Origin of the sequence: Bradyrhizobium sp. F1.4.3, assembly GCF_040548375.1 — a bacterium.
In the GTDB taxonomy this organism is placed as follows: Bacteria; Pseudomonadota; Alphaproteobacteria; order Rhizobiales; family Xanthobacteraceae; genus Bradyrhizobium.
Map to the genome: position 1 here is coordinate 900779 of NZ_JBEPRN010000002.1, position 86985 is coordinate 987763.

Sequence of the window (86985 nt, forward strand, 5' to 3'; positions counted from 1 at the left end):
GCGCCTTGTTCAGCCGTTGCACCAGATCCAGCACCGCGATGCGCTTCGTGGCGATGGCGTTGTCGGAGGCAACGATGAAGGTAATGGTCGGCGTCAGGCCCTCACCGTCGGCAATCACGCGCGCCTTGTCCTTGAGCGTTGCGAACGAGACGTAGGGCTCCCACACCGCCCAGGCGTCGATCGAGCCTGCGACCAGCGCGATCTTGGCATCGACCGGGCCGAGTGGCGCGAAGGTCGCATCCTCCAGCTTGAGCTGCGCCTTCTCCAATGTCGCGTCGATCAGGAATTGGCCCCAGCCGCCGCGGGTGCCGGCGAGGCGCTTACCCTTGAGGTCGGCGGCCGATTTGATCGGCGAATCCTGGCGCACGAGGATGGCCTGCGTCTTCGCATCCGAGCGCGTGCCGCCGATCGCCTTGATCGGCGCGCCGGCAGCGTAGACCGAGAGAAACGAGAGATCGCCGGTATAGCCGACGTCAAGCGCACCGGCGTTGAGCGCTTCGAGGATCGGCGCTGCTGCCGGGAATTCCGACCATTCGATCTTGTAGGGCAGGTCCTTCGCGTAGCCTGAGATCTCGAGCAGCGAGCGGTTGCCACCCTTCTGGTCACCGACGCGCAGCACGACCGTGTCGGCCGCGAATGACGCGGCGGCGGTCGACAATGTGATGGCGGCTGCGAACAGCGATGCTGCAAGTCGGCGCGTGATCGGTTGGTCGTGGGAGTTGATGCTCATGTGGCCTGTCTTGTTGCTTTGCTCACGACGCGTGAGCGAACGATGCAGTGGGATGATGAAGTCTATGAGCGTGCGACGCGCAGTCAATGAAATGGCCAACCGTATTGCACGCGCGATGAGCAAGGACATTTCAACGAAAGACTGCTTTCGAGAAAGCGCGGTACGCTCATGCAAAATCGCCCAACAATGATGCAGGTGACGGAGTCGTGATACGAAGCCCGCGCCGCTGCCTCCGCGAAAATCCTTTCATCGTTCCAGTGCGTGCGGATGGAGAGAATGACTTCGCTTCGCGCTACATTCGAAATTCCATTTCATTGACGCTGCTGCGAGCGCGCCGCATGATTTGCGCATCGCATCAACGCGGCGCGGGAAGCGCCGACGCAAAGATTTTCTTTCAACGCAGCTCCGCAGGGAACACGCGCAACCCAAACCGTTGCGCAAATGGCGGAGCCGTGCCAGCGCAGGAGCCAGAGCCCGATGAACGACGAGAACAAGCGTGGATCGAGCCTCGACCGGCGCCATTTGCTCCAGGCGGGGCTTGCGGCGGCCTTCGCCGCGCCGCTCGGCGCGCTGGGCGCGCAGGCTTTCGCGCCGCAGGCGATCGGATCCGGGATCGATTTCTCGGAGTTTCCGCTGTGCCGGACCGCTTCCGATGCCGCCGCGCTCACCGGCGCACCGCGCAAGCTGAAACTGTCGTGGAATGCCGGCGCAGTCTGCCTCGCGCCGCTGCCGGTCGCCATCGAGCACGGGTTTTTCCAGAAGCAGAATCTCGACGTCGAGCTCGTCAACTATTCCGGCTCGACCGATCAACTGCTCGAAGCCATTGCGACGGGAAAAAGCGACGCCGGCCTTGGCATGGCGCTGCGCTGGCTGAAGCCGCTGGAGCAGGGCTTTGACGTCAAGATCGCCGCCGGCACCCATGGCGGCTGCATGCGCGTGCTGACGCGCGCCGATTCCGGTGTTGCCAAGCTCGCCGATCTCAAAGGCAAGACCGTCGCGGTCGGCGACCTCGCCGGGCCCGACAAGAATTTTTTCTCGATCCAGCTCGCCAAGCTCGGCATCGACCCGAACAAGGATATCGATTGGCGCGCCTATCCCGGCAACCTGCTCAACGTCGCCGTGGAGAAGGGCGAGGTGCAAGCCTTCCTGTCGTCCGACCCGCTCGCTTATCTCTGGCTGAAGGACAGCCAGTACGAGGAAGTCGCCTCCAACCTCGACGGCGACTATCGCGACAAGAGCTGCTGCATCGTAGGCCTGCGCGGCAGCCTGGTGCGCGAAGAGCCGCAGGTTGCGCGCGCCATCACGCAAGCGCTGCTCGATGCCGCCATGTTCACCTCGGAGAACCCGACCGTGGCGGCAAAGTCGTTCCAGCCCTACGCGCCGAAGGCGGCGACGCTCGCCGATATCGAGGGCATGGTGCGCTACCACACCCATCATCATCATCCCGTGGGCGAAGTGCTGAAGCGCGAGCTCAAGGCCTATGCCGACGATCTGAAGAGCGTCCAGGTCTTCAAGCAAAGCACCGATACGGCCAAATTCGCGGAGCGCATCTATGTCGACGTATTCGCTGTCTGACGGCCTCGCCTCCGGAGCGCCGCGCCTCTCGCGCACGCCACTGCTTGCGAGCTGGGTCCGTGAATCCGGCGTTGGCGTTCTCGCCAGCGTCGCCTGGATCGCCTTTGGCCTGTCCTGCCTGTGGTGGGATGATGTCGGCGACTGGTCGCGCACGCATTCGCTCGGCATCGCCGCCTTCATCGTTGCCGCGGTCGCCCTGTTCGGCACCGTCGGCGCCGATTATCTCGGCTCTGCGGGCCGGGCCTTGCGCCAGCGCGCGCCCTGGCTCGTGGCGCTCGGCGCATTCCTGACGCTATGGGAGGTCGCGACTGCAAAGTTCGCCTGGGTGCCGCTGCCGTTCTTTCCGCCGCCGCAATCGATCGTCGAGGTCTACACCGACGATTTGCCAAAGCTGCTCGACAGCGTCTTTGCCTCGATCAGGCTTCAGCTCGGCGGCTACCTGATCGGCGCCACGATCGGCTTTCTGACCGGCGTCTCGATCGGCTGGTCGCGCGCGGTCGGCTATTGGGTGCATCCGGTGCTGCGCTTCATCGGTCCGCTGCCGGCGACCGCCTGGCTGCCGATCGCCTTCTTCACCTTTCCGTCGAGCTGGAGCGCCTCGACCTTCCTGATCGCGCTCGCGACCGGCTTCCCCGTCACGGTGCTGACCTGGTCGGGCGTCGCGAGCGTCAGCAGCGCCTATTACGACGTCGCGCGCACGCTGGGAGCAAAGCCGTCGTTCTTGGTGCTGAAGGTCGCGATCCCCGCGGCCTTGCCGCATGTGTTCGTCGGCCTGTTCATGGGGCTCGGCTCGTCCTTCGCCGTGCTCGTCGTCGCCGAGATGATCGGCGTCAAGGCCGGGCTCGGCTGGTATCTGCAATGGGCGCAGGGCTGGGCCGCCTATTCCAACATGTACGCGGCGCTGATCGTGATGTCGCTGCTCTGCTCCGGCGCGATCACGCTGCTGTTCGCGATCCGCGATCGCCTGCTGGTCTGGCAGAAGGGGACCGTCAAATGGTAACCACAGCTCTTGCCGAGGCCGTGACCCATCCGGCCGCCGGCGCCGCGCTCGATATCGAGCAGGTCAGCCACGCCTTCGACATCGACGGTGCCGAGCTGCCGGTGCTCAGCGACGTCAGCATCTCGGTCGAGCCGGGCGAGTTCGTCGCACTGCTCGGCCCGTCCGGTTGCGGCAAGTCGACCCTGCTGCGCCTCGTCGCGGGTCTCGACAAGCCCAAGGCCGGAACGTTGCGCGAGGACGAGAACCGCATCAGAAGTCCGCATCCCTCACGCGTCGTCGTGTTCCAGGATCCGACGCTGTTTCCCTGGCGCACGGTCTGGGCCAATGTCGCGCTGGGGCTGGAAGCCCAGGGCATCCTGAAGAGTCAGCGCCAGCGCGTCGACGCCGCGCTCGATCTCGTCGCATTAGCGGATTTCCGCAATGCCTATCCGCATCAGCTCTCCGGCGGCATGGCGCAGCGCGTCGCGTTGGCGCGTGCGCTGGTCAACGATCCAAAAATCCTGATCCTCGATGAGCCGCTCGGCAAGCTCGACTCGCTCACCCGCATCACCATGCAGACCGAGCTCGTCTCGCTGTGGCAACGCAAGGGCTTTACCACACTGCTGGTGACCCATGATGCCGAGGAGGCGCTGGTGCTCGCCAACCGCGTCATCGTCTTCAGCGACCGCCCGGCACGGGTCAAGGCCGACATCCGGGTTGACCGGCCTTATCCGCGCCACCGCGGCGATCCTTATCTGGCCGATCTGCGCCGCCAGATCCTCGGCTTGCTAGGGTTGGACGCCACATGGTGAGTTCCGCAGCCAAAGGCCGAGCGGTTCATAGCGAGCCCGACTACATTGCGCGCGCGGAGGTTCTGGCCGAGCGTTTCGCCGAGCGTGCAGCCGAACACGATCGCACCGGGAGCTTTCCCTTCGAGAATTTTTGCGAGCTCTCCGAAGCGGGCCTGCTGTCGCTGACCGTGCCCGCGGTCCATGGCGGGGCCGGCGCGGGGGCAAGATACGCCGCGCGCGTCATTGGCATCATCGGCAAAGCCGATCCGTCGACCGCGCTGGTGCTGTCGATGCACTACATCAACCATCTGGTGATGGGCCGGAGCCCGACTTGGCCGGCGCGGCTGTCACGCAGGCTTGCACGCGAGACGGTCGAAGGTCTTGCGCTCGTCAACGCGCTGCGGGTCGAGCCCGAGCTCGGCTCGCCTGCGCGCGGCGGCCTGCCGGCGACGATCGCGCGGCGCACCGAGACCGGTTGGCGCCTCACCGGTCACAAGATCTATTCGACGGGATCGCCGATCCTGAAATGGTATCTGGTCTGGGCCCGGACCGACGAGGCCGAGCCGCGCGTTGGGCAATTCCTGGTGCCGGCGGGCCTGCCGGGCACACGCATCGTCGAGACCTGGGATCACCACGGTCTGCGCGCCAGCGGCAGCCACGACGTCATCTTCGACGACGTCGTGATCCCGCTCGACTCCGAGGTGGATGTTCGCAAGCCCGCGGACTGGCGCGCACCCGACGTGACGCAAGCGACGGTGCACACCGTCTTCGTCGCTGCGATCTATGACGGCGTCGCGCGTGCCGCGCGCGACTGGCTGATCTCGTTTCTGAAGCAGCGTGTCCCCGCCAGCCTCGGCGCGCCGCTGGCGACCTTGCCGCGCGCGCAGGAGATCCTCGGCGCCATCGAGGCCCGGCTCGCGGTCAATGCGCGGCTGATCTCATCCTTCGCCGGTGAGTTCGACGAGGGCGTCGAGCTGTCGGCTCTCGAATCCAACGTCATCAAGCTGACTGTCACGAATAACGCCGTTGCCGTGGTCGAGGACGCGCTGTCGCTGACCGGCAATCACGGCCTCAGCCGCACCAATCCGCTGGAGCGGCACTATCGCGACGTGCTGTGCGGCCGCGTGCACACGCCGCAGGACGATTCCACGCGCGTCGGCCTCGGCCGCGCCGCATTGGGGCTTTAGGCTTCCGCCAAACAATCAGGGAGAAGATCGATGTCGATCGAATTCATCGGCTTTATCAGCAACAACAATTCCTCCGAGACCGTCGTCCGCGACGGCCCGATTCTCAACCCCACCCATATCGAGACGGTCGCGAAGGCGCATGAGAACGCCGGCTTCGATCGCGCGCTGCTGGCGTTTCATTCGACGACGCCGGACGCGCTCCAGGTCGCCCAGCACGTCCTGAACGTCACCGACCGCCTCAACGTGCTGATCGCGCAGCGTCCCGGATTCACGGCCCCGACACTGCTGGCGCGGCAGTTCGCGGCGCTGGACCAGTTCTCGCGCGGCCGCGTCGCGCTGCACGTCATCACCGGCGGCAATGCCACCGAGCTGCGCCAGGACGGCAACACGCTCGACGACAAGGACGAGCGCTACGCCCGCACCTCCGAGTTCCTCGATGTCCTCAAGCTGGAATGGACCAGCGACAAGCCGTTCACCTACAAGGGCAAGCACTACCAGGTCGAGAACGCCTTCTCGCAGGTGAAGCCGTATCGCCCCGAAGGCATCCGGATCTATTTCGGCGGCGCCTCGGATGCGGCGATCGACGTCGCCGGCAGGCACGCCGACACCTTCGCGCTCTGGGGTGAGTCCTACGCGCAGGTGCGCGACGTCACCTCCCGCGTTCACAACGCCGCCGTCAGGCAGGGGCGACCGACACCACGCTTCAGCCTCTCGGTTCGGCCAATCATCGCACCGACCGAAAAGCAGGCCTGGGAGAAGGCGGAGGAAATCCTGGCGCGCGCCACCGCGCTTCAGGACAAGACCGGCTATCGCAGACCGGCGGACGGCCACGCCACCGCGGGCGCGCGGCGCCTGCTCTCGCTCGCCGACCAGGGCAGTCGGATCGACAAGCGGCTCTGGACCGAGATCGCGAAGCTCACCGGCGCCAACAGCAACACCACGGCGCTGGTCGGCACGCCCGAGCAGGTCGCCGAAGTCTTCCGCGACTATTACAACCTCGGCATCAGCCACTTCCTGATCCGCGGCTTCGATCCCCTGATCGACGCCATCGAATATGGCCGCGAGCTGATCCCGCTGACGCGCAAGCTGATCGCAGAACGCCAGGCCGTTCGCGGCGAGGCGGCGGAATGATCCGCCTCATGCTGGCCGGCGCGATGCCAGACGAGATCGTCGACGATGCATAGCTCTCGTGTCCCGGACGCGGTGCAGCGTGCAACGCTACGCTGCCTCCGTGGCACGAGATCTCACGTGGTCCTCAAGCATCCGTGAGACGAGAAGAACACCTTCTGCCCAACTGCCATTCTCGAAACGTTCGTTCTGCATTCCCCGCGCTCGACAACACTCACATTGCTATTTGCATCGCCTCCCTTGCAGCGCGCTCCATCCCGTCAAAGATCAAGAAGACGACCACATCGGGAGACCGGCCATGGGCCTGCAAGAAACAAAAATCGAATCGCTTCCCTTCGTTACCGCCGAACTCAACTATCTCGCGCCGGTTTCCGGCAAGCCGCGCACCTACGCGTTCGACCCGCCGCCGGGCGAGCCGAAGAGCACATCGCTGCCGGAGCCGCATCAGGTCCCGATCTTCGATGCACGCCTGATCGCGAACAATTTTTCGCTCGATCGCGAAGGCTTTGCGCTGGTGCGCCATCCGACCCACGTGAGGGATTTTTACAACGACGAAGAGGTGAGGGCGGTCTACTACCCGGCCGTCGAGGCGTTCCTGCGCGCAACACTGAAGGCTGACCGCGTCGTCATTTTCGATCATACCGTGCGCAGGCGCGTCGAGGGCGCGGCCGACATTCGCGACGGTGGTCCGCGCCAGCCAGCGACGCGCGTCCATGTTGATCAGACGATTGCTTCCGGTGCGAACCGGGTGCGCGAGCATCTACCTGACGAGGCCGAGGAGCTTCTCAGGGGCCGCGTGCAAGTGATCAACCTCTGGCGGCCGATCCGGGGTCCCTTGCGCGATTCACCGCTGGCGATGGCCGACGGCACATCGGTCGCGCCCGACGACCTCATTGCCTCCGACCTGATCTATCCCAACCGCCGCGGCGAAACCTATTCGGTGAAATACAATCCAAACCACCGCTGGTTCTATTTCCCCGAGATGACAGCGGAGGAGGCGCTGCTGCTCAAGTGCTACGATTCCGCAACCGACGGCCGCACCCGCTTCGCGCCGCATACCGCCTTCATCGACCCGACCACACCGGCCGATGCGGCGCCGCGTGAAAGCATCGAGACCCGCACGCTGGTCTTTCACAAGCGCTGAAGCGCTTTGGAGGAAGTTCGGCCGTGTCGGGCCAGATTACCCGACACGGCGGCAATTTGTCTGCTGAGGTAAGTTTCCGCCTCATCCGTCATCGACAGACATAGGCTCCATTAACAAGCACGCGGACGCATCCGGTGCTTGCTGCCGCTGCGCCGACGGCCGCGCCGCCCACGACGGCGCGTCGTGTGGTGCGACGGGCGACGCCGGCCACGCTGACGGGCGTCAGGGGGCGTCCGACCCTGGCCTCTGCGCCGCTGACCGACAGCACGAGCCCCTCGGTCGGTGACCACTCAAATGAGCCTGATAGTCCAAGGCCGGTTATCAATGCAGCCAGTAGCAGCATGGTCGGCTTGCGATATGTCATCCTGACCTCCCGTCGTCTTAGAGTGAGACGTCATCAGCCCACGGCTGGACCTCCAGACCATTGATCAGGATCAACAGATCGGGCTGGCATAGGGGGCGAAAGGTGCGGTGATGTTCTGCTGCACCCTGGCATTTCACAAGCAATAACAAGGCCTGAGTGCATTCGCGGGCCCAACCCCGCAAAGCCGCGGGAACTTTGCCGGAGCGCCGGACGTTGGGACCGCCGGGCAGGGCAACCGGGGAGCGGTGCCGTGCGAGCGCTGACCACTGTACTTTTCTGTCTTTTCACCTTTTCAATGGCGCGTGCCGAAAGCGGCCTCGCTTCATACTACGGATACGGAAAGCGCAGCCAAGCTGGCGAGCTGACCTGTGCCCACCGCACCCGCCCCTTTGGCAGCGTGCTCAAAGTGTCCTATGGCGGGCGCTCCATTCAATGCCGCGTCAACGACCGCGGTCCGTTTATCCGCGGCCGCATCGTCGATCTTTCCGTCTCTGCGGCTCGTGCGCTTGGCATGATGAGCGCCGGCGTAGTGCGCGTTTCGGTGGAATAAGCTGCGCCCGCCTGCAAGCTCGCTATAATGCCGCTCAAACTGACGGTGAGGGGGCGCTATGGCAAGGATCAGGGTCGGACTCGTCGGCTGCGGCTTCGTGTCGGAGCTGCATATGTATGCGCTCCGGCGCGTCTATGGCGTGGACGTCGAGGTTGCGGCGGCGGCTGCGCGTGGCGACCATGTCGTCGAGTTCGCCCGTCGCCACCAGATCCCGCGGGTCTATCGCAGCTTTGCCGAGTTGATCGCCGACCGCGAGCTCGACGTTATCGACATCTGCACGCCGCCCAACCTCCACGCGGGGATGATCGTCGCGGCCATGCAGGCCGGCAAGCACGTAATCTGCGAAAAGCCGTTCGCCGGCTATTTCGGCCGGGAGGGCGACAAGCAGCCGATCGGCAGGCACGTGCCGAAGGCGCTGATGTATGAGCGCGTGCTGGAAGAGATGGACGCGACGCGCGCCGCGATCGAGCGCACCGGAAAACTCTTCATGTACGCGGAAGACTGGATCTATGCGCCCGCGGTGACCAAGACCGCGGAGATCATCAAGGCGACCAAGGACAAGATCCTGTTCATGAAGGGCGAGGAGAGCCATTCCGGCTCGCACGCGGCGCATGCCGCGCAATGGGCGATGACCGGCGGTGGCTCGCTGATCCGCATGGGCTGTCATCCGCTCTCGGCCGTGCTCTACCTCAAGCAGGTCGAAGCCAAGGCGCGCGGCGAGACCATCCGCGTCGCCAGCGTCACCGGCGATGTCGGCAACGTCGCCGCTAATCTGAAGCCCGAGGAGCGCACCTACATCAAGGCCAATCCGGTCGACGTCGAGGATTGGGGCACGCTGACCGCGACCTTCTCGGACGGCACCAAGGCCACCGTGTTCTCCGGTGACATGATCATGGGCGGCGTGCGCAATTTGATCGAGACCTACACCTCCGGCGGCTCGCTGTTTGCCAACATCACCCCGAACACGCATCTGATGAGCTACCAGACCAGCGAGGAGAAGCTCGCCAGCGTCTACATCACCGAAAAGGTCGACCGCAAAACCGGCTGGCAATATGTCTGCCTGGAGGAGGAATGGACCCGCGGCTACTTGCAGGAAATCCAGGACTTCATGGAATGCGCCGCGACGGGACGGCAGCCGCTGTCGGACCTCGCGCTTGCGTATGAGACGATCAAGGTGAACTACGCGGGCTATTGGGCCGCGGAGGACGGACGGCGGGTGGTGTTGTAGGGACGAGCGACGCCGCGATTTCACCTCGCCCCGCCAAGAGCGGGGCAAGGGAGCGCAGCCCCGCCCGTCGCTCGTGCAAACCCTACGCCCCGTAAGTCGATCCCTTCGGCAACGGAAACACCGGGTCTTGCGTGCGGATGTTCGTCGGCCACACCACCGAAATATGCTCGCCGGCATTCTGCATCACCACCGGCGTCGAGCGTTCGTTCTGGCCGGAGAGCGGCGTGCCCGGCGGGAAGAATTTCACGCCATAGCCCTGGATGGTGCCGCCGGGCGGGATGTCGACGTCGAGTGCGGCCTTGCGAATGGCCTCGGGCTCGAAGCTGCCGTATTTTTCCTTCGCAACCGGCAGCACGTTGTTGAGCAGCACCCAGGTCTGGTTGAAGCCCATGGAGCAGTGCGGCGGCACGTCGGTCGCGCCGGTCTTGGCCTGGTAGCGCGTGACCATGGTCTTGATCAAATCGCCGATGCCCGGCGCAAGCTTCGATGGATCGAGCAGCTGCGCCGGCACCGGATCGATGTTGCAGAAATTGTCGATGTCGGGGCCGAAGGTCGTGCGCAGCTTGTCGAGCTGGCTGTAGCCGGCGCCGGCGCCGAACAGCATCTTGAAGCGCAGGCCGCTCTCGCGCGCCTGGCGCAGGAACAACGTGATGTCGGGGTTGTAGCCGGCATGCGAGATCACATCGACCTTGGCGCGCTTGAGCTTGGTCACGAGCACCGAGAGGTCGGGGGCCGAAGCCGAATAGCCCTCGCGCAGCACCACCTGGATGCCGGCCTGCTTGGCATAGGCTTCGTCGGCAGCCGCAACGCCGACGCCGTAAGGGCCGTCCTCGTGGATCAGCGCAACCTTGACCTCGCCCGGCTCCATGCCGAGCTTGGCCTTGGCGTGCTCGGCGATGAAGCCCGCGAACGCCTGGCCGTATTGGTCCGAATGGATCTGCGCGCGAAACACGTATTGCAGGTTCTTGTCCTTGAACACGGCGGTCGAGACCGCGGTCGTGATCCAGAGGATCTTCTTCTGCTGCTCGACCTTCGCCGCCATCGGCACCGCATGCGCGCTGGAATAGACGCCGTTGATGATGTCGATCTTTTCCTGGCTGATCAGCCGCTCGGCCTCGTTGATCGCGACATCGGCCTTGCTCTGGGAGTCCGCAGCGACGGGCACGATTCTTGTCTTGCCGCCGATGCCGCCCTTCTCGTTGACGAGATCGATCGCGATCTGTGCGCCGACCGAGGAGGCGACAGAGCCGCCGGCGGCGAATGGGCCGGTCAGGTCGTAGATCAGGCCGATCCGCAATGTCTCGGCTTGCGCCTCTGCGCGGGACCAATCGAGGCTGAGTGCGGCGGCGGCAGCCGCCGAGCTCTTCAGCAGCTGCCTGCGTGAAGTGGGCATCCTATCCTCCCTCTGAACCGTTTTTCGATATCGGCCTTTGTTTTCTTTGAGTATTTGGAGCGGCGGTCGGAAAGTCAACATGCGCCGCACTAGGCAGTTCGGATGTGTGGGGGCGGTTGGCGCTTAGCCCTTAGTCTCATTCTTTGCGCGACGGGTGTGCAGCGCGCGCACTTGTGATGATTTTCAGCGGGGCGTCCCGCGTGTGCCGATGACCACCACCTGTATTCGGCTTGTGTGCATCGGAGGTTGCGTGGCATCCTTGCCGGGTAGAATGCACGGGAAGTCCAATTCCCGGCATGGCCATTGCGCCACTCAAGGGATGGACCAACGCTTAGGGAGAACAGACATGGTGTGGACGCTTCGTCTTGCGGGGCTGGCTTGCGCCGGCCTGCTGCTGTCCTCGGTCAGTGCCTTGGCAGGGCCCAAGGTCGTGTCCGGTCCGGGCGCCGATCCCGGATGCTTCAAGCCTTGGTCTTCCCAGACCAAGTTCTTCCAGTGGGACAAGAAGCCCGGTCCCTACAAGATCGCCCTCGTCAACGGCTTCGTCGGCAACACCTGGCGCATCCAGATGGTGAAGACCGCAAAGGCCTTCGCCGCGCAGCCGGGCATCAAGGAGAATATCAAGGAGTTCAAGGTCGTCTCGACCGGTACCGATGTTGCAGCGCAACTCGGTGCGATGGAGGACTTCATCAATCAGGGCTTTGACGCCATCGTCACCATCGCGGTGGCACCGGACGGCTTCGACCGCATTATCCGGCTCGCCGACAAGAACAACGTAGTCGTGGTTCCCTTCGACAATGTCCTCGACACCGACAAGGTGATGATGGTCAACGAGGATCAGAAGGAAATGGGCCGCATGTCGGCAAAGTGGATCATCGATGAAGGCGGCAAGAAGGCGGGCGACATCCTCGAGGTCCGCGGCCTGCCCGGCAATTCGGTCGACCGTGATCGCCATCTCGGCTTTCGGGAGGTCATGGAGGCGCCCGGCAATAGCTTCAAGATCACCGAAGTGGTCGGCAACTGGGACACCGGCACCTCGCAGAAGGTGACGGCGGACGCGCTCGCGGTGCACGGCCATTTCGACGGCGTGTTCACGCAAGGCGGCTCCGACGGCACCGTGCAGGCGATGATGTCGGCGAAGCATCCGTTCGTCCCGATGTCGGGCGAGGGCGAGAACGAGTATCGCAAGCAGATCGCCGATCACGCCAAGGACGGGCTCAAGGGCATGTCCTACGGCCAGTCCCCGGCGCTGGTCGCCATCGCCACCAAGGCGGCGATCTCCGCCCTGCAAGGCAACGTCATGCCGCAGCTCATCTCGATCCCGATCCCGGTCGCGACCTACAAGGATCTGAAGCCCGGCACCAACTACTGGCCGGACCTCAACGCAAACTTCTTCGCGCCGAACCAGTTCACGCCCTGCGGCGTCAACTTCACGGCGCCGGAGATCATGTCGCAGAGCGAAAAGAACACTCAGTGAGCGCACTGGAGATGTCCCGGTGGTGGCCCGGCATTCGCCGGGCCGCCACTGCGTGAGCCCCGCCATGCCGGACGCCGCCCTGAGCCAACGCGCCTTCCTCACCTTGTCCGGAATTTCCAAGCGTTACGCCGGTGTGCGCGCGCTCGAAGGCGTCGACTTCGCATGCGAGCGCGGCAAGATCCACGCAGTGCTGGGTGAGAACGGCGCCGGCAAGTCGACGCTGATCAAGATCATCGCCGGCGTCGTCCAGCCCGATACTGGCAGCATGCGCCTTGCCGGAAATGATGTGAGCTTCGCGACGCCGTCTGCCGCTAATGCGGCCGGCGTAGTCTGCATCTTCCAGGAACTGTCGCTGATGCCCGACCTCTCGGTCGCTGACAACATCTCCATTGCGTTGCCGCCGCGCCGCTTCGGCCTGATCGACGCGCGGGCGCAGCGCCGTCGCGCCGAGGCGTTGCTGGCGCAGATTGGCTGCGAGGACGTCAATCCGCTGATGCACGTCCGCGATCTGCCGCTGTCGCGGCGCCAGATCGTCGAGATCGCCAAGGCGCTCGGCAAGAAGCCGCAGCTTCTGATCCTCGACGAGGCCACCTCGGCCCTGACCAGCGCCGACGTCGAAAAAGTGTATGCGATGCTGGCGCAGCTCAAATCCGAGGGCGTCGCGATTTTGTACATCTCGCATCGCATGCATGAGGTCGAGGCGCTCGCCGACCGCGCGTCGGTGTTCCGCAACGGGCGCCATATCGAAACCTTCGACAAGGGCATGCGCTCCACCGCGGAAATCGTCCAACTCATGATCGGCCGGGACATCGCAACCCAATATCCAGCCAAGCCGGTCCGTGCCGCGGTGCAGCCGATGCTGGCGCTCGAGAATCTGTCCTGGGAAGGTCGTCTCGACCGCATCTCGCTTCGCGTCGGCGCCGGCGAGATCGTCGGCCTCGGTGGTCTCGACGGCCAGGGTCAGAAATCCCTGCTACTCGCCTTGTTCGGCGTGCTGCGCGGCGTCTCCGGGCGCGTCACGGTGGCGGATCGCGAGGTTCGTTCAGGCTCGCCGGCAGCGGCGAAGTCGGTCGGCATTGCGCTGGTTCCCGAGGATCGCAAGACCGAAGGCCTGATGCTGCCGATGTCGATCGCCGACAATCTCGTGATTGCTTCCCTCGATGCGGTTTCGACCGGACCTCTGGTCGATCGCGCCAAGGAGAGCGTCGCGGTCAAGCGGGCCATCGCGCGGCTACAGATCAAGATCGGCGCGCCCGGCGATGCAGTCCTGACCCTGTCGGGCGGCAACCAGCAGAAGGTCGTGCTGGCCAAATGGCTGATGACCGATCCTCGCATCATCCTCCTCAACGATCCGACGCGCGGCATCGATGTCGGCACCAAGCAGGAGCTCTACCGGCTGATGCGCGAGCTCGCCGACCAGGGCGCCGCCATTCTGTTCTATTCGACCGATTATGACGAGCTGATCGGTTGCTGCGACCGGGTCGCGATCATGTATGACGGCCGCATCGTGCGCGAGCTCGCGGGCGACGAACTGACCGAAACCAATATCATCGCCAGCGCGCTGAATATCGACGCCGCGCAATCGGCCAATGCCGGTGCGGCCCATGCTTGACGATGTCGCCATCAAGATCCGCCAGAACGTCGGCATCGTCACCGCCATTGTGCTGTTCTGCGTCCTCTATTTGCTCTACCACCTTGCTCATCCCAAGGGCTTCTCGTCGGCCGTCCTGGTGCAGAACGGCGACGAAATCTTTGCGCTCGCCATGCTCGCCATGGCGCAGACTGTGCCGGTGCTGGCCTCGGGGCTCGACCTCTCGGTCGGCGCCGTCATGACCATGGTCGGCTGCTTTGCCAGCTACCTGCTGACGGGGGTGGCAAATGGCGCGCCGCTGCATCTCGACCTGTTCGGTCTGCAACTCGGCCTCGGCACATTTCCCGGCGGCGTCAGCGGCATCCTGCTCGGGATCATCGTGTGCCTGGCAATCGGCGCGGCCGCCGGCTTCGTCAACGGCTGTGTCGTCGTCTATGGGCGTATCCAGCCGATCATCGCGACGCTCGCGACCGGTGCGGTCTATATGGGTATCGCGCTGTTCCTGCGGCCGACGCCGGGCGGCAAGATCGACGAGGATCTCAATTGGGCGCTGACCAATTCGCTCGGTGATTTCGCCGCGACCGTGCACATCTTCGACGATGGCGCGGCGGCTTGGTTCCTGCCCATCGCGTGGATCCCGGTGCCGTTCGTGCTGCTGGTGCTGATCGCGCTTCTGGTCTGGGTCCCGTTTCGGCGTTCCGTTCTCGGCCGCGCCGTCTATGCGGTCGGCTCGGCCGAAGGCGCCGCCTACATGTCGGGACTTCCGATCGACCGGGCCAAGATCGCGGCTTTCACGCTCGCCGGCTTCTTCGCCGGCTGCGGCGGCCTGTTCCTCGCCATCCAGACTTCATCGGGCAATGCCGACATCCCGCAGGCCGGCGCCTACACACTCAACTCGATCGCCTCTGTCGTCATCGGCGGCACATCGCTGCTCGGCGGCACCGGCAGCGCCATCGGCTCGATCTTCGGAGCGATGATCCTGCGCGTCATTTCCTTCTTCTTTCGCATCTTCGACATCGCGCCCCTGCTGCAACCGCTGTTCGAGGGCCTGATCCTGCTGGCGGCGGTCAGCATCGGGGCGCTCGGCGTCCTGCGCGTCAAGAACACGTTGGAGCTGTTCCGATGATTTCGGCCTCGCTCAGCCTCTCGCGCGATGATCGTCCGATCCTGATTGCGGCCCTGTTCATTCTCGTCATCCTGGTGGCGGGCACCGTCTATACTATTGCCCGCTTCGGCAGCGCGCCGCTGTTGTCGCCGACTTACCTGTTGCAGCAGCTCCAGATCGGCGCCTTCCTCGGCATCGTGGCGGCTGGCATGATGATCGTGATCCTGATCGCGCAGATCGACCTGTCGGTGCCATGGACGCTCGCCGCCGCGGCCATGATGGCGACCTCGGTCGGCGGGCCGCTGGCGATTCCCGTCGGGCTCGGGGTCGGGCTTTTGGTCGGGCTCGTCAATGGCATTGGCGTTGCCTACCTGCGCGTGCCATCGATGATCTTCACATTGGGCGTCAACGCAGTGATGCGCGGGCTGATGGTGGCGCATACCGGCGGTTACGCTCCGCAGACGGCAGCGACCGACCTAATGCGGACGCTCGCGGCCGACCGCACGCTCGGCGTTCCCAATGCCTTGTTCGTCTGGGCCGCGGTCTCCGTGCTGGTCGCCGTCATGCTCCAGCGCACGGCGCTCGGCCGTTACATCTATGCCATCGGCAACAAGGAGGCGGCTGCCTATCTGGCCGGCGTCGACACGCGTCGCGTCACCGTGATCTGCTTCGTCCTCTGCGGTATCGCGGCTGGCCTCGCCGGCGTGCTGCTAGCCGGCTATTCCACCAAGGCCTATCAGGGCATGGGCGATGCCTATCTGCTGCCGTCGATCGCGGCGGTGGTGATCGGCGGCACCAACATCCTCGGCGGCCGCGGCCGCTATCTCGGCACGCTGATCGGCGTCGTGCTGATCGTGCTTCTCAACAGCGTGCTGTCGATCATGGACATGCCCGAGGCCGGCCGCCAGGTGATCTACGGCCTCGTCATCATCATGATGCTGCTGGTCTATGGACGCGGCGAACGTGTCACGAGTTGACGCGGCACGTTCTATTTCGTCGTGATCGCTCTCTTACACCGCCGCCCGCGTGTTGAGATAGATCGAGTACAGCGAGGTCTGTCCGCAGACGTAGAGGCGGTTGCGGCGCGGGCCGCCGAAGCAGACATTGGCGACGATCTCGCCGATCGGGATCGTGCCGAGATGCGTCCCATCCGGCGCGTAGCAGAACACGCTGCGGCCCGCCGACGTCCAGATGTTGCCATGGATGTCGCAGCGGAAGCCGTCATAGAGCCCCTCCGGGCAGGTGGCAAACAGCGAGGCTTCTCCGATCGCCTGTCCCTTTACCTCATAGGACCAGATCGTCGGCGGAAGCCCGCTGACATGCGTCGCGCCGGTGTCGGCGACGTAGAGCCGCGTCTCGTCCGGCGAGAAGGCCAGCCCGTTGGGTTGCACCCGGTCGGACACGACGCGCGTGATGGCACCGCTGGTGCCGTCGATCCGGTAGACATTGGAAGCACCGATCTCGGATGGGCTTTGCTGCCCTTCATAATCGCTGTCGATGCCGTAGGTCGGATCGGAGAACCAGATCGAATTGTCGGACTTGACCACGACGTCGTTAGGTGAGTTCAGCCGGCGACCGTCGAACGCGTCCGCCAGCACGGTGATCGAGCCGTCGTGCTCGGTCCGGGTGACGCGCCGCATGAAATGCTCGCAACTGATCAGCCGTCCTTGGCGATCGACCGAATTGCCGTTGGAATTGAAGCTCGGCGAGCGGAACACCGACACTGATCCGTCAGTCTCGTCGAAACGCATCATCCGGTTGTTCGGGATGTCGGACCAGATAAGGTAGCGCCCGGCCGGAAAATAGGCGGGGCCTTCGGCCCAGCGGCAACCGTTGGTGAGCTTTTCGAGATTGACATGGCCGATGACCAGCCGCTCGAAGCGAGAGTCGTGGGCGACATAGGGGAGCATGCGTCCTCCTTGATAAGCCGCAGATTCTTGGAGTTGCCTGCGTGCCTCTCCCTCACTGTGATCGACGCTGCCAAATTTGCAAGGGGCGCTTCACCAACGGCGCATCGAAGCAAAAACGTGAATGCCCGGGACATCTAGCGCGAAGACGCGCTTCGCGCTTCTGCCCGGGCATCGCGCGTTTGTGGAGGCGCTCTTCCGATCCTTACTGCGACAGCTTCACGAAGTTCGGAAACTTCAGCTTTCCTTCCGCGATCTTCTCGGGCCAGACCACGATCTGCTTGCTGTCCTGCCATTGGAAGACGAGGCCGGTGACGGTGCCGGGGCCGGACTTGATGCCGTGGGTGAACTCGTCGTCCTTGCCGTAGAACTGGATCTGGCCGATCGTCCCTTCGAAATTGGTCTTCTCCATCTCCGCGACCATCTTGTCGGGATCGGTCGAGCCCGCGCGCTTGATCGCGTCGGTAATGATGTAGACCTCGTCATAGGCAGTGTAGCCGGTATAGGCCGGCGGCATGCCGAACTTGGCCGCGAAAGCCGCCGCGAACGGCTTCGTCTTCGAGGTCACGGCGACGTCGGGCGTTGCCACCGCGAGCGACGGCACGCCGTCGGCGGCGCCATTGGTGTCCTTCCAGAAGGTCGGGCTCAGCGCCTGCGCGCTGATGCCGAACATCGGGATCGGTACCTGCTGGTTCTTCCACTGCACCGTCGGCTGCACGCCGACATGCGAGATGCCGGTCACGATCACGTCGGGCTTCTTGCTCTCCATGTTGTTGAAGATCGGCGTGAAGTCGGTGGTATCCGGCGAGAACCGCACATGCTCGACGACCTTGAGCCCGGCCTTCGGCAGGCAGGCCTCGTAGCCGACGTCGAGCGGCTTGGTCCAGGCGGCGTCCTCGCTCATGATCGCAACCGTCTTGAACTTGAGCTTGTCGACCAGAAGATCCTTGGCGGCGTCGCAGACGATCTGGGCTTGCGCCGCGGAGGTCAGATAGCCGTGGAACGTGTACTTGTTCTTCTCGTAGTCGTTGTGGATCGCCTTGGTGATCTCGTTTGACGCCGCACCTGGGGTGATCAGCGGCATCTTCAGCCGCGCCGCCCAGGGCTCGAGTGCGAGCACGACCTCGCTGATATAGCTCGCGATCACGGCGGACACCTTGTCCTCGCTCACCGCGCGCTGGAACGCTCGCACCGAGTCGGCCGACGAGCTCTTGTTGTCGTAGGTGACGATCTCGACCTTGCGGCCCATGATGCCGCCCTTGGCGTTGATCTCGTCGGCGGCAATCTGTGCGCCGCCAGGTGTCGCAGCACCTGCGATCGACTGCACCTCGGCGATGACGCCGATCTTGATCGGGTCGTTCGATTGCGCGTAGGCCGGCGCGGCGAGGCACAGCGCCAGCGCGGAGGCGAGGAAGCTGCTGCTCAGAATCGTCTGTGGTTGCATGGTGTTTCCCTTTCGTTTGTTTTGTTGTGTTTGTGAGCGCGACTTAGAGTAATCCGGCGCCGGCCTCCGCGGCGAAGCGGCCGGGATCGCCCTCCCAGACGATTCTTGCATGCTCGAGCACATAGACGCGGTCGGCATGCGGCAGCGCGAATGTCACGTTCTGCTCGCCGAGCAGCACGGTGATCGACGTGGTCTGCCGCAGCTTCTCCAGCGCCTTGGACAACAGTTCGAGGATGACGGGGGCAAGGCCCAGCGTCGGCTCGTCCAGGATCAGGATCTGCGGTTGCATCATCAGCGCGCGGCCGATCGCCAGCATCTGCTGCTCGCCGCCGGACAGCGTCTGCGCCAGCTGGCCCTGGCGCTCCTTCAGGATCGGGAACAGCTCGAACAGCCAGGTGAGCTGTGCCGCGCGCCTGTCCTCAGTGAGATGCTGGCCGCCGAGGTCGAGATTTTCGCGCACGCTCATCTCGCCGAACAGCTCACGCGATTCCGGGCACTGCACGAGACCGCCGCGGGCGATCTTCGCCGGGCTCGTGCCGCGCAACTTCTCGCCGCCGCGCAGGATCTCGCCGCTATAGGGCAGGAATCCGGAGATGGTATTGAACAGCGTGGTCTTGCCGGCGCCGTTGAGGCCGACGATGGAGACGAACTCGCCCTCGTGGACGTGGATCGAGACGTTATCCAGCGCCTGCGCCTTGCCGTAATGGACGCTGACATTCTCGACCTGGAGCAGCGGCACCTTGTCCTTGAAGCTGGTCTCGGGCCGGGCATGGATCTCGAGGGCGCCGCCGAGATAAACCCTGCGCACCGTCTCGTTCTTCATGACGTCCTCGGCCTTGCCGGTGACGATCTCCTCGCCGAGATACATCGCAAGCACGCGGTCGACCAACGCGGCGACGCTCTTGACGTTGTGGTCGACCAGCATCACCGCGCGACCGTCATCGCGAAAGCTGCGGATCAGGTCGGAGAACACGTCGACCTCGGCCCGCGTCAGCCCGGCGAAGGGTTCATCCACCAGCACGACCTTGGGGTCACGCGCGATCGCCTTGGCGAGCTCCAGCCGGCGCAGATCGGCAAACGGCAGCGTCGGTGGGCGACGGTTCATCACGGAGCCCAAGCCGACGCGGTCGGCGATCCATTTGGCGCGCTCGACCAGCGCCTTGTCCGGAAACAGCATGAACAGGCTGTCCGGCAGCAGCGCCACCATGATGTTTTCGAGCACGGTCTGCCGGTTCAGCGGCCGCGAGTGCTGGAACACCATGCCAAAACCTTTGCGCGCGATCTTGTGCGCGGGCAGGCCGGCGACATTCTCGCCCTCGAAGATCACGTCGCCGGCGGTCGGGCGTTCGATGCCCATCACGCTCTTCATCGCGGTCGACTTGCCCGAGCCGTTCGGCCCGATCAGGCCAAAGATCTCGCCGCCGTTGACCTCGAAGCCGAGGTTCTTCACCGCCGTCAATCCGCCGAAGCGTTTTGTCAGGCCGCGGACTTCGAGCACGGGCCGGTTGGAAAGCCTCTGGTCCATTACGAGCGAGCCTCGCGCGAGAGGGCCGCTCCGAGGAAGCCGCCGGGGAAGAACAGCACGACGAGGAGCGCGACCGCCGAGACGATGAAGGTTGCGAGCTCGCCAGTCGGCCGCAGGAACTCGCCGGCCACGATCAGGAAGATCGCGCCCAGCGCCGCGCCAAGCACGGTGCGCCGGCCACCGAGCACGGCCGAAACGATCACGTTCACGCCGACCGCGACGTCGACGACGGTGCCGACCGAGGCGGTGCCGAAGTAGAACACAAGCAGTGCGCCGGATAACCCCGAGAAGAACGCGCTGACGATGAAGGCGGCGAGCTTGTGCTTGACGATGTTGAAGCCCAATGCGCCGGCCTGCACCGGATCCTGACCGCTCGCTTGCAGCACCAGGCCAACCGGCGATTGCGACAGGCCGTAGAGGATCGCGGCCGAGATCGTCATGAAGCCGAGCGCGATCCAGTAATTGACGCCGGCGTCGATGGAGATGACGTCAGGAATGGTCAGCCCGATCTCGCCGCCGGTGAGGTCGGCGAACACCACGATGAAGTTTTGCAGCATCAAGACCGCGACCAGCGTGGTCAGGCCGAAATACGGCCCGCGGACCCGGAGCGCCGGCAGCGCCAGCACGAGGCCGGCGACGACGGAGGCGAGGGCACCGAGCACGATGCAGAGATAGACCGACCAGCCGAATTGGGCATTCAGGATGCCGGCGGTGTAGGCGCCGACGCCGATCAGGAAGGTCGGACCGAAATTCACTTCGCCCGCGAAGCCGAACAGCAGGTCCCAGGCCATCGCGAACACGCCGAAATAGAACGCGACGGTCAGAAGCCCCAGCACATAGCCGGAGACGTAGAGCGGCAGCGTCGCTGCGATCACGACCAGCGCAAGCGAGATAAAGAACAGCCGCGAGGTAAAGAAGCTCGCCATCTCAGCGCCTCCCGAGAAGGCCCTGGGGCCGGATGTACATCACGAACACCAGCAGCAGCAGCGCCGGAATGGTGCGGTAGGCCGGCGAAACCAGATAGGCCGTAAGGGTTTCGAGATAGCCGACCACGAAGGCCGCGATCAGCGAACCGGAGACGCTGCCGAGGCCGCCGAGCACGACAATCGAGAACGCGCTCGCGGTCAGCGGTCCGACGCTGTAGGAGCTGACGCCCAGGAACATGCCGAGCAGCACGCCGGCGATGCCGGCAAGGATGCCGTAGATTGCCCATACCACGACGTAGATGTTGGTGAGCTCGAGGCCGAGTAGCGTCACGCCGCGCGGGTTCATCGACGCCGCCAGCACCGCCTTGCCGGTGCGGGTGCGGTTCACCAAAAGCCACAGCAGCGCGATGACGAGGCAGCACACGATCGCGGTGAAGATCTCGTTCTTGGGCGTGCGGACGCCGAGCACGTCGACGACGCCCTCGACGATCGGCAGCACGGTCTTGGCGTTGTTGGTGAAGAAATAGGCGATCAGCTCCTGGATCATGATGCCCCAGAGCAGCGTTCCCGTGAGGACGAAGATCTCCTTCTCCTCGTTCGGGATGCGCCGGGAGTCCTGGATCGGCTTCACCACTGCGAAGTAGGTGGCAAAGGCGGCAACAAGAGCGACCGCGACCCCGATCAGCGCGCCGGCATAGGTGCCGACGTTCAGGATGCTGGCAGCGGCCCAGGCCGCCACCGCTGCCGCCACCATGATGGCACCGTGGGAGAGGTTGAGGACGCCGGAGACGCCGAAGATCAGCGTGAAGCCGGTGGCACCGAGAGCGTAGAGGGCGCTGATGGCAAAGCCATCGATCAGAATCTGGAATGCTCGCATCTAAGATTGGCAACCTGATTTAGGAGAGGCAGTTTTGCTGGAGGAAAGTGCTGCGGCGAGCCGCATGTGGAAGCTCCCGGGAGGTGGTCCCGGGAGCATGTCCTCCTAGTTCGAGAGCTTGATGAAGCTCGGGAACTTGATGTCGACCTTGGCGACGTCCTTGGGCCAGACCGCGCTCTGCTTGCCGTCCTGCCATTGCAGCATCAGCCCGGTGATCAGGCCCTTGCCGTATTTGATAGAGTGCGTGAACGGATCGTCCTTGCCGTAGAACTGGACGCGGCCGATGGTGCCTTCCCAGTCGGTCTTCTCGAGCGCATCGACCAACTTGTCGGCATCGGTCGAGCCGGCACGCTTCACCGCGTCGGCGATGTAATAGACCTCGTCATAGGCGGTGTAGCCGGCATAGGACGGATAATTGCCGAACTTCTTCTTGAAGTTCTCTGCGAACGGCACCGACTTCGGCGTCACCGCGACGCCGGGTCCGGAGACGCCCTGGTAGAGCACGCCCTCGGCGGCCTGGTTGGTGTCCTTGCCGAAGGTCTCGTTGGTGGCCTGCGAGGAGATCCCGAACATCGGGATCGGCACCTGCTGGTTCTTCCACTGCACCGTCGGCTGCACGCCGACATGCGAGATGCCGGTGATGATCACGTCGGGCTTCGAGCCCTCGATCTTGTTGAAGATCGGGGTGAAGTCGGTGGTGTCGGGCGAGAAGCGGATATGGTCGAGCACCTTCAGCCCGATCTTGGGCAGGCATTCCTCGTAGCCGACGTCCAGCGGCTTGGTCCAGGCGGCGTCCTCGCTCATGATGACGGCCGTCTTCATGTGCATCTTGTCGACGAGCAGATCCTTGGCGCCGTCGCAAACCGAGAGCGCCAGCGCGGCCGAGGTCAGGTAGCCGTGGAAGGTGTACTTGTTCTTCTCGTAGTCGGCGTGAACGCTCTTGCTGATCTCGTTGGAGGCGGCACCGGGCGTGACGAACGGCGTCTTCAGCCGCGAGGCCCAGGGTTCCAGTGCCAGCACCACCTCGCTGATGTAGCTGGCGATGACCGCGTTGACCTTGTCCTCGTTCACCGCGCGCTGGAACGCGCGCACCGAATCTGCCGAGGAGGAGTGATTGTCGTAGCCGATGATCTCGATCTTGCGGCCGTCGACGCCGCCATTGGCGTTGATCTCGTCGGCAGCGAGCTGAGCCGCCTGCGGGATCGATGCGCCGGCGATCGCCTGCGCTTCCGCGATCACGCCGATTCTGATCGGATCCGCCGCAAATGCCGCGCCTGACGCGATCATCAACGCGCCAGCAGTCGTCGCACCGAGCGCAATTCGCACTGCAACAGAACATCCATATCTCATGTTATTTCTCTCCCTTAAACAAGCCTCTAATGAGCTATTGGCGGCGACTATAGCGGTGAGGTCATTCTCGGCAAGTGAAACTGCATTCAGGATTGTGAGAGGGGACTAAAGTCTAGCGCTTGCGCAAATGATGGGCAGGGCGTCGTTTTTCGCGTGCGGGCATGCAGATTTCGTCGGCGGGCATGCACGAGCACAACGAGCGGCGGTCGACAAGCAAGCGATGCGGTCAAGTGGGTTCAGCGCTCTTGCAGCAGCGACGGATCGAGTGGACGGAACCGCACCGGATCGAACGGTGCCAGGTCGACGTCACGCGCCGAGCCCTCGGCGATCAGCTGCGCCAGTGCCTCGCCGGTCGCAGGCGCATTGAGGATGCCCCAGACATTGTGTCCGGTTGCAACATAGAGACCTTCACTCCGGGGCACCCTGCCGATCAGCGGTAAGCCGTCCTGTGTCACCGGGCGGAAGCAGGCCTGCTGCGCGATGATCCTGTCGGGCCGGAACAGCGGCGATAAACGTTCGGAGATCGTTCGCAGGCGGGCGATCGCCTCCCGGTCCGGCGTCACCGTTGCCGGATCGACCGGCAACGGCGCGATGTCGGAAAATGCCGTGATATGCGTGCTGCCGTCGGCCCGCGGAAAGACCTCGATCGACATCGCGCTGCCGTTCTCCTCGTGCTCCAGGAACAGTGCATCGGCGGGCACGTTCGGGCCGGTGTCGTACACGATGCTCGGGCTGCGGTGGCCGTAGACGGCGGGCAAGCTCATCCATTGCGCGGCGAGCAGCGACCATGGTCCCATGGCGATCAACACGGCGTCCGCTTCGATGACGCCGCCTTCGATCTCGACGCCCTTCGCGGTCGCGCCGTCCGCGCTGCGCACGATGCCGGTGACGCGTCCCGGACGAAGCTCGGCGCCTTGCGCGAGCGCGGCGTTCATCATGGCCGAGGTGAACTTGCGGGGATGAACGATCGCCGTCGTCTCTGTTGTGCCGATGGGGTGCGCGATGACGACGCCGTTGGCGAGCCAGCCGAGCCGGGACGGCGCGTCGCGGCGCGGATCACCGTTGGCGGCGACGAAACCACGATAGGCGGTCATGGGACGGTGGCCCCAGTCGCCTGCGATTTCCTCCGGCAGTCGCGCATGAAGCACAAAACTGCGTTGGGCCAGCGCATCGAGTGGCGTGCCCGCGCACCAGTCGCGCGCCAGGAAACCGCCGGCTTTGCCCGAGGCGGCGGCCGCCACCTCGGTCCGTTCCACGACGACGATATCGATCCCGCGACGGCGGAGGAAGTAGGCGGCGCAGGCACCGATCACGCCGCCGCCGCAGATCACAACGCGCATGATCTCCCCCGAGGCTTCAGGCGTCGAACCGCGCGGCCGATGCGTTCAGACGATGAAATCCTTCGCATGGAGATCAGCCGCGTGGATTCCGTCCAGCGTGATCGTATCATTGGCCGTCAGGTGGATCACGGCATTACCGGCGCTGTTGTCGCTGATCAGGCTCTTCAACTCGGCCCAACCTGCAAAGCCGTAATCGTGCACGTTGATCACATCATGCTCTCGCGCCGTGCTGCCGACGGCCTTGTTGCCTTGATCGAAATCATGGATCACGTCGCTGCCCGAGCCGGTGTTGAAGACGAACTTGTCGTTGTTCGGTCCGCCCCAAAGCTGATCATTGCCGGCTCCACCGTTCAGAACGTCCCTGCCACCCGTGATCGAGCCGGCTGTGAACGGGGCGTAGGTCTGTGCATCTCCATACAGCGAATCGTCCCGACTGCTCCCGAGGAGGGTATCGTTTCCGCCATGCGCGTTGCCCGACATGTTTGAAGCGTCGCCGACGAGCACAATGGAGGTCGAATCCGGGTTGCCATCAACGGTCGCGATCAGGATGTCGTTTCCGCCGCGGGCATTGTCGCTCATGTAGCCGGCGTCCCCGACCAGAGACGCGCCGCCAGATTGGGCGCCCGCGCCGACGGTGTAGATGAGGATGTCGTTGCCGCCACGCGCATCGCCGCTCATGGATACGAGGGCATCGCCGGATATCGACGCCCCGCCATAGATACCGGCTTGGGTCACGTCGATGATGTCGTTGCCGCCATGGGCATGGTCGCTCATCGAATAGCCCGCATCGCCGCTGAACGCGCCGGATGATCTATTCCCCATCTCCGCAGTAATGACGTCATTCCCTCCAATCGCGTGGCCCGTCATGGTGCTTTCGGCGTCTCCAAAGAGACTGAGACTTGTATAGATCGTGGTCGAGGCATCGACGTGGAGCATGTCGTTGCCGCCATGGGCATGGTCCGACATGGTCTGCGCGTCGCCGTCGATGACCGCGTAATCCTCGAAGCCCTGGATGTTCGCGACGAGAAGGTCGTTTCCTCCGTGCGAGCGGCCTTGCATGGTCGCGTCGTCGCCGACAAAAGTCAGAACGCCGTTTACCGCGTCGACGGTGGCGATCATTGTATCGTTCCCGCCGTGGCCGTCGATCGGCAGGCCCGGGTCTCCGAACTCGGTCACGAATTGCTGGTCTCCAACGCTGACGATGATGGTGTCGTTTGGCATATGGCGCATCGCTCAACTCCCAGTTCATGTTGGGCGCGGATCAAGGACGAGGTCATGTCCTCAACCGCGGCGGCCCTACCGCGCGACTCATCTTCGTTGGATTCATGGCGGGGATTTGCTCGCGGCGTAGCTTGATTGCGATCAGGGAACCGCAACCCGGCGCGCGCGTCGTACTGTTGTCACAACGTGGGGCCGCTGCGATCTTCGTGACGGTTATTTGTGCAGAGGTGTGTGCAGGAAGCGATCGGGCGCCGGCGGATCACGCCGACGCCCTTGCGCTCGTTTTGCGTCGCGCCGCTTCAGCCCGGTCCTGCACCTTGCGTCGCCGTATACACGGCATAGAGCGACTGGCTCGCAGCCATGAACAGGCGGTTACGCTTGGGGCCGCCGAAGCAGATGTTGCCGCAGACTTCGGGCAGGCGAATGCGGCCGAGCAGCTTGCCCTCCGGCGACCACACCGTCACGCCGTTATAGCCGACCGCGCGGCCGGCATTGCTGGAGGCCCAGACATTGCCGTTGATGTCGCAGCGCACGCCGTCCGGTCCGCACTTCACGCCGTCAATCATGAAGTCGCTGAACCTCTTCTGGTTCGACAGCTTGTTGTCGCTGCCGACATCGAACACGAAGACCTCGCCCTTGCCGCCAGGTCCGGTGTCGCCCGGTCCCTTGCCGGTCGAGACGACATAGAGCTTCTTGAAGTCGGGCGAGAAGCACAGGCCGTTCGGATCGGGCACCTGGTCCTCGGTGACGACGAGGTCGATGCGGCCGCTAGCGTCGATGCGATAGCAGTTGGTCGGCAGTTCGCGCTTGCCCGGCACAAAGCCGGCCGGCTGTCCGATCCGCGGATTGAGCTTGCCACCCGAGTTGCTCGGCCCGCCCGGGCCGTCGGGCTCGCCCTCATAGAGCTGACCGCCATAGGGCGGATCGGTGAACCAGTAACTGCCGTCGGGATGCGCGACGACGTCGTTCGGGGAGTTCAGCTTCTTGCCATTATAATTGTCGCAGAGCACGGTGGCGGTGCCGTCATGCTCATAGCGCGTCACCCGCCGGGTCAGATGCTCGCATGAAAGCTGGCGGCCCTGGAAGTCGAATGAGTTGCCGTTCGAGTTGTTGGAGGGCGAACGGAACACGCTGACGCGGCCGTCATCCTCGCTCCAGCGCATCTGCCGGTTGTTGGGAATGTCGCTCCACAAGAGATAGCGGCCCTGCGCGCTCCACGCCGGACCTTCGGCCCACAACAGGCCGGTATAGAGCCGCTTGATCGCGGTGTTGGGCTGCGCGAGATCGTTGAAGGAGGGATCGACCGCGATGATGTCGGGGTCCCAGAAATAAGTGGTCGGTGCGCCGTTGGGGCCAAAATCGCGCGGCGGAGTGGTGATCGTGGTCGGCGGCGCGGCGGGTCCCGTCTGGGCCAGCGCCTGGCCCGCGCCCGTCATGGTGGCGCCGGCGCAAAGGGCAAGTCCCTGGACAAGCGTTCGTCGTGAAAGCGCAGCATCTCGGTCACGCGGTTCTTGGCGTGTCATCGCGTCCTCCCGGTCATGTTCGGCTGGCCGGTTGATCCGGCCGAGCGGCCGAAGGTTAGTCCGGACCGCGGCCGGTTGCGAGGGCTACCGCCGCATCCTCTGCGCGATTTCAAGATGATGTCGTCGAACTCGTCCTGCGTCTGACCGATAGGCGAGCCGGTCATCCGGAAACATGCGCGCGCCCGGCTGTTCCGCAAAGGGTGCAGCCACAATTTGCCCGCTCTTGCGAGGTTAACCGAACCCGAGTTTGGGGCCTGTCAAGCCTTGACCTCCCGCGCAATGCTGCGCAGAACTTTGAAACAAAAGCCGGAGCCAATTGTGCAGGGCATCGCCGTATTGATCGTAATGCTCGGGATCGCGTATGCGGCCGGCTATTTCACGCGCGATTTCAAGTCCCGCAAACGGCGTGCCCACGCCCGCCGCTGGCGCGACTACACGCAGCCGGACTGGCTCCGCCCCTCAGTTCCCGCTAACACCAATGAAACCCTGTCCCCCGTCGTCGTCGGCGAGCTCGGCCAGATGCTGGATCGCTGGGAGAGCCGGGCCCGATCCCGCCGCACGGGATAGGACGGACCGCAGGATCGTGGCCCGAATCGAGCGTAAGTGAAATCCGGGGGCAGGTGGTCCCGCTCATGCAGGCTTCGAAGCTTGCCACAAGCCCTAGCGTCGCCCGACGGGCAAAACACGCGATCGACAGGTCAATCCGCGGCTCGTGAAATATTCGCCTTTACAGAATTTCTGATTTATCGCATCCTGCCGCCATCCTGATCCGGGAAAAGGGGCGGTCGTACGTCGTCACGAGCCGCGGATCGGGCTGCGGTGGACGCGGGAAGCGCCGGGCACGAGACGCGGGAGCAGGGCGGGATGAACCCCGTGAGATCCCGGCGGCGTGCGGACGAACGGCGCTCGAAGCGTACGGCAAAACGTGTGGTCCTGGCCGTCGTTGCTACGGTCAAGCCTTTGCGGAGGCGGCGTCGCTTCAACCGGGGCGGCGTCCGTGAATTTCGCAGAAGTGACGGAGACAAGACCGAATTCGTCTCCGGGGAGAGCGCGCATAAGCCGTCAAACCACCGCGCAGGGAAGGCCGGATGTTTCGGCTGCCCTGTGTCTCTCCTGTGCCTTGCGTGTGCAACATTCTCGCACGGGAGTCTTGCGGGTGCCAGCCGGCACCCGGCCTTCCCTGCGCCCTCTTTTCCGAGAGGGCGTGACGAGCAGAGCAAAACTCGGGCGGAATGCGCCGCGAGACGGCGAAGGTGTGTCTGATACTTGAATTGGAGAAGTCGATGCCCGGAGCTCCAATCTATCACCGTCACCCTGAGGTGTGCGCCCTGGGGCGCAACGCGCCGCAGGGCAAGCCTCGAAGGGCGGCGGCCCGGCTCCACCAGCTCGGCCGTGCATCCTTCGAGGCTCCTCATGGGACGCGCTGCGTCCCATGCCTCGCACCTCAGGATGACGGAGCCGATAAGGTCGTCATTCCGAATAGCGCCCATCTCCCGCAACCCAGGTCAGCGCCCCTGACTATCTTTTGGCGTTGCAGTTGCGCCCATTTCTCGTCTAGAAACGGCGCACTGAGCTGCCCGGCAACGAACCGTCAACGGTTTTGACCGAGGATTAGGGGCTCAAAAGGGTCTGGCAAATGCTGATTCGCGGCCACATCGATGGGATTTCGGGGGAGGTGGCTCTGGCCGCCGCCACGATCCCGGCCGCGCTGCTGCCCACCCTCCTTATCGGCGGGCTTCTTCTTACCTGCCCCTGAGGGCCGGCTGGGCGCCACGCGCCTGGGCACTCAGGGGATGTACGAGATCAGCGGACCCCGACAGCGCCCAAGGAATGACCGGCGCGAAAGCTCAAAAGGAAATTTGAAATGGCCCCCGTGAACAAGTCCGACAAGGACCGCGTCATCATTTTCGATACCACGCTGCGCGACGGCGAGCAGTGCCCCGGCGCCACCATGACCTTCGAGGAGAAGCTCGAGGTTGCCGAGATGCTGGACGATATGGGCGTCGATGTCATCGAAGCCGGCTTCCCCATCACTTCCGAAGGTGACTACCAGGCGGTGAGCGAAATCGCCCGCCGCTCCAAGAATGCCGTCATCGCTGGCCTGTCCCGCGCGCACCCGGCCGATATCGATCGCTGCGCCGAGGCGGTGAAATTCGCCAAGCGCGGCCGCGTCCACACCGTCATCGCGACCTCGCCGCTGCATATGCGGGTGAAGCTGAACAAGACCCCGGAGCAGGTGCTCGAGACCTCGGTCGCGATGGTCGCGCGCGCCCGCAACCAGATCGACGATGTCGAATGGTCGGCCGAGGACGGCACCCGCAGCGAGATGGATTATCTGTGCCGCATCGTCGAAGCCGTGATCAAGGCCGGCGCCACCACGGTGAACATCCCCGACACCGTCGGCTACACCACGCCCGACGAATACACCCACTTCATGAAGACGCTGATCGAGCGCGTGCCGAACTCGGACAAGGCGGTGTTCTCCGTGCACTGCCATAACGACCTCGGCATGGCGGTGGCGAACTCGCTGGCCGGCATCATCGGCGGCGCGCGCCAGGTCGAATGCACCATCAACGGCATCGGCGAGCGCGCCGGTAACGCCGCGCTGGAAGAGATCGTGATGGCGATCAACGTGCGCAACGACAAATTCCCCTACTGGAACAAGATCGACACCACGCAGCTCACCCGCGCCTCGAAGGTGGTGTCGGCGGCGACCTCGTTCCCGGTGCAGTACAACAAGGCGATCGTCGGCCGCAACGCGTTCGCGCATGAGAGCGGCATCCACCAGGACGGCGTGCTGAAGGATGCCTCCACCTACGAGATCATGCGGCCCGAGATGGTCGGCCTGAAGCAGTCCTCGCTGGTGCTCGGCAAGCATTCCGGCCGCCACGCCTTCGTGCACAAGCTGGAGGAGATGGGCTACAAGCTCGGCCCCAACCAGCTGGAAGATGCGTTCACCCGGATGAAGGCGCTGGCCGACCGCAAGAAGGACATTTACGACGAGGACATCGAGGCGCTGGTCGACGAGGAGATGGCGGCCTCGCATGACCGCATCAAGCTGACCTCGCTGACCGTGATCGCCGGCACCCATGGCCCGCAGCGCGCGACTATGAAGCTCGACGTCGACGGCCAGATCAAGATCGAGGAAGCCGAGGGCAACGGTCCGGTGGACGCGGTGTTCAACTGCATCAAGCGCCTGGTGCCGCACGAGGCCAAGCTCGAGCTGTACCAGGTGCACGCTGTGACCCAGGGTACGGACGCGCAGGCCGAAGTGTCGGTGCGGCTGTCGCACGAGGGACGTGCGATGACGGCGCGTGCGGCGGATCCGGATACGCTGGTGGCCTCGGCCAAGGCCTATCTCGGTGCGCTCAACAAGATCGTCATGAAACGCCAGCGCGACACGGTGACGACGGCAGCGGCGAGCTGACGAACGCAGTTCGTCATTCCGGGGTCGGCTCTTCGAGCAGCCCCGGCGTGACGGCGTTCATGATGAATAGCTGCCCTGCTAACGGCCAATAGCACGCATGGGCGCCGGCCTGTATGGATGCTCCCGGCATGAGGACAGGCCGCCCGCGCGCCGGACGGCCCAAAAACAACAGGGAGAGATTATGCGCACCTTCGCGATCGCGGCGTCCGTCGCGGCATTGGCCTTGGGTCTTGCCGGCCCAGCCAGCGCCGACCCGATCATCATCAAGTTCAGCCATGTGGTCGCCACCGACACGCCGAAGGGCAAGGCATCGGAGAAGTTCAAGGAACTCGCCGAGAAGTACACGGGCGGCAAGGTCAAGATCGAGGTCTATCCGAACTCTTCGCTGTACAAGGACAAGGAAGAGCTCGAGGCGCTCCAGCTCGGCAGCGTGCAGATGCTGGCGCCGTCCAACTCGAAATTCGGCCCGCTCGGCATCCGCGAATTCGAGGTGTTCGATCTGCCCTATATCCTTCCCGACCTGAAGACGCTGCGGAAGGTGACGGAGGGCCCGCTCGGCCTCAGGCTGCTCAAGCTGCTGGACTCCAAGGGCATCACGGGTCTCGCCTATTGGGACAACGGCTTCAAGCAGATGAGCGCCAACAAGAAGCTGGTGACGCCGGCCGATTATCAGGGCGTCAAGTTCCGCATCCAGTCCTCGCGCGTGCTCCAGGCGCAGTTCAAGGCGCTCGGATCGCTGCCGCAGGTGATGGCGTTCTCGGAAGTCTATCAGGCGCTCCAGACCGGCGTGGTCGACGGGCAGGAGAACACCTGGTCGAACATCTATACCCAGAAGATGCACGAGGTGCAGAAGTACATCACCGAGACCAACCACGGCTACATCGGCTACGTCGTGATCGTGAACAAGAAGTTCTGGGACGATCTGCCGGCCGACATCCGCGACCAGCTTTCCAAGGCGATGAAGGAAGCGACCGACTTCAACAACGCGCAGTCGCAGAAGGAGAACGACGACGCGTTTGCCGAGATCAAGAAGAGCGGCAAGAGCGAGATCATCAAGCTCACGCCGGAGCAGGACGAGGCGATGCGCAAGGCGATGGAGCCGGTCTACAAGGACGCCGCAAGCCGCGTCGGCCAGCCGCTGATCGACGAGTTCCTGAAGGAATCCAAGAGCACGACGAACTAATATAAACAAACGATGAATGAAGGGCTTTCGCGCGAGCTGCGCGGAAGCCCTCTGTTGCCAATGATGTCAGACTGCGGCTGAATCGCAGGCGTTACATCTTGATAAAAACGCTCTCTGTCCAAGTTGTAAGTTGCACCTTGGCCCCGCGACCCTCATCTTCAGAACATCCTTCAGAGGAGGCTCGTATGAGGAAGTTCACAATCGCCGCCATCGCCGTGCTCAGCATCGCCGGCTCGGGCGCGGTCTACGCCCAGTATCATCGCCCGTGGATGGAGCACTTTCGCCACATCCGCATGAATCCGGAAGACCGCGCCGCCTTCGTCGACGCGCGGATCGCCGCCGTTCATGCCGGGCTGAAGCTCAACGCCGATCAGGAAAAGCTGTGGCCGCCGGCCGAGGCCGCGGTGCGCGACTTCGCCAAGCTGCGCATCGACCGCGCCAATGCGCGGATGAATGCCGGCCCCGGCGATGCCGCCAAGGACGGCAACAAGGACGCGGACAAGCCGGAGGATCCGGTCGCCCGTCTGCGCCAGCGCGCCGAGGACATGGGGGCGACCTCTGCGGCCCTGAAGAAGATCGCCGATGCCGCCGATCCCCTCTACAAGACCCTGGATGACGGCCAGAAGCGGCGCCTCGCCCTGCTGACCCGCCACCGCGGTCCGTTCGGCGGCGGCGAAGACGGCCCGCCCCACCGGTTCATGGAGCGCGGCATGGACCGCTTCCACGGCGGCGACCGTTTCGACCGGGATGGCGGCCCGGACCGGGAGGGCCGGCTCTGAGCGGCCCGGGATTCCCCGCGGATTAACCCTTGCGAAGCCGCTGGAATCCAGCGGCTTTTCGCATTTTTGGACTTGTGGAAGAACCCTTGGAAAACCTTTGCCGCATCGCTTGCCAGACCCGGATCGCTTTGCTAAACGACCGGCCTCGCAAGGCTTTGACCGCCTTTCGGGCGCATAGCTCAGTTGGTAGAGCAGCTGACTCTTAATCAGCGGGTCCCAGGTTCGAGCCCTGGTGCGCCCACCACCCTCAAGAGGTTGGCCCGCAAGGGCTTTTTTAATTTCCCCGACAGAACAAACCCGGTCTCGTGCGACGCTTTTTGTGGTCGTACGTCGCACGCCGTGCGACGAGTCGGATATTTGGGAGCGTTGTTCGTCGGGCCAGGGCGCGGACGATCGCCGACGGCTACCCGCGCGTTCACGGTGACCCAGTGCCGAAGCGCTCGGCTCGCTCCAGGAACGACCCGAAGCACAGAGCGTCGGATTGGTGGTGGCGCGCTGCACGACTCTGGCTTCAGCTGAAGGCTTAGGGCCGGGACCATGCACCGCAGAAAAACACCGACCGAATGACCTACCGGTCTACGTTCAGCCCTTCATGCCTTCCTTCCGCACCTGCAATTCAAGCCTGTCGATGCCGGAATCGGCCCGAGCCGCGTTGCGGGCGCGGTAGTGCTTCACGATGGTTTGCGCGCTTCGATATGAATGCCCGGTGATGTCGCAGATCGTCAGCAAGTCGCAGCCAGCCCGATCGAGCAGCATGACGCAGGTATCGCGTAAGTCCTGGTCGTGCTTTTGGTCGAGTTCGCCGGCGCCATTGACGAACATCAGCGCGGGACAAGGCTTCAGACGCCATGCTGTCTCATCGCCATTGCTGTCGCGTGCGGCCTGCGCATCCAGCCAATCCGCTAATGCACGCTTGCGCTGATCGACCGCTCGAGCGCGCTGCGCCTTATTCACCTCATCCAGAGGAAAATTTGCGAACAGCCTATCGATATTTTCAATCAGTTCGGCGTTCAGTCGCTCTGCGCGGATAATTGCCTGGCGCACGTTGTCGCGCGCGAGAAATCCGAAGATAGCGACGGCCCGGGCGGTCGACACCCAATGGTGATAGGTACTCTCGTCATAAGGCTCACCATTGTCCTCGTTAACCACGAGTTCGGGTGGCACCTTATCCAGTTGAAGCCGAAGCTTGAGTTCCTTTATTCGTGCACGCGAGGCATTTAGCCGGGCGCTGAGTTGTGGCGCCTCTTTGATGTCGACAAGTTCGCCGGTCTTGCTCTGCCGGAACGCGTGCCGGCCCTCGACGTCGCTCTCATTCCGGATAATTAGACGGTCAGTCTGGCGCTGCCCAGTGAACAGCGCCAGATGAAAGCTGTCGCCGACCGAAGGCCGTTCGATCGCATCGGCAGCGGCGACCCAAGCGGAAAATTCGGGCATTGCAACCTGCACGATGCGTCCGTCTGGATGATCGAACTCCATTCCCTCCCGCGGGTTGGGTCCGAGACGCCACATGATGCTTTCCTGCCCCCATGTGAACGCCGCTGAGAGCGTTGCTATCATTGAGAGCGCCATATGATGGCCGCGAGCCGATTTCGCATAGTTATAGAAGGCGCGGAACTCCGGTTTGCCGATTGATGTCGGAGTGGCAGTCGCGATCGCCTCGAGTTCTCGTGCGGGCTCGGCCACGCCGAGCAGCTTGGCGGCACGGATTTCGGCACGCATCTTTGCCGCGGATTCGCGTGATTGCGGTCGGTACAAGATAGCGGAGATACATTTGCGATAGGAAGATTGCGAGGCGGACGACAGCGCCTTGAACTCAACCGACTTGCTCCAATCGTCCAGAAGATCTTCGATCGTAGAACGCTTCCGGATCGTAATTTTCTTCGGCAGCTTGCCGGCACGGCGAGCCGCCTCAATTTCCGACTTTCGTTTGTCTGAAAAGTCTGAGGCTTCTTGGAGATTGAACCACGCACCGACCGGACGTCCTTTTTCATCGTACGGCGGATGGCGCAAGTCGGCATCGACAAAGCCGAGTGCCCTGGCATAGGCGCCGTGCGACGATCGAGGACGGCCATCACGCCACTTCACATGGGGAAACTTGGGATCGGCCATAAAGAGCCTCAGTGCCGGTAAGAGATGGCACTCATTGGAATCTAGCGCGATCTAGTCTGTCAAGCGTCGTGCTGGCCGTAGGCTCTGCGCAGCCGCTCGCGGTGTTCCTCGTCGCTTGCTGCCGGCGGTGGCGCGAATGCGTCATTAGCAATCGTCTTTGGGCGCATAGGATGGTATCGGGTAAGCCAAGTATCGAAGCCCGTGCGTTCCCATTTCAGCGGTCCTCGCTCGCTGATCGGCGAAGGCAAGCCATCGCGCTCGTGCCTGAGGTGGCGCGTTCGATAGAACGTATCTAGAGAGACGCCAATCGCTGTCGCGACCTCGGTCGAAGAATAGGGTGGCTGCATGCTCTGGGGACGCAAATATAATGCCTCGCCACTCTTGGCTTTTTGAGCGGCGAAGCAAAATGAACAGATAAAGCTACAGGCGAGAAGCATTCCTCACCGCGCGTAGGGAATTCGGCTTATTTGGAGTACGAACAGGATGCCCCGGCGGACATTTGTCCGCCGCCTTCGGGGATTCAAGATAGATGCGTAACTGGTGCGGCGAGCCAACCCTCACGTCATGGGAGCGCAAATTCCACTGCTCGGTCAGCGGATTCGAACCTGCAACCAGACCGTTATGAGCGGCGGGAAAATGGCCGCCGCCGTTGATTTTCCTGCGCTTTTCGTAGAATTCGACCACGTTCGCTGCGCTTCGTGCAGGTTGTTTCTGGTGCGAAACTGGTGCGGCTCGTCTGCAATCGAAACTTGGACTTAGGGCATTGCGTTCTGTTGCTGATAACGTGAGAACGCAAATCAGTCCCGGCGACCGACGGCAAGCGAATTCCGTACGCCATCGTGCCGGCTGATCCCCGCGGCCTATCAAGGTCAGCGTCCCGGTTCGCGCGCTATCGGTAGCGAGCAAAAAGGGTTCATAGGAAAGCAAGCGAGGTGAAATAGATAGTGAGTTTCTTCGAGCGTCTAAAGACAAAAGCATCCGCTGAGTGGCGGGCCTACACCGAGCATCCGTTCACGGACGGGTTGGCTGACGGCTCGCTCCCCGAGGCGGCGTTTCGTCACTACCTCGCTCAGGACTACCTGTTCCTCATCGAGTTTGCTCGCGCCTACGCGCTCTCGGTCTACAAGTCGCCCAAGCTTGCCGATATGCATGAAGCGGCGGCCGGCCTCGCGGCCATCCTCGACGTCGAGATGAACCTGCATGTGAAGCTCTGCGCCGGTTGGGGCCTATCCCCGAGCGACCTCGAACAAACCCCTCCGGCGGTCGAGATGCTGGCCTACACACGCTACGTGCTCGACGCTGGAATGCGCGGCGATCTGCTGGCACTCAAGGTGGCGCTTGGCCCCCTGCGTGATCGGGTACGCGGAGATCGCCACGCGGCTCGCCTCGCGACCCGATGCGGACGCTGCGACGAACTCCTATCGCGTTTGGATCGCCGAGTACGCCGGCGTGCCATACCAGGATGTCGCGGCGAAAGCGCGGGCGCACCTAAAACATCTCGCTGATCTCTATGCCACGCCGGCCCGCGAGGTAGAGCTGGTTGCGATCTTCAAGGAAGCCACCCGACTCGAGGCAGACTTCTGGGAGATGGGGTGGCGCGCGGGCCAGCATGTTGAATAACCTTGTCACGCCATCGTAACGCTCTCAATGAGCTTAGAACGGGTGTGTAGAATGCGCGACGAAATCCTCGCGTCCAATCGACGCGCCAGGGAGGTCAAAGCAGTTGCAAGCAAGGATTGCTTCACGATAGGCTATCGCGCTGCAAACAGTCTCGTGACGGTATCCATGTCATGATCATGGGGGATAAGATGTCTGCCATCTATTTGCGGGTAGCAGCTGTCATTGCGGTCCTGATCCCAGCTACCCTTGTTCACGCCCAGAGTTTCGACGGCGCGGCCAAGATCGAGCAGGTTGATGCCTCACATTGGAAATTGCTTGCTCCTCTAACCTATACCGACAAAGGTAATGTCCCGTGGTTTGCACCAAAGGATTATGTGACAGACGGAGCCACTATTCCGCGGCCCTTGTGGCCAATCATAGGATCGCCATTCACAGGCAACTATGTGAGGGCCGCTATTATTCACGACGTGTACTGCGATCTAAAGAGCAGGGATTGGAAACTGGTTCATCGGACCTTTTATGACGCGATGATCGCGGGTGGCGTATCGCCAATCCAAGCCAAGATCATGTACTACGCAGTCTACCGCTTCGGTCCAAAGTGGGTGGTCGACAAGACAATCAGATGCCCTTTGGGATTTATTTGTAACCAGGCGGGACCGCCGCTTCAGGTCACCCTGCAAGCGCGTCCGCAACTGAACGTTGACGACGCAAAGCGCGCAAAAACTAAGATTGAGCAACAGAACCCTGATGTCAGCGAAATCGAGCAGATGGCAGACGAGGAATTATTCTCCAAGGACAGCCAGATACAAGTGTCTGGAACTGAAAAGAGCGCGAATGGCGACGTTCGAACGTTAAACCAGTCCTTTCCTGGCTCTGCATTGTTTAGGACTCTGTCAAACGATTGACGAAGCAGCGTAAAACAAGCGGCTCACAAGCTCAGTCCCCTAACATATTCAAGGCCACGTTCCGCGACTAGTTCAGGGCTAACCCGCCCCCCGAGGCCTAATAAATAGCCTGCATACACGGCATCGCCGCGCTGTTCGTATGTGCCATGGCTTACGGCTACGTACTCTATTTGATTGGCCTCTTTCTTATCGCCAGCCTCGAATTGTGTGACAGCCTGCGTTAACGCGTCGTAGAGAGGATCAATCCGTTTGCGATGGGCGCCGTAGTATCCGCACACGAAGTCAGCGTGCAATTCGATCTTGATATCACCCTTAGGAAGCCGCTGAAGCTTGTCATAGACTGTCCTAAACTGAAGGATGTGCCCATACTCGTGGGCGCATGTCGCCGTTAGCGCGGAGCCGAAGTCCGCGGATTTAGCCCGAAGCAGCTCAATCATCCTCCGTCCCACGGCAACCGTGCCGTCTTTCGAAGAGCCCAACACCTCGGTCAATAAGGGGGTCTGGCAGGAGAGGGCATTTGGATTTTTAGCGGGGTCATCGTAGAGCGCAAAGTTTGGCCGGATACCTAGTTGGTCCCCGAGATCAGCCAGGATGGCTATCAGGCCATTCCCATAGTCGACGTTAAGGTCAAGCTTCGCCAGTCCGGACAAACCCCCGCTCGCATCTGCGGGAGCTGTCTGATACCGGACGCATGTCGGAACCCTTTGGGTCTGCGCAAAGCTTGGACTTACCCAGCAGGCGCAGGCCATCCCGACTAGGAAGTCACGGCGTGTAACCATCCCTCACTCGCACATTTTTGGCCAGCGGCGGCACGCTTCTATTCGTTGTTGGCTAGAAGCGGCCGTTGACACGACGCCCGGGCATCCCAGTTGCGTTGGTGGGGTAAGGGTCTGTTGCCCTCCCGGTGTGTAGGGCGGAAGCACTGCGGGAGGTCCCATCCCGCCAGGCAGGTTCATTCCGGGGCGCAAGGGTATTGCAACGATAGACACAACAACTTGCGGGTCGCGGGTCACGTTGACAACCCAGTCAACAATCGCTGGCCCATGATAAGTCCGGAAGCTGAGTTCGCTCCCATTTGGATATTGCACTTGCAATGTTTGGCAAATTCTCACATTGCCGCCGGGAAGGCTCATCAACAGGCTCTCGATAACTGGGATTGCCCTTTGCGCGCCTAGTGCCAAGTTAGTCGGATCCGGACTACCCCGCTGGAAATCATCGATCATTCGTTGATGCGCTGCTGCCGGGTCAACGAAGTATAGGTATTCAGCGAACGCCTCTCCGCGAGGCCACAATAACAACGCAGCAAAGGCTATCCAAAAAGACAGTCGGCCAAATTTGTTAAGCATCAGAGAACAAGATGAGCGAGGCGACATCTGACTACCTCGGATAAAGTTTCTAGCAGAAGAATAAGTGAAATTGATGAAGTGAGCTAGTACAACCGATAATGACTGAATGTTTTTTGCTTGGTGTGGCGACATTTCTGCTTAAGGCTCCGCCCTCGCGCGGCACTAGGAGAGCCCGCCGGGTCTTGGTTCTCCAGCGAAGGCATGTGATGTCTGCTTTGCGCGCGCGCCGCGAGGCAAGGGTACACGCAGCAGTATCACCGTATGCTAGGCCTTGTTGGACACATCCTGGTGGCACATCTTTGTCGCAGCGTCGCACAAGTTGTGATCTGCTTCATAGTCTTCCGGCGGATTGTGGTCCAGGATTTGGTTTTCTGTACCGGAGCCCTAGCCTGTAAAATGTCTCACGTGGGAGGCTGGAATGCGCCGAGCGGTAATTTACGCGAGCTGGAGTTTGTTCGCCCTTGTTGCGGCCACTTTCGGTGCAGCGCGGGCGGATAACATATTCGGCGGTCCGAACTCAATTTTCAACAATCCTGGTCAAATTGCCGGGGGGCGCAACTCGGTTATAAACAACCCCGGTCAAATCACGGGTGGACCCAACTCCGTTATAAATAATCCCGGCCAGATTACGGGAGGACCTAATTCCGTTATCAACAATCCTGGTCAAATAACTCAGGGCATCGCAAGCGCTCTCAATGAGCTACAAGCAAGCGTGTTGACGGGACCCACTTTAGAGCGAGCGATAGTAGAATCGAGAAATACAGCCATAAACGGCTCTATGCCAATACCTCCAAACGTACGTCGGGCCATGACCGGCTACATAGACGAGGACAGTCTAAACAGGGCGAGATTCAAAATAGGTGACAATGGCTTTATCAATCTCGCTCGTTTGATAGAGCAAGGAGGTCAGGCCTCCGCCGTCACCCTCATCGACGTCATCGTCTTTCGAGGGCCGAGCGAAGCAAATGATCTTTCGATGTGGGCGCATGAACTAACACACGTTGGTCAATACGCGGCATGGGGAGTCCACAGCTTTGCGGTTCAGTACGCCCGCAACTGGCGCAGCGTTGAAGACCCAGCCTACGCGAAAGGCAATGGTTTTGCTGGGTGGTACAACCAAAACCAGACTAATATGCCCCCGGCAACTATGCCTGTTAACACGCTGCCTCAAGTGTATCCGCTCCCTCCCGCAAACATGCAGCAGGTCGGTGCTTTTTGCTACACGCAGGCAGGGCGCTTTGGTCCGGGACCTATTCAGCCACAGGGTAATCCTTGCTTCGTGGGCAACATGCCAGGACGAGTCGGCCCCTAATTAGTCAGGGCGTCGGGACGCGGACTTTGCGTTGATCTGTTCTTGCGTGGCGGGCATAGGATTCTGGCGCTGACGATCACGCGCCTCAAAGCAAGCAATCAAGATTTAACTGGTGCAACAATAACATGGGCGTTCCCAGTTTCATCCTCCCGGGCGCGCCGTCGGGGCCGATGTCGCTGGACGAGGCCGCGGGCGACTTGGACGCCAACCGCGAATCCGATTGTAACCTCATAAGTTGTGCGCTCTACTCCATACCCGCCTCGAAAAAGGCGAGGGCTTTCGGGGGTCAATTGGGCTCGTGGCGAACGCCTTGCGCGAGAGAAACCTCGGCGGTCAGTCGAGCCTGCGGGACGGGCCCAAAGGCTTACGATGAGTACCGATATTAAGGAAGGGCGGAAAAGTACCGCTCCGCTTGTCCGCTGCATGGGCCTTCGTATCTAATGCCAAAAATCACCTTGCGACCCAGCTTCTCGAAAGATCTGGACGGCCTGCGACGCTCCTCGCGCAAGCACTATCAACGTGCCTGCGAGATTCTTTTGGAGATTCAACGCGACCTCGATCCATCGGCTCCACGTCGAGCGGAAACGCGCATTCCGAAGTGCGTCAAGTACGAGCTGCCGGACGGCTATCGCCTCGTCTTGCAGCGAGGCGACTCCGATGGCGTGATGGTAGCCCTATCCGTCGGCACCCATGATCACGTCAGCTCCTTCCTGGACGGGCACAAAGGATACGTCTTTGACGAAAAGACCGGTCAGCTTCGCGAATTGCGAGTAGGAACGGCCACTGAAACGGCCGTGGAAATGGTTCCTTCTGCCGCTCTGCAGGCCGAACAGAAAATTCCGCATCAAGCCTCGCTCCGCTGTTCGACGGTTTCACCGACAACATGCTTCGAAATCTAGACGTACCCGACGAAGACTTCGCTGCCATCCGGGGGCTCTCGGATCCCAATGATTTCGAGTGCATGACGCTCCTGCAGGCTTTGGCCGAGACGGTGCCCAAGGCCGCGGACGCATTGCTGGCCTTCGCAACGGGCAATTCCGAAACCCGCCAAACGGTTGTCGATCTGGCTTCCGGTTCGGCAAAGTTGGCGGAGCAGTTTCCCGAAGCGGCAATGCAGGACGGATTGGGCCGATCCGAAGAGTTCTTCACGTTCGAGGATTCGAACGCGCTTCAAGAAGTGCTCGATCGCGGCACACTTCAGCAATGGCAGCTATTCCTCCACCCCGATCAACGATCGTTGGTGGAGCGGACATTCTCGGGGCCGGCGCGGCTGCGCGGCATCAGCGGATCGGGAAAGACCGTCGTCGCACTGCATCGCGCGAAGCGCCTCGCGAAAGCGGCGCTCGAAAACGGTGAGAAGGTTCTGTTCACGACCTTCGACAAGGGTCTGGCCGCGGCCGCCGGGCGTCTCCTCGATGAATTGTGCGGTCCCGAAAGGAGCGCGATAGAGGTGACCCATCTTCATCGCTTATGCCTCGACTACATATTTCAACGTGGACTTGGAAACCCGAAGTATTCCCCCGAGCAGAATCGTCGATTTCGGAACGACGCGTTCTGGAACATCTCGGCAGAGCACAAGGGCGCGCTCAAGGCCATTCCCCACGAGTACCTCTCGAGCGAAATCGACTTTCTGATGGGGCGCTTCCTGCATGAGGAAGCGGAATCATATCTGACGTGCGATCGCAGCGGCCGCGGCCGCGGTCTATCCCTGGAGCAGAGGCGCGCGGTTCTGGACGTCTATCTGTCGTACCATCAGTCGCTCGCGAATGCCGGCCTGGTGGACCCAGCCGACTTCGTCAGAATAGCCTACAGCCTCAAACTGAAAGAAGAGGGGACGGAGTCCAGCTACGCCGCCGTGATCGTCGACGAAGTTCAGGACATCTCGGAGATCGCTCTCCGACTGTTGCACTCGCTCGTTGGGAATCGTGAGGACGGTCTCCTGCTGGTTGGCGACGCCACGCAACGGATCTTCACGCGAGGGTACTCGCTGCGTGGACTCGGTATAGATATCTCCGGGCGCGGACTTGTCCTGCGAAAGAATTATCGAAACACGAAGCAGATACTCGAAGCGGCTTTTCCGCTCGTCGAGCAGGAGTGGAACGACGACATCGCTCAAGCCGAAGCCGGAATAGCCGATCTGAAGCCTGAATTCAGCGTGCGGGAGGGCACGCGACCTATCGTCGTCCGTTGCCCCGACGAGTTGGCCGAGTCCCGCTTCCTAGCGGCCGAGGTGGCCGCTCTGCTCAGGTACAAGCACTACACGCCGCGAGACATCTGCATCCTCGCCCGAAACAGGCACTATCGAGCGCTGGCCGTCACTAGTCTCAGGGCGGCTGGAATTCCGGTTCACCTATTCCGCGATCCCGATGCCGGCGAGGTCTCGCCGGACAGAAACGCTGTCCGGGTAAGTTCGCTCCACGGCGCAAAGGGCCACGAATTCGGCACGGTGTTTGTCGCCGGGGCAGTCGACGGTGTCATCCCGCTGGGATCTGATTTAGATTCGCAGAATGCCTCGTCCGAGGCCGCAGTCCTTTACGTGGGCATGACACGGGCCCGAGATCTTCTGTACCTTTCCCACGCGTCGACCGATCGCGACGGAAAGCCCCTGTCCCGATCCTCCTTCATCGACCGTATATCGAAGTCGTGCGACTTCGCGGAGTTCGATCGCTGACAAGATTTCGCCCGCGCCAAGGCTCCTTCAAGCCTCCTGGCGGAAGGCGTGCCACGCCTTACGGGCCTCACAAGCCGTGGTAGCCGCAACATGATGGTTGATACTCAGATCCTTTCGTATGCCTTCAAGGGCCACCGCCACATGGATGGCGTGCGCATCTCCTCCGTGGTCGCGCACGAATTTCTCGAAAGTTACGATCCCGGGTCTCGGACTAACGCGAAATATTACATCCGGTATCACCCGGGGCACGCCGTGCCGCCCCGGCACGAAATACCGTCAGACCACAAGCCGATCAGAGGCGAGCGCCTCGTCTTCGATTTCGGAGGCGAGTATCCCAAGCTTGTCCAGCATGGTAGCCGTTCGATGGCGGCACTTCTGAACGATCGGAACGCCCCCGCGTTCGCCAACATCATCTGGTCCCTCGACAAGAAGTTGCAGAAGCGTTTGAAGCAGCGCTTTGCGTTCCTTTGCACTGCGATTGCCGATTGCGTTCCGCTCAGCCGAGAGACGGCGGACGTCGGACTGACGCTGCTCGCGAAATTCTGCGAGACGCACAACATCAAGGACAATGTCCGCAACTCCGTGAATGACATCATGATACTTGCCGCCGCCATCACTAGTGGAGAGCAGCTTGATACGGCCGATACGCTGTTGGGCCGGTTCGTAGCCGATGCGTACAAGGCCGTAGCCACCCCGGTCGGCGTGGCTTCCTTGAGGATCGACTTTCGGCGCGTGCACCAAGGCAAAAAGCGCGTTAGCGCGGAGAGCAAGGGCTACATCAATCGCGGCTGGCAGATTGCCTAAGGCATCAAGCGCACAGCGGCGCGGGCGTAGGTCAACTGATAAACGGGACGAAATTGCCGCGTGCAATGCGCCCGCCATAGTGCCCGGTCCGGGGCCAAGTTTCCTCGGAGCATTCCCGAACGTTCTCAGAGGCTTAGCGTGCTGCCCGGGATCGGGCCGGTCCGCGAAATTCCGACAAAGCCGAGTTGGTATCTACGCAGCCTCATCGCCGGAGATCGCCTCGGAAAGTGCCTCCATGGCTGCGGCAACATCTGCCTCGGTGGTGAATCGACCGAAGCTGAATCTCACCGAGGAATCCGCTTCCTCACCCGTCAGACCGATTGCCCGCAACACGTGCGAAGGCTCGGCGATCCCGGATGAGCACGCCGAGCCTGAGGAAATGGCGAGTCTCGGTTGAAGCGCCGCGATCATATCCCGGCCGTGCCTGCCGCGAAATCGTACATTGGAATTGCCCGGATGGCGGGAGGCCCCGGTACCGTTGATGGCGATGGGGTGTCCGAGTCGTCGGAGGCCGTCTTCGAAACGGTCACGGAGAGACGCGATCACGGCCCGTTCACTGACGGCTTCCTGTGTCCTAAGAAGCGCCGCCGCGGTACCGAAGCCTACGCAAAGGGGTGTCGGGAGCGTGCCTGCCCGCAACCCCCGCTGCTGTCCGCCGCCGTAGATTTGAGGCTCGATCGAATTACGGACGTCGCGGCGCACGTAGAGCGCGCCGATCCCCTTGGGGCCGTAGATCTTATGTGCGGAGAGAACGAGCAGGGGAATCCCGCACCTCTCGACGTCGAGGTCCACAGCCATCGGAGCTTGCACGGCGTCGCAAACGAGATAAACGTCGGATGCGGCGCAGATCGCCGCGACGGCCGCGATATCCTGAACGGTGCCGATCTCGTTGTTGACGGCCATCGCCACCACGCAGATCACGTCATCAGAGATCGTCCCGGCGAGACGATCGAGATCGATCCGACCCTCATGGTCGACCGGTATCGTCTCGACGATCGTCCCGTAACGGTCCGCAGCTGCCCGCGCGGCGGCGAGCGCGCTCTTGTGTTCGATCGAAGACACGAGCATCCGCCGACGGGCGGCGGGTGCGCGGTGGGCCAAACCGAGTATCGCGAGGTTGTTCGCTTCCGTGGCGCCGGCCGTGAAGACGATCTCGTCGGCCTCCGCGCCGATCAGCCGGGCCACGGACGCCGCGGCCCGCTCCACCGCCTCGTCCGCGCGCCAACCGAAGGCGTGTTCGACGGAATGCGGGTTGCCGAACGATTCCGACCAAAAGGGCGCCATCGCGTCGACAACGCGCTGATCGACGGGAGTGGAGGCCATGTTATCTAGATAGACGGGACGCTCGGTCATGCGCTGGGGACTTCATCCAGTTTGCATTGACCCTAACGCCGGGGGCCCCTACTGTCCACCTGGAGACATCCGCCAGGGGAGCCCATTCGTGAAAAGCCCGTTGTTCGAGGACGGCTACCGTTCGCAGTTTTCCGGTCACGAGACCTTCCCCCTGCGCTACGGTTGGTTGAAGAAGGCTTACGATGCCACTTCGGAAACCGCCGACGAGGCGAACAACAAGCGTACCGTGTTTCTCGCCGAGGACGCAATCGCAAGATTTGGCGTCGGAAAGAATATGGTCGCCTCGATCCGGCACTGGGCCACGGTGACCGACGTCATCGAGGATGACGATGACCGCATCAGGCCGACCGCCTTCGGTAAGCTGATCTTCGGGCCCAGCGGGCAGGATCCGTACATGGAGCATCATGCGACCATGTGGCTGCTGCACTGGAAACTCTGCGGCCGAGCGACCAAGACGACTTGGTTCTGGGCGTTCAACCATTTCGGAGCGCAGACCTTCCGACGCGACGATCTGATACAGGGACTACTGAAGCTTGCCGCATCGCGAGGGTGGCCCAAGGCGTCCGAGACGACGGTGCGTCGTGACGTCGAATGCTTCCTGCGAACGTACGCGTCGCCGGCCGCGTCCCTCGTCGGCGCTCCCGAAGATGCGCTCGAATCCCCGCTCGCCGAGCTCGGCCTCGTGAGGACTGTCGGGCGCCGCGACGACTATCAGTTCGCAAGAGGTGCGAAGCCCACCCTTACGGCGGGCGTCTTTGCCCAAGCGCTGCACTCCTTTTGGGAGCGGGTCGGCGCCACCCGAACGCTGTCCTTCGAGATGATCGCGCACGAACCGGGCTCCCCCGGCCGTGTCTTCCTGCTTGACGAGGCGGCCCTCGCCGACCGGCTCGTCAAGCTCGAGGATCAGACCGAAGGCCTATTCCGATGGTCGGAGACTGCCGGTCTGCGGCAGGTCGTGCGCGGGGGAGGGGTCGATGGCCGGGCGATCAATTCGCTGATCAAGGCATCATACAAGAAGAGCAAGAACGGGGAGATGCGATCATGACGCTCCTGGACCGGGTCCGCGTCGCGCCGCGATTCCAAAGGGCGATCCGCATCGACACCGACGTGGACGACCCGCGCGCCCTGGAAGGATTCCTCTGCCCACAATCCGCGGTCGAGACGCTGCTGACCATGGCCCGTCACGTCGCGGAGACCGGTCACTCGGCGTTCACCTGGACCGGTCCGTACGGTAGCGGAAAGTCCAGTCTCGTCGTCGCCCTGAACGCGGTTTTGGGCGGCGACGCGAAGCGCCGCGCCCGCGCCGCGGAAATCGTCGGCAAGAAGTCATCCGAGCAGTTGTGGAAATCGATGCCGCCGCAATCGAAGGGCTGGCGCATGCTGCCCATCGTGGGACGGCGTGGCCCCCCGGTCGAAGCGGTCGGCGAGGGCCTTGCGGCGGCAGGGCTGTGCAGGCGTCCGCGCGGCGAGTGGACCGAGGCCAAGGTGCTGGAGACGCTTTCGCAAGCGGCCAAGGAGCAGCCGCGTACGCACGGCGGACTCATCCTCGTCCTCGACGAGATGGGCAAATTCCTGGAAGGAGCCGTCGGCGAGAACACCGACATCTTCTTCTTCCAGCAGGTAGCCGAACTCGCGACCAGAAGCAGTGGCCGCCTCGTCGTTATCGGCATCCTGCACCAGGCCTTCGAGGAGTATGCGCAACGCCTGTCGCGCGAACAGCGCGACGAATGGTCGAAGGTGCAGGGGCGGTACGTCGACCTTCTCGTCGATACGGCCGGCGAGGAGCAGCTCGAACTTCTGGCGAGGGCGATTCAGGTCGATGGGGCCCGCCCTGACCGGTCTAAGTCGATCAAAGCGGTCGCGGATTCCATCGCGAACTCCAGGCGAGGCGACGCAGGCAAGATCGGCGCGACGCTCGCAAAGTGCCTGCCGCTACATCCGATCGTGGCCGCCCTTCTGGGGCCGATCTCGCGCCGCCGCTTCGGACAGAACCAGCGCAGCGTCTTCGGTTTCCTCAATTCGGCCGAGCCGTACGGCTTCCAGGAATTCCTGCGCACGTCCGACGACGGCGAAACCTACGATGCGCCGCGTCTCTGGAACTACCTCCGCTCCAATCTGGAACCTTCAATCCTTGCGTCTCCCGACGGGCATCGATGGTCCTCCGCTGTAGAGGTGGTTGAGCGCTGCGAAGCGACGCAAGGCGAACGTCTCCACGTCGATATGGTGAAGGCGATCGCTGTCACCGAATTGTTCCGCGAACGATCCGGCATCGCCGCGACGAAGGCGCTACTGTCCAACTGCATCCCCGGCACCTCCGAAGCGGATGTGCGCGCGGCACTGGACGACCTCGCGATGCGCTCGCTGATCGTGTTCCGGAAGCACCTGAGCGCGTATGGCGTCTACGCCGGCAGCGATTTCGACATCGAGGCGGCTCTCGAAAAGGCCATGTCGGAGCAGCTCCAGCCGGACTTCGCATCCCTGCGGTCACTCGCGTCGTTCCAACCGGTTGTCGCCAAGCGTCACTATCACGAAACAGGATCCCTGCGTTGGTTCGACCTCGACGTCCTCCCGGCGTCCGAACTCAAGAGCCGCGTCGAGCGGTACAAGGTCGGCAAGGGCGCGATGGGGCTGTTGCTCCTGCCTATCCCGACGGCGAACGAAACCGTGGAGGAAGTCCTGGCCACCGCGCGCGAAGCGTTGTCGAGCGACCGGGACATCCTGATCGGGGTGTCGCCCAATGCCGCAATGGTCCTGGACGCCGCGAAGGAAGCGCTTGCACTCGAGCGTATAGGCGAAGAGCGACCCGAACTCCACGGCGATCCCGTCGCGAAGCGCGAAGTCATGGCCCGGCTCTCGTCCGCGCAAAACCAGCTCGAAAACGTGCTTCGGCTGGTGCTGGACTCCGCATCGTGGGTGCGCAGGGGCGTGGCGAACAAGGCGCTGACTGCGGCCGATCTCAGTTCGCTCGCATCCAATCTCGCCGACACCAGATATGGTGCGGCGCCGAAGCTCTTCAACGAGCTTCTGATCAGGGTCTCGCCGTCATCGAACGCCAACACGGCCAAGAACGTGCTGTTGAAGGCAATGGTGGCGAGCGAGGGGATCGAGCGGCTCGGCATGACCGGCTTGCCCGCGGAGGCGGGATTGTTCATCTCGCTGTTGGAGAAAACGGAGCTCTACAGGCGGGTCGGAAGGAAATGGAAGTACGTAATACCCGGCACCGACGACGTCGACCCCGCCGGACTGGCACCGTTGTGGAACGCCACCGACGACTTCCTGCGCAAGCACTCCAAACGCGTCGTGCCGCTCAACGAGATCTTCAACTTCTGGCGCGATCCGCCTTTCGGCATCAAGGACGGTGTCCACGCGGTGCTGGGCCTTGCGTACGCGCTGTCGCGCCGGGACCACCTGGCCTACTACAGGCAGGAGGTCTTCCAGCCCCAGTGGACCGACTACGACGCCGACCTCCTGATCAACGATCCGGGAGACATCCAGGTCCGCTGGCTGGAAATCTCTGCTTCCGGACGCAAGCTCCTGGAAGGTGTGCGCGACGTTCTGGCCGAATTCGACGAAGCGGAGGCCGCGCTGTCGAATTCTCCGCTGGACGTCGCCCGCGCGCTGGTCGCAACGTTCGAGGCGTTGGAGCCGTGGACGAAGCGCACGGTGCGACTCGACGCCGAAGTGCTGTCTACCCGCGACATCCTCCGTCACGCTTCGGATCCGAACACGCTTCTGTTCGACGACCTTCCGAAGCTGTTCATGGGAGATGACGGTACGACCGACAGCAAACGCGTCCGGGAGGCGGTCGCGCGCATCGGTTCGACCGTCCGCGTCCTCAAGAGTCGCTACAGAAGCATGCTGGACGAACTGCTGGCGCTCATGCTGCGCGAGCTCGACATGGACGGCGTATCGGATCCCGCCGCAGTCCTGCGCGACCGGGCGGAGAACGTCCAACAGATATCGGGCGATTTCGATCTCGACGCGTTTGTGCTGCGGCTATCCCGTCCGCTGGACGACAAGGTCGACATCGAAAGCATCGCCAGCCTCGCCGCGCACAAGCCCGCCAAGGATTGGAGCGATGCCGACCTGGATCGGGCGCGGGTCGAGATCGTGGCCTTCGCGCAGCGTTTCGTCCGGCTGGAGGCGCTGGCGATCGTGAACGGGCGCAAGCCGAAGCGGCATGCGATGGCCGTCGTGGTGGGCATGGGCGACAGGCGCGACGCCCGCTCGCACGAGTTCGCTATATCCGATCACGACGCGCAGGCGGTGCGTGACGTCATCGCCACCGTCGAGCAGGCCATGAAGTCGGCCTCCAAGCAGCGGAAGAACGTCATACTCGCGGCACTTGCCGAGATCAGCTCGCGCTACATGGACGAGCCGTCGGACCGCCCGACCGCGGCGCCGAAGGTGGGAGCGAAGGCATGACCGAACGGCACGTGCTGGGATTGTCGGGAGGGCGCGATAGCGCGGCGCTCGCCGTCTACATGCGGCAATTCCATCCCGAGATCGAGATGGAATACTTCTTCACGGACACCGGCAAGGAACTGCCCGAGGTCTACGTCTTTCTCGACCGGTTGGAAGGAATCCTGGGAAAGCAGATCGTCCGTCTGAATCCGGACCGGGACTTCGACTTCTGGCTCAAACGCTACAAGAGCTTCCTGCCTTCGGTGCGCACGCGCTGGTGCACCCGCATGCTGAAGATCAGACCGTTCGAAGCGTGGGTCAGACCGATGCTCGATGCAGGAACGAAGGTCGTGAGCTACGTCGCCATCAGGGCGGACGAGAACTTCCGCGACGGATACACCTCCACCTTCGACAACCTCGTCGTGAAGCTGCCGTTCAAGGAGGCGGGAATCGCGAAGTCCGGCGTCATGGAGATCCTCGAGGGCTCCGGGCTTGGATTGCCCGAATACTACGAATGGCGCTCCCGCAGCGGATGCACATTCTGCTTCTTCCAGCAGAAGATCGAATGGGTCCGGTTGAACGAACGGCACCCGGACCGGTTCGAAGAGGCGCAGGCCTACGAAAAGACCGCGCTAAAGAATGGATCGCCGTTCACGTGGAGCGAAGGGGAATCGCTGGCCGAGCTCATAAGACCCGAACGCGTCGCGGAGATCCGCGCGGACCACGAGAGGCGGGTCGACAAGCTGCGGAAATCGGTGCGACCCAATCCCCTCCGCCCGAACGCTCCGCCCGAGATCGAAGAACTCTATGCGGACGCGGGTTCCTGCGTCGTCTGCCATAAGTGAAGCACAAGGATGATCTCCGTCCCGGGCATTTCGATCAGAGAGCTGCTGGAACGGGCGCCTGAAGCCGCCCTGCGGGACTTCGTGGGCGAAGCGCTCTTGGGCGTCCTCGCCATCTTGAACCCGGAGTTGCTCACGAAGGACAATCTGGTCGTTCTGGCCTTGCGCTCGGCCGAGCCGTGGCAAATGCTCCGCGATCCAGAGTCGCGTGACCGACTGATCGCGATGCTGCCGGTCGCGAAGGCGACGGAGCTTGCCGAAAAGCTGGCGCTCGGTGTCACGGGAAACCGCGTTTTCGACCGGCTGTCCGACTTCCTCCGGAAGAACGGATCGGACAATCGTCTGCTCGAATTCTTCGGTGTCGCCGTTCCCGAGCGCGCGCCCGGCGGAGAGGAATCCGCCGAGCGGACGGTCAAGCCCGCATATCCGCTGTTCGCGCACCAATTGTCGGTGGCCGACCGGGCCCGTGACGCTCTCCGGGAGCACCCCCACAAGGCTCTCGTCCACATGCCGACGGGCGCGGGCAAGACCAGGACCGCGATGCACCTAGTGTGCGAATGGCACAATCGCGCCGGCGATAGGCTGGTGGTCTGGCTTGCCCAGAGCTCCGAACTTCTCGAGCAGGCGGCCTCCGAATTCGAGAGGGCATGGTCTTCGCGCGGCCGTTCCGCCGCGAACGTGTACCGCTACTGGGGGGACTACGAACCCGACCTCTCGCAAGCCCGAACCGGCGTGCTCGTCGCCGGGTTCGCCAAACTGTACGCGCTCTACCGCAGGGATCCGAACATGATCCTGCGCCTTGGCGACCGCGCGACGCTGACGGTGGTCGACGAAGCACACCAGGCGGTCGCTCCCACCTACGGGTCCCTGACCTCGTTCATCTCGGACAAAAGACCCGGCAACGCCCTTCTGGGTTTGACGGCAACTCCGGGCCGCACATGGTCGGACATCGCCAAGGATGCGGAGCTGTCGGCATTCTTCGACAACAGGAAGATCACGATCGAGGCGGAGGGTTACGAAAACGCCGTCGACTTCCTCATCGATAGGGGCTTCCTCGCCCGCCCGACCTTCCGGGTGCTGGAGGCCGAGGCGGGCGCAGGCGACGGAAAACGGATCACTGCCGGCGATACGGACGAAATCACGGGTCTGGGCGAAAACGACCGCCGAAACGTCCAGGTTCTCAATGCGATAGAAGACCTTGCGACCCGGCACCGCCGCATCATCGTTTTCGCCGCCTCCGTCGGCCACGCTCATCTGCTGTCGTCGATTCTGACGCTCCGGGGCACCGAATCCCACGTCGTCACGGCCTCGACGGACCGCAATTCCCGGGAGCGTATACTACGCAGGTTCAAGGGCAACGGAGTTGAGCCGCAGGTCGTGTGCAACTACGGTGTGCTCACGACCGGATTCGACGCGCCCAACACGAGCGCGGCTGTCATCGCCAGACCGACCAAATCGCTCGTCCTGTACAGCCAGATGGTCGGAAGGGCCATCCGGGGTCCGGCAGCGGGCGGAAACGCGACGGCCGAGATCGTGACGGTGGTGGATACCGATCTGTCGGGCTTCGGAAGCGTGGCTGACGCTTTCGTGAATTGGGAGGACGTGTGGGGCAATGGCGGTCGGAGCGAGGCAACTTCCTAAGGACAGCTACATCATCCCGGCAGAGCTCGCCATCAAGGCGATGCGCGACAGCGGATACCGCAACACGGCGTATGCGCTCGCCGAGCTCATCGACAATTCGGTGCAGGCGACCGCGTCCGTCGTCGAGCTGATCTGCAACGAAGAGATGATCCAGGTCGGCGAACGACGGCGCAGGCGTGTGAAAAGCATCGGCGTCCTCGACAATGGCTCGGGCATGCCGCCCGATCTGCTGCGGCACGCGCTGCAGTTCGGATACGGGACCCATCTCGACGATCGCTCGGGAATAGGGCGTTTCGGGATCGGGCTCCCGAACGCCTCGATCTCGCAGGGGAGACGGGTCGACGTGTGGACCTGGCAGCGCGGACCGGCGAACGCCGTGCGCTGCTATCTCGACGTTGACGAGATCGAGGCGGGCAGCATGCAGATGATTCCGGAGCCCGTCTTGGATCCCGTACCGTCCGAGTGGCGCGCCCTGTCGGTTGGGCTTGGAACCACCGGCACGCTCGTCGTCTGGAGCAAGTTCGACGAGGAAAGGCTGACCTGGAAGGGTGCGAAGCATACCCTGGAAAACACCGGGATGCTCGTGGGACGCATCTACCGCAAGTTCATCGCAGACGGATCGCTGCGCTTGCGGCTGTGCGCAGCCGAAGGCGGGCAAGTCGTGAAGGAGCAGGATGCGCAGGTCAACGATCCGCTGTACCTGAGCGCGCCTTCAGTAACTCCCGCGCCCTTTGACGCGACTCCGATGTTCCAGACGTTCGGCGAGCGGGACGAGGAATTCCACATCGAATTCGGAGGCAAGACCCATGTTGTCTACGTCAGGGCGTCTTGGGCCACGCCCGCCACCCTGCCCGCGGACGGCACCGATCGAGGCAGCAAGGACTACGGTAAGCACGCCGCCAAGAACATCGGCGTGTCGATCGTGCGCGCGGGCCGAGAGCTCGACCTCGATCCATCCTGGACCAACAGCTACGATCCGCGCGAACGCTGGTGGGGCCTCGAAGTCGAATTTCCGCCCGAGCTCGACGAGATCTTCGGCGTCACCAACAACAAGCAGGCGGCGACGACCTTCTCGCACATGGTCAATTTCGAATGGCAGACGGAAGCCGAACCGAACGAATCGTACGTCGAGTTCAAGAGGCGCCTCACCGAGGAAGGCGATCATCGGGTCCCGCTGATCGAAATCGTGCGATACATCGAGAAGACGCTTTCGACCCTGCGCAACGCGATCGCGGATCAGGGCAAAGGCCGACGCGGCCCGGGCAAGCGGCACGACGACACGAACGTCGAAGACAGGGCATCAACAAAGTTCAAGGAGCGTGCCGACGCCGGCCATACGGCTCCAAGCGACGCCGAAGTATTCAACGACGCGGCGCAGGATAAACTTGTCGAGGATCTCGTCAAGGAGAAGAAGTACGAGGAGGACGTCGCGAAGGAAATCGCGGCGGCGGTGCTGCTTCGCCGACGCAAGGTGATCTTCGTCGAGACGGCCAGCGACATGGATGCCTTCTTCGCGGTGGAATCGAAACCCGGTGGCGTAACCGAGATCGTCTTCAACAGGTCGCACCCGGCCTACGATCTTCTGATCAAGACGCTCGACGCGGATACGACCCAGGCCACCGAGAAGGATCTGGTCAACCGCATCGTGAACGCTTCGGACACCATCAAGATGCTGTTCGCAGCGTGGGCCCGGCAGGAGCTCGAAGACGTGCCCAATCGCGAGAGGATCCGGCGGATGCGCCAGGACTGGGGCCGGATGGCGCGAGACTTCCTGACTGACGAGAGCGGGGACTGAGCGTTGGCATTGGGTGAAATGCTTCTCGAGGCCGCACGCACGGCGCGCGCCGATGCCTGCCTTATCGCGCCGTTCATCAAGGCGGAGGTCATCGAGCGCATATTCGCCGAACTGCCCCAGGACGTCCGCGTGGACGTGGTGACGAGATGGATCCCGGCCGAGGTCGCGGCCGGAGTGAGCGATCTCGAAGTATTCGATCTCGTTTCGGCCCGCCCGGGTGCACGGCTGCTGCTGAACGGCATGCTGCACGCCAAGCTCTACCGGTTCGATCAGACCTACAGGCTAGGTTCGGCCAACCTGACCGGAAGAGCCCTAGGATGGCGGGCTCCTTCGAACATCGAAATACTGCGAACGGCGGACGGCCCGGACAAGGACCTTCGCACTCTCGAGCGGACGCTACTGTCGACGTCGATGCCGGCAAACGCGCGGTACAGGGACGAGATCAGGCAACAGGTCGATCTGCTGGTGAAATCTGGATTCGATCCCCGGCCGCTCGCCGCCGAGATAGGCGGTCTCGCGGCGTCGTGGCTGCCGACCTGTCCATCGCCCGAAAAGCTATGGGACGTGTACTCCGATCCGGTGAACACGCGCCGCAGGATGGTGGAATCGTCCTTCGAGGCCGCGCGTGCGGACATCGCATGCCTGGAGGTCGGCTCCGGACTGAGCGAAGTCCAGTTCTACCGCGTGATGTCGGGCGCCCTAAACCAGATGCCGCTGGTTCGTCTCATCGAGCGCGAGGCCGAAACCGGGCTGGACGCCGGGCGAGCCGTCGAACTGATAGCCTCCGCAGGTGGCGCCGCGCCATACGCGACGGACGAGATGTGGGAAATTCTGGCCGCGTGGCTGCAGTATTACTTCCCGGACCGATATAGAATGGAACCGACGGGCGAAGTGCTTCGCTACGGGCGCGTTTTGGGGTGATCGGGGTCGAGTTGAAACGAAGACGGCGCAATTCGCGCCGGACCGTTCTGAGGGGGATTTTTTGAATTTTCGCGTCAATGCCCGTGCCGTCCTCGAATTGGGATCCGAACTGATCAGTTCGGACATCATCGCATTCTATGAACTCATAAAGAATGCTTTCGATGCCGGCTCGAAGAGCGGTGCGGACATTCGTTTCCGCATCGCGATGCGCAGAAACGCCTATTTGCGCTTGCGTGGCGACGCCTTGAATTCCTTGAGCACCAAGGCATCGAAGGCGGAGCGAGCGGAGCAGCTTTCCGATCTGGTCTTGAGGACAACAGGGAAGATCGACCCTGCGGTAGGCGAAGAGACGGTTTCCAAGTTCGCGGCCGCCATCGAAGGCGCCACCGACTTGGAAGACTTCCTGGTGCGCCTCGACGCGTGTTACGACGAACACAACACCATAGAAGTCTCCGATGCCGGAAGCGGCATGTCGATTCCCGAGATCACCAATAATTTCCTCACGCTGGGGACACCCGCCCGAAAACGCGAGGTGGAGCAGATATTGAGGCAGGGCGGATCGAAGACGCCTCTAGGAGAAAAGGGGATCGGCCGCCTGTCCGCCATGAGGCTCGCACATCTGCTGAGAATGGAGACCGCACGCGCGGAGGATCCGCACTGGAATCTGCTCGAGATCGATTGGCGCGCTTTCGATGATCTCGACTTGATGATCGAGGACATTAAGATCGTCCCGCGCAAGGGATCGCGCAAGGCCAACGAAAGGGCACATGGAACGAGATTGGTGCTGGGCGGCCTGCTCGAGGACTGGACGGAAAAGCGCGTCCGGCAATTCGCCGACTACGAATTCGCGAGGCTGGCCGATCCATTTCTCGACCCAAAGTCGAGACCGCGTATCGGACTGTTTTGGAACGACGAGCGCATCGCCATTCCTTGGCTCGATCCGGCGCTGATCGAGAACGCACATGCCAGCCTCGTCGGAACCTACACGGTCAAGGCGGGGGAGCCCAAGCTCGATCTTCGCATGGTCGCGACTAAACTCGGCAATTTCGAGCATCCGCGCGAGACGGATGCGCTCGTTCTCACGAGGCCGGATTTGGAAGGTCTCCTGGCCGGCAGCGACAACCAACTGCCTGAGACCGCGCTGACCACCGTCGGCGATTTCGATTTCGAGATCTACTGGTTCAATCGGCGCTACCTGGCGCGTATCGACTCGATCGGAAATCAGGCCGCCGTCAGGTCCCTCGTCAAGAAGTGGTCCAGCATCATGTTGTTCCGGGACGGCTTCCGGGTCTTTCCATACGGCGAAGCGGAAGACGATTGGCTGGGCCTCGACGCCGTCGCCCTTGGTCGCACCGGCTACGTACTGAATAAGAATCAATTCATCGGCCACGTCAGAATCTCGCGCGCCGGAAACCCAATGCTTGTCGACCAGACTAATCGCGAAGGCCTGCGCGAGACGCCTGAATCGAAGGTGTTCGAAGAAGTCCTGCATGATGCGGTAGCCGAGCGGTTGTGGAGCTTCTTCAAGGACGTCGACCTGCGCTATCGCAAGCGAACGGAACATCTGGCCGACATCGGCAAGGAGATCGGTGGACTAGAGAGCCGCGCCAAGGCGGCGTTGGGCAAGCTGCGCAAGCACGTTCCCCGCAACGAGATGGAGACGTTCACCGACCTCGAGCACGCTCTCCGCGAGTTCCACGAACTCTCGACGAATGCCCAGAAGCGCATTGAGGAGATCGAGGCGGACAGTAGACAGATGGTGCAGATGGCGGGCGTAGGACTGCTCGTCGAGATGGTCGCGCATGAACTCGCGCGATCCACCGAGAGCGCCCTCGCTTCTTTGGAGGGCTTGCGCGGCAAGGACATTCCACAAGAAGTGAAGGCGCGGCTCGACACATTGCGCGCCGAAATCAAGAGCATTTCGAAACGACTGCGCGTCCTCGACGAAGCGAGCGTGCCCGGCCGGCAACGCTCGGAGACTTTTGATCTCGTTCGCCTGGTCGAGGACCTCAAGGACGGTCACTCAGCACAGTTCGCTCGGCACCATGTCAACATGGACATCAAGGCGCCCAAGGGGCCGCTGAAGGTCAAACTGGTCAAGGGAATGGTGGTTCAGATCCTCGAGAATCTGCTCGCGAATTCCATCTACTGGATGAAGATTCGCGCCGATCGCGAGGCCTCCTACCGCCCCGCGATTACCGTCCGCATCGAAGCCGACCCTCTCACCATCCGTTTCTCAGACAATGGCCGCGGAATCGCACCGGATCACCGCGAGCGCGTCTTCCGCGCATATTGGTCGCTCAAGGAAAAATCGAAGCGTCGCGGCCTCGGATTGTTCATCGCGGCCTCGAATGCCGAGGATCTGAAGGGAAAACTGATGCTGTCGGAGAAAGCCGACCGGCAGACCGGTCGGCTCCACGAATTCATTCTCGAACTCCCTGACTCCGCGGTCGTGCGATGATAAAAGATGTCCTGGAAAGCGCCGGCTTCAAATCCGCGCTGATCGTCGACGACGCCTTCGATTCCGTCCCCGTGGCGGCGGATCTCTCCATGGAGCCGGACGCCTGGAGCATCTTCATCGCAGACGTAAATTCCGAACTTGAAATCGTCGAGAAAGCGTTTCCCGCATACAAGTCGATGGATGCTGTCGCGCTCCGTGAATCCGACGAATTTGTCCAGGCAATGTACGGGCTGAAGGGCGAATTGCGCGAAGACCTGTGGAAGACCCTGTTCGGAGGCTATGAACGCGATCGAACCTCGGACCTCGATTTCCTGGGTAAGCTGCAGGCGAGGCTTTCCGCGGCCGGCCTGGACGTGCGAACGGTGGGACGCGCCGGCGCCGACGACGCCAAAGTTTGCAGGATCATTTTCGCGGATCTCTTTCTCGGTGCCTCCCAGCAGGACTTCGACGTCGAGAAGTCGATCGAGCGGTTGCGCAGTCTGATCGCAGGACGTGAAAGCAACCCTCCAGCCGTCGTCCTGATGTCCCGAAGCACCCGGCTGAAGGACAAAAAGGAGAGATTTCGAGACGACGCGAAAATGGTCGGTGCCCTGTTTCGGGTCTACCAGAAGCAGGACCTGATCGCGGGCTCCACCGTCGAGACTGTTCTCGAACGTCTCGCGACGCACCACGCGGATGCCGTCCGCGTCGCCGCGTTCCTTGCCGCTTGGGAGAAGGGCCTGACGGGCGCCGGCAGTGAATTCATGAGGCTGATAAGGCGGCTGGACCTGTCGGACTACAGCAAAATCCGAGATCTGCTGCTCGACGCCGAGGGGCAGCCGCTGGGAAGCTACATGCTCGACGTCTTCGATCGGGTGCTTCAGCACGAGATTGAGGGCCACAAGCCGACGATCGCAGCGGCTCAAGCGCTCAACGGCATCGATCCGAACAAGTATCCAGCCCCCTACATCGAGGGCTCGTCAGATCTTCAGAATCTGGTCGTTCGGATGCTGTGGCAGAATCCTGAGCGGCTAAAGGTGACGGCAAACACCGCCGGAATGCCAGTAAGCTTCGGAGACGTGCTCGTGCGTCGGTCAAGACTCGACACGCCGTCGGCCAATGCGCCCGCGGACCAACCCGATGTCCTCGTAGTCCTCACGCCTGCGTGCGACCTCGTCCGCAGTCCGGAAAAGCGGCGCGTTCTACTGGTCGGAGGAGCGCTCAAGATGCTGGACCACAGGAGTTGGACCTACAAGTCGAAGGGGGCGACCACGCCCATCGTCCAACTCGAGCACCAGCCGCGCATGTCGATACAATGGGAGCTCGACGACCAACGCATGCTCAATCGAGCCGAACTCACGGCGCTGCTGGCGCCCGGTAGCAGCTACGCGACGATGCTGCGCCTGAGGGAAAGCAATGCGCTCGAACTGCAACAGCAGATGCTCGCCGAAATGGGCCGGGTCGGACTCGTAAGCAAAATGCCGTTCACCTTTCCGGTTGAGATAAGTCTCTATACGACCGATCTTGCCGGCAACGTCCAACAGCTCGATCTTCCGGCGACGACCGCGGACGGCGGGGTCTGCATAACCGGTCGGGACAAGGAGAGCGATCTCACGTGGCTTGTTCTCACCGAACGATCCGTGGACGAGATCTTGAGCGCCATACCGAAGATCAAGCCCGAGGACGTCAGTGAACGATCGAGGGAGACCCTGAAGCGTTTGGTCGCGTCGTCGTCCTTCCGGTCGCATCTGCAGCGCGGATTGAAGGCGCCGGCGGCGACGGCGAAGGGAGGGCTCTCGCCGTTGAAGGTACCCGGCGCGGCCAAGGACGCGGATGGGAAGCCCATCGAGGAGATCGTCGGCTTGATAGCGCGAAATCCGGCAGAGTTGAAAACGCTTGCAGGAAACGAGCTGAAGAATGCCGGAATATTGCTCGTCATCAGGGATCAGCAGCCGGAAGCAATCATAGCTGCGACCGCGGAGCATGCAGCCGCGGTGGGACCCGCGGTCGAGGCGGCCCCAAAACCCGCGGTATAGAGGTCATTTCGCGGCGACCAGTGTTCGCCTCTCCGATTGAGGCTCCCACTTCCGCCGGGGAATCCTAGCACGTGAGCTTACGCAATGCCGGAGCCAACAGATAGATCGCGCCGGCGATCGATAAGGCAAACGCGACCCAGAGCACTCTAACGAAAGCACCCAAGGTGGAGAGTTGGCTGGGTCCGCCCGATGCCGGCCTAATGGTGACGGCGTATTGTCGGTCGAACGCGTTAATACGATCGACGTATAGATTGAACGCTGTTCGAAAGCGGTTCGTAATGTAGATCGAATGGGCGCAGATTACCGCGGCAAAGACAAAAACGCCTAACGCAATCAGAGTATCGCTCTTGGCGGAATAGGCGAAGAACCACAACGCTCCGATAAGAGCCGAATAGAGCGTGGGGAGCTTGTATATCAGGTCATTCATGCGCCCGAAGTGAGCATAGTGCTGCTTGTAGATCTCGACCGCGGGAATTTCGTCGGCCGGCGGAGTGGCTTCGGTCATGATCTTTGTCCTCTATGGCGTCACCCTAACACGCAGGCTGCGAAGATAGCCGAGGCCAATGCATCGGCTCAAGCGGAAGGCCTAGGCCTGTTCATACGCATTTTCCTGCACCGTCCTCGATATCTTTGGATCCGGCTCGCGAAGCTTTTCGCTGCGGCGGATGGGCGACCTGACCGGCGACGTCGATATTTGTCGAAGCCGATCCCGTCCTGGCCGGCTGGCGTTCATAGAAAGCCCTCAGTCAAATCGGGAACCCTAGTTGCGACTCTGCCCGGTCGTCACTCTGCAGCGCCGACAAGGACACGCCCAGAAGCCTGACCGGCTTGGGGACCGGCATCTCGTTCTGCAGCAGAGCGACTGATAGGCGTTTCAGGTGGCTGTGGCTCGAAACGGCGACGGGTACGGATCTGCTGCGCGTGATGGTCTCGAAGTCGTTGAACTTCACCTTCAGCGTCACCGTGCGACCCCGGTTGCCGTCGCTCCACATCCGCTCGTTCCAGCTTTCGCAAAGAAGTCTGTCGGCCTGCTGGATCATAGCCTCACCTTTGGCCCGCATCTCGGCCGATTGGGCGGCCAGGATGTTGGCCATTGCCCGCGCCTTGCCGAGCTCCTTCGCCAGAGCCTTGCGATCGCCGCCCGACAGAGGCGTGGGGTGATACTTCGAGGCCATCCGGACATCCAGGCGCAAAGAGATCGGATCGGCAATCCAGAGCGGGCTACGGCGTCTCGAACGCAGGCCAGCACCCGTCTTCTTCATGCCTGCCGGTGCGTTGCTGGCAGGTGTTGTCGAGCAGCCGCTGCGCGACGTCCTTCCAGACCGCGTTGCCGCCATATAGTCGGACTGCATCGACGGTCTGGATTTCCACGGTCCGTTCGCAGCGGCGGCAGGAGACGCGCAGCACGTGACGCTGAAGCTCCGACAGACGTCGCTGCCGCATCTGGGCCCCGGTCGCGCCGGCGCGAGGGTCTTTGAGGACCGATTCCCAATATTCGGCCGGGAGCGGCGCATCCGGACCCGCAGCGGAGGGTCTCGCCCCGCGGGCGGCTTCAGCGGCCAGCTTTTCCATCTGCTTTGGGGTCGGCATGCGCCAGCTCGCGGGTCGATCGGTCATTTTCGAAGTAGAACATAAAGAGAACAAAAGTCGAGTCCGCTCCGGCCCGCGTCAAGAAAAATCATCCGGGGGGAAGGGACGCGATGTCGGAACCAAGCTGGGTGGATCGTCTTGAATCCGGCATCAGTATCGGAGTTCCCCGCCATGGCCCCGCGCGCTAACTGGAAAGGCTTCCTGCGTCTTTCCCTCGTCACCTGTCCGGTCGCGCTCTATCCGGCCACGTCGGAATCCGAAAAGGTCTCATTCAACCAGCTCAACCGGAAGACCGGCCATCGCATCAAATACGCCAAGGTCGACGCAGATACCGGCGAGGAGGTCGACAACGAGGACATCGTCAAGGGTTACAAGGTCGACACCGACACCTTCATCGAGGTGACGAAGGAGGAGCTCGAGAACGTCGCGCTGGAGTCGACGCGGACCATCGAGATCGACGAGTTCGTTGACCGTAGCGAGATCGATCCGAGATATCTCATCCGTCCTTATTATCTGCGCCCCGACGGCAAAGTTGGGCACGATGCCTTCGCCGTCATCCGCGAAACCATCCGTGAGATGAACAAGGTCGCGATTGGTCGGGTGGTGCTGACCAATCGCGAACACATCATGGCGCTCGAGCCGCTCGACAAGGGGCTGATGGGGACGCTGCTGCGTTATCCCTACGAAGTCCGTTCCGCGGATGAGTATTTCGACGACATCCAGGACGTCAAAGTCACCAAGGACATGCTCGATCTCGCCAGGCATATCGTCAATCAGAAGGCGGGCCATTTCGAGCCGGACAAGTTCGAAGATCAGTACGAAACCGCTCTCATCGAGCTCATCAACCAGAAGCGCGCCGGCAAACCCATCACCGCGAAAGCGCGACCCCGCGGCGAGAACGTGGTCGATCTGATGGACGCACTGCGCAAGAGCATCGGAAGAGACACGTCGGCAGCGACAGAGGCGCCGAAGAAGCCGGCCAAGAAGGCGCGCAAGGCGGCGGCCGGGCAGAAGGAAATGCTGATGCCGATCGCCGGCAAGAAACCGGCCAAGGAGGCTACGAAGAAGCCAGCGGCCAGACCGCAGCGGAAGTCAGCCTAGCGTGTCGTTAAGCATCCAGTGACGCCAGACGGCTGTTGCTTCGTCGTCCGCGGCAGGGAGCGATATGGCTGAGCTGAAAAAAACTTCCCGGAGATCAATGTTGAGTGCGGGCATTCTCGCCTACCGCAAGGGCGCTCGCGGGCTCGAGGTTCTGCTCGTTCATCCCGGCGGTCCGTTCTGGCGCAAGAAGGATGATGGCGCTTGGTCCATTCCCAAGTGCGAAATCGATGCCGCGGATGCTCCGGAGCACGTCGCCCGGCGCGAATTTGCTGAGGAACTCGGCCCGAGTGCTTCGATTGGTCCACTCCGGACGCTGGGGAGATTCGACAGCGAGGAGGCAAGCGCGTTATCGCATTCGCCGGCGAGGGCCATTTTGAACCGGCGGCGCTGACCAGCAACACCTTCGATATCGAATGGCCGCCCCGAAGCGGTCGACGGCAGAGCTTTCCTGAAGTCGACCGCGCGGAATGGTTTGATATCGAGTTCGCACGGACCAAGATGCTGTCTGCTCAGGTAGAACTTCTCGATCGTCTTTTGGCGATCGCGGCGGAGAGCGACGGGAAATGACGTTCAGGATCGGAATCATTTCGGACACGCACGGCCGCTTGAGGCCCCAGGCGGAACGAGGCCTGACGGGTGTCAATCACATCATCCATGCCGGCGACATAGGGCGCCCCGAGATCGTCGACGCGCTTCGCCGGATCGCGCCCGTCACGGCCGTCCGCGGAAACGTGGACAGCGGCGAGTGGGCCCACCAATATCCCGACACGAAACTCGTGCGCCTGGCGGGAAAGTCGATCTACGTTCTGCATGACCTGAACACGCTGCAGACCGATCTTGGCGCCGGCATCGACGTCATCGTCTCCGGGCATACCCACGTGCCGAAGATCGACACGGTCGGTGGCGTTCTCTACCTGAATCCCGGCAGCGCGGGACCGCGGCGCTTCAAGCTGCCGATCACGCTAGCGACGCTCGAAGTCACGCGTGAGGGCATGCGACCGGAAATCCACGACCTTGGAGGTGACTGAGCGGACCACCGCGGAGCGAAATCACAGCGGTAGGCGAATGCGTTAATTCGTTCCGTTTGCCGGTTAGGCCCGTAGGGAAGCGCTATTTGCGCGGACGTTCTCGCTCGCGCACGACATCCTTCGCCTGCTTGTCGGATCTGAGCCCGAGGTAGACGGGCTGGCGCAGCTCGCCCTTGCTCGTCCACTCGGCGAATTTGACCTCGGCCACCAGCGAGGGCCTGACCCAGGTCGTGTTGGCCTCGTCCTTCACCTTGGCAGGAAAGGGTGATTTGGCGGCCTTTAGCTTCACGAGCTTGGCATGGAGGTCTTCCAGGACCTTGTGGCTGAAACCAGTGCCGACATGTCCGATATAACGCCACGCGTTGCCTTCCCGCACGGCGAGGACGAGGGCGCCAAAGAACGGCCTGCTGCGCCTGGGCGCCGTGAAGCCGGCGATTACAACTTCCTGCCGCTTTGCCGTCTTGATCTTCAACCAATCCGCCGTCCGGCTTCCGGATGCATACGCGCTGTCGGCGCGCTTCGCCATGATGCCTTCAAGACCCTTCCGCTCGGCCTCGGCGAAGAATTTCGTGCCGTTCCCTTTACGGTGAGCGCTAAAGGCGATCAGCCTGTCGCGCGGCAGGATCGCCTTCAGCCGCTTCTTGCGCTCGAGGAGAGGCTGGTTGCGCAAGTCCATTGCATTCTCAAACATGAGATCGAAGACGCAATACTTGAGCTTCGCTTCATGGCGCAGTGCGTTTTGGAGCAGCTGGAAATGTGAGACGCCGTCCTTTCCGATCGCGACGAGCTCGCCATCGATCACGGCGTCGCCCTTCACGCCCTCCAGCGCTTTGGCGACCTCGATATAGCCGCGGCTGATGATCTTGCCGTTGCGGCTGTAGAGTGCAACCTTGCCCTGCCGGATTTCCGCGATCATTCGGAATCCGTCGTACTTGTCCTCGAAAACCCAGCCGGGGTCGTCGAACGGCGCGTCGGTGAGCGTAGCGAGCATCGGCTGCAGGCGCTTGGGCAGGGTCGACGTCCGGCTCATTCGAGGCCAATCCTTAAGAGCGCGTTGCGAAATGCATGGACGTCCTTCAAGGATTAGGGAACGCTTCGAGGCCTTGTCGTGTTCCGCCGGCGCCGTGGCGTGCGCGACGTTGACGATCGATCGGGGAAGGGCGGATCAAACCGATGGCCAGAAAACTGAAGACCTACCAGACTTCGCTGGGCTTCTTCGATCTGGCGATCGCCGCTCCTTCGATGAAGGCGGCGCTGCAGGCGTGGGGCACTGACAGCAACCTCTTCCATCAGGGCGCGGCGAAGGAGTGCGACGATCCGGACGTCATCGCTGCGACCATGGCAAAGCCCGGCGTCGTTCTCAGGCGTCCGGTTGGAACCGACCGACCTTTCAGCGAACATGCCGAGCTGCCCACCGATCTTGGCGGTGGCGGACCAAAGACGCCGCCCGCAAGTCGCATGGCCCAAAGGCGAAGAAACCTTCCTCTCGCCCCGTCGACAAGGCTGCAGAACGAAAGGCCGCTCTCGCCTTCGAACGGGAACAGAAGCGCCGCGAGCTTGGACAGGCGAAGGGAGAGGCGGCCAGGCAGAAGGAGCGTGAACGCCGTCAGCAGGCGGTCGACAAGGCGCAGGCTGCATTGGACAAGGCCGAGCAGGAGCACGCGAAGCGGGCCGCCGCCATCCAGGCCGAGATCGAGGCTCTCGAGAAGAGAGCGCAGACCGAAGAAGCCCGCTGGGACAAGGAGAAGGCGCGATTGGAAGCCGCGCTGCGGCGCGCGCGGGGTTAGTTTCTGTGGCGGCACTCACGAGCGAAGGACAGCGGTCCCCTTCAAGCATTCATCGTTGGGGGTCTGGTACGCGTGCTGCGGCCTGGTTCACGGCGGCGCGGTCCCGCCGGTCCTCAGGAGCGAGCTCAATGAATAGCTCTGCCGGAATCGTCTGTTGGCTTTCCAGGGGCTTGTTGGCCCATTGCCAGAAGCGATCGAATGCATCCATCACAGATCCTCCCGCAGGCCCCGGAAGAACGGATGCCGTACCTTTCCCTCGGCTGACTTCGCGCGATACTCGATCTCGGCGAGCAGCTTTGGTTCAACCCAGATGCCCTTATGTGCGATCCGCTTCGTATACGGCTGTGTCTTCCGGATCAGGGGCTTCAATTTCTTCTGCAGATCAGCGGCGGACGTCTTGTCAAAGCCGTGGTCGACCTTGCCCGCATAGATCAGATCGTCGCCCTTGAGGCGGCCGACATAGATGCCGTCCCATTTTCCCTCGTCGAGCGAGAAGCCGGCGATGGTCAGCGTCTCGCGCTGGACGCAGGTTTTCTTTACCCAGTCGCTGGTACGGCCCTTCGGATAGGGACCGTCTCGCACCTTCGAGATGACACCTTCCAGGCCGAGTTTGCAGGCGTGCGCGAACATCTCGCGTCCCTCGATCTCGAAACTTTCGCTGAACTGGACATCAGTGCCGATCAGGATCTTCTTGAGTTCGGCTTTGCGCTGAATGAGCGGCAGCTTCCGGAGGTCGCGGCCGTTCAGATAGAGCAGATCGAACGCCACCAGCACGATCTTGGTCGACTTGCCCTTGAGCTCGTTTTGCAGCACCGAGAAATCGGTCGTGCCGTCGGCGGCGGGAACGACAATCTCGCCGTCGATGACGGCCGATCTCGCCTTGATCTGCCAGGCATCATGGGCGACCTTCTTGAAGCGATGCGTCCAGTCGTGTCCGCGCCGGGTGAAAATCTTCGCCGCCTCGTTGGCCAAGTGGACCTGGACCCGGTAGCCGTCGAACTTGATTTCGTGAATCCACCGCCTGCCGGACGGCACCCTCTCGATCGAGGTCGCCAAGGCCGGTTCGATGAAGCCGGGCAACGGCGCCTTCACGCCGATTGCCGCGGGGCTCTTACGCTGAGACGCCACTCAAGCACTCCACGCAACAGCTGATTCAAACTGACACAGTTCGAATCGTTCCGGAACCCGTGAATCCCTTGCTGCGTTGCTTTGTTATCAGTCCGACAGGAGGAGCCGATGGCGGCAGCGAAGAAGAAGACGGCGCGCGGGCGCAAGCAGGACCGGGCCCGCGTGGCCGGCGGGCAAAAGTATGAGGTGCGATACGAGTCCAAGAAGACCGGGCGGTCGGCGTCAGCAGTCAAGAAAGCAGTCAAGAAGGTCGGCAACAGCCGGAAGCGGGTCGAGAAGCGCCTCACGCGCTAGGTCTTTGCTCGCGCCGATTGACCGACGCGCTGCCTGGAGCGTTTTCGCGCGAAGTGGGTACCGGTTCGCGTAAAGAAAACGCGTCAAAACAGGATTCTAGAGCCCCGTTCCGATTCCATCGGAACGGAAAGGGCTCTAGACCTCGGGCGGGCATTCGGGGCAGGTATCGCCGATCGAGTCCAGGACCTCGGTGATAGCGGCGGCGGCCGCCTCGGACGAAAGGCCCGGCGGCGGATCCTGGCGGGCGATTTCGAATGCCCGCTCACGGGCGTGCGGATCAGCGCGGTCCTGCACCCAGCCGTGGTACCCACACTCGCGGATCGCGCCTGCCTCCTGCAGCACGGCTGTCGCCCATCCCCGTACCGTGCGGAGCGCCGTCCGCCTCTCCTTGGACATCAGCATCAAGATCGCTCCTCCGCGGGGACGAATCCTTGCAGCCCTCGATTCGTTCCGGCTGCTAACACAGAGCAGGGATTCCAAATCGTCGGGGCAGGTGCTTGTCTACGTGTTCCGCCGTCCTGTGCAAAATCAGCCACGCAGCAATCTTGTCTTCCTTGTTCGCGTCGCGCATGACGACTTTCAGCGCCTCGTCCGGCAAAGCGCGCTGCAGCGCCTTTGCCTCATCCCAAGGGGGCGCGCTGGGACGAAATTTACGCGCTTTTGCCGGCTGAGCGGCCTGCCATTCAACGCGACCGGCCAAGATACAAAGAATGACGGCGTTTGGAAGGTTCATGAATTCGCTTGGCAGATGGACGTAATTCTGTTCTGGGCTCATTTCGAGGGCCACTGGCTGGCAGCACGGAGTTTCATGATCCCGAGCGGCCGGAGCACCCGCCGGCGCTGCAACATTCGATAACTGGCCGAAATCCAGTCCGCATGGTTTGCGGTAGCTACAAGGTCACTGGAAATGCGTCGAACCGCTGTCGCATTGATTCTCGCCATTCTGTCGAGCGCGGCGCTGGCCGATCAGTTTGTCGGACAGGCCAGCGTGATCGACGGCGACACGCTGGACATGCATGGCGTGCGCATCCGGCTTTGGGGCATCGATGCACCGGAGAGCAGCCAGCTGTGCCGCGGCGAAGACAGCTTGCAATATCGGTGCGGTGCGCAGGCCGCAAACGACCTTGACGCCTTCATTGCCCGCCGTCCTGTCAATTGTGTTCCAGTCAGCCTCGACCCGTATGGCCGCACGGTTGCGACCTGCTCGGTCGCAGGTAGGGATCTCGGTGAATGGCTTGTACGCAACGGCCTTGCGTTGGATTGGCCCCAATACTCGAAGGGCAGGTATCGCGAAGCCCAGCGCGAGGCTGAGCGCACCGGCCAGGGACTCTGGAAGGGCAGCTACGTGGAGCCGTGGCTCTATCGTGCATGCATCCGCGCCAGTGGAAAGCCGTCCGCCTGTTCGGATGATGCAAATGCCCATCCTTGAGGCGATGCCAGCAAGGCGCCAATCCACAACTGCGTTGGCCAAATCGCCGTACTTGGGCAGGTGGTTCTGGCGCGGTTTGGGCGACTCACGCTACCCATCATTCTCGACCACCTCACTGCACGATGGGAATGAAATGGTTGCTACCGCCCGTGAATTGCCGGCCTCTGGTTACGCGCTTGAAGTCGACGGCCGGCTCAAAGCCGAATTTACAACCAGAGACGGCGCCAGGGCAGGTGGCGAAGAGCTAAAGAGGCGTTTTCCCATGCTTCAGATCAGGATCTATGACGCGCAGACGCATGCGCGCGAGGACATCTAGGTCCTCCGACTCAAGCCTTGGCGGAGTTCTTCCGCTTGCGCGCGTGCGGCTTTCGCCGCATCGGGCTCTCGTTGAACCGAGCCGCTTTGCGTCTCGGCCGTGCGGCGTCGATCCCTCGCGCAGTGGATGCGGAGCTCCTCGCCGGGGGCACTCGGAAAAGGGGCTCGCCTGCGGCGATCGCTATCACTGCCCCGTTCCCGGGTGCCGCTATTGAACCGGTCTCGTCGCTGCACTCGGACCCGCGTGCCCCTTCGGGTCGCTATGCTCACGCTCTCCGGGTGCCATTTTCCGTTGAGGCGATGCGCCCCTGGCGCACGCCTGGTCGGGCCTCCGGCCCTAGGTAGCTCAACGCAATTCCATGAACACCCGACGGAAGGCGGGCTGCGTCGCAGATTGCGCATTCTCTCAGGTAGAGGCGAGAGTCAGAGTGTCGCTCGGTTTTGCCGTGACGGGTTACAGGCTGCGAGAGAGGCTCGCGGCGCCCGTCGCGGAGATCCGCGATGTCCAGACATCATCCTCGGGCGCGCACCGGTGAGGACCGGGCAAACCTTTATGACGACGTCACCAACAAGATCATCGCCGAACTGGGGGCTGGCCGCGTGCCGTGGGTGCAGCCTTGGGGTACCGCGGCGGCGCAGGCGTCTTTGGCCATGCCGAAAAGCGCCGCGTCCGGCCGCCAATACACCGGCATAAACATTTTAATTCTCTGGGGGGCCGCCACGGAACGCGGATTCACCGGTCAGAGCTGGCTTACATTCCGCCAAGCGCTATCGCTGGGTGGCCACGTCCGCAAGGGTGAGCGCGGCACGACCGTCGTTTACGCCGACCGCTTTGTGCCGGTCGACGAAAAGCGCCGCGTACACGAGACCGGCGAGGAGGCACAAGCTGTTCCATTTTTGAAGCGCTTCACCGTTTTCAATCTCGATCAATGCGACGGGCTGGCTTCGGACATCGTAACCGCTGCGCCACCACCGCCACCCGGCATGATTGAGCCGACGGTCGATGCTCTGATCAAGGCGACCGGAATCGACTTCCGCATAGGTGGCAATCGCGCCTTTTATGTGCCGACGGAAGATTATGTGCAGGTGCCCCCACCGCAAGCCTATTTCGAACCGATCAATTGGCATCGAACGGCCTTGCACGAGCTGGCGCATAATGCCGCGATCCAGATTATGCCGCATGGCCTCTGTTGGAGGCTGGATATCCCGGTGTTGGCCATGCGGCTGTTCGGCATAATCAGAGCCCTTCAAGGAACGCGAGCAGTTTGTCGTCCGGCCGGAACCGACCCGGCGGCGCGGGTGGTGCGGCGACGAGAGCGAGCGCCTTTTCCTTCATCCGCATATCGGCGTGGATGTAGATCTGGGTGGTCTCGACGTTCTCGTGACCAAGCCAGAGCGCGATCACCGCAGGATCGACGCCATGATGGAGCAGGTCCATCGCCGTGCTGTGGCGCAGCGTATGCGGTGTGACCCGCTTGGTGCCGATGCTCGGGCACGCGCGCGACGCCGTGAGGCAGTGCTTGCGGACCAGATGCTCAAGAGCGTCACGGCTCAGCCGTTCGCCCCGGATCGACGGGAACAGCGGCTTGCTCTGATCTTTGTCGTTGCCGATCCACGTCGCCAGCAGCTTGGCTGTCTCGCGGCGAAGTGGGGTGGCGCGCTCCTTGCGACCCTTGCCCATGCAACGGATGTGAGCGCCGGTTCCAAGCGCGACATCGCCCCGGGTGAGGCCGACCAGTTCGGAAGCTCGCAGGCCTGTCTGGACCGCGAGCAACAGCAGAGCATGATCGCGCCGGCCCGCCCATGTGGTGCGATCCGGAGCCGCCAGCAACGCCGCCATCTCTTCGGCATCGAGGAACGTAACTGCACGCTTCACATAGCGCTTGTTGGGCATGGCTAGGATACGCTGGCAGTGCAGTAGCCAGGTCGGATCGGTCATCGCGACGAAGCGGAAGAACGATCGGATCGCCGCGAGCCGGGTGTTGCGGCTGCGAGCGCTATTGCCCCGCGTGGTCTCGGTATGGGCGAGGAAGTCCGCGACCAGATCGGCGTCGATATCTTCGACCGTCAGGTTGACTGGCAGCTTGTTGCGGCGAGTGCTCGCGTACCTGAGCAGCAGCCGGAACGTATCGCGATAGCCAGCGACCGTATGTCGGCTCGCCTCCAGTTGCGTGCAAAGCCGCTCGGTGAAGAAGCGCTGGATCAGCGCAGGTAAGGCGATGGTGCTCATTGTGCCATCTCCCCGCCGCTCGCGGTGGCGCGGCCCATCGCTAGATCGAGCAGTTCCGGGACCGCCTCCAGATACCAATATGTTCCAGAGGGGTTGCTATGACCCAGATAGGTCGTCAGCCGGATCATCTCGCGCGCCGGGTCCTTGCCAGTCCGGTACCAGTTGATCATCGTACGCACGGCGAAGGTGTGGCGCAGGTCGTGGATGCGCGGTCCCCGGCCATGCCGCTGGTACTGCTGCTCGGATCGCAATCCGATCTGCTGGCATGCTTGCGCAAAGTTGTAGCGGGCCCCACAGTCGGTGAGCCGGGTCGCCTTGTCAGTTACGAACATCGGCTTCGCCGGATGACCGATCAACCGGTCGCGTTTGACGCGATAGTCTAGCAGTCGCTCGACGGCGCTGGGGTCGAGCGGCAGCAGCCGCTCCTTACCGTTCTTACCCTGTCGGACGCGTAACACACCATTATCGGCATCGAGGTCGTCTCCATCGAGCGCGAGCGCCTCGCTGACGCGCAGGCCCGTGATCGCGATGAGTGCGAACAGCGTCGAGCAGGTCAGCCCGCGCAATCCGCAAATCGACGGAAGTGCCATTGCGGCCGCGATGATCGAAGCGACTTCCGCATCGCTGTAGATATACGGTCGGGAGCGCATCACGGTATTCGGCAACAATCCCCGGGGCGGGGCTTCATGCGCCAGATCGAAGCTACTTAGCCACTGCGCGAAGAGGCGCACGACGGTAAGCCGCGCCGCTCGCGTCCTGCCGTTGGCCTCGTCGAGCGTCGCATGCCAGCGCAGGAACAGCGCCGTGTCGATATGCGTCGCACGCTCGCGGTCGGCAAACCGCGTGAAGCGGCGGAGGATGCGCTCGCTGGTGCTCAGGTCGTAGCCGAGGCTGCGCCGCACGGCCAGATAGCGATCGAGTTGGGAGGTGAGGCTCATTGCGCGCCTCCCACTACGGGCCAGGGCATTGCTATCGACCGCAGCCCATCTATGTCGAGACGGGCATATATCATGGTCGATGTGCGTGAGCGATGCCGCAGCACGTCGCCCACCTCGTCGAGCGATGCACCCGAGTTCACCAACTGGACCGCAAGGCTATGACGCAGCAGGTGCGATCCCACATAGGGCGTCACCGGTTTCTGGCCGGTCGCCTTCAGGGCATCCTTTAGGACGGCGTTGACGATTTGGCTGTCATTGAACGGGCGGTGTGGCGCGCGATGGGTAACGAACATCATGCGGCAGGACGTGGGGCCGCGCTCCTCGCGCAGATAGCGGCTCAGCGCATCGCCAACCTCCGAGCTGATCGGTACGCGATCGTGGAGTTTGCCCTTGCCACGAACCAAGAGTTCGCCCGCGCGCCAGTCGACGTCGTCCAACCGGATCGCGATGACCTCGGCAGCACGCAAGCCAAGCCGGGCCATGATGAGCAGCATCGCATAGTCCCGAGCCCCGTGCCGCGGGTTGTCGCGCACGCAGGCGAGCACCGCCTCAACGCCCTCGGGCACCAGATGGCGCGGCAGTCGTGCTCCCCAGCGTTTCGCCGTTCTAGGCAGACTCAGCGCTAGATTGGTCGCTGTCGCGCCGCTGCCGAACAGATATTGCAGGAAGATACGAACATGCGTCGCTACCGTCTTGTCGCGCCGCGCACTTGCCATTACGTGCTCAAGGAAGCTGATCACGTCGGCGGGCCGCAACCGCCCCGGATCAACCATCGCATCGCCAAAGCGATGATCGAGGAACCGGTTGGCGAACCGCAGCGTGTGATAGATCGTCCGCGGGCTAAGGCCGCGATGCTTGACCAAATAGGTCTCGAAGTCCGCCAGTAGGGCCGCACGCGCTTGCTGCGCCTCGCTCAACGGCACTGGATGCGTCACGCCGATATCGAGGAGATGCTGCGCGAACCGGCGGGCCAACCTATACGGCCATATCGTGCCGGTTTTCTTACGCGGCACCTTGCGTCCCAGATGCTCGGCCATATCAAGCGTCAACGCTGAAGGACCGATGCCCTGGACATCCATCGCGTGACCCACCTTCCGTAGGATCGATAGGTAGGTCTTGACCGTTCCGGCGCTGTAATTCTCCGCCGCAAAACTCGCTGCGAACGAGCCAAGATGCGGCTCGATGCAGGTCTGCAAATATTGAGACATGATCTTCGTGCTCCTTGTTGTTGGAGCGACGAAGATTATGCCGAATGGGATTGGCGCGATCATGCCGCCAACCGGGCCCAGCCGAGCAGATGCGGCATAATCTGGATCGCGGCATTATGCACGTTATGCCGATATCGGCATAAGGCGCATGCCAGCGGCCATCCATCACGTCTCAACCGCGACTTGTCGGGCAGCTTTGGTACCAGGAAGTATGCCTTTGAGGAGTTGGTTGCGGAAATCGCGTCTGCGTTCGGTTGCGCGTCACTCGGTATCGTGCCGACGGTGCGGAACGCCGACTATATCGGCTCCTGGCTGGAGGTGCTGCGAGAGGATAATCGTGCAATTATCCGGGCCGCATCCCAGGCCAGCAAGGTCGCGGACTATCTCCTAGGATTCTTACCCGAACCCGCTGTCGACACAATGGCGGAGGGAGCGGAGCAGGAAGCGGCGTGAGGTTCTCCTCCGTCACCGCGAGCACAAGAGTAAGAGGGCAGGGGCGTTTCCGCGACGGGTTGGAGGTCGAGAGAGAGGCTCCCGACCGCCCGTCGTGGAGAATCGATATGACGAAGGCTGTCCAAAAGATCACGCTGTCCCCCTCACGTGACATTCCGTTCAACAGGCTGGTGCTGAGCCAGTCCAACGTCCGGCATGTGAAGGCGGGCATTTCCATCGAGCAACTCGCCGAAAGCATCGCGCAGCGTACGCTCCTGCAGAGTCTCAACGTGCGGGCGGTGGTGGACGCCGAAGGCAATGAGACCGGCATGTTCGAGGTGCCGGCCGGCGGCAGGCGTTATCGGGCGCTGGAGCTTCTCGTCAAGCAGAAGCGGATGGCAAAGACCCAGGCCGTTCCTTGTGTCGTGCGCGAGGGGGGCATCGCTGAAGATGATTCTCTTGCAGAGAATGACGAGCGGGTAGGGCTTCATCCGCTCGATCAGTTTCGAGCCTTCCGGACCTTGAGTGGCGCCGGCATGTCCGAGGAGGATATCGCTGCTCGGCACTTCGTATCCCCGGCGGTCGTGAAGCAACGGTTGCGATTGGCGTCGGTGTCGCCAAAGCTCCACGACGTCTATGCCGAAGACGGCATGACTCTCGAGCAACTCACGGCCTTCTCTGTAACAGCCGACCACGCAAGGCAGGAGCAGGTCTGGGAGAACGTCAGCCGATCCGGCTATGATGAGCCCTATCAGATCCGGCGAATGCTGACGGAAAATACCGTGCGCGCGTCCGATCGCCGCGTCCAGTTCATTGGGCTCAATGCTTACGAGCAGGCTGGCGGCGGCGTTTTGCGGGATCTGTTCGAGCACGATGATGGCGGCTGGCTGCAGGACGTTGCTTTGCTTGATCGTCTCGTGACAGAAAAGCTCAAGGCCGAGGCCGAGACGATCGCTGCGCAGGGCTGGAAGTGGATTTCGCTCGCCGTCGAATTCCCCTACGGCCACACGGAGGGCCTGCGCGAAATCGAGGGCAAGCCTGTCGATCTTTCCCCGGAGGATCAGGCCACCATCGACGCACTCAACGCGGAGCAAGCCAGGCTTGAATCCGATTATCAGGATGCCGACGAGTTGCCCGATGAGGTCGATCAGCGTCTCGGCGAAATTGAGGCGGCACTGGTCGCGTTCGAGGACCGCTTGATGATTTACAATCCGGCCGAGATCGCCCGCGCTGGCGTCTTCGTCAGCATCGATTCCGAAGGGCGCCTCTCGGTCGACCGGGGTTACGTCCGGCCGGAGGACGTTTTTTCGGCGGCCGAGCCCGATGTCGGGCAGGGCGGCGATACACAGTCGATCGAGGGGAAGGCCGCTGCCACTTCCATCCAGCGCACGGTCATCGCGGTCGCAGGTGGCGGGGCTGATGCCGAAGAAGACGATGAGGACGCGACGAAACCTCTGCCGGATCGGCTGATCACCGAGTTGACAGCGCATCGCACACTGGCATTGCGGGATGCGCTGGCAGAAAATCCCGCGGTCGCGTTCCAGGCGGTGCTGCATAACTTCGTGCTGACGGCCTTTTACCGGTCCGCATCATCCGGGAGCTGCCTTGAGATCGGACTTCGTACGCCGACCTTTCCGGCTCAAGCGCCCGGCTTGAGGGAAAGCGTGCCCGCGAAGGCCGTTGAGGCGCGGCATGAGTCCTGGAAAGCACGGTTGCCGAAGGGCGAGAACGATCTCTGGAATGCGCTCACAGCCCTCGACGGCACTGCACAGGCATCCCTGTTCGCTCACTGTGCGTCATTTGCGATCAACGCCCTCTACGAGCCGGCCAACCGCTACAATCAGGGCCGCGTCTCCGCCCACGGCGTCCGCACCCGACTCGACCAGGCGGGTGTGCTGGCACGTGCCGTCGGCCTCGACATGGTTCAAGCGGGGTGGAAGCCCTCCGTCGACAACTATTTCGGCCGGGTCACCAAGCCTCGCATCCTGGAGGCGGTGCGGGAAGCCAAGGGCGAGTCTTCCGCGCAGCTGATCGACCACCTCAAGAAGGCCGACATGGCCAAGGAGGCCGAGCGTCTTCTCGATGGTTCGGGCTGGTTGCCGGAGCCGCTGCGTCTGGTCGATCCCAATGCGGCGCCAGGGGAGCAGGAGAGTGAAGCGGGCCCGCTGCCCGAATTCCTCGGCGAGGACGAGGATCAGGACAACGCGAACGACGATGATCCGCAACAGCTCGACGCGGCTGAGTGACGTCTAGAACGGGATGGCTCCTGCCGTACCGCAGCTGCTCGGGGACCGGCGTGCCGCGCCGGTCCCCATTTTTATGGAGGAGGACTGAGAGGGAGAGTCGGGCCGGGAAGGGTTTGAGCCGTCGGGTCTTAAGGAGAGCGCCTGATGGTTCGATCCATTCCTGCTCTCCGAAAGCACCCTGCCATGACCGAATCTCTCGCCGGCGGCGCTGCCGCCGCGCCGCTCTCGATGCGCGCCGCTGCAACTCTCACCTCCGCCGCCGTCAAGGCCGCCCGACAGCTAGTGACCGATCTCGAGCGTGGCCGGCGCATAGATGCCGCTGTCCTGCGCGGCGCCATGGAAGCTGGCTTCGGCGCTTCCGACGCCGCTGGCGCCTGGAACTGGAAGACCGCCTATGATGTCTGCGAGGCGGCAACCGTTCTGTTCCTTCGCAAGTTTGGCCCGGCTATCCGTGTCAAGGCCGGCTCGACGGCCGCGATGCTGCCGATGCTCGCGAGGATCGCGCGCTGTCTGCCGACCCACACGCGGCGCTCCGAGGACAGCCAAGCCCTTCAACAATTCTCGACGCCCATCCCGCTTGGGTTCGCCGCATGCACAGCGGCCGGCGTCACGCCGTCCGACCGGGTTTTGGAGCCCTCCGCGGGGACCGGCTTGCTCGCCATCTTTGCCGAGCTCGCCGGCGGCGGCTTGGTATTGAACGAGCTGGCCGAGACCCGCGCGGCGTTGCTCGACCAACTGTTTCCCAACGTTGAGGTCACGCGGTTCGACGCCGCCCAGATCGACGATCACCTCGATGCGGGTGTCGTACCGAGCGTCGTCCTGATGAACCCGCCGTTCTCGGCATTGGCGAACGTCGATCGGCGGATGGCGGACGCGGCTGTCCGGCATATCGCATCAGCCTTGGCGCGGCTTTGCGACGGCGGGCGTCTGGTCGCCATCACCGGCGCGAGCCTTGCGCCGGACAATGCGGCATGGCGAGATGCCTTCGTTCGCCTCCAGCACCGCGGGCGGGTGGTGTTTTCTGCCGCCATCGACGGCGCGGTCTACGCGAAACACGGAACGCAGACCGATACACGGCTGCTTGTGATCGACAAGCAGCCTGCCGCAGAACCGAAGGTCTTTCCCGCTTCACCCGGCATGGCAAGCGATCTCGCTACCTTGCTTGACTGGGTGACCCAGCATGTGCCTCCGAGGCTGCCTGTTGCCACCCCCGTCGTGGTCGACGACATCAGGCGCCCCGCGACGCTGCGGCCGGTCAGCGCCTTTGCGCCACGCCCACCGTCCCCATCGGGAGATGGCGCGCCACAGGGCGTCGAACTTACCTATGAGACGGTCGAGTGGATGCCTCCGGACGGCGCCCGGCTCACCGATGCGCTTTATGAGGAATACGCGCTGCAGACGATCCGTATTCCGCACGCGCATGCGCATCCGACCAAGCTCGTCCAGTCCGCAGCGATGGCCTCGGTCGCGCCGCCGAAGCCGTCGCACCGGCCACATCTGCCGGCCACTGTCGTGGCTGATGGCATCCTGTCCGACGCCCAACTTGAAAGCGTCATCTATGCAGGCGAGGCCCATTCCGAGTTTCTTGCGGGATGCTGGGCGGTCGATGCGACCTTTGACGTTGTGGCGGTCGCACGCGACGATGCAGAAAATGCTGTCCGCTTTAGGCGCGGCTGGTTCCTGGGGGACGGCACCGGCGCGGGCAAGGGCCGGCAGGTCGCAGGCATCCTTGTCGACAATTGGCTCAAGGGCCGCCGCCGCGCGGTCTGGATCAGCAAGTCCGACAAGTTGATCGAAGATGCGCAGCGCGACTGGTCCGCGCTAGGCATGGAGCGGCTGCTCGTGACGCCGCTGTCTCGGTTTCGTCAGGGCACTCCGATCAGGCTTTCGGAAGGCGTCCTTTTTACCACCTACGCTACGCTGCGCACCGATGAACGCAGCGAGAAGCTTTCGCGCGTGCGGCAGATCGTTGAATGGTTGGGCTCCGACTTCGACGGAGTGATTGTCTTCGACGAGAGCCACGCGATGCAGAACGCGGCGGGCCAGAACGGCGAGCGCGGCGATCAGGCGGCCTCCCAGCAGGGGCGCGCGGGCCTGAGGCTCCAGCACGCCTTGCCGAATGCCCGCGTCGTCTATGTCTCCGTAACCGGCGCCACCACAGTGCACAACCTCGCCTACGCCCAGCGGTTGGGCTTGTGGGGCGGCGACGACTTCTCGTTTGCGACCCGCGCCGAGTTCGTCGAGGCGATCGAGGAGGGTGGCGTGGCGGCGATGGAGGTGCTGGCGCGCGACCTCAAGGCGCTCGGCCTCTATGCGGCCCGCTCGCTCTCTTACGAGGGCGTCGCGTACGAGCTCGTCGAGCACCAGCTCACGCCCGAGCAGATTCGGATCTACGACGCGTACGCCGGAGCGTTCGGCGTCATCCATAACAACCTCGACGCGGCAATGCGGGCCGCCAACATCACGGGCGAGACCGGTACGCTGAACGGCCAGGCCAAATCGGCCGCGCGATCCGCCTTCGAGAGCGCCAAGCAGCGCTTCTTTGGCCACCTCCTGACTTCGATGAAGACGCCATCGTTGATCCGCTCGATCGAACGCGATCTTGACGCCGGCCATGCCGCCGTCATCCAGATCGTCTCGACGGGCGAGGCGCTGATGGGGCGCCGGCTTGCTGAGATACCAACGGAGGACTGGGGCGACGTCCAGGTCGACATCACCCCACGCGAATATGTCCTCGATTATCTCGCCCATTCCTTTCCGGTCCAGCTCTACGAGCCCTTCACGGACTCGGAGGGCAACCTCTGCTCGCGGCCTGTTTATCGCGATGGGCAGCCGGTCGAGAGCCGCGAGGCGGTAGCCCGCCGCGACCGCCTCATCGAGAAGCTTGCCTCGCTGCCGCCGGTGCCAGGCGCGCTGGACCAGGTGGTCCAGCGTTTCGGCACTGATCTGGTCGCGGAGGTGACCGGCCGCTCACGTCGCATCGTTCGCAGGGGCGACCGGTTGGTGGTCGAAAACCGGGCCGGTTCGGCCAACCTCGCCGAGACCTCAGCCTTCATGGATGACGTCAAGCGGATCCTCGTGTTCTCCGACGCGGGCGGCACAGGGAGGAGCTACCATGCCGAGCTATCGGCACGGAATCGACGCCTCCGCGTCCATTACCTGCTCGAGCCCGGCTGGAAGGCGGACGCCGCAATCCAGGGGCTCGGCCGCACCAACCGGACCAACCAGGCGCAGCCGCCGCTGTTTCGCCCGATCGCTACCGACGTGAAGGCCGAAAAGCGCTTTCTCAGCACCATTGCCCGTCGGCTCGACACGTTGGGAGCGATCACGCGCGGCCAGCGCCAGACCGGAGGCCAAGGGCTGTTCCGGCCCGAGGACAATCTCGAAAGTCAGTACGGCCGGGACGCGTTGCGCCAACTCTACACGCTGCTCGCGCGCGGCAAGGTCGAGGGCTGCTCGCTCGAGAGGTTCGAGGATGCGACCGGCCTGAAGCTCACGGATCCCAATGGGCTCAGGGATGACCTGCCGCCGATCACGACGTTCCTGAACAGGTTGCTGGCGCTCACGATCGATCTTCAGAATATCCTGTTCACCGTCTTCGAGCAGCTGTTGACGGCTCGGATCGACGGCGCGGTCGCGTCGGGCACCTATGACGTCGGGCTGGAAACGCTTCGCGCCGAGAGCTTTTTCGTCACCGACCGGCGCACGATCTATGTCCATCCGGGCACCGGTGCCGAGACCCGGCTGCTCACGATCACCCAGCGCCTGCGCAACCATCCTGTGGGTCTGGATGACGCTCTTGCTCGCGTCTCCGATCGCAACGCTGTCCTGCTGATCAATGAGCGCTCGGGACGAGCCGCTGTGCAGCTCGCGGCTCCGAGCTTCATGCTTGATGACGGCGAGATCGAGCGGCGCGTCCGCCTGATCCGGCCGATAGAGCAGCACAGCGTTCCCTTGAAGATGATGGTGGAAAGCCATTGGGTCGAGGCCAACCGCGAACGCTTCGCCGCGGCCTGGCTGGCGGAGCTTGCCGACGTGCCCGAGTTCACGGAAAGCACGATCCACGTCGTGGCCGGCTTGCTGCTGCCCATCTGGAAGCGGCTGCCGAACGAGTCGACCCGGGTCTATCGGCTGCAGACCGACGCGGGCGAGCGGATCATCGGCCGCAAGGTCTCGGCGACCTGGGTCGCGAACGCCCTTGCGGCTGACGCGCCGGCGTTGACGCCGGACGCTGCCTTTGCCGCACTCGTGGAGGGACGGACCGTCCTCGAGCTTGCGGAAGGGCTCCAGCTTCGCCGCGTCCGCGTAATGGGCGCATACCGCATCGAACTGTCTGGGTTCAACGACACGATGCGCGACCGTTTGCGGGCCTACGGCCTCTTTGGAGAGATCATCTCCTGGAAGCTGCGCATGTTCGTGCCTACGGACGCGAGCGGCGTCGAGATCCTGTCGCAGGTGCTCGACACCTATCCGGTCGCGCGCATCGCTGAGCGGGAGGCCGCGTGATGTCCCGCGATGCTTCCGAACTGGCCCGCCGCCTCGCGCGCGATGCGGAGGCGGTGTGCCGACACTATCTCTCCAATGGCAAGCGGGCAGGGCGGTACTGGGTGGTCGGCGACGTGCACAACACCCCGGGCCGCTCGCTATTTGTGCGGCTCCAGGAATCGCCGAAGGGGCCGGCGGGCAAGTGGTCCGATGCCGCAACAGGAGAACATGGCGATCTCCTCGACGTCATCCGTGAAAGCCTGGGACTGCGCGACTTCCGCGAAGTCGCCGAGGAGGCAAGACGCTTTTTGAAACTGCCTCGCGATGAACCGGAGCTCGTCCGAAGGACTGTTGGTCCGGCAGTACCGGCCGGATCGCAAAAGGCCGCCCGTCGGCTCTTTGCGATATCCGGCCCGATCGAGGGGACCGTGGCCGAGGCATATTTGCAGCGTCGCGGCATAGCCCGCGTGCACCATGGTGGCAGTCTGCGTTTCCATCCGCGCTGCTTTTATCGGCCCGATGAACACCTGCCGACCGAGACCTGGCCGGCGATGATCGCCTGCGTCACGGACCTTGATGGACGGATCACTGGCGTGCACCGCACATGGCTCGATCCGGATGGCTTTGATCGCATTCGGCTGGGCAAAGCGCCGATCGATACGCCACGACGCGCGATGGGCGATCTCCTCGGCAACGCGGTTCGCTTAGGCGTGGTGGACGACGTGCTCGCTGCCGGCGAGGGTATTGAGACCATGCTGTCGTTGCGCTGCGTGCTGCCGACTATGCCAATGGCGGCTGCGCTTTCGGCCAATCACCTTTCGGCAATGTTGTTGCCCTCGAGCCTGCGTCGGCTCTATATCGCCCGCGACGCCGATGCCGCCGGCGATGCGGTGCAAGCTATTCTCAGCCAGCGCGCAGCAGACGCCGGCATTGAAGCGATCGCGCTGTCGCCCCGGTTGGGCGACTTCAACGAAGATCTGCATGTCTTCGGCCTCGACGCGCTCCGAGCAGCATTGCGGCTTCAGCTCGTGCCAGAGGATGTCGTTCGCTTTCTGCATTCGTCGACGGTGGCCGCGGAATAGCTCCTGGTCTCCGATCGACGTTGTATCGGCCGGTCATAGGCGAGGCCAATACCGGAAGAGAACGCGACCTCGGCCTTCTAGAGGGCGATCGGACGGCAAGCGGCCCGGGCCGGCAATGGCTGCGTCCGGCTATTTTCCGCCGCGCGCCAGCGATGTGAAGACACATCATGCGTTTGGCCGCGCGCTTTGCATCGCGAAGCAAAATAGCCGGCCTCCGCCATCCTCCGCTGCCGCTTCGGCCCTTCGGGTTCTGGCCCGTTCCGCCTGCCGTCAGAGGATCGCCACGAAGGCCGCGATGGTCGCGGCCGATCCGGCAAAGGACCCCTTCTCATGACCGACCATGACGACATCGAACCGCCGCACGCCTCTTCTTCAACCGACCACGTCCTCACCGAATTACAGCTCTTCGGCTACCGTCCCTTCGACGACCATCCCGATCCACGGCCGCTTCCGGAGGGCAAGATCATCACCGGCGCTGTCGCCGATATCTTCGACGCCCTGGTTGCGACCCTCAACGACACGCGGCTTGAACCGGACCTTGACGATTTGCTCTGGTCGACCGTCAATCTGTTCCATCGTGCCGTCGACCGCATCGAACGGCAGCTCGACGACAACGAGCAAGCGCAGCATAAGAGCCAGCGTGAGCAGAACGGCTCGGAAGTGCGATCGGTCGAACTCGAGCGCTTCACCGCCGAAGGCATCACCCTGATCGAGCGCCGCAATTGCCTGGAACTGTTCCGGGATCAGGCCATCGAGCGGTTTGAGCTCCACACCGGTTCGTCCTGGCGTCCTCGGTCGGGATCATTAGTCAATCACCGCTCGCTGACCGCAGCAATGATCGACTCCCGTGACTTCATCGCAGCCAAGCGTCGCGCCGAGACTGAGGTCATGTTGCCGCCGGGGCCGAAGATCGCACTCACCGGTGGACTCGACTTCAATGACCACCACCTCATCTGGGATCGCCTCGACAAGGTTCATGTCAAGCACCCCGCCATGGTCCTGCTCCATGGCGGCTCCCCGAAAGGCGCTGAACTGATCGCCTCGAAATGGGCGACGAGCCGCAAGGTGCCACAGATCGCTTTCAAGCCCGACTGGACGAAGCACGCGAAGGCTGCGCCGTTCAAGCGCAACGATGCACTCCTCGAGCTGCTGCCGATCGGCATCATGCATTTCCCGGGCACGGGAATCCAGGACAACCTCGCCGACAAGGCGAAGCGGCTCGGCATCCCCGTCTGGAGCTTCGGCGGCGCGTGAGCGCCGTCGTGCTTGACATCGAGACAACCAAGCCGGAGTTGCACGCCGCAACTCCGCCTCGTTTCGATTTTACCTCCGAAACTGCGCCGTGGTGGTGGTGGAAGGCGCGACCGGTACATCTATGCACATGGAGCCACCACCATGCTCGCGCTTGGGCTTGTTCTCAACACACTCGGCATTGGCTTATTCTGCTGGGCGATCTTTGCGCTCGCGGTGTACGCTTTGCCGTTTTTCGTCGCACTCAGCGTCGGAATGCTGGCATTTCATGACGGTGCCGGGGTCGTCGGTGCGCTGCTTATCGGATTGGCCTCCGGCGCACTGGCGCTTGCTGTCGGTCAGGTCGCCGTCGCGGTTAGTCGGGTCCGGACCTTGCGCGTCGCGATCGCAACCGCGTTCGCGGTCCCTGCGGCAATCGCTGGCTATCATGTGGTGTTTGCCCTCTCGCAGATCGGGGTGCCTTCGCTGGCTTGGCGCGAGGCCTTCGCTTGCGGAGGTGCGGTTTGCATCGGCGGCACGGCGTGGACGCGCTTGACCGTTTTCGCGGAGACCCGCCCGTCGGAGTCGGTCGGGGTGGCGGAGAATGCGCCTCAACCAGTTCTCACAGCCGCCACGCAAGAGTGATGAGGCATCGTCGCCATCATCGGTCGAAGGTCGCACAGGGCGCCACGTTGAACGAGGGGTCGTCGAGCATGAGTGAGAAGTAACAGGGCTTCTCCTCGGAGCGCTTTAAGCAAGCCTACCAATCTATGTCTGGCCCACATGGCTGCGGAGGAGCGGCACGCCGCGCTCGATCATTCCTTCCGGGACCGATACCGCCCTTTGCGGCAGATTGTTTCTCTTTCTGCGCCGAACCGTACCGACCTCTTGTTCAGCGCAACCGAGATTCGCCAGACTTCTCCTCAAGATTGCGGTTCAGCACGCAGACCACGTGGCCTCTTTGATGGCTTGATCTGGCCGAAGACCGGCTGCGCCTCGATCGTCTGAGCCGCAACGCCGTTGATGCGACTTTCTTCCCCTGGGCTTCGCCCATTCCTCGCGAGACAAGAAAGTCGCCACAACGACGTCCTCCGCTGCGCTCCGGCCCGCGAGCGGGTGCGTCGCCGATCGTCTTCGGCCTCTAGATCGCCATCGAGGCCGCGGTGGTCGCGGGCTCGAAACACAACAGGAGAAGTGACATGGCTAACATCGGTTCTTTCAAGAAAGTCGGCAACGATTTCCAGGGCGAGATCATCACCCTGAGCTTGCAGGCCAAGGGCGTCCGCATCGTCGCTGAGGCCAATCGCTCCAACGAGAACGCGCCCAGCCACCGCATCTACGTGGGTAGGGCGGAGATCGGGGCGGCCTGGTCGAAGCGCTCCGACGAGGGCCGTGATTACCTCTCGCTCAAGCTCGACGATCCGTCCTTCAACGCTCCGATCTACGCGAACCTGTTCGATGACGAAGGCGGCGAGGGCTACACCCTGCTCTGGTCGCGGCCGCGCAAGAACGGGGAGTGAGGCTCGCTCTAACCCCCGCCCGAGTTGATCGGGCGGGGTCCCTTTGGAACCTAAAGCCGCAATCATCAATGGCGCAGTCGATTTTTTATGATTTTCGCATTTTAGAGCGCGCGGTGCCGCTACCGATTCTGCGTGGCCATAAAGTCGCTCTTGCAGCAGTGCTATTTCTTCTTGGAACGTGGGCTTCGCTGGCTTGCGGCCGTTAGGCAAAGTCTTGGATGTCGTCGCTCCTCTGCATGGCTGAACATCGACTTCAGATAAAAGAACACCCAGCGTCTCGGCCAGCCGGTCGAGAAGATCAATGTCGGGTTCCCAGATTGCCTCTCAAGGCCACCCATATATGAGCGGTCAAGCCGGCATCGTACGCAAGTTGCTCTTGCTGCATCGGAGCCTTGCCGAGCCGGGTGCGGAGCGCGTCTGCCTCACATGTCGACGCCGCGGCGCTATCGCTTGCTGACCTTGCATTGGACAGCCGACAGGCACCCACGATTGGTATGCTGTAGTACGCAGTCAGGGACTGCAACGCCACCTTTGGCTCAAAGAAGCGCCGCAGCTAGGGAAGGATTCTGTTCCGTGGAACTGGCGCTCGATGCAGACTTTGAAGTCCGTGCCAATACCTCTCTTGTTTCCGCTTCGCCTCTTTGGCTTAAGAGGAGGCTGAGGCAGCACGTTCTGTATCGGACCGAACACGTGGCGCGCTAACCATAGACGGTCGGGACCCTTCGGAAGCAGGTGGATCGCTATCGCGTGAAACCCATCGAAGAAGGCACCCGGATGCAGGATTTAAGCGTGAACATGCGGCTCATTGCATTAATCAACATTACAATATTGTTACGGTCAGCCCAGAGCAATTACATGCTCTCGGAGAGAGCATGTTCGGCGACCGTTACCTCGGCGAAGCTCGCAGCTTCGATCCTCTTTGGGAGCTTTTTCCAGTAGTGCAACAGCGCGCAGATTGGTTCTAAGCGAGATGGCAGGGGCTTTGTACGAAACGCACCCATCTGAAGCCGAGACGCCACACTCACGTGCGAAACAAGATTGTCCGTTCGCTACGTGCCGTGTTTGTCGAAGCAAAGGCTCCCAAATTTGCCATGCCTCTGCGCGAGGTGGGCACGAACACTCGGCAGGGAGTGAGCTGGCCAAGTCAGCCTGCCGGCGTGGCGTGAACTACGAGAAAAGTTCATGTGAGCGGCGCTGCCGGCGGGCTGAACGAGTAGAGGGTTGGAGTTCTTTGTGAATTGGCAGCGGCCGGGTTGATCGCTACAGGCGGGGCACAGGCCGATCTTCCAAGGCGAAAGCAGTTGAGTGCGTGAAGCTATCGGTCCGACGGGATCGAGAGCCTCGTCTGGTGCTTGTAGTATGATCCTTCGGAAAATCGGTGAAAACTTTGCGCTAACGCGGTCCTGCAGGTCCGGATCATGCTCTGCTTTCGCGGGAGCGGTGGGATGAGTATTTTCGACCAAGAAAGCGTACTGAGCGTCCATCACTGGACCGACAATCTCTTCAGCTTCACGGCGACGCGGAATCCGTCGTTCTGCTTCCGCAGCGGCGAATTCACCAGGATTGGCTTCAAGATCGACGAGAACCCGCTGCTGCGTGCCCGCAGCCTCGCCAGCGCCCATTACGAGGACCGGCTGGAATTTTTCTCGATTAAAGTGCCGGATGCTCCCTTAACCTCGCGTCTGCAGCATCTGAAGGAGGGTGACGAGATCATCGTCAGCCGCGAGGCGACGGGGACGCTGGTCATCGATAACCTGGAGGACGGGCGCAATCTCTATCTGATCAGCACCGGCACCGGGCTTGCGCCGTTCCTGAGCGTGATCAAGGATCCCGAGACCTATCTACGATTCGAGAATGTCGTACTGCTGCATGGCTGCCGCCGCGTTGCCGAGCTCGCCTATGGCGAGATGATCGCGGAAAAACTGCCGAGCGACGAGCTGGTCGGCGACTTCGTGCGCTACCAGCTGATCTATTATCCGACCGTGACGCGCGACAGCTTCTGCAACCGCGGCCGGATCACCGACCTGATCGAGTCAGGCAAGCTGTTTACCGAAATCGAGCTGCCGGAACTGGAGCCGCAGCATGACCGCGTCATGATCTGTGGTAGCCCCGCGCTGGTGCGCGATGCCCGCGAGCTATTGGCAGCGAAGGGCTTTGTCGAAGGCGATCGCGGCGCGCCGGCGCAATTCGTGTTTGAAAAGGAGTTCGCTGAACGCAATACTTTGAGCTCTTCTCGGAAAAGGGGTCTACATGAACCATGACGGTAAGTAAGAATCGCCATGAAGCCTCTGCAATAACAGACGAACGGCGCGAGCTGGAGCGCTGCAAGCAAGAGATCCTCCGTCTCTCACAACTGTGTATATTTCTCAAACGGCAGCTTGTGCAGCTTTCTGAAATCGTCTTACGCAATGTCGTAAAGAGCGCCGAGGGCGGAAAATCGGAGCGTTCCTGAGTCTCTGAGCGACGCCGAAGTAGCGCGGTGTTTCCCAGCAGCGTGGCTCCTTGGTTTTGGGCGGCGGGAGCAGCCCCGCCCTTGTGCTCCATGGGGGAGGGGCCCTCAAATTTTCAGTCGGAAGCGCGGTTATGGCACGACAATCAGGATGAGAGCGCGTCTTACCCTGATCGCCACCGCTCAGCCCGAACTGCTCGGGCGGGGCTCGCTCTTGGAGAAAAGCCGACTGAGCAAAGCTGCAGCTGGACCGGCTTGGTCGAATTGATTATTTCACTCCTTTAAGACAACACTTGCGTGGCGCTTGTCGCGTGGCTTGAACTCGCCCAATGCTATTGCTTCTTGGAACGTGGACGCGCTGACTTGCGACCCTTAGGCAACGTCTTGGGTGTCGCCGCTCCCTTGGGTGGCTGAACAAAGAACTCAGATAAATGAACACCCAGCGTTTCGGCGAGCCGGTCGAGAAGATCAATTGTCGGATTCTCAGATTGCCGCTCAAGGCCGCTCATATATGAGCGGTCAATCCCGGCATCGTAGGCCAGTTGCTCTTGCGGAATGCCGCGATCCACGCGAATCCGGCGCACATTCCAGGCCACGAGCGCACGAGCTTTCATGCGCTCAAACAGCCATTAGGCAGACCATCAAACCACTGGCTATAACCGAACTATTTTGGTAAGTTTCGCTTACAATACAGATTAGCGAAGTGCGCGCATAAGCCTACATGACGAAGCCACCGTTAGATCCCAATGTCGCGGATGTCGCGCCGCATGAGCCGGTGTTGACGACCTATGACGAGCAGCATCTCGTGACGTATTGGCGACTTCTTGATGCCGAAGCCGATGGCGCGGATTGGAAAGAAGTGACCCGGATCGTGTTGCACATCGATCCGGGTCGTGAACCGGCCCGCGCCCGCAATGCGTTTGATAGTCATCTGGCCCGAGCAAAATGGATGGCAGACCACGGCTACCGCGAGTTGCTTCGCGGCGGCACGCCTAAATAGCAAAATCTGTCACGAAGGATTCGCACTCGAGAACAGATTTCCCCGCTGACGCGTGATCGCCTGCAGGCATCACGCAATGCATAATTGGCGACTTCCCCAACAATCCCAAGCTTCATAGACATTGCGCCGCAATCGACTTAAAGCAGGGGATCAAAGCAATGTCCGAGTTCGACTGGCGCTCACCGGAGGCGTATCAGCACGCTATCAAGTCTGGCGAGATGACGGATTTCGCCTGGGAGTCACTGCGGCGCAGCCCCAACTATCGAGCTTCCTATCGTGAAAATCGGTCGCAGATGACCTCCGAATTCCGAAGGAGATGGGGCGTCTGCTTTCGCTCATGACCCGCAGGGGTCCTTTTACCAACAGACAATCTTCTGGGCACCTGAGGCGTTGCCGACGGTGGTGCCGGTCGTTCGCAGCGCGTCCGGCTCAACAGCGGTCGGCGCGGGGCTACAGCTTGCCGACCTTTCATCGGGCGCCATCAGACAGGCATCTGACGGCTGGCATGCCGTATTGCGCCTTCAAGGGGCACAACATCATCTCTGGCTGA

Annotated in this window: 71 protein-coding genes, 1 tRNA gene and 5 pseudogenes (1 of these 77 running past the window's edge); 48 read left to right on the forward strand and 29 right to left on the reverse strand. The window is 62.5% G+C overall.

Annotated elements, in window-relative coordinates; all coding sequences use genetic code 11:
• On the reverse strand, positions 1-730 hold the 5' portion of the coding sequence (locus ABIB73_RS11710) for an ABC transporter substrate-binding protein (RefSeq protein WP_354224099.1). Its footprint begins 251 nt before the window's first position; only the first 730 of its 981 coding nucleotides appear in the window; its start codon is at positions 728-730; its stop codon lies off the left edge, out of view.
• A 477-nt stretch (positions 731-1207) separates the two neighbouring features.
• Between ABIB73_RS11710 and ABIB73_RS11715 the strand changes: the two genes are divergently transcribed.
• From ABIB73_RS11715 to ABIB73_RS11740, 6 genes are all read left to right on the forward strand, one after another.
• On the forward strand, positions 1208-2305 hold the full coding sequence (locus ABIB73_RS11715) for an ABC transporter substrate-binding protein (protein ID WP_354224101.1): 1098 nt from the start codon (positions 1208-1210) through the stop codon (positions 2303-2305).
• Positions 2283-3305, forward strand: coding sequence for an ABC transporter permease (locus tag ABIB73_RS11720; protein WP_354224103.1), 1023 nt, complete (start codon positions 2283-2285; stop codon positions 3303-3305). The genes ABIB73_RS11715 and ABIB73_RS11720 overlap by 23 nt, the downstream gene beginning before the upstream one ends.
• Positions 3299-4096 carry an ABC transporter ATP-binding protein gene (locus ABIB73_RS11725; RefSeq protein ID WP_354224105.1) on the forward strand — a complete coding sequence of 266 codons (798 nt, stop codon included), beginning with the start codon at positions 3299-3301 and terminating at the stop codon, positions 4094-4096. The genes ABIB73_RS11720 and ABIB73_RS11725 overlap by 7 nt, the downstream gene beginning before the upstream one ends.
• Positions 4090-5262, forward strand: coding sequence for an acyl-CoA dehydrogenase family protein (locus tag ABIB73_RS11730; protein ID WP_354224106.1), 1173 nt, complete (start codon positions 4090-4092; stop codon positions 5260-5262). The genes ABIB73_RS11725 and ABIB73_RS11730 overlap by 7 nt, the downstream gene beginning before the upstream one ends.
• A gap of 30 nt (positions 5263-5292) precedes the next feature.
• Positions 5293-6393 (forward strand): LLM class flavin-dependent oxidoreductase, encoded by a 1101-nt coding sequence (locus ABIB73_RS11735; protein ID WP_354224108.1) that lies wholly within the window; start codon positions 5293-5295, stop codon positions 6391-6393.
• A gap of 295 nt (positions 6394-6688) precedes the next feature.
• On the forward strand, positions 6689-7534 hold the full coding sequence (locus ABIB73_RS11740; RefSeq protein ID WP_354224110.1) for a CmcJ/NvfI family oxidoreductase: 846 nt from the start codon (positions 6689-6691) through the stop codon (positions 7532-7534).
• An 88-nt stretch (positions 7535-7622) separates the two neighbouring features.
• On the opposite strand, the gene ABIB73_RS11745 is transcribed toward ABIB73_RS11740, so the two are convergent.
• A complete protein-coding gene (locus tag ABIB73_RS11745; RefSeq protein ID WP_354224112.1) occupies positions 7623-7898 on the reverse strand; it encodes a hypothetical protein in 276 nt (91 codons plus the stop codon).
• A 250-nt stretch (positions 7899-8148) separates the two neighbouring features.
• Here ABIB73_RS11745 and ABIB73_RS11750 point away from each other — a divergent pair, with 250 nt between their 5' ends.
• Positions 8149-8448 carry a septal ring lytic transglycosylase RlpA family protein gene (locus ABIB73_RS11750; protein WP_354224114.1) on the forward strand — a complete coding sequence of 100 codons (300 nt, stop codon included), beginning with the start codon at positions 8149-8151 and terminating at the stop codon, positions 8446-8448.
• Positions 8449-8506: 58 nt separating this feature from the next.
• Positions 8507-9676, forward strand: a complete 1170-nt coding sequence (locus tag ABIB73_RS11755; protein WP_354224116.1) for a Gfo/Idh/MocA family protein — start codon at positions 8507-8509, stop codon at positions 9674-9676.
• Positions 9677-9758: 82 nt separating this feature from the next.
• Here the strand turns inward: ABIB73_RS11755 and ABIB73_RS11760 are convergent, their stop codons facing one another.
• A complete protein-coding gene (locus ABIB73_RS11760) occupies positions 9759-11069 on the reverse strand; it encodes an ABC transporter substrate-binding protein (RefSeq protein ID WP_354224117.1) in 1311 nt (436 codons plus the stop codon).
• Between the two features lie 346 nt (positions 11070-11415).
• On the opposite strand from ABIB73_RS11760, the gene ABIB73_RS11765 reads away from it, so the two are divergent.
• The 4 genes from ABIB73_RS11765 (at position 11416) to ABIB73_RS11780 (ending at position 16219) form a co-directional block, all read left to right on the forward strand.
• On the forward strand, positions 11416-12546 hold the full coding sequence (locus ABIB73_RS11765; RefSeq protein WP_354224118.1) for a sugar ABC transporter substrate-binding protein: 1131 nt from the start codon (positions 11416-11418) through the stop codon (positions 12544-12546).
• 64 nt (positions 12547-12610) lie between these two features.
• Positions 12611-14158: a sugar ABC transporter ATP-binding protein gene (locus ABIB73_RS11770; protein ID WP_354224120.1), complete on the forward strand. Its 1548-nt coding sequence runs from the start codon at positions 12611-12613 to the stop codon at positions 14156-14158.
• The gene (locus ABIB73_RS11775; protein WP_354224122.1) at positions 14151-15263 is read left to right on the forward strand and encodes an ABC transporter permease; all 1113 of its coding nucleotides are present in this window, start codon (positions 14151-14153) and stop codon (positions 15261-15263) included. Before ABIB73_RS11770 ends, ABIB73_RS11775 begins: the two co-directional genes overlap by 8 nt.
• Positions 15260-16219, forward strand: coding sequence for an ABC transporter permease (locus ABIB73_RS11780; RefSeq protein WP_354224124.1), 960 nt, complete (start codon positions 15260-15262; stop codon positions 16217-16219). Before ABIB73_RS11775 ends, ABIB73_RS11780 begins: the two co-directional genes overlap by 4 nt.
• A gap of 33 nt (positions 16220-16252) precedes the next feature.
• Here ABIB73_RS11780 and ABIB73_RS11785 read toward each other — a convergent pair whose 3' ends face one another.
• The 9 genes from ABIB73_RS11785 to ABIB73_RS11825 form a co-directional block, all read right to left on the reverse strand.
• Positions 16253-17152, reverse strand: coding sequence for an SMP-30/gluconolactonase/LRE family protein (locus ABIB73_RS11785; protein ID WP_354224126.1), 900 nt, complete (start codon positions 17150-17152; stop codon positions 16253-16255).
• Between the two features lie 202 nt (positions 17153-17354).
• Entirely contained in the window at positions 17355-18593 is a 1239-nt protein-coding gene (locus tag ABIB73_RS11790) for an ABC transporter substrate-binding protein (protein ID WP_354224128.1), read from the reverse strand.
• Positions 18594-18636: 43 nt separating this feature from the next.
• The gene (locus ABIB73_RS11795) at positions 18637-20118 is read right to left on the reverse strand and encodes an ATP-binding cassette domain-containing protein (protein ID WP_354224130.1); all 1482 of its coding nucleotides are present in this window, start codon (positions 20116-20118) and stop codon (positions 18637-18639) included.
• Positions 20118-21044 carry a branched-chain amino acid ABC transporter permease gene (locus ABIB73_RS11800; RefSeq protein WP_354224132.1) on the reverse strand — a complete coding sequence of 309 codons (927 nt, stop codon included), beginning with the start codon at positions 21042-21044 and terminating at the stop codon, positions 20118-20120. Before ABIB73_RS11800 ends, ABIB73_RS11795 begins: the two co-directional genes overlap by 1 nt.
• A gap of 1 nt (position 21045) precedes the next feature.
• The gene (locus ABIB73_RS11805) at positions 21046-21921 is read right to left on the reverse strand and encodes a branched-chain amino acid ABC transporter permease (RefSeq protein WP_354224134.1); all 876 of its coding nucleotides are present in this window, start codon (positions 21919-21921) and stop codon (positions 21046-21048) included.
• Positions 21922-22026: 105 nt separating this feature from the next.
• Complete coding sequence (locus tag ABIB73_RS11810) at positions 22027-23271, reverse strand: ABC transporter substrate-binding protein (protein ID WP_502918414.1); 1245 nt, start codon at positions 23269-23271, stop codon at positions 22027-22029.
• Between the two features lie 236 nt (positions 23272-23507).
• On the reverse strand, positions 23508-24611 hold the full coding sequence (locus ABIB73_RS11815) for an NAD(P)/FAD-dependent oxidoreductase (RefSeq protein WP_354224138.1): 1104 nt from the start codon (positions 24609-24611) through the stop codon (positions 23508-23510).
• Between the two features lie 45 nt (positions 24612-24656).
• Positions 24657-25841: a calcium-binding protein gene (locus tag ABIB73_RS11820; protein ID WP_354224140.1), complete on the reverse strand. Its 1185-nt coding sequence runs from the start codon at positions 25839-25841 to the stop codon at positions 24657-24659.
• A 290-nt stretch (positions 25842-26131) separates the two neighbouring features.
• Positions 26132-27355 carry an SMP-30/gluconolactonase/LRE family protein gene (locus ABIB73_RS11825; RefSeq protein WP_354224142.1) on the reverse strand — a complete coding sequence of 408 codons (1224 nt, stop codon included), beginning with the start codon at positions 27353-27355 and terminating at the stop codon, positions 26132-26134.
• A 318-nt stretch (positions 27356-27673) separates the two neighbouring features.
• On the opposite strand from ABIB73_RS11825, the gene ABIB73_RS11830 reads away from it, so the two are divergent.
• The 5 genes from ABIB73_RS11830 (at position 27674) to ABIB73_RS11850 (ending at position 32988) form a co-directional block, all read left to right on the forward strand.
• A complete protein-coding gene (locus tag ABIB73_RS11830) occupies positions 27674-27922 on the forward strand; it encodes a hypothetical protein (protein ID WP_354224144.1) in 249 nt (82 codons plus the stop codon).
• Positions 27923-29219: 1297 nt separating this feature from the next.
• Positions 29220-30782 carry a 2-isopropylmalate synthase gene (locus ABIB73_RS11835; RefSeq protein WP_354224146.1) on the forward strand — a complete coding sequence of 521 codons (1563 nt, stop codon included), beginning with the start codon at positions 29220-29222 and terminating at the stop codon, positions 30780-30782.
• A gap of 181 nt (positions 30783-30963) precedes the next feature.
• On the forward strand, positions 30964-31965 hold the full coding sequence (locus ABIB73_RS11840) for a TRAP transporter substrate-binding protein (RefSeq protein WP_354224148.1): 1002 nt from the start codon (positions 30964-30966) through the stop codon (positions 31963-31965).
• Positions 31966-32150: 185 nt separating this feature from the next.
• Entirely contained in the window at positions 32151-32744 is a 594-nt protein-coding gene (locus ABIB73_RS11845) for a Spy/CpxP family protein refolding chaperone (protein WP_354224150.1), read from the forward strand.
• A gap of 168 nt (positions 32745-32912) precedes the next feature.
• Positions 32913-32988: transfer RNA gene (locus tag ABIB73_RS11850), tRNA-Lys, on the forward strand.
• A gap of 338 nt (positions 32989-33326) precedes the next feature.
• Here the strand turns inward: ABIB73_RS11850 and ABIB73_RS11855 are convergent.
• Positions 33327-34853, reverse strand: a complete 1527-nt coding sequence (locus ABIB73_RS11855) for a site-specific integrase (RefSeq protein ID WP_354224152.1) — start codon at positions 34851-34853, stop codon at positions 33327-33329.
• A gap of 420 nt (positions 34854-35273) precedes the next feature.
• On the reverse strand, positions 35274-35537 hold the full coding sequence (locus ABIB73_RS11860; RefSeq protein ID WP_354224154.1) for a hypothetical protein: 264 nt from the start codon (positions 35535-35537) through the stop codon (positions 35274-35276).
• A gap of 260 nt (positions 35538-35797) precedes the next feature.
• Between ABIB73_RS11860 and tenA the strand changes: the two are divergent.
• Positions 35798-36473: pseudogene (gene tenA / locus ABIB73_RS11865) on the forward strand (thiaminase II).
• 188 nt (positions 36474-36661) lie between these two features.
• Entirely contained in the window at positions 36662-37378 is a 717-nt protein-coding gene (locus ABIB73_RS11870) for a DUF1353 domain-containing protein (RefSeq protein ID WP_354224156.1), read from the forward strand.
• 23 nt (positions 37379-37401) lie between these two features.
• Here the strand turns inward: ABIB73_RS11870 and ABIB73_RS11875 are convergent, their stop codons facing one another.
• Entirely contained in the window at positions 37402-38028 is a 627-nt protein-coding gene (locus tag ABIB73_RS11875; RefSeq protein WP_354224158.1) for a neutral zinc metallopeptidase, read from the reverse strand.
• 1114 nt (positions 38029-39142) lie between these two features.
• On the opposite strand from ABIB73_RS11875, the gene ABIB73_RS11880 reads away from it, so the two are divergent.
• From ABIB73_RS11880 to ABIB73_RS11895, 4 genes are all read left to right on the forward strand, one after another.
• A complete protein-coding gene (locus tag ABIB73_RS11880; protein WP_354224160.1) occupies positions 39143-40036 on the forward strand; it encodes an eCIS core domain-containing protein in 894 nt (297 codons plus the stop codon).
• Between the two features lie 440 nt (positions 40037-40476).
• A complete protein-coding gene (locus ABIB73_RS11885) occupies positions 40477-40935 on the forward strand; it encodes a hypothetical protein (RefSeq protein ID WP_354224162.1) in 459 nt (152 codons plus the stop codon).
• A 62-nt stretch (positions 40936-40997) separates the two neighbouring features.
• Entirely contained in the window at positions 40998-42707 is a 1710-nt protein-coding gene (locus tag ABIB73_RS11890) for a 3'-5' exonuclease (protein ID WP_354224164.1), read from the forward strand.
• Between the two features lie 90 nt (positions 42708-42797).
• The gene (locus ABIB73_RS11895; RefSeq protein WP_354224166.1) at positions 42798-43511 is read left to right on the forward strand and encodes a hypothetical protein; all 714 of its coding nucleotides are present in this window, start codon (positions 42798-42800) and stop codon (positions 43509-43511) included.
• Between the two features lie 192 nt (positions 43512-43703).
• On the opposite strand, the gene ABIB73_RS11900 is transcribed toward ABIB73_RS11895, so the two are convergent.
• Positions 43704-44864: a cysteine desulfurase family protein gene (locus tag ABIB73_RS11900; protein ID WP_354224168.1), complete on the reverse strand. Its 1161-nt coding sequence runs from the start codon at positions 44862-44864 to the stop codon at positions 43704-43706.
• 88 nt (positions 44865-44952) lie between these two features.
• On the opposite strand from ABIB73_RS11900, the gene ABIB73_RS11905 reads away from it, so the two are divergent.
• The 7 genes from ABIB73_RS11905 (at position 44953) to ABIB73_RS11935 (ending at position 58943) form a co-directional block, all read left to right on the forward strand.
• The gene (locus ABIB73_RS11905; protein WP_354224170.1) at positions 44953-45909 is read left to right on the forward strand and encodes a DUF4007 family protein; all 957 of its coding nucleotides are present in this window, start codon (positions 44953-44955) and stop codon (positions 45907-45909) included.
• Between the two features lie 3376 nt (positions 45910-49285).
• On the forward strand, positions 49286-50113 hold the full coding sequence (locus ABIB73_RS11910) for a phosphoadenosine phosphosulfate reductase domain-containing protein (RefSeq protein ID WP_354224172.1): 828 nt from the start codon (positions 49286-49288) through the stop codon (positions 50111-50113).
• 9 nt (positions 50114-50122) lie between these two features.
• The gene (locus ABIB73_RS11915) at positions 50123-51751 is read left to right on the forward strand and encodes a DEAD/DEAH box helicase (RefSeq protein WP_354224174.1); all 1629 of its coding nucleotides are present in this window, start codon (positions 50123-50125) and stop codon (positions 51749-51751) included.
• Positions 51723-53546 carry an ATP-binding protein gene (locus ABIB73_RS11920; protein WP_354224176.1) on the forward strand — a complete coding sequence of 608 codons (1824 nt, stop codon included), beginning with the start codon at positions 51723-51725 and terminating at the stop codon, positions 53544-53546. Before ABIB73_RS11915 ends, ABIB73_RS11920 begins: the two co-directional genes overlap by 29 nt.
• A gap of 3 nt (positions 53547-53549) precedes the next feature.
• Positions 53550-54467, forward strand: coding sequence for a phospholipase D family protein (locus tag ABIB73_RS11925; protein WP_354224178.1), 918 nt, complete (start codon positions 53550-53552; stop codon positions 54465-54467).
• Positions 54468-54528: 61 nt separating this feature from the next.
• Positions 54529-56928 carry a sensor histidine kinase gene (locus ABIB73_RS11930; protein WP_354224180.1) on the forward strand — a complete coding sequence of 800 codons (2400 nt, stop codon included), beginning with the start codon at positions 54529-54531 and terminating at the stop codon, positions 56926-56928.
• Positions 56925-58943, forward strand: a complete 2019-nt coding sequence (locus ABIB73_RS11935) for a hypothetical protein (RefSeq protein ID WP_354224182.1) — start codon at positions 56925-56927, stop codon at positions 58941-58943. The genes ABIB73_RS11930 and ABIB73_RS11935 overlap by 4 nt, the downstream gene beginning before the upstream one ends.
• A gap of 64 nt (positions 58944-59007) precedes the next feature.
• On the opposite strand, the gene ABIB73_RS11940 is transcribed toward ABIB73_RS11935, so the two are convergent.
• From ABIB73_RS11940 to ABIB73_RS11950, 3 genes are all read right to left on the reverse strand, one after another.
• The gene (locus ABIB73_RS11940; RefSeq protein ID WP_354224184.1) at positions 59008-59448 is read right to left on the reverse strand and encodes a hypothetical protein; all 441 of its coding nucleotides are present in this window, start codon (positions 59446-59448) and stop codon (positions 59008-59010) included.
• Positions 59449-59689: 241 nt separating this feature from the next.
• Positions 59690-60118: a DinB/UmuC family translesion DNA polymerase gene (locus tag ABIB73_RS11945; protein WP_354224186.1), complete on the reverse strand. Its 429-nt coding sequence runs from the start codon at positions 60116-60118 to the stop codon at positions 59690-59692.
• A 46-nt stretch (positions 60119-60164) separates the two neighbouring features.
• Complete coding sequence (locus tag ABIB73_RS11950; RefSeq protein ID WP_354224188.1) at positions 60165-60560, reverse strand: hypothetical protein; 396 nt, start codon at positions 60558-60560, stop codon at positions 60165-60167.
• 144 nt (positions 60561-60704) lie between these two features.
• On the opposite strand from ABIB73_RS11950, the gene ku reads away from it, so the two are divergent.
• The 3 genes and pseudogenes from ku (at position 60705) to ABIB73_RS11965 (ending at position 62662) form a co-directional block, all read left to right on the forward strand.
• Positions 60705-61634, forward strand: a complete 930-nt coding sequence (gene ku / locus ABIB73_RS11955) for a non-homologous end joining protein Ku (protein WP_354224190.1) — start codon at positions 60705-60707, stop codon at positions 61632-61634.
• 64 nt (positions 61635-61698) lie between these two features.
• A pseudogene (locus ABIB73_RS11960) lies at positions 61699-62201 on the forward strand (NUDIX hydrolase).
• Complete coding sequence (locus ABIB73_RS11965) at positions 62198-62662, forward strand: metallophosphoesterase family protein (RefSeq protein WP_354224192.1); 465 nt, start codon at positions 62198-62200, stop codon at positions 62660-62662. Before ABIB73_RS11960 ends, ABIB73_RS11965 begins: the two are co-directional and overlap by 4 nt.
• Positions 62663-62744: 82 nt before the next feature.
• Here ABIB73_RS11965 and ligD (ABIB73_RS11970) read toward each other — a convergent pair whose 3' ends face one another.
• Positions 62745-63692 carry a non-homologous end-joining DNA ligase gene (ligD, locus tag ABIB73_RS11970; protein WP_354224194.1) on the reverse strand — a complete coding sequence of 316 codons (948 nt, stop codon included), beginning with the start codon at positions 63690-63692 and terminating at the stop codon, positions 62745-62747.
• A gap of 607 nt (positions 63693-64299) precedes the next feature.
• Between ligD (ABIB73_RS11970) and ABIB73_RS37585 the strand changes: the two genes are divergently transcribed.
• Complete coding sequence (locus ABIB73_RS37585; RefSeq protein WP_502918415.1) at positions 64300-64449, forward strand: hypothetical protein; 150 nt, start codon at positions 64300-64302, stop codon at positions 64447-64449.
• 49 nt (positions 64450-64498) lie between these two features.
• On the opposite strand, the gene ABIB73_RS11980 is transcribed toward ABIB73_RS37585, so the two are convergent.
• Together ABIB73_RS11980 and ligD (ABIB73_RS11985) are read right to left on the reverse strand one after the other, a co-directional pair.
• Positions 64499-64657, reverse strand: coding sequence for a hypothetical protein (locus tag ABIB73_RS11980; RefSeq protein WP_354224196.1), 159 nt, complete (start codon positions 64655-64657; stop codon positions 64499-64501).
• Positions 64657-65577: a non-homologous end-joining DNA ligase gene (gene ligD / locus ABIB73_RS11985; RefSeq protein WP_354224198.1), complete on the reverse strand. Its 921-nt coding sequence runs from the start codon at positions 65575-65577 to the stop codon at positions 64657-64659. Before ligD (ABIB73_RS11985) ends, ABIB73_RS11980 begins: the two co-directional genes overlap by 1 nt.
• 108 nt (positions 65578-65685) lie before the next feature.
• On the opposite strand from ligD (ABIB73_RS11985), the gene ABIB73_RS11990 reads away from it, so the two are divergent.
• On the forward strand, positions 65686-65871 hold the full coding sequence (locus ABIB73_RS11990; RefSeq protein ID WP_354224200.1) for a DUF3606 domain-containing protein: 186 nt from the start codon (positions 65686-65688) through the stop codon (positions 65869-65871).
• A 135-nt stretch (positions 65872-66006) separates the two neighbouring features.
• On the opposite strand, the gene ABIB73_RS11995 is transcribed toward ABIB73_RS11990, so the two are convergent.
• Positions 66007-66273, reverse strand: coding sequence for a hypothetical protein (locus ABIB73_RS11995; protein WP_354224202.1), 267 nt, complete (start codon positions 66271-66273; stop codon positions 66007-66009).
• 55 nt (positions 66274-66328) lie between these two features.
• Positions 66329-66646: a hypothetical protein gene (locus ABIB73_RS12000; RefSeq protein WP_354224204.1), complete on the reverse strand. Its 318-nt coding sequence runs from the start codon at positions 66644-66646 to the stop codon at positions 66329-66331.
• A gap of 132 nt (positions 66647-66778) precedes the next feature.
• Between ABIB73_RS12000 and ABIB73_RS12005 the strand changes: the two genes are divergently transcribed.
• From ABIB73_RS12005 to ABIB73_RS12015, 3 genes and pseudogenes are all read left to right on the forward strand, one after another.
• Complete coding sequence (locus ABIB73_RS12005) at positions 66779-67300, forward strand: thermonuclease family protein (protein ID WP_354224206.1); 522 nt, start codon at positions 66779-66781, stop codon at positions 67298-67300.
• The gene (locus ABIB73_RS12010; protein ID WP_354224208.1) at positions 67287-67616 is read left to right on the forward strand and encodes a hypothetical protein; all 330 of its coding nucleotides are present in this window, start codon (positions 67287-67289) and stop codon (positions 67614-67616) included. Before ABIB73_RS12005 ends, ABIB73_RS12010 begins: the two co-directional genes overlap by 14 nt.
• A gap of 500 nt (positions 67617-68116) precedes the next feature.
• Positions 68117-68770, forward strand: a pseudogene (locus ABIB73_RS12015) (ArdC family protein); the annotation flags it as partial.
• Between the two features lie 82 nt (positions 68771-68852).
• On the opposite strand, the gene ABIB73_RS12020 reads toward ABIB73_RS12015, so the two are convergent.
• From ABIB73_RS12020 to ABIB73_RS12030, 3 genes are read right to left on the reverse strand one after another with little or no spacing between them, the layout of a single operon-like run.
• Positions 68853-69845 (reverse strand): tyrosine-type recombinase/integrase, encoded by a 993-nt coding sequence (locus tag ABIB73_RS12020; RefSeq protein WP_354224209.1) that lies wholly within the window; start codon positions 69843-69845, stop codon positions 68853-68855.
• Positions 69842-70783 (reverse strand): tyrosine-type recombinase/integrase, encoded by a 942-nt coding sequence (locus tag ABIB73_RS12025; RefSeq protein WP_062314858.1) that lies wholly within the window; start codon positions 70781-70783, stop codon positions 69842-69844. Before ABIB73_RS12025 ends, ABIB73_RS12020 begins: the two co-directional genes overlap by 4 nt.
• Complete coding sequence (locus ABIB73_RS12030) at positions 70780-71991, reverse strand: tyrosine-type recombinase/integrase (protein WP_354111401.1); 1212 nt, start codon at positions 71989-71991, stop codon at positions 70780-70782. The genes ABIB73_RS12025 and ABIB73_RS12030 overlap by 4 nt, the downstream gene beginning before the upstream one ends.
• A gap of 144 nt (positions 71992-72135) precedes the next feature.
• Between ABIB73_RS12030 and ABIB73_RS12035 the strand changes: the two are divergent.
• From ABIB73_RS12035 to ABIB73_RS12065, 7 genes and pseudogenes are all read left to right on the forward strand, one after another.
• Positions 72136-72444: pseudogene (locus ABIB73_RS12035) on the forward strand (zincin-like metallopeptidase domain-containing protein); the annotation flags it as partial.
• 107 nt (positions 72445-72551) lie between these two features.
• The gene (locus ABIB73_RS12040; protein ID WP_354224211.1) at positions 72552-74669 is read left to right on the forward strand and encodes a ParB/RepB/Spo0J family partition protein; all 2118 of its coding nucleotides are present in this window, start codon (positions 72552-72554) and stop codon (positions 74667-74669) included.
• Positions 74670-74852: 183 nt separating this feature from the next.
• Entirely contained in the window at positions 74853-79175 is a 4323-nt protein-coding gene (locus ABIB73_RS12045; RefSeq protein WP_354224213.1) for a strawberry notch-like NTP hydrolase domain-containing protein, read from the forward strand.
• The gene (locus tag ABIB73_RS12050; RefSeq protein ID WP_354224215.1) at positions 79175-80236 is read left to right on the forward strand and encodes a DUF7146 domain-containing protein; all 1062 of its coding nucleotides are present in this window, start codon (positions 79175-79177) and stop codon (positions 80234-80236) included. Before ABIB73_RS12045 ends, ABIB73_RS12050 begins: the two co-directional genes overlap by 1 nt.
• A 330-nt stretch (positions 80237-80566) precedes the next feature.
• A complete protein-coding gene (locus tag ABIB73_RS12055) occupies positions 80567-81490 on the forward strand; it encodes a DUF2493 domain-containing protein (protein ID WP_354224216.1) in 924 nt (307 codons plus the stop codon).
• Positions 81491-81631: 141 nt separating this feature from the next.
• Entirely contained in the window at positions 81632-82111 is a 480-nt protein-coding gene (locus ABIB73_RS12060; RefSeq protein WP_317242995.1) for a hypothetical protein, read from the forward strand.
• Positions 82112-82665: 554 nt separating this feature from the next.
• Positions 82666-82986, forward strand: coding sequence for a DUF736 domain-containing protein (locus ABIB73_RS12065; protein ID WP_259219296.1), 321 nt, complete (start codon positions 82666-82668; stop codon positions 82984-82986).
• 180 nt (positions 82987-83166) lie between these two features.
• Here ABIB73_RS12065 and ABIB73_RS37590 read toward each other — a convergent pair.
• Positions 83167-83371: pseudogene (locus tag ABIB73_RS37590) on the reverse strand (helix-turn-helix domain-containing protein); the annotation flags it as partial.
• Positions 83372-84431: 1060 nt separating this feature from the next.
• Between ABIB73_RS37590 and ABIB73_RS12070 the strand changes: the two are divergent.
• Positions 84432-85247, forward strand: a complete 816-nt coding sequence (locus ABIB73_RS12070) for a ferredoxin--NADP reductase (protein ID WP_354224219.1) — start codon at positions 84432-84434, stop codon at positions 85245-85247.
• A gap of 520 nt (positions 85248-85767) precedes the next feature.
• Here the strand turns inward: ABIB73_RS12070 and ABIB73_RS12075 are convergent.
• On the reverse strand, positions 85768-86049 hold the full coding sequence (locus tag ABIB73_RS12075) for a helix-turn-helix domain-containing protein (protein WP_148778165.1): 282 nt from the start codon (positions 86047-86049) through the stop codon (positions 85768-85770).
• Between the two features lie 107 nt (positions 86050-86156).
• Between ABIB73_RS12075 and ABIB73_RS12080 the strand changes: the two genes are divergently transcribed.
• Positions 86157-86435 carry a DNA -binding domain-containing protein gene (locus tag ABIB73_RS12080; RefSeq protein WP_354224221.1) on the forward strand — a complete coding sequence of 93 codons (279 nt, stop codon included), beginning with the start codon at positions 86157-86159 and terminating at the stop codon, positions 86433-86435.
• Positions 86436-86593: 158 nt separating this feature from the next.
• Entirely contained in the window at positions 86594-86776 is a 183-nt protein-coding gene (locus ABIB73_RS12085; RefSeq protein WP_354224223.1) for a transcriptional regulator domain-containing protein, read from the forward strand.
• Positions 86777-86985 lie beyond the last annotated feature (209 nt).

Coding starts and splice junctions, on each gene's coding strand:
- ABIB73_RS11720 (WP_354224103.1), top strand. CDS start 2,283: ATGTCGACGTATTCGCTGTCTGACGGCCTCGCCTCCGGAGCGCCGCGC.
- ABIB73_RS11900 (WP_354224168.1), bottom strand. CDS start 44,864: ATGACCGAGCGTCCCGTCTATCTAGATAACATGGCCTCCACTCCCGTC.
- ABIB73_RS11940 (WP_354224184.1), bottom strand. CDS start 59,448: ATGACCGAAGCCACTCCGCCGGCCGACGAAATTCCCGCGGTCGAGATC.
- ABIB73_RS11910 (WP_354224172.1), top strand. CDS start 49,286: ATGACCGAACGGCACGTGCTGGGATTGTCGGGAGGGCGCGATAGCGCG.
- ABIB73_RS11990 (WP_354224200.1), top strand. CDS start 65,686: ATGGCGGCAGCGAAGAAGAAGACGGCGCGCGGGCGCAAGCAGGACCGG.
- ABIB73_RS12040 (WP_354224211.1), top strand. CDS start 72,552: ATGACGAAGGCTGTCCAAAAGATCACGCTGTCCCCCTCACGTGACATT.
- ABIB73_RS12075 (WP_148778165.1), bottom strand. CDS start 86,049: ATGAAAGCTCGTGCGCTCGTGGCCTGGAATGTGCGCCGGATTCGCGTG.
- ABIB73_RS12050 (WP_354224215.1), top strand. CDS start 79,175: ATGTCCCGCGATGCTTCCGAACTGGCCCGCCGCCTCGCGCGCGATGCG.
- ABIB73_RS11760 (WP_354224117.1), bottom strand. CDS start 11,069: ATGCCCACTTCACGCAGGCAGCTGCTGAAGAGCTCGGCGGCTGCCGCC.
- ABIB73_RS12000 (WP_354224204.1), bottom strand. CDS start 66,646: ATGAGCCCAGAACAGAATTACGTCCATCTGCCAAGCGAATTCATGAAC.
- ku (WP_354224190.1), top strand. CDS start 60,705: ATGGCCCCGCGCGCTAACTGGAAAGGCTTCCTGCGTCTTTCCCTCGTC.
- ABIB73_RS11915 (WP_354224174.1), top strand. CDS start 50,123: ATGATCTCCGTCCCGGGCATTTCGATCAGAGAGCTGCTGGAACGGGCG.
- ABIB73_RS11775 (WP_354224122.1), top strand. CDS start 14,151: ATGCTTGACGATGTCGCCATCAAGATCCGCCAGAACGTCGGCATCGTC.
- ABIB73_RS11980 (WP_354224196.1), bottom strand. CDS start 64,657: ATGGATGCATTCGATCGCTTCTGGCAATGGGCCAACAAGCCCCTGGAA.
- ABIB73_RS11795 (WP_354224130.1), bottom strand. CDS start 20,118: ATGGACCAGAGGCTTTCCAACCGGCCCGTGCTCGAAGTCCGCGGCCTG.
- ABIB73_RS11770 (WP_354224120.1), top strand. CDS start 12,611: ATGCCGGACGCCGCCCTGAGCCAACGCGCCTTCCTCACCTTGTCCGGA.
- ABIB73_RS11890 (WP_354224164.1), top strand. CDS start 40,998: ATGACGCTCCTGCAGGCTTTGGCCGAGACGGTGCCCAAGGCCGCGGAC.
- ABIB73_RS11825 (WP_354224142.1), bottom strand. CDS start 27,355: ATGACACGCCAAGAACCGCGTGACCGAGATGCTGCGCTTTCACGACGA.
- ABIB73_RS12080 (WP_354224221.1), top strand. CDS start 86,157: ATGACGAAGCCACCGTTAGATCCCAATGTCGCGGATGTCGCGCCGCAT.
- ABIB73_RS11745 (WP_354224112.1), bottom strand. CDS start 7,898: ATGACATATCGCAAGCCGACCATGCTGCTACTGGCTGCATTGATAACC.
- ABIB73_RS12020 (WP_354224209.1), bottom strand. CDS start 69,845: ATGAGCACCATCGCCTTACCTGCGCTGATCCAGCGCTTCTTCACCGAG.
- ABIB73_RS11880 (WP_354224160.1), top strand. CDS start 39,143: ATGCGCCGAGCGGTAATTTACGCGAGCTGGAGTTTGTTCGCCCTTGTT.
- ABIB73_RS12010 (WP_354224208.1), top strand. CDS start 67,287: ATGCCCATCCTTGAGGCGATGCCAGCAAGGCGCCAATCCACAACTGCG.
- ABIB73_RS11885 (WP_354224162.1), top strand. CDS start 40,477: ATGCCAAAAATCACCTTGCGACCCAGCTTCTCGAAAGATCTGGACGGC.
- ABIB73_RS11820 (WP_354224140.1), bottom strand. CDS start 25,841: ATGCGCCATATGCCAAACGACACCATCATCGTCAGCGTTGGAGACCAG.
- ABIB73_RS11995 (WP_354224202.1), bottom strand. CDS start 66,273: ATGCTGATGTCCAAGGAGAGGCGGACGGCGCTCCGCACGGTACGGGGA.
- ABIB73_RS12085 (WP_354224223.1), top strand. CDS start 86,594: ATGTCCGAGTTCGACTGGCGCTCACCGGAGGCGTATCAGCACGCTATC.
- ABIB73_RS11845 (WP_354224150.1), top strand. CDS start 32,151: ATGAGGAAGTTCACAATCGCCGCCATCGCCGTGCTCAGCATCGCCGGC.
- ABIB73_RS12025 (WP_062314858.1), bottom strand. CDS start 70,783: ATGAGCCTCACCTCCCAACTCGATCGCTATCTGGCCGTGCGGCGCAGC.
- ABIB73_RS11800 (WP_354224132.1), bottom strand. CDS start 21,044: ATGGCGAGCTTCTTTACCTCGCGGCTGTTCTTTATCTCGCTTGCGCTG.
- ABIB73_RS12045 (WP_354224213.1), top strand. CDS start 74,853: ATGACCGAATCTCTCGCCGGCGGCGCTGCCGCCGCGCCGCTCTCGATG.
- ABIB73_RS11895 (WP_354224166.1), top strand. CDS start 42,798: ATGATGGTTGATACTCAGATCCTTTCGTATGCCTTCAAGGGCCACCGC.
- ABIB73_RS11725 (WP_354224105.1), top strand. CDS start 3,299: ATGGTAACCACAGCTCTTGCCGAGGCCGTGACCCATCCGGCCGCCGGC.
- ABIB73_RS11965 (WP_354224192.1), top strand. CDS start 62,198: ATGACGTTCAGGATCGGAATCATTTCGGACACGCACGGCCGCTTGAGG.
- ABIB73_RS11780 (WP_354224124.1), top strand. CDS start 15,260: ATGATTTCGGCCTCGCTCAGCCTCTCGCGCGATGATCGTCCGATCCTG.
- ABIB73_RS11855 (WP_354224152.1), bottom strand. CDS start 34,853: ATGGCCGATCCCAAGTTTCCCCATGTGAAGTGGCGTGATGGCCGTCCT.
- ABIB73_RS12055 (WP_354224216.1), top strand. CDS start 80,567: ATGACCGACCATGACGACATCGAACCGCCGCACGCCTCTTCTTCAACC.
- ABIB73_RS11815 (WP_354224138.1), bottom strand. CDS start 24,611: ATGCGCGTTGTGATCTGCGGCGGCGGCGTGATCGGTGCCTGCGCCGCC.
- ABIB73_RS11715 (WP_354224101.1), top strand. CDS start 1,208: ATGAACGACGAGAACAAGCGTGGATCGAGCCTCGACCGGCGCCATTTG.
- ABIB73_RS11785 (WP_354224126.1), bottom strand. CDS start 17,152: ATGCTCCCCTATGTCGCCCACGACTCTCGCTTCGAGCGGCTGGTCATC.
- ABIB73_RS11755 (WP_354224116.1), top strand. CDS start 8,507: ATGGCAAGGATCAGGGTCGGACTCGTCGGCTGCGGCTTCGTGTCGGAG.
- ABIB73_RS12070 (WP_354224219.1), top strand. CDS start 84,432: ATGAGTATTTTCGACCAAGAAAGCGTACTGAGCGTCCATCACTGGACC.
- ligD (WP_354224194.1), bottom strand. CDS start 63,692: ATGAGCCGGACGTCGACCCTGCCCAAGCGCCTGCAGCCGATGCTCGCT.
- ABIB73_RS12030 (WP_354111401.1), bottom strand. CDS start 71,991: ATGTCTCAATATTTGCAGACCTGCATCGAGCCGCATCTTGGCTCGTTC.
- ABIB73_RS11870 (WP_354224156.1), top strand. CDS start 36,662: ATGTCTGCCATCTATTTGCGGGTAGCAGCTGTCATTGCGGTCCTGATC.
- ABIB73_RS11765 (WP_354224118.1), top strand. CDS start 11,416: ATGGTGTGGACGCTTCGTCTTGCGGGGCTGGCTTGCGCCGGCCTGCTG.
- ABIB73_RS11835 (WP_354224146.1), top strand. CDS start 29,220: ATGGCCCCCGTGAACAAGTCCGACAAGGACCGCGTCATCATTTTCGAT.
- ABIB73_RS11735 (WP_354224108.1), top strand. CDS start 5,293: ATGTCGATCGAATTCATCGGCTTTATCAGCAACAACAATTCCTCCGAG.
- ABIB73_RS11790 (WP_354224128.1), bottom strand. CDS start 18,593: ATGCAACCACAGACGATTCTGAGCAGCAGCTTCCTCGCCTCCGCGCTG.
- ABIB73_RS12065 (WP_259219296.1), top strand. CDS start 82,666: ATGGCTAACATCGGTTCTTTCAAGAAAGTCGGCAACGATTTCCAGGGC.
- ABIB73_RS12005 (WP_354224206.1), top strand. CDS start 66,779: ATGCGTCGAACCGCTGTCGCATTGATTCTCGCCATTCTGTCGAGCGCG.
- ABIB73_RS11920 (WP_354224176.1), top strand. CDS start 51,723: ATGGCGGTCGGAGCGAGGCAACTTCCTAAGGACAGCTACATCATCCCG.
- ABIB73_RS11740 (WP_354224110.1), top strand. CDS start 6,689: ATGGGCCTGCAAGAAACAAAAATCGAATCGCTTCCCTTCGTTACCGCC.
- ABIB73_RS11950 (WP_354224188.1), bottom strand. CDS start 60,560: ATGACCGATCGACCCGCGAGCTGGCGCATGCCGACCCCAAAGCAGATG.
- ABIB73_RS11840 (WP_354224148.1), top strand. CDS start 30,964: ATGCGCACCTTCGCGATCGCGGCGTCCGTCGCGGCATTGGCCTTGGGT.
- ABIB73_RS11945 (WP_354224186.1), bottom strand. CDS start 60,118: ATGGCCTCGAAGTATCACCCCACGCCTCTGTCGGGCGGCGATCGCAAG.
- ABIB73_RS11935 (WP_354224182.1), top strand. CDS start 56,925: ATGATAAAAGATGTCCTGGAAAGCGCCGGCTTCAAATCCGCGCTGATC.
- ABIB73_RS11805 (WP_354224134.1), bottom strand. CDS start 21,921: ATGCGAGCATTCCAGATTCTGATCGATGGCTTTGCCATCAGCGCCCTC.
- ABIB73_RS11730 (WP_354224106.1), top strand. CDS start 4,090: ATGGTGAGTTCCGCAGCCAAAGGCCGAGCGGTTCATAGCGAGCCCGAC.
- ABIB73_RS12060 (WP_317242995.1), top strand. CDS start 81,632: ATGCTCGCGCTTGGGCTTGTTCTCAACACACTCGGCATTGGCTTATTC.
- ABIB73_RS11810 (WP_502918414.1), bottom strand. CDS start 23,271: ATGAGATATGGATGTTCTGTTGCAGTGCGAATTGCGCTCGGTGCGACG.